Source organism: Streptomyces sp. NPDC048612, from assembly GCF_043199295.1.
GTDB lineage: Bacteria > Actinomycetota > Actinomycetes > Streptomycetales > Streptomycetaceae > Streptomyces.
In genome coordinates this window covers 226,321-324,041 of record NZ_JBICVV010000006.1, presented here as the reverse complement: position 1 = coordinate 324,041, position 97,721 = coordinate 226,321, and the positions used below count along the sequence as shown (strand labels likewise).

Below are 97,721 nucleotides of genomic sequence, written 5' to 3'. Positions count from 1 at the left end.
GGGGGGGGGGGGGGGGGGGGGGGGGCGGGCCCGGGGGGGGGGGGGGGGGGGGGGGGGCGCCGTTGCCGCCCCCCCCCCCCCCACCCGCTCCGGCCCGTCCCCTCCCGTTGAGGGGTGGTGGAAGGCCGGTGGGGCTTTGTGTAGGTGGTCCGCTGTGCCTTGTGGGGTGTGGAGGAAGGGGCTGCTGCCTGTGGGGGGTCAGGTCGGCGGGCGCACTATCGCGGCGGCTGTCGCGAACAGTTCCGTGAGGGTGCCGGCGAAGGTCGGCAGCAGCTGGAGGCAGACGGCCCAGGCCTCCGGGTCGTCGCCCAGGTGCTCCGCGGTCAGTGTGGCCGCCCGGGTCCGCAGCTTCTGCCGGTCCGCCTGCCGGACGGCCTGCTGGTTCGCCTGCCGGTCCGAGGGGTTGAGCAGGCGGAGGAGGTGGGACAGGCCCTGGTGTGCGGGGGCGGCATGGGTCAGGACGTCCTCCGGGGTGAGCGCGCCCCGCCGGAGGGCACGCTGGGGCCACGAGAGGTGGGAACGGCCGGGCTCCGGGATGCTCGACAGCAGCGCCACCAGCAGCTCGCGTGGGCAGTCCGCGAGCGCCGCGAGGTCACTGGCCGCAGCGGTGGCAAGCCTGCCGGAGCGGTGCGCAGCGATCAGCTCGGGCCAGGGCAACGGGACGCCCTCGCCGGCGAGTTTGTCCGGCTGGCTGCCGTCATGGCCCGGTGCCTTGCTGAGGAACGCCAGCAGCTTCTCCGGGTCCTCCTCGGCGGCCAGACGGGCGCGCAGCCGCTCCAGGCCGTCCGGGAGGCCGAGGAGCTTCTCGGTCTGCCGGCGGAGGGTGACCGGGAGCCGGTCCATCGCCAGGATCTCGCGCACCGCGTCCGGGCCGCCGCGCTCCCATACGGCCACCAGCAGCCGCAGCCGGGCCGCGGGTATCCGCAGCCGCAGCCGCCCGACGACGACCCGGGCCACGCCCAGGTCACCGGAGTCCAGGCCGGCGATGAGCCAGTGGCGGTAGTGGCCGAGGTTGGCCTCCCGCAGGACGTGCAGCAGCTCCTCGGGGACGGTGCGGGTGCCGCCGCCGCGCAGCCGCCCGGCGAGCATCCGCTCCCGCTCCGCCCGGTCGATCCGGCAGTGGAAGAACAGCTGGGCGTCGACCTGCGGTTCGTCGAGATCGAGGAGGTGGGTGAGCTTCTCGGGGGAGAGGGCGGAGGTGGCGGCCTGCGCGGCCAGCGCCGGTACCCCGTGCGCGGCGATCACCGCGTCCCGGACGGCCGGCGCCGGGTCGCCGTACACCAGGAGGTGCTGCACGGCCCGCGGGTCGAAGTGCGGCACGACGGCGATCTGCGCCTCCTCCGAGGCGCACTGGAACAGGCCCAGGAACCCGGCCCGGGACGCCTCGGGGGCCGTGGCCGGGAACACCGCCTCCAGGGGGCGGGGCCAGCTCGTGCTGCGCTTCCTGCGGGAGCCGGGTGAGGCGGCGTCCTCGACCAGTTCGGCGACGCTGCCCCGGGCCCGGCCCATCCGGGCGTACAGCGTCAGCCAGTTGACCGGGTCCGTGCCGAGCCGTTCGAGGAGTCCGGCGAGGGACTTGCGGGTCGGCTCGTGGTCGTACGGCAGCGCGTTCAGCACCTCCGTCGCCGGGCCCACCTCCGCCAGCACGCGGTCCACCGGCAGCCGGCCCGAACGGATGCCGCGCCCCAGGGTCTTGTCGAAGGGCACCTTGCCCGCCGCCGCCTCGGGCCCCACCAGCGCCTCGAAGGGCAGCTCGGCGGCGCTCCACGAAGTGCCCCACGGGTCGGCGCGGAAACACTCCATGACGAGGTCGTCGGGGCAGCCTTCCCACTGGGTGAACTGCGACAGGTGGTTGCCGCTCTGCCGGCGGCTCGTCCGGCCGGTCCCGAAGGGTAGGCGGGCGTGCTCGCGCCGGACGAGTTCCCAGTCCAGGGCGGCGGGCTTCGCGACCGCGCCGGCGCCGTCACGGACCCTCAGCAGGGCCCGCAGCGAGGCGGGGTCGGTCCACTCGCCGGCCGGGCGCCGCGCGCGCAGATACGCCTCCGGGTCGGCGTCGGCCGCCGCCGCCCGCATCATCTCCAGCAGCTCCGGGCGCCCGAAGTCGAAGTCCGCGGCCTGCTCGACCCCGTCGGCGAAGGCCACCAGCGCTGCGCCGCCCGCGAGGCGGACCATGGCCAGGCAGGCGTCGACGGCGACCGGCAGCGGGAGGAGCCGGGACAGCCGGACCAGGGTGAAGGAGACCAGTTGGGGGAACGGGCCGGTCAGCGCGGGAAGCAGCTCAGCGGGGGTGGCCTCCTTCTGGAGCAGCGGGACGAGGCCGTCCTCGGCTTCCCAGCGCGGGTCCGCGGGGTCGGCGGCACCCAGAATCGCCGGCAGCAGATCCGGCAGGTCCCTGGCGCGCCGGTTCCGCTGCGGGGAGGAGCGGTACCACGCCTTCCACACCGCGCGGGCGACCACCGGGTCGCCGCTCCCCGCCGCCCGTATCAGGAACGCCTCGGGATCGGCGTCCAGCGCGGCCCGCAGCGCCGCGCCGCCCGGTCCGGTCACCGCCTCCACGATCTCCTCCGGCAGCCCGAACCGGTCGGACAGCATGGCCAGCAGCTCCGGACGCTGCCGCTCGGCGAGGGCGTCGGCGGTGTCCGGCGCGGCGAGCCGCAGTGCCAGGCGGAGCGGGGCGGCGGAGCTGTGGGTCACGTGCGGAGGTCCCTTCGCGGGGCGGGAGAGCGGCCGTGCACGGACCGGCACTTGGCCGTTCCGCGACACACAGATCGTGGCACGGCCCACTGACAACGCGACGGTGCGCCGGACGCCCCCTCAGGGGCCGCCCGGCGCACCGTCGTTCCCACACGGAGAGCCGGTCCGGCCGGCCCCCGCGCGTCAGATCAGCTCGGCCGCCAGCGTGATGTTCTTGACGCCCGCCAGCGCCTGGCTCACCGGGCAGTTGGCCTTGGCGTCCTGGGCCGCCGCCTGGAAGTCCTCCTCCGACAGGCCGGGCACGCGGGCCTTGACGGTCAGCGCGATGCCGGTGATGCCCTCACCGGGCTGGAAGGTGACATCGGCCTGGGTGTCCAGGGCCTCGACGGTGTAGCCCTTGCCCGCCAGGCCGTGCGAGAAGGCCATCGAGTAGCAGGAGGAGTGGGCCGCCGCGATCAGCTCCTCGGGGCTGGTGACGCCGTTGGGCTGCTCCGCGCGGGCGGGCCAGTTCACGTCGTAGGTACCGACCTTGGAGGACTCCAGGGCGACGGTGCCCTTGCCCTCCAGGAGGTTGCCTTCCCAGTGGGTCTTGGCGGTGCGCGTGGTTGCCATGGTGCAGATCTCCCGGTTGTGGGCGAAAGCGGTTCCGCGTGCCAGCTTAGTGACCCCGGGACCACGCCGCGTCGGCCGCCGCCCGCCGTCCGCCGTCCGGCGGTGCGCGCAGGGAGCGGGACGGGCCCGGCGGGAGCGGCGGGCGGTGCTCCCGCCCCGGCCGCTGCAACCTCCCGTGGGTGCCGCCCGGTAGCATCCGAAGGCCGTACGCACCGTGTGGACGGCGGATGACCGGGAGGAGCCGACGTGGCGGGAGCACCGCAGGCCGACTGCCTGTTCTGCAAGATCGTGGCGAGGGAGGTGCCGGCGACCATCGTCCGGGAGACCGAGACCACCGTCGCGTTCCGCGACATCAACCCCCAGGCGCCGACGCACGTCCTGATCATCCCCAAGGTGCACTACCCGGACGCCGCGTCCCTCGCCGCCGCTGAGCCGCAGATCATCGCCGACATACTGCGGGAGTCCCAGGAGGTCGCCGCCGAGGAGAAGGTGGAGGACCGCGGCTACCGCGTCGTCTTCAACACCGGCTCCGGCGCGGGCCAGACCGTCTTCCACGCACATCTGCACGTGCTCGGCGGCCGCGGCCTCCAGTGGCCCCCCGGATAACCGCTCGTGTCCGTACGTGAACTGGTCGTCCTCGGCACCGCGAGTCAGGTCCCCACCCGGCACCGCAACCACAACGGGTATCTGCTGCGGTGGGACGGCCAGGGGCTGCTGTTCGACCCCGGCGAGGGAACCCAGCGGCAGATGCTGCGCGCCGGGGTCGCCGCCCACGACCTGAACCGGATCTGTGTCACGCACTTCCACGGTGACCACTCTCTGGGCCTGGCGGGGGTGATCCAGCGGATCAACCTCGACCGGGTGCCGCATCCGGTCACCGCCCACTACCCGGCCAGCGGCCAGCACTTCTTCGACCGGCTGCGCCACGCCACCGCCTACCGCGAGACGGTGCGGCTGGTCGAGCGGCCGGTCGCCGCCGACGGCGAGCTGGACCGCGCGGAGTCCTACGTCCTGGAGGCACGGCGGCTCTCGCACCCCGTCGAGTCGTACGGCTACCGCCTCGTGGAGCCGGACGCCACCCGGATGCTGCCGGAGCGGCTGGCGGAGCACGGCATCGCGGGGCCGGACGTCGGGCGGCTCAAACGGAACGGCGAGCTGAACGGCGTGACCCTCGACGAGGTCAGCGAGGTGCGGCGGGGCCAGCGGTTCGCGTTCGTCATGGACACCCGGCTGTGCGAGGGCGTGCACGCGCTCGCGGAGGGGGTGGACATGCTGGTGATCGAGTCGACGTTCCTGGACGAGGACGTCCAGCTGGCCGTGGACCACGGCCATCTGACCGCCGGGCAGGCCGCTGAGGTGGCCGCACGGGCCGGGGTGCGGCATCTGGTGCTGACGCACTTCTCGCAGCGCTACCCCGACCCCGCTGAGTTCGAGCGGCAGGCCCGCGCGGCGGGCTACACCGGCGAACTGACCATCGCCCAGGACCTGTCGCGGGTGCCGCTGCCCCCACGGCGCTGACCGGCGCGGCGCCGGGCCCGCGCGGCCGGACCGGGGCCCGGCGCGCGCGGGCGGCTCCGCCTACGGCAGGTAGTACATCGGGTTGGGCATCTTGAACGTCCGGTCCCCGGCGCCGCCGCGCAGATCGCTGTACTGGTCCCCGAAGTTGGCGACGATGTTGTAGCCCTGGGACTCGATGTGCTTGCGGGTGCCCGACTTGTACTCGATGGTCGTGCAGGTCTTGCCGCAGGGCAGGTAGGCCGGCGGGTGCTCCTTGTCCTTCAGGTAGACGTGCCCGCGGTCCAGCGGCACCCCGTAACCGACGTTCTTCAGGTTGCGGACGCTCCAGGCGCGCTGCGCCTCCTTGCGGCCGGTGAGGAAGAAGACCTCGGCGCCCTTGTCGTGGGCCCAGTTGACCAGCCGGTCCATGCCGAAGACCGGGTCCATGTCGGTGCTGGCCAGGTACTTGTCCTGGCTCTCCTCGGTGAAGTGGAAGCCGACCTGCAGCTCGTAGTTGTAGGTGAGCAGGCTCGTGTCGTCGATGTCCACGACGATGGCCGGCTTGGCCTTGCCGCCCGTCCGGCCGTGCCCCGCAAGGGTCTTGGACAGGTAGCCGCGGGCCTTGGCCTCGATGCCGCGGACCTGGCGGGCGTAGTTGCTGCGGGGGGAGGCGTAGTGCTCGCCGTCCGCCGTCACCGTGTCGCCGTAGTACGCCTTGATCTTGTCCTGCACCTGCGTGAGGTTGGGGATCTCCTTGTCGGTGCGCGGCACGGAGTGTTCGGCGGTGGCCTGGCCGATGCCGAAGACGGCGGTGCCGGCGACGAGGGCGGCGACCGTCGTGGCGCCGAGGCGGGCCCTCCGGGAGAGGGCGGGGCGGAAACGGGCGGGGCGGGGCATGCGCGGGACCTCCGGGAGACAGGGGCGGAACCAGTAGGTCTAACAGAGCCTCATCTCCGTATCTACGCGCGCAGATTCAACCCTTGGTAAAAGGTCGCCGCGGTGCGGGCGGCCGATCCGCAGCCACCGGCTCCCCGGAGTTGGCCCGCGGCGGCGGGCACCGCGGACGGGCCCGCGCGCGGCGGCCCCGGGCCGGAGATCACGGACCCGGCCGTGGTCCTGTGCCCGGTGGCCCGGCACGCGTACGGTGAGCACGGCTCAGTGGCGGTGCGCCACAGTGGTCCCGTAAGTGATCTTTGAAAGGGGCTGTCCCGATGGCACAGGAAGTGCGCGGCGTGATTGCGCCGGGGAAGAACGAACCGGTCCGGCTGGAGACCATCCTGGTGCCGGACCCGGGTCCCGGCGAGGCCGTGGTGAAGATCCAGACGTGCGGGGTGTGCCACACCGACCTGCACTACAAGCAGGGCGGCATCAACGACGACTTCCCGTTCCTGCTCGGGCACGAGGCGGCCGGCGTGGTGGAGTCGGTCGGCTCCGGCGTCACCGATGTGGCGCCCGGCGACTTCGTCGTCCTCAACTGGCGGGCGGTGTGCGGCCAGTGCCGCGCCTGTCTGCGCGGGCGCCCCCAGTACTGCTTCGACACCCACAACGCCCGGCAGAAGATGACCCTCAAGGACGGCACCGAGCTGAGCCCGGCACTGGGCATCGGCGCCTTCGCCGACAAGACACTGGTCGCCGCCGGACAGTGCACCAAGGTCAGCCCCGAGATCGCGCCCGCGGCGGCCGGCCTGCTGGGCTGCGGGGTGATGGCGGGCATCGGCGCCGCCCTCAACACCGGCAACGTGGGCCGCGGCGACACGGTCGCGGTCATCGGCTGCGGCGGCGTCGGCGACGCGGCCGTGACGGGGTCCCGGCTGGCCGGCGCGTCCAAGATCATCGCGGTGGACATCGACGACCGCAAACTGGAGACCGCGCGCTCCATGGGCGCCACCCACACGGTCAACTCCCGCTCCACCGACCCCGTCGAGGCGGTCCGCGAGCTGACCGGCGGCTTCGGCGCGGACGTCGTCATCGACGCGGTCGGCCGCCCGGAGACCTACCGGCAGGCGTTCTACGCCCGCGACCTGGCCGGCACAGTCGTCCTGGTGGGCGTCCCCACCCCGGACATGACCCTGGAACTCCCCCTCCTGGACGTCTTCGGCCGCGGCGGCGCCCTCAAGTCGTCCTGGTACGGCGACTGTCTGCCCTCCCGCGACTTCCCGATGCTGGTCGATCTCCACCTCCAGGGCCGGATCGACCTGGGCGCGTTCGTCACCGAGACCATCGGCATCGAGGACGTGGAACAGGCCTTCACGCGGATGCACGCCGGCGACGTGCTGCGTTCGGTGGTGACGCTCTGATGGCGGTCCGCGTCGACCACCTGGTCACCTCAGGAGCCTTCTCCCTCGACGGCGGCACCTGGGACGTCGACAACAACGTGTGGATCGTCGGCGACGACGACGAGGCGATCGTCATCGACGCCGCCCACGACGCCGACGCCATCGTCGCGGCCCTCGGCGGCCGGACGCTGCGCGCGATCATCTGCACCCACGGCCACAACGACCACATCGACGCCGCCCCGGCGCTCGCCTCCCGCACCGGCGCCCGCATCCATCTGCACCCCGCCGACCTGCCGTTGTGGAAGATGACCCACCCGGACACCCCGCCGGACGCGGAGCTGGCGGACGGGCAGGTGCTGACCATCGCCGGAACCGACCTGACCGTGCTGCACACCCCCGGCCACGCCCCCGGCGCGGTCTGCCTCCACGCGCCCGACCTGGGCACCGTCTTCACCGGAGACACCCTCTTCCAGGGCGGTCCCGGTGCCACCGGCCGGTCCTTCTCCGACTTCCCGACGATCGTCGCCTCGATCCGCGACCGGCTGCTGACCTTGCCGCCGGAGACCCGGGTCCGTACCGGGCACGGCGATCCGACGACGATCGGCACGGAGGCCCCGCACCTGGAGGAGTGGATCAAGCGGGGCCACTAAGGGGTGGGCGCTCGCGGCCCTTAGGGGGTGCGGGCGCCCCTTGCGGGCCACAACGCGGCGGGGGCGGAGGGTATTCCGGAGGGAGGCGCAGCCCGCCTCCCCGGGGGCCCACAGCTCCGTGCCCGCACGCCACCCCGTGCCTCCTCACCCCTCCCCGGCCGCCCGTTGCAGAATGCGGGCGGCCACCGCGGGGGAGTCCACCAGGGGGTGGAGGGCCAGGGCCCGTAGCGCGGCCTCCCGGTCCTTGAAGAGTGCGGCCTCCACCGTCGCCCGCTCCACCGCCTTGACCTGCAGCATCAGCCCCAACTGGTCCTCGCGCAGCGGCGCACAGGGCAGCGGCCGGGCGCCGCGCGCGCCCACCTCGCACACCGTCTCCACGATCGCGTCCGGCGCCAGCTGCGGCACCGTCGTCCCGTTGCGGACGTTCAGGATCAGCCGGGTGCCGCTGTCGCCCAGGATGCCGTGCATCAACGCCAGCGCCACCCGGTCGTAGCCGCCGCCCTCCAGGTCGTGACTGTCGCGCTGCCAGCCGCCGCTCGCCTCCCGGCTGTGCGCCATGTACGTCTCCTCGCGCTCCAGCCGGGTCCGCTCCCACAGCGCGTACACCGCGTCCGGGCCGCCCGCCGCAGCGGCCCGCGTGAAGAAGCCGCCCTGCTGCTGGTCGAGGAACTCGCCGCGGGTCTCCCGGGTGTCCCGTACGGAGTCGAGGGTCTCCCGGCGGAAGTAGTAGTAGTGCAGATACTCGTTCGGGAGCGCGCCCAGGGTCCGCAGCCAGTCCCCGCCGAACAGCCGGCCCTCCTCGAACGAGGCCAGCGCCGCGTCGTCCGCGAGCAGCCCCGGCAGCAGGTCCCTGCCGTCCACCGTCAACGACCGCAGCCAGCCCAGGTGGTTGAGCCCCACGTAGTCGAACCCGGCCCGCTCCGGGTCCCCGACGGCCGCCGGGTCCGCGCCGGCCGCCCGCGCCGCCCGGCGCACCAGCCCCACCGGCGAGTCACAGATCCCGAGGACCCGGTCGCCGAGCACCTGGGACATCGCCTCGGTCACCATGCCCGCCGGGTTGGTGAAGTTGATGACCCAGGCCTCCGGGGCGAGCGCCGCGACCCGCTCCGCGATGTGCAGCGCCACCGGAATCGTCCGCAGCCCGTAGAGGACACCGCCCGCACCGACCGTCTCCTGGCCGAGCACGCCCTCCGACAGCGGGATGCGTTCGTCGCGTACCCGGCCCGCCGTGCCCCCCACCCGGATCGCCGAGAAGACGAACCCGGCGCCCTCCAGCGCGTCGTCCAGACCGTCCGCGACCCGTACCGGCACCGGCGCCGGATGTCCCTGGGCCAGCCGCGCCAGGACCTCGGCGATCACCCCCACCCGGCGCGGATCGGTGTCGTGCAGCACCACCTCGGAGACGGCGCGCCCCGGGTCGTCCAGCAGGGCGCGGTAGACCAGCGGCACCCGGAAACCGCCCCCGCCCAGAATCGTGAGCCTCATGGGGCGGAACGTACCGCAGCATCAGGCACACTGGCGGCACGTGCCGATACGAGAGGAGCGAGCACGGTGAGCAGCCGACGCGAACACCCTCCGCAGGCGGGCCCGGCCGTGGTGCCGGCTGCCCTCGACCCGCTGGCCGGTGTGCGCGCCGACGGCGACCCGCGTACCGACGTCTACCTCACCGGCACGGTCTTCCTGGACATCATCTTCACCGGCCTGGACTCCGCGCCGGTCCGCGGCACCGAGTCCTGGGCCCGCGGCATGGGCTCCAGCCCCGGCGGCGTCGCCAACATGGCCACCGCGCTGGCCCGGCTCGGGCTGCGCACCTCACTCGCCGCGGCCTTCGGCGACGACCACTACGGCGAGTACTGCTGGGAGGCCCTCCAAGAGGGCGAGGGCATCGACCTGGCGCTCTCCCGCACCGTCCCCGGCTGGCACTCCCCGGTCACCGTCTCCATGGCCTACGAGGGCGAACGCACGATGGTCTCCCACGGCCACGAGGCACCCCCGCCCGACTTCGCCTTCGACGGCAAGCACGCCCCCGGCTGCCCGCCGCCGTCCCGCGCCTGCGTCGCCTCCCTGGTACCGGGCCGCCAGGAGGGCTGGCTGGGCTGCGCTGCCGGCCGCGGCAGCCGCATCTTCGCGGACGTGGGCTGGGACGACAGCGGCCGCTGGGACCCGGCCGACCTCGCCGACCTGGAGCACTGCGAGGCGTTCCTGCCGAACGCCGAGGAGGCCATGCGCTACACCCGCACGGACTGCCCGCGCGCGGCGGCCCGCAAGCTCGCCGACCGGGTGCCGCTCGCGGTGGTCACGCTGGGTGCCGAGGGCGCCTACGCGGTGGACGGACGGACCGGCGAGAGCGCCGAGGTGTCCGCCATCGCTGTGGACGCCCTGGACCCGACCGGCGCCGGCGACGTCTTCGTCGCGGGATTCGTCACCGGCACCCTGGCCGACTGGCCGCTGGCCGACCGGCTCGCGTTCTCGGGGCTGTGCGCCGCGCTGTCCGTGCAGGAGTTCGGCGGCTCGCTGTCCGCGCCGGGCTGGGCCGAGATCGCCGCCTGGTGGCAGCAGGTGCGGGCCTGCGAGGCGGGCGCCCCGGGCGTGCTGCGCCGCCGGTACGCCTTCCTGGACGAGGTGCTGCCCGCGGCGTACCGCCCCGCGCCGCTGGCCCGCGCCGTCCCCACGATCGGCTTCCGCCGCCCGGCCTGAGCCGCCGCGGGCCCGGCCCGGCCGCCCGCCGCGGCCGCCCAGGAGCCGGGGGCGCCCCCGCCGTCCCGCCCCCGGCAGGAAAAGCCCTCGGGCCTGTCAGTGCTCCGTCGTACTCTTGTATCCCAAGGAGTCGAGTGCAGGCAGGCACCTCTTATTAGCAAAGGATGGGGGTTGAGCAGGCCACCGAGCCGCCTTATGACTCAGACACCCACGCAACCGCAGGCGCGCGCCCAGTTCACCGTCCCGGCCAAGCACCCGATGGTGACGGTCCTGGGTTCCGGTGACTCCCTTCTGCGCGTGATCGAAAAGGCCTTCCCGGCGACCGACATCCACGTCCGGGGCAACGAAGTCAGCGCGGTCGGCGACGCCGCGGAAGTGGCCCTCGTCCAGCGCCTCTTCGACGAGATGATGCTGGTGCTCCGCACCGGACAACCGATGACGGAGGACGCAGTGGAACGGTCCATCGCCATGCTGCGCGCGGCGGAGGACGGCGAGGGCGCGGCGAGCGAGACACCCGCCGAGGTGCTCACCCAGAACATCCTGTCCAACCGCGGCCGCACGATCCGGCCCAAGACCCTCAACCAGAAGCGCTACGTCGACGCCATCGACGAGCACACCGTGGTCTTCGGCATCGGCCCGGCGGGCACCGGCAAGACCTACCTCGCCATGGCCAAGGCCGTCCAGGCGCTCCAGGCCAAGCAGGTCAACCGCATCATCCTGACCCGCCCCGCCGTCGAGGCCGGTGAGCGGCTCGGCTTCCTGCCCGGCACGCTCTACGAGAAGATCGACCCCTATCTGCGCCCGCTCTACGACGCGCTGCACGACATGCTCGACCCCGACTCCATCCCGCGCCTGATGGCCGCCGGGACGATCGAGGTCGCGCCGCTGGCGTACATGCGGGGCCGGACCCTGAATGACGCCTTCATCATCCTCGACGAGGCGCAGAACACGAACCCCGAGCAGATGAAGATGTTCCTCACCCGCCTCGGGTTCGAATCGAAGATCGTCATCACCGGCGACGTCACCCAGGTCGACCTCCCGGGCGGGACGAAGAGCGGTCTGCGCCAGGTCCGGGAGATCCTGGACGGCGTCGACGACGTGCATTTTTCCCTGCTCACCAGCCAGGACGTGGTCCGGCACAAGCTCGTCGGCCGTATCGTCGACGCCTACGAGAAGTACGACAGCCGCAACGGCGCGTGAGCCCCGCCGGCCGGCCGACCCGGCCGGCCGGCGGCGCACGACCCCGCGGTCCCAGCAACCATCGGGCCGGGCCCGAGAAGCGAGAAGCACCTCCCTCATGTCCATCGACGTCAACAACGAGTCCGGCACGGAGATCGACGAGCAGGCCATCCTGGATGTCGCCCGCTACGCCGTCGCCCGGATGCGTATCCACCCGCTCTCCGAGCTGTCCGTGATCGTCGTGGACGCCGAGGCCATGGAGCAGCTGCACATCCAGTGGATGGACCTGCCGGGACCGACCGATGTCATGTCCTTCCCGATGGACGAGCTGCGCCCGCCGGCCAAGGACGACGAGGAGCCCCCGCAGGGCCTCCTCGGTGACATCGTGCTCTGCCCCGAGGTCGCCAAGAGGCAGGGCGAGGAGGCGCCGACCGGGCACAGCATGGACGAGGAGCTGCAGCTGCTCACCGTCCACGGGGTGCTCCACCTCCTCGGCTACGACCACGAGGAGCCGGACGAGAAGGCCGAGATGTTCGGCCTGCAGGCGGCGATCATCGACGGCTGGCGCACGGAGCGGGGGCTGACCGGCCCCTCCCCGGCCCCCACCGTGACCTGACGGGACGGCCCGATGACCACTCAGCTGATCGCGGTCGCGGTCCTGCTCGTCGTGATCGCCTGGCTCGCCGCCTGTGCGGAGGCCGGTCTCGCCCGGACGACCAGTTTCCGGGCCGAGGAAGCCGTCCGCTCCGGCCGCCGCGGCAGCGCCAAGCTCGCCGCCGTCGCCGCCGACCCCACCCGCTACCTCAATGTCGCCCTGCTGGTGCGGGTCGGCTGCGAGATGGCCGCCGGGGTCCTGGTGACGTACGCCTGTCTGCGCTCCTTCGACGCGACCTGGGAGGCGCTGACCGTCGCCATCGCCGTGATGGTGCTGGTCTCCTATGTCGCCGTCGGTGTCTCGCCGCGCACCATCGGCCGCCAGCACCCGCTGAACACCGCCACCGCGGCGGCCTACGTCCTGCTGCCGCTGGCCCGGATCATGGGACCCATCCCGCAGCTGCTGATCCTCCTGGGCAACGCGCTGACCCCCGGCAAGGGCTTCCGCAAGGGCCCCTTCGCCTCCGAGGCCGAGCTGCGCTCCCTGGTGGACCTCGCGGAGAAGGAGTCGCTGATCGAGGACGAGGAGCGCCGGATGGTGCACTCCGTCTTCCAGCTCGGCGACACCCTCGTCCGCGAGGTGATGGTGCCGCGCACGGACCTGATCTCCGTCGAGCGGTTCAAGACCATCCGCCAGGCGCTGACCCTCGCCCTGCGCTCCGGTTTCTCCCGTATCCCGGTGACCGGCGAGAACGAGGACGACATCGTCGGCGTGGTCTACCTCAAGGACCTGGCCCGCAAGGTGCACATCAGCCGGGACGCCGAGACCGAGCTGGTCTCCACGGCCATGCGCCCCGCCGTATTCGTCCCCGACACCAAGAATGCCGGTGATCTGCTGCGGGAAATGCAGCAGGACCGCAATCATGTGGCGGTGGTGATCGATGAATACGGCGGCACCGCCGGCATTGTCACGATCGAGGACATCCTGGAAGAGATCGTCGGCGAGATCACCGATGAATACGACCGTGAGCTGCCGCCCGTCGAGGAGCTCGGCGAGGGCCGCTATCGCGTCACCTCCCGGCTGGACATCGGCGACCTCGGTGAGCTGTACGGCCTCGCCGAGCTGGACGACGAGGACGTCGAGACGGTCGGCGGGCTGCTCGCCAAGCTCCTGGGCCGGGTCCCGATCGCCGGGGCCACCGCCGAAGTAGATCTCTCCGACGACGCCTCCGACCCGGGCCTGAAGGCGCTGCGGCTGACCGCGGAGTCACCGGGCGGCCGCCGGAACAAGATCATCACGGTGCTGTGCGAGCCGGTGCGCCCGGCGGGCGCGAGCGCCGCCGAGGAGTCCTCGGCGGGCGGCCGCTCGGCCGGCTGAACATCCGGGGAATTCGCTGCGTAATTCCTGGCGATACCGGGAACATTTCCGGCTGCCGCACTTCGGGCGGCTACTTATCTCCAGTGCAGCAGAAATGTTCTGAAAGCCATATCCGGGGGAGCTGGATTCCGCGGCGGGCACCGTGGAAAGATCTTCAGGCGGCCGCGGGAACGCGGCCACTGCGTGAGAAATCCTGTAACGCAGGTTGCCCCGGCGACGGGGGACCGGGGCAACCACCTTTCTCCTCCGGCCGCGGCGGCCGGTCCGGCCCGCCGCCCCTTGCCGCCCTTCGTGGCCACCCCGCATATGCTCGCCCGTATGAGCGATGCCGCACCGCTGGACCCCGAAGACCGCAAGATCATCACGCTCGCGCGTTCGGCGCGGGCCCGTAACGGCGTGCCCGAGGGCGCCGCCGTCCGCGACGAGACCGGCCGCACCTATGTCGCTGGCACCGTCGCCCTGGACTCGCTGCAGCTCAGCGCGTTGCAGACGGCCGTCGCCATGGCCGTGGCGAGCGGGGCCACGTCCCTGGAGGCCGCGGCCGTCGTCACCGACGCCGAGCACGCCACCGACGCCGACCGCGCGGCCGTACGCGACCTCGGCGGCCCCGGGACACCGGTGCTGCTCGCCGGCCTCGACGGCACCCTGCGCAGCACCGTCCCGGCGGGCGGCGCACCGGCCTGAGCCGGGACACCGGACCACGGCGTACGGGGCGGGCCCGCCGAGACCGGCGGGCCCGCCCCGTACGGTCTCCGCCCGGCCCCGGCCGTCTTCGGGGCGGGATGGTCGGAGGCGCGTCCGGGATCGGGGAGAATGGGCGCCATGAGCGTTCGTACCGAGTCCTCCGCCGCGCACCGCGCGGGCTTCGCCTGCTTCGTCGGCCGTCCCAACGCGGGCAAGTCGACCCTGACGAACGCGCTCGTCGGCACGAAGGTCGCCATCACCTCCAACCGCCCGCAGACCACCCGTCACACGGTCCGCGGCATCGTGCACCGCCCCGAGGCCCAGCTGGTCCTCGTGGACACTCCTGGCCTGCACAAGCCCCGCACGCTGCTGGGCGAGCGGCTGAACGACGTGGTCCGCACCACCTGGTCCGAGGTCGATGTGATCGGCTTCTGCCTGCCCGCCGACCAGAAGATCGGCCCCGGTGACCGCTACATCGCCGGTGAGCTGGCCGAGATCAAGAAGACCCCCAAGGTCGCCATCGTCACCAAGACCGACCTGGTCGACAACAAGGCGCTGGCCGCCCAGCTGATCGCCATCGACCAGCTCGGCAAGGAGCTGGGCATCGAGTGGGCCGAGATCATTCCGGTCTCGGCGGTCGCATCGGAAGGGGCGGGGCGCAGCACCTCGGACCAGGGCGGTGGCGGGCGAGGGGCCGGCCAGGTGTCGCTGCTCGCGGACCTGCTGGTGCCGATGCTCCCCGAGAGCCCGCCGCTGTACCCCGAGGGCGACCTCACCGACGAGCCCGAGCAGGTCATGGTCGCCGAGCTGATCCGCGAGGCCGCGCTGGAGGGCGTCCGCGACGAGCTGCCGCACTCCATCGCCGTGGTCGTCGAGGAGATGCTGCCGCGCCAGGACCGCCCCGCCGACAAGCCGCTCCTGGACATCCACGCCAATGTCTACATCGAGCGCCCCAGCCAGAAGGGCATCATCATCGGCCCCAAGGGCCAGCGCCTGAAGGAGGTCGGCATGAAGTCCCGCAAGCACATCGAGGCGCTGCTGGGCACCCCCGTCTTCCTGGACCTGCACGTCAAGGTCGCCAAGGACTGGCAGCGCGACCCGAAGCAGCTCCGCAAGCTGGGCTTCTGACCCGCCCCGGGCGCCGCGACGGGTCCGGGCCGGGCCGCCCCGCGGGCCTCACGCCACCCCCCTGATCCGGCGCACCAGCAGCGCCCCCAGCAGCCCGACGGCCGCCGCGACGCCGTACAGCACCCGGTAGCCGCCGAGGTGCTGCACGATCGGGGCGGCCAGTACCGGGGCGGCCACCTGCGGCAGGGCGTTGGCGACGTTGATGACGCCCAGGTCCTTGCCGCGGTCGGCGGCGGCCGGCAGTACCTCCGTCATCAGCGCGAAGTCGACGGAGGTGAAGACACCGAAGCCGACCCCGAGCAGCGCCGCGGCGCACAGTGCGCCCGGCCAGGTCTGCCACCCGGCCAGCAGCACGGTCGCCACCGTCATCAGCACCCCCGCCCACAGCACGAACGGCTTCCGGCGCCCCACCCGGTCCGACCAGAGGCCGCCGACGACGACGGTGCCGAGCAGCGTGACCGCGTTGACGGCGGTCAGCACCAGCACCCCGCCGTCCGGGTCCGGCCGGTGCAGCACGTCCCGCAGGTAGTAGAGCAGGTACAGCAGGGCCAGCGCGTTGCCGAGGTTGATCAGGAAGCGGGTCAGCCAGGCCCACGCCAGATCGGGGTGGCGGCGCGGGCTGATCAGGAACCCGGCGAGCAGGGCCCGTGCGCCGCCCGCCGGACGCTGCTCGGCCGGCAGCACCGGGTCCCGGTGCAGCAGCACGTACGGGAGGGTGCCCAGCACCGCGAAACCGGCACAGGCGAGATACCCGGCGACCACCCCGCCCGCGAGCGTCGCCAGCCCCGTACCGGTCACCACCCCGAGGATCTGCGCGGCGCCCACCCAGCCGCCCACCGCCCCGCGCTGCCGCTGCGGCACCCGGTCCGGCACGGCCGCGGTGACCGCGGCGAACGCCGCGTTAAGGGTGAGCTGCACCAGACACCACCCCAGCGCCATCTGCGGCACCGTGTCCGCCCCGGCCAGCAGCACCAGGGCCCCGGCCCCGCCCAGGACGCCCGCGAGGACCCAGGGGGCGCGCCGCCCGAACCGCGAGGCAGTACGGTCCGACAGCGCCCCGAACAGCGGGTTCGCCACCATCGAGACGACCGCGCCCGCGCCCGTCACCCACGCCAGCACCGACTCCTTCGCGGTGCCGGGCGGTGCGAGTGCCGCGGCCTGGAGGGCGAGCAGGATCTGCAGCGGCCCGTACCACCCGGCCCAGACCGCCCCGTTGGCCAGCGACAGCGCGGCGGTCCACCCGCGCCCGGCCCGCTCCGCCGGCTCCGTGAGCGCCTCCGGGGCCGTGGGGCGGCTCATTCCCGGGCCTGCGCCCGGAGGGCGTCCCGCAGCCAGCGGAACGACGCCTTGGGCGTCCGCTCCAGCGTCGTGTAGTCGACGTGCACCAGCCCGAACCGGCGGGCATACCCCTCCGCCCATTCGAAGTTGTCCATCAATGACCACACGAAGTAGCCCCGCACGTCGACCCCGGCCGTCATGGCCGTGTGCAGCGCCCGCAGATGCCCGTCCAGGAACGCGATCCGCTCCCGGTCCTCGACGCCCTCGTAGGAGCACCCGTTCTCGGTGATCACGACGGGCGGCAGCCGGTCGCCGTAGCGCTCCTGGAAGGACAGCAGCAGTTCGGTGAGCGCCTCCGGCACCACCGGCCAGCCGAAGTCGGTCCGCGGATACCCCTCGATCTCCCGGGGCGCGAAGGGCAGTTCGGGCGGCAGCCGGATGCCGCCGAAGTCGGTCGCCCCGGCACCGTCCGCCCCCGGGGCGCCCACCAGCGTCGGCTGGTAGTAGTTGATCCCGTACCAGTCCAGCGGCTGCCCGATCACCTTCAGGTCGTCGGTGACCGGCCCCGGCAGCAGGGCCGCCAGCTCCTCGTCCGGATACCGCCCCAGCAGCACCGGCTCGGCGAACAGCCGGTTGAGCAGCAGGTCGTAGAGGCCGGCCGCCGCGGTGTCCGCCTCCGACGCGCTCGCCGTCCAGGTCGGCCCGTGCGAGTTGGCGATCCCGATGTCCGTCGCCCCGCGGGCCCGCAGCGCCTGTACGGCGAGGCCGTGCCCCAGCAGCTGGTGGTGTGCCGCCGGCAGCGCGTCGAACAGCAGCTGCCGCCCCGGGGCGTGCTGCCCCAGCCCGTAGCCCAGCAAGGTCACTTCGGCCGGTTCGTTGAGCGTGATCCAGCGCCGCACCCGGTCCCCGAGCCGCTCCGCGACCGCGTCCGCGTACGCCGCGAACCGCTCGGCGGTCTCCCTGACCAGCCACCCGCCGCGGTCCTCCAGGGCCTGCGGGGTGTCCCAGTGGAACAGCGTCGGCACCGGCGCGACGCCCGCCGCCAGCAGCGCGTCCACCAGCCGGTCGTAGAAGTCCAGCCCGGCCGCGCTGACCGCCCCGGCGCCGTCCGGCACCACCCGGGGCCAGGCCACCGAGAACCGGTACGCCCCGACCCCCAGCTCCGCCAGCAGCCGCACGTCCTCGCGGTACCGGTGGTAGTGGCCGGTCGCCACCCGCGCGTCCGACCCGTCCTTGATCCGCCCGGCCTCCGCCGCGAACACGTCCCACACGGACCGCCCGCGCCCGCCGTCCGTCACCGCCCCCTCGATCTGCGCGGCGGACGTGGACACCCCCCACACGAAGTCGCGGGGGAAGCGGGGCAGCGGGGCGGGCACCGGTTCGGTCGTCATGCGCCGGATCTTTGTAACCGGCGGTAACGGTGTCAAGAGGGCGGGGCCGCCCGGGAGTTGACCCGGACGGCCCCGCGGAATCTCCGGAGGCGGCTACGCCCCTTCCTTCATCACCTTCGTGATCAGTGACCGCTGTTCCTTGGTGAGGCGCGGGTCGGAGCAGTAGACCGTGCGGCCGTCGACCGTGATCTGGTAGCTGAAGCCGTCCGGGACCCCCACGGGGGGTTCGGTGCGGGCGGTGGCGACGGCCTGCCGGGCCAGGTCCTGCCAGTCGTCGGCGTCGGGGCGGCCCGAGGTGTCGACCTCGGCGCGGCGGTCGACGCCCGCGAAGCCTCCGGTGCGATGGACGTGAATGCGCATGACGGACTCCTCCGACGTCTTCGACGGACTCCTACCCCGTAGGGCCACGGTAATCGTGCGCGGGGCGGAAGGCGCTGCCGAATCCCGCCGCCCCGCGTGGTGCGGTGCCGCTACTTCGTGGTGACGCCGACCTGGGTCCAGGCCTTGACCGTCGCCTCGTGCTCGTCGCCGGCGCCGTAGCGGGCCTGCGCCGCCTTGACGGTGAGCGTGGCGAAGTCGGTGAAGGTGGCGTTCTTGCCGAGCTCGCCGCCGGTCAGCACGTCGTACCAGATCTGCCCGGCGCGCTCCCAGGCCTTGCCGCCGATGGCGGTGGCGGCCAGGTAGAAGGCGTGGTTGGGGATGCCGGAGTTGATGTGCACGCCGCCGTTGTCGTCGGTGGTCTGCACGTAGTCCTTCATGGCGGCGGGCTGCGGGTCCTTGCCGAGGACGTCGTCGTCGTAGGCGGTGCCCGGGGCCTTCATCGAGCGCAGGGCGGTGCCGGTGACGTTCGGGCCGAGCAGGTCGGCGCCGATCAGCCAGTCGGCCCGGTCGGCGGTGTGGCCGAGGGCGTACTGCTTGATCAGCACGCCGAAGACATCGGAGACCGACTCGTTGAGGGCGCCGGACTGGCCCTGGTAGTCGAGGTTGGCGGTGTACTGGGTGACGCCGTGGGTCAGCTCGTGGCCGATCACGTCGACGGGGATGGTGAAGTCCTTGAAGAGGTCGTTGTCGCCGTCGCCGAAGACCATCCGCTCGCCGTCCCAGAAGGCGTTGTCGTACCGCCGGCCGTAGTGGACGGTCGCGTTGAGCGGCAGGCCCGCGCCGTCGATGGACTTGCGGCCGTAGACCTTGAGGTAGAGCTCGAAGGTGGCGCCCAGACCGGCGTGGGCGCGGTTGACGGAGGCGTCCTTGGAGGGGCCGTTGGACTCCTTGCGCACCTTCTTGCCGGGCAGGTCCTCGCGGTGGCGGGCGTCGTAGATCGTGCGGTTCGGCTTGTCGGCCCCGGCGCCGGCCTCGCCCGGGGTGAGGCCGCCGCGGTCGGCGATCGCGCGGCGCTCGGTGCGCCGTACGTGGTCGTGCTCCAGGGTGCGGCGGGCGGGCTCGTGCCGCTCCGGGTCGTCCGACTGGGCCAGGTTGTCGAGGATGTGCGGCGGGATGATCGTGCAGAAGACGGGCGTGTGGCAGGTGGCGGGATCTGACTGCGCGTCGTTGAGGTCCATGCACAAACGGTGGCACTGTGTAATGCGGCTGTCACTGCCCGCGTCCAAGATTCCCGTAAAAGTGTGGTTGGTCGCATTTAGGCCGTAACGTCCGTCCGGTCCCGCATACTGATACGCGACCGCCAGACAGGGCGTACCTCGGTTAGGGTGCTGTGCATCATGCGTTTCGGGCTGCTTCTCCTTAGCTGCCGCGGCGAGGGCCTGTAGTCGTAGGCCGACCCCCTCCCCGCGGAGTTCGGTGCTGCGATCTGTCGCCCCGTCGGCCCCGCCCTGACTCTTCTGGAGCAGGGGCACCCCCAGCGGACATACGAGGAGCCCTACGCATCATGACGAATCCGTCGAGCCCCGCAGGCCATGCCGTCGGCCGTCCCACCCCGGTCACCAACGCGACGCAGCTGCAGCGCCCCTCCGGGATGCCGGTCCACCGGTACGGCCGCTACGAGGCCGTCGACATCCCCGACCGCACCTGGCCGGACAACCGCATCACCGTCGCGCCCCGCTGGCTGTCGACCGACCTGCGGGACGGCAACCAGGCGCTGATCGACCCGATGTCGCCCGCCCGCAAGCGCGAGATGTTCGACCTGCTGGTGCGCATGGGCTACAAGGAGATCGAGGTCGGCTTCCCGTCCTCCGGCGAGACGGACTTCGCGTTCGTCCGCTCGATCATCGAAGAGGGCGCGATCCCCGAGGACGTGACGATCTCCGTCCTGACGCAGGCCCGCGAGGAGCTGATCGAGCGCACCGTCGAGTCGCTGCGCGGCGCCCACCGCGCCACGGTGCACCTGTACAACGCCACCGCGCCCACCTTCCGCCGGGTCGTCTTCCGCGGCTCGAAGGAGCAGGTCAAGCAGATCGCCGTGGACGGCACCCGGCTGGTCATGGAGTACGCCGACAAGATCCTGGGCGACGAGACGATCTTCGGCTACCAGTACAGCCCGGAGATCTTCACCGACACCGAGCTGGACTTCGCCCTGGAGGTCTGCGAGGCGGTCTGCGACGTCTGGCAGCCCGAGGAGGGCCGCGAGATCATCCTGAACCTGCCCGCCACCGTCGAGCGCTCCACGCCCTCCACCCACGCCGACCGCTTCGAGTGGATGGCGCGCCACCTGACCCGGCGCGAGCACGTATGCCTGTCCGTGCACCCGCACAACGACCGTGGCACCGCGGTCGCCGCCGCCGAGCTGGCGCTCATGGCGGGCGCCGACCGCATCGAGGGCTGCCTGTTCGGGCAGGGCGAGCGCACCGGCAATGTCGACCTGGTGACGCTGGGGATGAACCTGTTCTCCCAGGGCGTCGACCCGCAGATCGACTTCTCGCAGATCGACGAGATCCGTCGCACCAGCGAGTACTGCAACCAGATGGAGATCCACCCGCGCCACCCCTACGCGGGCGATCTGGTCTACACCGCCTTCTCCGGCTCCCACCAGGACGCCATCAAGAAGGGCTTCGACGCCATGGAGGCCGCGGCCACCGCCGCCGGCAAGACCGTGGACGACATCGAGTGGGCGGTCCCGTACCTGCCCATCGATCCCAAGGACGTCGGCCGCTCCTACGAGGCCGTCATCCGCGTCAACTCGCAGTCCGGCAAGGGCGGTATCGCCTACGTCCTGAAGAACGACCACAAGCTGGAACTGCCGCGCCGGATGCAGATCGAGTTCTCCCGGATCATCCAGGAGAAGACCGACTCCGAGGGTGGCGAGGTCACGCCGGCCGCCATCTGGTCGGCCTTCCAGGACGAGTACCTGCCCAACCCCGAGAACCCCTGGGGCCGCATCCAGGTCAGGAACGGCCAGACCACCACCGACAAGGACGGTGTCGACACCCTGACCGTCGAGGCCGAGGTGGACGGCGCGGAGACGGTGCTGGTCGGTACCGGCAACGGCCCGATCTCGGCGTTCTTCCACGCGCTGCAGGGCATCGGCGTCGACGCGCGGCTGCTGGACTACCAGGAGCACACCATGAGCGAGGGCGCCTCCTCGCTGGCCGCCTCGTACATCGAGTGCGCCATCGGCGACAAGGTGCTGTGGGGTATCGGCATCGACGCGAACACCACCCGCGCCTCGCTGAAGGCCGTGGTCTCCGCCGTCAACCGCGCGGGCCGCTGACGCCCGCACCGCACGCGGTCCCCGGCGCCCCCGTGGCTCTCTCCGAGCCGCGGGGGCGCCGTTGTGCGACCCCGCCACCTGAAGGTGGGGTTTGGGCGCCGCTCATATCACGGTGAGTAAGTGAGTCAGTACGTTTGGTGAGGAGCGCTCGTCGGGCAGGCCGCGGCGCGGACACCAAGGACGTGCAGATGAGCAGATACGGCATGCCCGCACTCTCCCGGCTGGCCGTCGCGGCGGCGGCCTCGCTGGCCGTGGTGGCCGCCGCGTTCGCCCCGGCGGCGTCCGGCGCCCCGGCCCGGACGGCGGACCGCCCGGAGTACGTGGCGCTCGGCGACTCCTACAGCGCCGGGGTGTTCGTCCGCCCCTGGGAGGAGCACGACGGCTGCGGCCGGTCCGGACGCAACTACCCGCACCAGGTCGCCGGACAGCTCGGGCTCCGGCTGACGGATGTGACCTGCGGGGCCGCCGAGGTGGTCGACGGCGTCCTGGCCTCCCAGCCGGCGTCCAAGATCTACGGGCCGCCGACCATCCCGCCCCCGGGCGGCTGGTCCGATCTGCCCCCGCAGGTCGCGGCGCTGACCTCCGGCACCGACTACGTGACCGTCGGCATCGGCGGCAACTCCCTCGGCTTCGGGCCCATCGTGAAGAAGTGCCTCGAACTGGGCGCCACCAGCCCCTTCAAGCTGAAGCCCTGTACCGACCACTACAGCAACGGCGGAGCGGGCGAGGACTGGCTGGAGGGGCAGTTCACCCGGCTCGACACCGACCTCGCCCGCATGATGACGGTCATCCGCCAGCGGGCACCGCACGCCCGGGTCGCGGTCGTCGGCTATCCGGCCATCGTCCCCGACAACTCCGGCTGCACCTTCGGCCGCTGGAACCAGCTCGGCACCGTCAAGAAGGGCGACATGCCCTGGCTCGACAGCCTCGAACTCCGCCTGAACGCACTGCTGGAGAAGCGCGCCGCCTACCGCGCCGCGACCTACGTCGACACCTACGGGCCGAGCGCCGCGCACGGGGTGTGCGAGAGCGGCGACGCGAAGTGGATGTACGGGGTCAAGGACGACCTCACCGGACACGGCGACCAGACCGACCCGCCGAACGAGCAGTGCCGCTCCCTCCCCGGCACCGGCGAGGCCTGCACCTTCGTCCACCCCAACGCCCGCGGCCTCGACAACCAGACGCGGCAGGTGGCCCGCGCCCTGATGGCCTCGTCCGGCTGACGGCGGTCCCGGCACGGCCCGCCGCCCCCACCGGTTTTGGCCAAAGCCTGGCCCCCGTCAAGCACGGTCCCTCCGGCCACCCCACCCGCACCCCGCCTCCTCATGGCCACGCGCTTCACGGCGCCCCCAGGCCCCGTCCCCGGCCTTCCGCGGGGGCGGGGCCCTCCGTCATCCGGCCAGTTGTCCGGTACGAGGTGCTGACGCCGCATCACACATGTGGCTAACATCACGTCCCATACGACGAGGGGGTCATGGGGGGACTCCCACCCGTGTCCCGGGCGTCATGGGTGAGTTACGGAGGGCTGACGTGATGCACAAGATGTGTGTGATGGGCGTGCGCACGTCCTGGCGTACCGTCGCCGACGGCGAGTTCTTCTGCCCGGACTGCGGCGGGGACCGCAACTACCTCCGCCGGACCGGCCGCCGCCGCCTCACCGTCCTCGGCCTCCCGCTCCTCTCCCGCGGCGCCACCGGCCCCGTCCTGGAGTGCTCCGCCTGCCAGGGCCACTTCGGCCCGGAGGCCCTGGACCACCCCACCACCGTCCGCTTCTCGGCGATGCTCCGGGACGCCGTCCACACCGTCACCCTCGCGCTGCTGGCCGCCGGCGGCACCTCCTCCCGCGCGGTCCGCGACACCGCCGTCGACACGGTCCGCGCGGCCGGCTTCGCAGACTGCTCCGAGGACGAGCTGCTGACCCTGCTCGCCGCCCTCGCCGCCGACACCGCCCGGCTCACCGGCACCTACGGCGCGGTCACCGGTGGCCACTGCGGCCACCAGGGCCTGGACCCGTGCGGCACCGCGCTGGCCATAGAGCTCCACGAGGCGCTGGAGCCGCTCGCCCCGCACCTCGCCCCGGCGGGCCGGGAGTCGCTCCTCCTCCAGGGCGCCCGGATCGCCCTCGCCGACGGCGCCTACACCCCCGCGGAACGCGAGGTGCTGAGCACCGTCGGCAGCGCCCTGATGCTGCGCCCCGCCGAGACCGGCCGACTGCTGGCCGCGGCCCGTACACCGTCCTGACGGAGGCCGGACGCCCGTCATCCCCCCGGACGTCCGGACAGCGCGAGACCCCGTCACCCGGGCAGGGTGACGGGGTCTCGCGCCACAACGGCGGGCCGGTCCAGGCCCGGTCCGCTCCGGGGTCAGGCCGGGATCACGCCGCGGTGAGACGGACCGGCAGGCTGCGCAGACCGCCCGAGATGAAGCCGCCCGTGGGCTCCAACTCCTCCTCAGGAGAAGCCAGTTGCAGATCGGGGAAGCGGGTGAAGAGCGCCGGGAGGGCGATCCTGGCCTCCATACGGGCCAGCGGCGCACCCAGGCAGTGGTGCACGCCGTGCCCGAACGCCAGGTGCTCCTGACGGGTCCGCCGCACGTCGAAGTCGGCGGCCGTGTCCCCGTGGAACCCGGGGTCCCGGCCCGCCGCCGCGTACCCCGGCAGGATCGCCTCGCCCTTGCGGATGGTCGGGCCGTCCGCGATCTCGATGTCCGCCACCGCGAAGCGCAGCGGCAGCGCGGCGATGCTGGGGGCCCAGCGCAGCGTCTCCTCGATGACGTCGTTCCAGGAGACCTCGCCCGACCGCACCAGCGCGAGCTGCCCGGGGTGGGTCAGCAGGGCGTGCACGGCGTTGCCGAGGAGATCGACGGTGGTCTCGTGACCGGCGCCGATGACCAGCAGCAGGGTGTCCAGCAGCTCCTGCTCGGTCATCTTCTGGCCCTCGTCGTCCCGCGCGGAGACCAGGAGGCTGGTGAGGTCGTCGGCCGGGTTCTCCCGCTTGCTGCCGACCAGTTCGGACAGCAGCGCATGGACGCCCGCCGCGGTCGCACCCGCCTGCTCCGGGGTGGCCGTGGTGTCCATGATCGCCTCGACGAGCCGGGCGAGCTCGGTGCGCTGCCCGCCCTCCGGGAAGCCGAACAGCTCACAGATGACCTGCATGGGCAGCGGGTGGCTGAACCGCGCCCGCAGGTCCAGCGGCTCGCCCGCGGGGTGCGCCGCGAGGTCGTCCAGCAGCGCCGCGGTGATGCTCTCCACGCGCGGGAGGATGGCGTCGGTGCGGCGGGCCGTGAACGCCGGGGCGATCAGCTTGCGCAGCCGCCGGTGATCGGCGCCGTACGCGGTGAACATGTTGGTGACGCCGATCCACGACTGCAGCCAGCTGCCGCGGATCTCCTCGCGCTGCCACTCCGGCCAGTGGTCCCGGGGGTTCTTGGAGACCCGGTCGTCGGTCAGCAGCTGCTTGAGCAGGGTGTGGCTGGTGACCGTCCAGGCCTCGATACCGCCGGGCAGCTCGGTCCGCGCCAGCGGGCCTAGTGCGCGGAGGCGGGCTGCCTCCCCGTGGATGTCGCTTCCGACCGGGTCGATGACGAAGGGCTGCTGTCCCTGTTGTGCCACGGCGTTGCTCCTGCCTGGTCGGGGGTGATCGGGGTGAAGCGGGCCGGGAGCGCGACGAGGGCCCGGTGGAACGCGCCGTTGCGCCACTGCAACGTGCTCGCGTCCACGGCGAGTTCGATGTCCGACAGCCAGGCGGTGAGCCGCTCGATCGCGGTGGTGGCGATCAGCAGTGCGTGCCGCTTCACGGGACAGGCGTGCGGACCGGCCGCCCAGGAGAGGTGCGAGCCGCCGCCCGAGCCCGGTGTCCCGGTGTCGAACTGGCTGTTGGCGGCCGCGTACGACACCATCACCAGCTGCCCCTTGCGCACCCAGGTGCCGTGGAAGAAGACGTCCCGGACCGGGAAGTGGGCGGAGTAGTTCGTCAGCGGCGGGTCGTTCCACAGCACCTCGTTGATGGCGTCGTGCGCGGTCAGCGCGCCGCCGGACAGGGTGTTGTAGTAGCGGTCGTCGGAGAGCATCCGCGACAGCGCGTTGCCGATGAGGTTGGCGAGCGGCTCGTTGCCCGCGCCCATGGTGAGGATGACGTTGTGGATCAGTTCCTCGTCGGTGAGCGCGTTGGGGTGGTCCATGAACCAGGACGTCAGGTCGGGGCCGCGCTGGGCCTTCTTGGCGCCGACCAGCTCCATGATGTAGTTCGTGTACGCCTCGTTGGCGGCCGCGGCCTCCTCGGGGGAGGTGCCGTCCAGCATCCCCGCGATGGCCTCGATCAGCCGGTCGCTGTAGGAATCGGGCATCCCGAAGAGGTTGTTGAACATCAGCAGCGGGATCAGCCGCGCGTACTCGGCGATCAGGTCGACCTCGCCGTGCGCCCCGAACCGCTGGATCAGGGTGTCGGCGGCGTGGTGCACACGAGCCCGCAGCTCATGCGGCTCGACGAGCTTGAAGCTGTCGACGACGACGTCCCGGTAGCGGACGTGCGCCGGCCCGTCCGCGTAGAAGAGGTTGGGGCGCCACATCAGCATCGGCATGACCGGCGAGTCCGCGGGGACGGTCGTCATCCACTCACGGGAGTCCTTGGACCAGGTGGCGTCGTCGTGCAGCAGGTCGAGAGCCGCCCGGTAGTCGGTGACCAGCATCGCGGTCACCTCCGGCGCGATCTCGACCGGCGCCAGCGCGCCGTACTGCCGCAGCTGCGCGTAGATGCGGTGGGGGTCGGCGGCGAAGTCCGGACCGTAGAGCTTCACCGGCGCGTGGGCGTCGGCAGGTGCCTGCTGGTACGGGGCGGCGGCGTGCGCCGGGCAGCCCGGTGGCGGTGCGGCTCCCGGCTGGTGCGGGGAAGTCACGGGTTCGGGTTCTCCTCGGGGGTGTGGGCCAGGACGTGCCCGACGAGCGCGATCAACGCGTCCACGGACTGCTCCCGGTCGCGGGCGTCGCACAGCACCAGCGGGGTCTCGGGGTGCAGGTCGAGCGCCTCGCGGAGCTTCTCGACGCTGTACTCGGGCGCGTCGGGGAAGGTGTTGACCGCGACCGCGTAGCGCAGCCCGGCCTCCTCGACGATGTCCATCACCTCGAAGGAGTCCGCCAGCCGGCGGGTGTCCGCGAGGACCAGGGCGCCCAGCGCGCCGCGGGCGATGTCCTGCCACAGGGGACGGAAGCGCTTCTGGCCGGGCGTGCCGAACAGGTACAGCGCCAGGTCCCCGGGCAGGGTCAGCCGCCCGAAGTCGATGGCGACGGTGGTGGTGGTCTTGTCCCGGACCCCGGCGAGGTCGTCGACGGCGGCGCCGGTCTGGGTCATGACCTCCTCGGTGTGCAGCGGAGGGGTCTCCGACAGCGCACGGATGAGGGTGGTCTTGCCGACCCCGAACGGACCCGCGACCAGCAGTTTGACCAGTGTCTGGTTCTCGCCGGAGAGGTACATGCTGCCGGTGCTCGCGCCGGTGCCGGGGCTAGGACTTGAGAGAGCGGAGTCCATCGAGAACCCTCTCCAGGATGTGTCGGTCGAATTGCTCGGCTTCGGGGATGGGGGCACGGGCGTGCAGCCGCCCGGCGTCGACGAGATCGGCCACCAGCACCTTCACCACGCTCACGGGCAGGTGAAGGTGAGCGGCGACCTCGGCCAGAGACAGCGCCCCGGGCTGCAGCAGCTCCAGGATGCGGTGCTCCTCGGGGCGTACCTCACTGGTGATCGGCATCCCCACGCCGTGCAGCAGGGTGAGCCGGTCCAACGTGTTACGGCTGGGCTGGGCGCGTCCGCCGGTCGCCAGATAGGCCGGTACGAGGCGCCTGCCGCTGCTCTGGCGCGGGGTCATGCCGGGTTGCCGAGGTCCCGCGCCCGGCTGTTCATGACCTTGTTGCCCAGGGTCGTCACCTGGACCTGCATATGGTGCGCGACCACACCCATGTTCACCTCCGGGCCGGCGAAGACGGCCAGGCAGGTGTTCTCGCCGGCCGGAATCGCGAAGACGAAACCCTCATCGGACTCGATCACGGTCTGCCGCAGCCGGGTGTCGTCCTTCTCAGCGAACGCCGCGGTCACGGCACGTCCCGCGCCCTGGAGCGCGGACATCATCGCGGCGACACCCTCGGCGGAGTCCCGCTTCAGGCCGGGCGAGGCCCCTTCGATGAATCCGTCGCCGGAGATGACGGCTGCGTGAATCACATGCGGCAGCTCCAAAAGGGGCTCCAGCACCCAGGACTTGTCCTCGGCGACACGGCGGCGGGTGGGGCTGTTCATGACTGCGGGTTCCCTTCGGGACTGCGAGGGGGTTCTGACTGGGCGGCCGCCCGGCCGGACTCGGTGCCGCGCTGGAGCGCTGCCCAGCGAGATCCGGTCTCTTCCGGGGAGCGCTCGGGAGCCGACTCGGTGCGCGCGGCACTCTCGCCGGGTTCGGAGACGGGCTTACGGCGCCGCCGGCGCGGGAGTTCACCCTCGGCCTGCGGGGCCGGTGCCTCGTAGGAGGGGGCGGGCTGCGCGGCGGGCGCGGGCTGCGCGGCGGCCGGGGGCGGCGTCGCCGATCCGGTGGGCAGCACGGAGGAGGAACGATCCGGCACCGCGGCACGGTGCGGCATGGGAGCCATCACGGACATCGGCTGGGTGCTCTCGTCGAGGACGGTGAGGAGGGGGTCACCCGGGATGTACACGACCGCCCGCACCCCGCCGTACGGGGAGGGCTCGACGTGCACCCCGAAGCCGTACTGCCGCACCAGCTGGCCGGCGGCCGCGAAACCGGACCGCGGCGGGTCACCGAGCTGCGTCAGCAGCAGGTCCTGGTCACCCGCGAGCAGCTCCATCGCCGCCTTGATCTCGTCGTCGTGCATGCCGACGCCGTAGTCGTCGACGATGACCGAGGCACCGCGGTTGCCCTGCTGGAGGGTGATGGTGACCGGCAGTTCACGGTGCGAGTGGTGCAGCGCGTTGGCCAGCAGTTCGGTGACCACGATCGCGATCGGCTCCACCGCCCGCGCGACCACCGCGATCGGGTCACGCAGCTGGTTGCTGACGTTCACGCGCTCGTAACCGCGCAGCCGGGACGTGGCGCCGACGACCAGCTCGGCGAGGTAGGAGTCCTCACGGGTCAGCCCCGGCCAGGCGCCGCACACCACGCCGGTGGCCTGGACGCGCCGCAGCGCCTGCTCGTTGAGGAAGTCGGCGTTCAGCAGGTCCTGGGCGACGTTCGGGTCGTCGTAACGGTGCTGCATCTCCTGCAGCGACGTCTGGAGCTGGTACAGCAGCGCCTGGATGGTGGTGGTGGCCCCGCGGAGGGTGGACTGCGCGGCGGCGTCGACCCGCGCCCGCTCCTTGGTGATCGCGTCGCTGACCTGCTCCAGAACGGCGTTCAGCGCCTGGTCGGTCTCCGACGCGGCGAACCGCGCGTCCAGCAGCCCCGGTACGGGCACATGGGGATGGGCCAGCGCCAGCGTCAGATCGGGGAGCCGGGTACCGGCCAGGTGCCGGATCTCGGCCTCGGTGGCGCGCAGCCGGGCCGTCAGCTCCGTATTGCTGTGGAGCGTGGCGCTGTTCTGTTCCTCAGCGGCGGACAGACGCCTTCTCAGGTCCGCGCGCTGTTTGCCCGCGCGGATCGAGAGCGCCGCCAGGACCACGGCGGCGGCCGTACCTGTGCTGAGGCACCACAACAGCGCCTCCGGTATGGATGTCATCGAGATCCTCAATTGGGTACTGACTGGATCGGCCGGCCTTCACGGCGATGTGCTGCCGAACATCACCGGATGCTACCGGGCAGTTGACGAGCCGTGAGGGCCACTTCCACGGGGCGACTGAGAAGTACGGAAGGTCGTCTTCCGCCCACGATGACCCGGACCATAACGTGATGTGGCCCCGTCATCCAGTGCGATGGCGGGGCCTTTGTGTGCCTGTTGTGTGCGGGCGGTGAAAGCTGGTCAGGCGCCGGTGAAATGCGAGTTTTTGACGGCGGCGACGAAGGTGGTCCACTCGGCCGCGGGGAAGACGAGTCTTGCTGTCGCGGAGGAGGGTGGGGCCGGGGTGCCGCCGGGCCGCCGGCGAGGGCGTGCAGCACAGTCTCCTGCCCCGGCCCGTCCCTCCCGCCGGTTCTTGAGGTCCGAACCCCGGGAATTCCCACCCCGGTTGGCGCGGTGTGTTGGCCATGGCCTCTCCCTTTTCCCTACAAGGCAGTTGTAGTGCCCCTCTCATTGCGCAGCGCGATTCCGCGGCGTCACGCTCTGGATACGAACGGTGAATTTCTTCACGGAAAGCGTGGGCGCGATGAAGCGGATCAAGGAAAGGGAAGGCGCGACGGCGGCCGCCCGCCGGCTGGCCGACGCCAGGCGGGGCGACGCCGCGTACCAGGCGTGCGCGGCCAGGGGTGCCCGGCCCGAAGGCCGCGGCAGGCCGGGCGACCGCGGCCCGGCCGCCATGCGCGAGAATGACCCCATGAGTCTGTTCCGCGACGACGGCATCGTGCTGCGCACCCAGAAGCTGGGTGAGGCGGACCGGATCATCACGCTGCTCACCCGGGGGCACGGGCGGGTCCGTGCGGTGGCCCGGGGGGTGCGGCGGACGAAGTCGAAGTTCGGGGCGCGGCTGGAGCCGTTCTCGCATGTCGATGTGCAGTTCTACGCCCGTGGGAGCGAGCTGATCGGGCGCGGGCTGCCGCTGTGTACGCAGAGCGAGACGATCGCGGCGTACGGCGGCGGGATCGTCTCGGACTACGCCCGCTACACGGCCGGGACGGCCATGCTGGAGACCGCCGAGCGGTTCACCGACCACGAGGGCGAGCCCGCCGTGCAGCAGTATCTGCTGCTGGTCGGCGGGCTGCGGACGCTGGCCCGCGGGGAGCACGAGCCGCATCTGGTGCTGGACGCGTTCCTGCTGCGCTCGCTCGCGGTGAACGGCTACGCGCCGAGCTTCGACAGCTGCGCGCGGTGCGGGCTGCCCGGCCCCAACCGGTTCTTCTCGGTCGCGTCGGGCGGGGTGACCTGCGGCGACTGCCGGGTGCCGGGGAGCGTCGTACCCTCCTCTGAGGCCATCGGGCTCCTCAGCGCGCTGCTGACCGGCGACTGGGAGACCGCGGACGCCTGCGAGGCCCGTCACGCCCGGGAGGGCAGCGGGCTCGTCACGGCGTATCTGCACTGGCATCTGGAGCGGGGCCTGCGTTCTCTCCGGTACGTAGAGAAATAGCGAAACCACCCTCAAGACACATAAGCCCCTCAAAGCAAAAAACGCCCTCAAGACACATAGGAGACGTGGGCCGCATGGCACGACGCGGGATTCTGGGCCGTAATCGACGTGAGTACGAGACGCCCGAGCCGCACCCTTCCGGTGCGCGGCCGCCGAAGATCCCCGGTGAGCTCGTCCCGAACCATGTGGCGGTCGTCATGGACGGCAACGGCCGGTGGGCCAAGGAGCGCGGGCTGCCGCGCACCGAGGGCCACAAGGTCGGCGAGGGCGTCGTCCTGGACGTGCTCAGGGGCTGCATCGAAATGGGCGTGAAGAACCTTTCGCTGTACGCCTTCTCCACGGAGAACTGGAAGCGGTCGCCCGACGAGGTGAAGTTCCTGATGAACTTCAACCGCGACGTGATCCGGCGGCGCCGGGACGAAATGGACGCGATGGGTATTCGTATCCGCTGGGTCGGGCGGATGCCGAAGCTGTGGAAGTCGGTCGTGCAGGAGCTGCAGGTCGCGCAGGAACAGACCAAGAACAATGACGCGATGACGCTGTATTTCTGCGTGAATTACGGCGGCCGGGCCGAGATCGCGGACGCGGCGGCGGCCATCGCGGCGGATGTCCGGGCCGGAAAGCTCGACCCGTCGAAGGTCAATGAGAAGACCGTCGCGAAGTACATGTACTACCCGGACATGCCGGATGTGGACCTCTTCGTGCGGCCGTCGGGCGAGCAGCGGACCTCGAACTACCTGATCTGGCAGAGCGCGTACGCCGAGATGGTCTTCCAGGACATCCTGTGGCCGGACTTCGACCGCCGGAACCTGTGGGAGGCGTGCCTGGAGTACGCCAAGCGCGACCGCCGCTTCGGCGGCGCGCAGCTGGCGGCGGGCGAGACCGCGACCTGAGGGCGGCGCCTGCGGGCAGACGCGTGAAGGGCCGCCTCCGATGACCGGAGGCGGCCCTTCACGCGTTGCTGTCCTTGCTGCCGGCTACTGCTTCTCCGCGGTCCGCGCGGCGCACTCGCCGCAGGTGCCGAAGATCTCGATGGTGTGCGCGACGTCCTGGAAGCCGTGCTCCTGGGCGATCTGGTCGGCCCACTTCTCCACCGCGGGGCCCTCGACCTCGACGGCCTTGCCGCAGGCCCGGCACACCAGGTGGTGGTGGTGATCGTCGGTGCTGCACCGGCGGTAGACGGCCTCGCCCTCGCTGGTGCGCAGCACATCGACCTCGCCGGCGTCGGCGAGGGACTGCAGCGTGCGGTAGACGGTGGTCAGCCCGACGGAGTCGCCCTTGTGCTTGAGCATGTCGTGCAGCTCCTGCGCACTGCGGAACTCGTCGACCTCGTCGAGTGCGGCCGACACCGCGGTCCGCTGCCGCGTCGACCGGCCGCGTACCGGAGAACCCGCGCTCGTCGCCACCGTTGCCTCCCTAGGACGTCACTACGTCAGGACTTCCCCCTGCACGTGCGTCCCGCCATTGTGCCAGGTGATGACCGGCCCGCCGGTGAGACGCTTACCGATACACGTATCTGTCCGCCGACGGGGTCCGCCGGTGTCCTGCCGCCCGTGTTCACCCGGCCACGCTGACGTCGTCCGTCGTGGAGCGGCCGCCGGGTACCTCCAGAGTGCACCCCTTCGAGGCCTCCGCGGCAGCCCTTGCGCGCTTTTTCGCGAGCGGCGCGGCGAGTCCGGTGAAGAGGACGAACAGCCCGATGGCGAACAGCACGATGGTGGCGCCGGACGGGACGTCGACGTAGTACGAGGTGGTGGTACCCGTGAGGGTGACCGCGACGCCGATCCCCACAGCCACCGAGAAGGTGACCGCGAAGCTGCGGCTGATCTGCTGGGCGGCCGCGACCGGGATCACCATCAGGGCGCTGACCAGCAGCAGCCCGACGACGCGCATGGCGACGGTGACGGTGACCGCGGCGGTGACGGCGACCAGCAGGTTGAGCAGCCGCACCGGCAGGCCGGTCACCCGGGCGAACTCCTCGTCCTGGCACACCGCGAACAGCTGGCGGCGCAGCCCGACCGTGATCGCCAGCACCAGGGCGGCCAGCACGTAGATCGTCGTCATGTCCTGCGGGGAGACGGTGGTGATCGAGCCGAAGAGGTAGGTGCCGAGGTTGGCGTTGGAGCCCGCGTCGGAGAGGTTCATCAGCATCACGCCGCCCGCCATGCCGCCGTAGAACAGCATGGCCAGTGCGAGGTCGCCGCGGGTCTTGCCGTACCAGCGGATCAGCTCCATGACGACGGAGCCGGCGATGGCGACGGCGGTGGCGGCCCAGATGGGGCTGGTGTTGAGCAGGAAGCCGAGGCCGACGCCGGTCAGCGCGACATGGCCGATGCCGTCGCCCATCAGGGCCTGGCGGCGCTGGACGAGGTAGATGCCGATGGCGGGGGCGGTGACGCCGACGATCAACGCGGCGATCAGGGCCCGCTGCATGAAGGCGTAGTTAAGGATCTCCATCAGCTCAGCAGCCCCGTCCGGATCGGTTCCGCGGCCTGGTCGGCGTGCGGGTGGACATGGTCATGGCCGGGCAGCGCGTGCTGGCCCACGGCCTCGGGCGGCGGTCCGTCGTGGACGACGCAGCCGTCCCGCAGCACCACCGCGCGGTCGATCAGCGGCTCCAGCGGGCCCAGCTCGTGCAGCACCAGCAGGACCGTGGCGCCGCGCCCGACCTGTTCGCGCAGCGCGGCGGCGAGCACCTCCTGGCTGGCCAGGTCGACACCGGCCATCGGCTCGTCCATGATCAGCAGTTCCGGCTCCCCGGCCAGCGCACGGGCGATCAGCACCCGCTGGTGCTGGCCGCCGGACAGCGCGTCGACGGAGTCCTTGGCCCGGTCGGCCATGCCGACCAGCTCCAGCGCGCGGTGCACCGCGGCGCGGTCGGCCTTGCGCAGGATGCCCAGCTTCGTACGGGCCAGCCGGCCGGCCGTGACGACCTCGCGGACGGTGGCGGGGACGCCGCCGGCCGCGGTGGTGCGCTGCGGGACGTAGCCGATCCGGGCCCAGTCCCGGAACCGCCGGAACTCCGTGCCGAAGAGGGTCAGCTCACCGCCGGTGAGCGGGACCTGGCCGATCACCGAGCGGACGGCGGTGGACTTGCCGGAGCCGTTGGCGCCGAGCAGCGCGACGACCTCACCGGAGTGCACGGTGAGGTCGACCCCGCGCAGCACCGGGCGGGCGCCCAGCGAGGCGGTCGCCCCGCGCAGGTCGATCACCGGCTGGGGGTGCGGCTGGTTCATGGTGGCCTCCGTCACGTGCGGTGCGGTGTCCGTCACTTACTGCCGAGCGCCTTCTGCAGCGCGGCGAGGTTGGCGCGCTGCACACCGAAGTAGTCCTTGCCGCGGGACTTGGCGTTGATCCCCTCCAGCGGGTCGAGGACGTCGGTCTTCAGGTGGAGGTCGCCGGCCAGGGCCTTGGCGGTGGCCGGGTTGGCGATCGTCTCGAAGAAGACCGTGGAGACGTGGTGCTCCTTGGCGAGGGTGTGCAGGTCCTTGATCCGCTTGGCGCTGGGCTCGGACTCCGGGTCGAGTCCGCTGATGGCCTCCTCGGTGAGGCCGTAGCGCTCGGCGAGGTAGCCGAAGGCCGCGTGGGTGGTGAGGAAGGTGTCGGACGACCGCTTCTTCAGGCCGTCCTCGAACTCGGTGTTCAGCCCGTCCAGCTTCTTCACCAGGGCGTCGGTGTTCTTCTGGTAGTCGGCCTTGTGCTTCGGGTCGGCCTTGGCGAGGGTCTTGTTGACGCCCTTGGCGACCTCGGCGTACTTCACCGGGTCGAGCCAGATGTGCGGGTCGTCGCCGCCCTCGGACTCCGAGTGCGAGTGGTTGTCGCCGGTGGTGTGGTGGTGGCCGTCGACCTCGGTGCCGTGCTTCTCCAGGGAGGTGAGGGCGGCCGCGTCGGCGACGTGCTTGTTGCCGGACTGCGCGACGGCGTCGTCCACGGCGGGCTGCAGACCCTTGAGGTAGATGATCGCGCCGGACTCGCCGAGCCGGCCGGTCTGCTGCGGGGAAAGCTCCAGGTCGTGCGGCTCGACGCCCGGCTTGGTGAGGTCGGTCACCTCGACGTGCTTCCCGCCGATCTGCCGGGCGAGGAATTCCATGGGGTAGAAGGACGCTGTCACCCGCAGCTTGCCGTCCTCGGTGCGGGCGCCGCCGGAGGGGGAACAGGCGGAGAGGGCCAGCAGGCCGAGCACCGAGACTCCGGCGAGGGTCGCGGTGGATATGGGACGGCGTATGTTCATGACACTCATTTTCAACAATGATGGAAACGATTGTCAACAACAGTCGGCCCGGTGTGAGCGGGACGACAATGAGGCCCGGAACCGATTTGATCCAGGGGGTACGGCCGCCGGTACCCTGAACTATTCGCCCGGCCGTCTTTTGACCTCACCCCCTCATGGAGACGCTAGGGCGGCGCCCATCCATCGTTCGTCGTCGTAATGAAGAGAGCACCGTGGCCGCCGACAAGATCGATACCATCGTCAGCCTGAGCAAGCGCCGTGGCTTCGTCTATCCGTGCAGTGAGATCTACGGCGGCTCCCGCGCTGCCTGGGACTACGGTCCGCTGGGCGTCGAGCTCAAGGAGAACATCAAGCGCCAGTGGTGGCGTGCCATGGTCACCTCGCGCGAAGACGTCGTCGGTCTCGACTCGTCGGTGATCCTGGCCCCCGAGGTCTGGCAGGCGTCCGGCCACGTCGCCACCTTCACCGACCCGCTCACCGAGTGCACCTCCTGCCACAAGCGCTTCCGCGCCGACCACCTGGAGGAGGCGTACGAGGCCAAGCACGGCCGGCTCCCCGAGAACGGCATGGCGGACATCAACTGCCCCCACTGCGGCAACAAGGGCGGCTTCACCGAGCCCAAGCAGTTCTCCGGCCTGCTCTCCACCCACCTCGGCCCGTCCCAGGACACCGCCTCGGTCGCCTACCTGCGCCCCGAGACCGCCCAGGGCATCTTCACCAACTTCGCCCAGGTGCAGCAGACTTCCCGCAAGAAGCCGCCGTTCGGCATCGCGCAGATGGGCAAGTCCTTCCGCAACGAGATCACGCCCGGCAACTTCATCTTCCGGACCCGCGAGTTCGAGCAGATGGAGATGGAGTTCTTCGTCAAGCCGGGCGAGGACGAGCAGTGGCAGGAATACTGGATGGCCGAGCGGTGGAACTGGTACCGCGACCTCGGCATCCGCGAGGAGAACATCCGCTGGTTCGAGCACCCGGCCGAGAAGCTCTCGCACTACTCCAAGCGCACCGCTGACATCGAGTACCGCTTCAACTTCGGCGGCACCGAGTTCTCCGAGCTGGAGGGCGTGGCCAACCGCACCGACTACGACCTGTCGGCGCACGCCAAGGCCTCCGGCCAGGACCTCTCCTACTTCGACCAGGAGGCCGGCGAGCGCTGGACTCCGTACGTCATCGAGCCGGCGGCCGGTGTGAACCGCGCGATGCTCGCCTTCATGCTCGACGCGTACATCGAGGACGAGGCGCCCAACGCCAAGGGCAAGATGGAGAAGCGCACCGTCATGCGGCTCGACCCGCGCCTGGCGCCGGTCAAGGTCGCGGTGCTGCCGCTGTCCCGCAACCCGCAGCTGTCGCCGAAGGCGAAGGGCCTGGCCACGGACCTCCGCAAGAACTGGAACATCGAGTTCGACGACGCGGGCGCCATCGGCCGCCGCTACCGTCGCCAGGACGAGATCGGCACACCGTTCTGCGTCACCGTCGACTTCGACACCCTCGACGACAACGCGGTGACCGTGCGCGAGCGCGACACCATGAAGCAGGAGCGGGTCAGCCTGGACCAGATCCAGGCCTACCTGGGTGCGCGACTGCTGGGCTGCTAGTCCCTGCACGGGCGGCACCGGTCCTTCGCGACGGGTGCCCACCTGAGACCTCAAGCGCCGGTCGGGCTCGGATTTTTCCGGGCCCGGCCGGCGCTTTTGGGTGCGGGGTGCGGGGTGCGGGGTGCGGGGTGCGGGTGAGGTTGTGGTGGGTTCGCCATGGGGGTGAGTGGGGGCGGGGGTGGGGGCGCCTGCCGGGCGGGTGCCTCCACTGGGAGAGGCTGGCGGGGTGCCACTGGGAGTGGCTGGCGGGGTGCCTCCGGGAGTGTCTGCCGGGTTGTCCCCCCCCCCGGAGCGCCTGCTGGGGTGCCCCCCCCCCGGGAATGCCTCTCGGTGTCCCCGCGTTGTGGCCCGCAGGGGGGCCGTGCACCCCTTACGGGATGCGTTCGCACGGCCCCTAGGAGCCTCACGCCCGTCGCCATGCGAGGCCGGCGCACAGGCCCGCCAGGGGGAGTTCCGCGCCGATGGCCATGGCGACGGCGGTGACCAGTTCCGCGCCGGGGGCGGCCGTGGCCAGGTCGAGGCAGGCGTCGGCGAGCAGGAGGACGGCCGCGGCGGCCGCGGGGGCGCGGTGCCGGGCGTCGCCGTGCAACAGGCGGGTGCCGGTGACGAGGAGGGCGACGGCCTCCAGGGAGTCGAGGGCGACCCAGGCGACGGCCTCGGCGGGCGGGAGGGTGCCCGCCAGGTAGCCGAGCCAGGGGAGGAGGACGAGGCCTGCGCCGGTCAGGATCTTGCCCACCCACCGGCGTCGCGCGCCGATCCGCACCGGACTGCCGGTGACGTAACCACCCTTGGTGGCAGGGGAGTTGAAGGCGATCAGGGCCATGAAGGGGTCTCTTTCGGAGTCGCGAACCCGGCCGTCGGGCTCGTGTTCAACCCTCCGGTTTCCGTCGTCCACCGTCAGTAATGCCGCTGTCCGACCTGAGGTGGCACCAGCTACACCGCGACCTCGGATTCTGGTGTCATGGTCGTGGCGAAACCCGCCCCCTACGGTGTGATCATGACCTTCCCGCCCCGGCTGCGCCGGGCCCTCGTCCGTATGCGGCGCGACCTCTCCTTCCTCGCCGCCGGGGCGCCGTTGCACCTCGTCCCGGTGTTGCTGTGCTGGTGGGCGCTGCCCCTGCTGGCCGATACGGCCACCGGGGTCTCCTCTGACGCCCCCGTGATCCTGACCGCCCCGTTGAGCCTGCTGGTCATTGCCGGGTACGGCCTCACCGAGGCGCAGCGCTGGCGCTTCCGGGCGATATGCGGGGTGGAGCTGCCGCGGCTGCGGTTCACGGCGGGCAAGCGGCAGCTGGGCTACAACGTGCTGGTCGGGCCACTGCTCGGCGTGCTGGAAGTCCTGCTGCTGGGGCTGCTGTTGACGGCGCTGACCGCGGCACTGGTCCTGGTGTGGGTGTGGCTCGTCCCGCCGCAGTGGCGCATCGAACACCGCGGCTACACCACCACGGCCACTTACCTCAGCGTGCTGGGGCTGCTGGCGCTCGCGACCGTCCCGGCCCTGGCGGCGGGACTCGTCCGGCTGGAGATCCTGGTGGGGCGGGCGGTGCTGGGGGTGAGCCGGTCCGACGAGCTGGCGCGGCGGGTCGAGGACCTGACCGAGAGCCGGGCCGGTGCGGTGGACGCCGCCGACGCGGAACGGCGGCGTATCGAGCGGGATCTGCACGACGGCGCACAGCAGCGGCTGGTGTCCCTCGCACTGAACCTCGGGCTCGCCAAGGCCACCCTCACGGATCTGCCGCCGGAGGCGCGGGAGGTCATCGAGGCCGCGCACCGCGAGGCGAAGGACGCCATCGAGGAGCTGAACAACCTGGTGCGCGGGCTGCATCCGGCCGTTCTGGACGAACTGGGCCTGGACGCCGCACTGTCGGGGCTCGCGGCCCGTGCGCCGCTGCCCGTACGGCTGCGGGTGGATCTCCCTGCGGAGCTGCCGCAGCGGACCGCGCCGGCCGTCGAGGCGGTCGCGTACTTCGTCGTCTCCGAGGCGCTGACGAACATCGCCAAGCACGCGCGGGAGGCGACCCGGGCGGACGTGACGGTCACCCGGCTCGGCGAGATACTGCGGGTGGTGATCGCCGACGACGGGATGGGCGGCGCCGATCCGTCCAGGGGGAGCGGTCTGCGGGGGCTCGCGCAGCGGGTGCGCTCCGTGGACGGAACTTTCCGGATGAGCAGCCCCGCGGGGGGCCCGACCATGATGAGCGTGGAGCTGCCGTGCCCGATGTGAGGCGTGCCGTGATCGCCGAGGACTCCGTTCTGCTGCGGATCGGGCTGGTCAAGGTGGTGGAGATGGCCGGGTTCGAGGTGGCGGCCGAGGCGGGGGACGCGCCGGGGCTGCTGGCGGCGGTCGAGGAGCACCGGCCGGACCTCGCGGTGGTGGACGTCCGCATGCCGCCGGGCTTCACGGACGAGGGGGTGCGGGCTGCGCTGTTCATCCGTCAGGAGTGGCCAGGTACCTCCGTGTTGATGCTGTCCCAGTACGTCGAGGAGCGGTACGCGGCCGATCTGCTGGCGACTAACACCAGCGGGGTGGGCTATCTGCTCAAGCAGCGGGTGGCGGATGTTGAGGAGTTCATCGAGGCGCTGCGGCGGGTGGCGGACGGTGGCACCGCGCTGGACCCGCAGGTCGTCGCCCAGCTGCTGGTGCGCCGGGCGAGCGATCCGCTGGAGCGGCTGACGGCCCGCGAACGGGACGTCCTCGCGCTGATGGCCGAGGGGCGTTCCAACGCGGGTATCGCCGCACAGCTGGTGGTCAGCGAGAGCGCGGTCGCCAAGCACATCAACAACATCCTCGCCAAGCTGGACCTGCCGAAGGCGGACGCCGACCACCGCCGGGTGCTGGCGGTGCTTCGGTTCCTGGGGGTGGGGGGCTAGCGGGTGTGTCCGCACGTGTGTCGCGCGGAGGGGCGCAGATGTGTCGCGCGGCGGGATGTAGGTGCGTGGCGCGGTTGCTCGTGGTGGGTGCGGTGGTTGGGCTGATGGTGCGGCTCGTCCCCGTGCGACAGCGGGACGGCGGGTGCAGGGGGCAGCGGCCCCCTGCACCCGTTGGACAGCGGGGAACAGCTCTGAGCGCAGGTCTTGTTGAAGGGGAGGGCTCCGGGGGTGCCGCTCGGTAGGGTCGGTCCACGTACCGGATACGGGGGAGCCATGAGAGCACTGCAGACCGTCACGCTCCTGGTCGCGACGCTCGGCGCGGGCCTGATGGCCGGCCTGTTCGCCGCCTTCGCCTACGCGGTGATGCCGGGCCTGGCCCGGAGCGCCGACCGCACCTTCGTCCAGGCCATGCAGAACATCAACCGGGCCATTCTCAATGGCTGGTTCCTGCTCCCCTTTCTGCTGCCGGTCCCGCTGCTGCTCCTCGCCACCGTGCTGGCCTGGAACGGCCAGGGGCGGGTGGCCCTGCCCTGGATTCTCGCCGCGCTGGTGACCTACCTGGCGGGCTTCTTCGTCACCAGCGGTGTCAACGTTCCGCTCAACACCGCCCTCGACACGGCCGATACGGGCGGGGACGACCAAGCGGAGGCCGCGCGAGCCGCCTTCGAAGGCCGCTGGGTCACCTGGAACCTCGTCCGCGCCGTCCTCCACACCGCGGCCTTCGGCGTCCTCGCCTGGGCCCTCTTCCTGCACGGCACGGCGGGCCCGGTGTAGCTGCCCGCGACCAGCTGCTCCGGTCATCGGGGTCCGGCTGTCGTGTTCCGGTCACCGGGGGGCACGGCCGTCGTGCTCCGGGCATCGTGCTCAGGCCGACCTGCTCACGCTGCCCTGCTCACGTCGCCCCTGGTCGGGTCGCCCTGGTGGCTCGCCGTGATCCGCGCGCCCCAGTTCCGTGCCCCGAGCCCGGGATGCCGTGGTCAGGTGTCCGTGCGCAGGCCGCGCAGGACCAGGTCGCGGACGGCCTCGAAGTCGGCGGTGATCCCGGGCCGGGACCACTCGGGGGCGTAACACGGGTCGTGGAAACGGCCGGTGGCGTCGAAGACGGCGCGGGCGGTGGTGGCGGGGGAGGGGGTGTGGAAGTCGCCCTGGCTGACGCCGGCTTCGATGAGGGCGGTGAGCTGGGTTTCGAGGTCGGTGACATGCCGGTCGACCACACCGCCGCTCTCTCCGATCAGCGTCATATAGGTGGCGAACAGCTCGGGGTCGTCCCCGGCCTTGTGCCGCTTGGCCTCGAAGAGGGCGGTCAGCCAGCGGTCCAGCCGCTCCGGCGCCGGGCCCTCCGCCGCGACGATGACCGAGAGTTCCTGGCTCGTACGGTCCAGCCAGCGCGCCGTGACCGCCTCCCGCAGTGCCGCCTTCGTACGGAAGTGGCGGTAGACGCTGCCATGGCTGACGCCCAGAGCCCGTGCCACATCCACGACCGTGGCCTTGGCCGGGCCGTAGCGGCGCAGCACCTCCTCGGTGGCTTCGAGGATGCGCTCGGGGGTCAACGTCTCGGGGGGCATGGTGCGGTCGGCCTTTCGGGAGGGCGAGGGTGCCGCGGGGCGGACACGGGTGGGGCCAGGGGCGCGGTACGGACAGTGAGTACCCACGGAGGGGGTACCCACCGGACGGTACCTGGCCGTGTCCCGAACCCGATGGGTGGCCACGGGGTTCCCGGTCCGGCCCCTGCTGCTGCTCCCGTCTCCCCGGCCGTCAGCGCTCGCTGTCCAGGTGGGCCATCTGCTGGGCGGGGTAGCGGTCGCCGGCGGCGGCGCCGGCCGGGACGGCGCTCTCTATCGCGGTCAGCTCGTCGGAGTCCAGGGTGACGTCCAGGGCGCCGAGGGCCTCGGTCAGCCGGTCACGGCGGCGGGCGCCGACCAGCGGGACGATGTCCGTGCCGCGGGAGAGCACCCAGGCGATGGCGGTCTGTGCGACCGAGATGCCCTTCTGCTCGGCGATCTTGCGCAGTGCGTCCACCAGATCGAGGTTGTGGTCGAGGTTCTCGCCCTGGAAGCGCGGGCTCATGCCGCGGAAGTCGTTCGCGGCGAGCCGGCGGTCGCGGGCGAAGTGGCCGCTGATCAGGCCGCGGGACAGGACTCCGTAGGCGGTGATGCCGATGCCCAGCTCCCGGGCGGTCGGCAGGATCGCCTCCTCGATGCCGCGGGAGATCAGGGAGTACTCGATCTGGAGGTCGGCGATGGGGGCCACGGCGGCGGCCCGGCGCAGGGTCTGCGCGCCCACCTCGGACAGGCCGATGTGGCGGACGTGCCCGGCCTCGACCAGCTCGGCGATGGCGCCGACGGTCTCCTCGACCGGGACGTCAGGATCGAGCCGGGCGATGCGGTAGAGGTCGATGTGGTCGGCGCCCAGCCGTTGGAGGGAGTACGCGGCGAAGTTCTTCACTGCGTTCGGCCGGCCGTCATAGCCGGTGAAGCCGCCCTCGACCGTGCGCAGGGCGCCGAACTTCACGTTGAGCTGCGCCTTTTCGCGGGCCGCCGCGGGGGCGGTGCGCAGCGCTTCGTTGATCAGCAGTTCGTTGTGGCCCATGCCGTAGAAGTCGCCGGTGTCGAGCAGGGTGATGCCCGCGTCGAGGGCGGCGTGGACGGTCGCGAGGGATTCGCTGCGGTCGCTGTCGCCGTAGAGGGCGGACATGCCCATGCAGCCGAGGCCGAGGGCGGAGGTCTGCGGGCCGGTGGTGCCGAGGGTGCGGGTCTGCACAGCGTGCTCCTGACGGGGTGAGGTGGCGGAGGGACGGGGAACGGCCGTCGTGTATTCACCATGACATGACGGCTGACAGATTTCAATATCTGTCAGCCGTCATGTCTATCGCTCTCGGTCGTCCGCTGCCGTTCCCCGTCTTCCGCCGCTCCCGATCGGCGCGGTCGGCCCAGGTCAGCGCGCTTCGGTGCGGTTCGGCACGCCTCAGCGCACCGTGCGTGGCAGCCGCAGTGCGAGCAGCGTCGTGCCCGCGACGATCGCCAGTTGCGTCAGCAGCGCGGCGAGCAGGGCGTCGCGGATGCCGATGGACGGCAGCAGCGAGAGGAAGAGGGTGCCGAGGGTGGCCACGCCCAGGGCGAGGCCGGACTGCTGGGTGGTGACCATGACGCCGCCGCCCACGCCCGCCTGTGTCACCGGCAGTTCGCTCAGCACGATGCGCATCACCACCGGCATCACCATGCCCTGGCCGATGCCCAGTACGGCCATGCTCGGCGCGAGGCCGGCCACCGATATCCCGGGCCAGCCCGCGTGCACGGTCAGCGCCAGCAGGGCCAGCCCGGTGCCCTGGATCAGGGACCCGGCGATCACCACCCGCCGCCCGAACCGCAGCACCAGCCGCGGACCGGCGAGCGAGGCCAGGAAGAAGGCGGCGCACAGCGGCGCCAGGGACAGTCCGGCGGCGAACGGGCCGTAGTGCAGGCCGTTCTGGAGGGCGACCGCCACCACGAACATGAAGCCGCCGAAGCCCAGCGTGAACGGGACGAGCATCAGGAGTCCGCTGTTCACGGAGGGGATGCGCAGCAGCGAGGGCGGCACCAGCGCCGTCCGGCCGAGGCGTTCGGCCCGGCGCTCGCACAGCACGAACCCGGTGGCGACGAAGGGGAAGACGGCCAGCAGAATCCAGGACCACAGGGGCCAGCCGGCCGCCCGGCCCTCGGTCAGCGGCAGCAGCAGGGTGACCAGGGCGGCGGCGAGCAGCGCGGTGCCGGGGCCGTCCACCCGCGCCGGGTGCGGGGAGCGGGTCTCGGGGACCGTACGGGCGGCGAGCAGCCAGGCCGCGGCAGCCATCGGGACGTTCACCAGGAAGACCGCGCGCCAGCCGGTGCCCATCAGGTCGATGGAGACCAGCAGCCCGCCGAGCACCTGGCCGACGGCGCTGGACACCCCGGCCGTCCCGCCGTACAGGCTGAGCGCCTTCGCGCGCCGCTTGCCGGTGGTCGTCGCCTGGATGGTGGCCAGAACCTGCGGCAGCAGCAGGGCGGCCGCGGCGCCCTGGGCGACCCGGGCGGCCACCAGTGTCCAGGCGTCCGGTGCCAGGCCGCAGGCCAGTGAGGTCAGGCCGAAGGTGGCCAGGCCCCACAGGAACATCCGGCGGCGGCCGATCATGTCGCCGAGCCGCCCGCCGAGGACCAGCAGCATCGCGTAGGCGACGCCGTAACCGGCCACCACCATCTCCAGCATCGCCGGGCCCGCGTGCAGGTCGTGGTCGATGGTCGGCAGAGCGACATTGACGATAAAGAAGTCGATCATGGGGAGGGCCGCGCCCAGCAGCACGGTCAGCAGGCCGAGCGGGGTCAGCACGGTCGGGGTCCGCTGCTGCTGTGGGGCGGAGCCGGGTGCGGCCGGTGCCCCCGGGGTCGCCGGGGCGTCCGGGAACGCGGCCCCCGGGGCGGTGGCCGGCGCCGCGGCGGGTACGGCCAGGGCTTCCGGGGTGGTCGTCGGTGTTCGGGTTTCGCTCACGGAGTCGACGATCGCCGACCGCTCAACCGGGTACCAGAGTGTTCTTATCCTGGTACCAGCGCTACCTGGCAACCGGCTCGGGCCTGCGGCAGGCTGGACCCATGACCGTGGACCCGTCTCCGCCGCAGCCTGCCACAGGACCCGCCGCCGTACCGTTCGGCACCACGCCGTACGGCACCGCCCCGCGCGACGCCGCCGCCCGCCGGGCCGAATTGGCCGCCTTCCTGCGCAGCCGCCGAGAGCGGATCACGCCCGAGCAGGTCGGGCTGCCGCGGGGCGCCCGCCGGCGCACCCCCGGCCTGCGCCGCGAGGAGGTCGCACACCTGGGAGCGGTGGGCGTCACCTGGTACACCTGGCTCGAACAGGGCCGGGACATTCATGTGTCGCCGCAGGTCCTGGACGCGGTGGCGCGTGCGCTGCTGCTCGACCGCGCCGAGCGGAGCCATCTGTTCTCGCTGGCGGGGGCGGTCGACCCGGTGCCCGGCCGGGAGTGCACGGGCGTCACCCGGGAGCTGCGGCAGATCCTGGAACAGCTCTCGCCGTTCCCCGCGGCCGTCCAGAACAGCCGCTTCGACATCCTCGCCTACAACCCCACCTACGGCCGTCTGCTGTGCGACCTCGACGCGCTGCCCGAGGAGGACCGCAACTGCATGTGGCTGGCGTTCACCCACCCCGAGTGGCGGGCGGGCGTCGGCGATCTGGAGGCCACGATGCGGGTGATGGCCGCCAAGTTCCGGGCGTCGATGGCCGAGCATCTCGCCGAGCCGGCCTGGAAGGCGCTGGTCGCGCGGCTGACGGAGGCCTCGCCGGAGTTCCGGGCCATCTGGGCGCAGCACGAGATCCTCCGCCCGGTCAGCGCCGTCAAGCTCTTCCGGCACCCCCGGGTGGGCACCCTGCAGCTGACCGCCACCAGCCTGTGGACGGGCCCCAACGACGGTCCCAAGCTGCTGTCCTACACGCCCGTGGACGAGACGTCCCGGGAGCGGCTGGAGCAGCTGGCGGCGGAGCCGGCGGCGCTCGCCGCGGTGTGACCGTACGGACGAGGAGCCGCCCCGGAGAGGACCAACTTCTCTCTTCGGTAAGACGTCTGACACAGTGAAACCTCTTGCATCGATGCGGTTTGGAGAATCGGTGCGGCAGGGAGAGAGGAACGGATCTCCTTGCCCGAGGTGACCGGACCTCGCTCGGTGAGGTCTGCGGAGGGGGACTCGCGTGACGTCAACAGGACCGGCGGAGCCGTCGTGGAACACGCCGGCGGAGGCTCGGGACACGGCCGGGGGCCCGCCTCCCGCCGCCCCGCCGCCGCCGACCGCCCCGCCGCAGCCCTCGGCCGGACCGCCGCCTGCCGCCGATCCCCACCCCGACGTGGCACCGCCGACAGCGGCCCAGCCGGTCATCGGGGTCGATCTGCGGGTCAGCAAGCGGCTGCTCTGGGTCGGTGACGCCTACTACCCGCTCCAGAACGTCGCGCGGGTGTACACGCTCACCATCCACCCCCGGCGCAAGGACGCCGTGGTGCTCTTCGTGAAGCGGCTGCTGCTCCTCGGACTGGCAACGGTCCTCCTCGTCCTGCTCACCGCCACCAGTGGCGGCTTCGGGGGCAGCAGTAGCGATTCCGGCGGGGTCACCGCGCTCGTGGTGATCGCCGCGGGTGCCGCACTCGTCTACTCCCTGGTGGAGATGCTGAAGGTGCTCGGCGCGGCCCCGCACTTCGTCCTGGCCGTGGAGACGACAGGCTCCTCCACCGCAGTGGTGACCAGCCCCGACGCGGACCAACTACGGCGGCTCGCCCACCAGATCGCGCACGCCATCGAGAACCCCGAGGCGGAGTTCGTGGTCCGGGTGAACACCGTCGAGATCAGCCCCAAGCACTACTATTTCGGGGACAACGTCAACATGTACGGCGGCACCGGCAACGTGGGGATGGCGAGCTGATGAGCGGCGGGGACCAGCACTACTACCTGGGCGGCGGCGACCACGTCACCCTGCACGGCGGCTCGGGCAACGTCGGCATCGACAAGCGCGTCACCCCGGCCCCGGAGTCCCCCGCCGTGCAGGAGGCTCTCCGTGAACTCCTGTCCCTGGTGCAGGAGTTGCGTGCCCAGGTCCCACAGGCCGGCGCCGCGGCCCTCGACGACTCGCTGCCCGCTCTCCGGACCGGGGCGAACGTCCCGCCGCAGGAGCGTCACCGGGCGCTGTACGCCGTCGCGGGCATCGCCGCGACCTTCGGCGCGCTCGGCGTACCGCTCGTCGAGGCCGTCAACAAGGTGCTGGGACTCATGGGCGCGCAGTGAGCTCCCGGCCGCCCGTCCGGGGCCTGTCGTGTGGACCGGACCTCGCTCCCTGATCCGGCCGGATCAGAACGACAGGCCCTAGGACCGCGCGTCCGCCGGCCGGTACCCCAGGGCCTCGTCGCCGAACAGCTCCGCCGTGCGGTCGGCCGTCGCCCTCGCCCACCGGCCGGTGGTCAGCGCGCCGAGCAGCAGGACGGCCGCGCCGCAGCCGGTGATGATCCACCACGCCGGGCGGGCGGCCGTGAGGAAGGCGTCCGTGGTGGCGGCGGCGTGCGCCCCGCTCGCCAGTACGGCGCCGATCACCGCGACGCCGAGCGATTGGCCGACCTGTCGGCTGGTGGAGGCCACCGCGGCGGCCACCCCGGCCTGGGCGCGGGGCATCCCGGACACCGCGGTGTTGGTGATCGGCGCGTTGACCAGGCCGAACCCGATGCCGAACAGGACATAGCCGGTGAACATCAGCGGGTTCGCCGACTGTGCGCCGAACGCCGCGAAGAGCAGCCCGCTCGCCCCCATCGCCGTACCGGCAAGGAGGAGGGACAGTCGGGGGCCGCGGCTGCCGACCAGCCGTCCCGACACGGGCGCGAAGACCAGCGTCATCCCGGCCATGGGCAGCATGTACAGACCGGCGTCCAGAGCGGACAGCCCGCGGATGTTCTGCAGGTACAGCGTGTTGATGAACAGGAAGCCGGCCAGCGCGGCGAAGGCGCAGACCGCCACGACCGTGGCCCCGCTGAACGGCGCGCTGTGGAAGAACCGCAGGTCGATCAGGGGCTCCCGGCGGCGCCGCTCATAGCCGATCAGCCCGGCCAGGGAGGCCAGCGCGACCAGCACGAACGCCAGGATCTCCGGGGAGGTCCAGCCGGCGTCCGGGGCCTCGATGATCGCGTACGTCAGCGAGCCGAGCAGCCCGATCACCAGCAGCTGGCCGACCGGGTCGACGCGGCGCGGCCTGGGGGCGCGCGATTCGGGGACGTAGCGCAGGGTCAGGAAGAGCGCGAGCGCGCCGATCGGGACGTTGATCCAGAAGATCGAGCGCCAGCCGACGGTCTGCACCAGCAGCCCGCCGATCACCGGACCGGCCGCCATGCTGATGCCGACGACGCCGCCCCACACCCCGATGGCCCGGGCCCGCTCCCGTGGCTCGGTGAAGGTGTTGGTGATGATCGACATCGCGACGGGGTTGAGCATCGAGCCGCCGACCGCCTGCACCATCCGGAAGATCACCAGCCACTCCAGGCTGGGCGCCAGGCTGCACAGCAGCGAGCCGGCCGCGAAGACGACCAGGCCGACCAGGAAGATCCGGCGCCGCCCGAGCCGGTCGGCGGTGGAGCCGGCCAGCATCAGCAGCGCCGCCAGGACCAGGGTGTAGGCGTCGATCGTCCACTGCATACCGGCGACCGAGGCGTGCAGGTCATGCTGGATGGACGGCAGGGCGACATTGAGGACGGTGTTGTCGAGGCTGACGATCAGCAGGCTCATACAGCAGATCGCCAGCACCAGAAGACGCCGTCGACGGCTGAGCTCAGGCATTCTTGAACGCTACAACGATCCGCCGTCCCCGGCCCTGGCGGGGCCACTCGCGCGGTGCGGGACAATGGGAGGTCGCAGCGGCCGGTGACCCCGTACGGCCGCGGCCCGACCACCCCGCCAACGGAAGCCGAAGAAAGCCGAAGGTATCGCCGCCATGACTCTGCTTCAGATCGGCCCGCACGCGGTGCAGCCGCCCGTGGTCCTCGCGCCGATGGCCGGGATCACCAATGCCCCGTTCCGGACGCTGTGCCGGGAGTTCAGCGGCGGCAAAGGCCTGTTCGTCAGCGAGATGATCACGACGCGGGCGCTGGTCGAGCGCAACGAGAAGACCATGCAGCTGATCCACTTCGACGAGACCGAGAAACCGCGCTCGATCCAGCTGTACGGCGTCGACCCGGACACCGTCGGCAAGGCCGCCCGCATGATCGCGGAGGAGAACCTCGCCGACCACATCGACCTCAACTTCGGCTGCCCGGTCCCGAAGGTGACCCGTAAGGGCGGTGGCTCGGCGCTGCCGTACAAGCGGAACCTGCTGCGCTCGATCCTGCGGGAGGCGGTGGCGAACGCGGGCGGCCTGCCGGTGACGATGAAGATGCGCAAGGGCATCGACGACGATCACCTCACCTACCTCGACGCCGGGCGGACCGCGGCCGAGGAGGGCATCACCGCGATCGCCCTGCACGGGCGCACCGCGGCCCAGCACTACGGCGGCACCGCCGACTGGGACGCCATCGCGCGCCTCAAGGAGCACGTCCCGGAGATCCCGGTGCTCGGCAACGGCGACATCTGGTCGGCCGCGGACGCCCAGCGGATGATGCGGGAGACCGGCTGCGACGGCGTGGTCGTCGGGCGCGGCTGCCTCGGCCGGCCGTGGCTGTTCGGCGACCTGGTGGCCGCCTTCGAAGGCACCGGCACCTACGCCCAGCCGACGCTCAAGGAGGTCGCCGCCGTCATGCTGCGGCACGCCACCCTCCTCGGCGAGTGGATCGGCGACGAGAAGCGCGGCGTGATCGACTTCCGCAAGCACGTCGCCTGGTACACCAAGGGCTTCTCGATCGGCTCCGAGATGCGGCGTGGTCTCGCGGTGACCTCCTCCCTCGACGAGCTGGACGCGCTGCTGTCGGAACTCGACCTGGACCAGCCGTGGCCGGTGGGCGCGGACGGCCCGCGCGGCCGTACCTCGGGCCGCAACCGCGTCGTCCTGCCCGACGGCTGGCTCGACGACCCGTACGACTGCGCCGGCGTGGACGCGGGCGCGGAGCTGGACACCTCGGGCGGCTGAGCCGGCCCGGAACGCCGCCTGCGGCCCCCGCCCCTACGGCACCCGGGTACCTCCCTGGCGTGTCAGCGCGCGGGCACGCGCCGCCGGGCCCGCGCCGCCCTACCGTTTGCGCCCGTACGGGAGGCACCCGGCAGCCCGTACCGCCGCCCGCGGAACCCGGCGGGGACGTGCGGGACCGAGGCCGAAGGAGTCGCCGTGGTGAGCGGGCACCGTTCCCTCGCGGACACGGAGAAGGCCGTCCAGGCCAAGATCGGGGACACCCCCGTCAGCCACGAGCGGATGGCGGCGGTCGCGCACCTCTACCGGGCCGCGGCCGCCGTACGCCAGCACTTCGAGAACTCCGTACTGCGCGGCGTCGAGCTGACCTGGACCTCGTTCGTCGTGCTGTGGGTGGTGTGGACCGGCGGCGAGCGGGAGACCCGGCAGGTCGCCGAGGAGGCCGGGATCTCCAAGGGCACGCTCACCGGCGTCGCCCGCACCCTCCAGAGCCGGGGCCTGCTGGAGCGCACGGCGCACCCGGCCGACGGCCGGCTCGCGCTGCTCGCGCTCACGCCCGCGGGAGAGCGGCTGATGGCCCGGCTCTTCCCGGAGTTCAACGCCGAAGAGGTCTTCGTCACCGCGGGGCTGAGCGACGACGAGGCCTTCGACCTGGCGGAACTGCTGCACCGGATCGTGGCGCAGATCGAGACCCACGGCGAGGACCGGCGACTGGAACTGCTGGACGGCCGGGACCCCCACCCACGGCGGAGCGGGCGACGGGCCAAGAGGTAGCGGCGGGGCCGTGGCCGTGGTGCCGGCCCGCTGCCTGTCTTCCTGGCCCTCGCGGACCGGCCCGGGACCGGCGGGACCGCCGCTGCGTCGTCGGCCCGGCGCCCGGCCCGCGCTCACATGATGTTCCCGTGGCCGACGACTATGGCCTGATCCTGACGCTCCGTGTTCCGTGGCCGGTGGCGTGAAGGGATGCCTGGATCGTGGTGAAAGCGGTTCTGCCGTCCGTGCACGGGCCTGCGTGTCGGTGTGCGCGGTCCTTGATCTCAGGGCTGCCGAGGGTCCAAATGATGGGACCGGGTCACACATGAGCGCGTGATTCTCGCCACCCCTGATAGGGGGTGCGCTCAGATGAGCGGAATGGATGGGGCTCCATCTCTCCAATGGTGGCACCGGGTGCCATGCTTCATGCGTTCGAGTCCTTAACTCATTCGTCGCAGTGCGTAGCACAAGATCTAAGAATGACTGCGGAGCGCAGTGATGCATTCAGGTAATGAATGATGCTCCAAGTGCATGATCACTTTCGATCTGGTGGCGGACGACTGGTTACACGGGTATGTCGACCAAGTGGACGTACCCATACGCCTTCGATCTGGGTATGTTCCTCGCCGTCAGGGCAGCCCGTCGGCGAGGAGACAGTGCCGTGCCGGAAACACAAGATCCCCACGTAACCCAGCGTTCGTCCGCGAAGTTCGTTTATGACTTCACCGAGGGCAACAAGGACCTCAAGGACCTGCTCGGCGGCAAGGGTGCGAACCTCGCCGAGATGACCAACCTGGGGCTTCCGGTCCCTCCCGGCTTCGTGATCACTACTGAAGCCTGCAAGGTCTACCTCGACAGCGGCAGCGAGCCCGCGGCACTGCGTGCCGAGGTCTCCGAGCACCTCGATGCCCTTGAGCGGGAGATGGGCAAGAAGCTCGGCCAGGCCGATGACCCGCTACTCGTATCGGTCCGTTCCGGTGCGAAGTTCTCCATGCCCGGCATGATGGACACCGTCCTCAACATCGGGCTCTCCGACGCGTCGGTTTCCGGCCTCGCCGCGCAGGCCGGTGACGAGCGGTTCGCGTGGGACTCCTACCGCCGCCTCATCCAGATGTTCGGCAAGACCGTGCTGGGCGTCGACGGCGAGCTCTTCGAGGAGGCGCTGGAGGAGGCCAAGCAGGCCAAGGGCGTCCGCGTCGACATCGACCTCGACGCCGCCGACCTCAAGAGCCTGGTCGCGCACTTCAAGGACATCGTGGCCAAGGAGACCGGCCGCGACTTCCCGCAGGAGCCGCGCGAGCAGATGGACCTCGCCGTGCGCGCGGTCTTCGACTCGTGGAACACCGACCGCGCCAAGCTCTACCGCCGTCAGGAGCGCATCCCCGGCGATCTCGGCACCGCGGTCAACATCTGCTCCATGGTCTTCGGCAACCTCGGCCCCGACTCGGGCACCGGTGTCGCCTTCACCCGCGACCCCGCCAGCGGCCACCAGGGCGTCTACGGCGACTACCTGCAGAACGCGCAGGGCGAGGACGTCGTCGCCGGTATCCGCAACACCGTGCCGCTCGCCGACCTCGAGAACATCGACAAGGCGTCGTACGACGAGCTGATGCAGATCATGGAGACGCTCGAAACGCACTACAAGGACCTGTGCGACATCGAGTTCACCATCGAGCGCGGCAAGCTGTGGATGCTGCAGACCCGGGTCGGCAAGCGCACCGCCGGTGCCGCCTTCCGGATCGCCACCCAGCTCGTCGACCAGGGCCTGATCGACGAGGCCGAGGCCCTCCAGCGGGTCAACGGCGCGCAGCTGGCGCAGCTGATGTTCCCCCGCTTCGACCTGGGCGCGAAGTCCGAGACGATCGGCCGCGGCATCGCCGCCTCCCCGGGCGCGGCGGTCGGCAAGGCCGTCTTCGACTCGTACACCGCCGTCAAGTGGTCGCGCTCCGGCGAGAAGGTCATCCTGATCCGCCGGGAGACCAACCCCGACGACCTCAACGGCATGATCGCCGCCGAGGGCATCCTCACCTCCCGCGGCGGCAAGACCTCGCACGCCGCCGTCGTCGCCCGCGGCATGGGCAAGACCTGTGTCTGCGGCGCCGAGGAGCTGGAGGTCGACACCAAGGCCCGCCGGCTGACGACCAGCGACGGCACCGTCGTCGAAGAGGGCGACGTCGTCTCCATCGACGGCTCCACCGGCAAGGTCTACGCCGGTGAGGTGCCGGTCGTGCCGTCCCCGGTCGTGGAGTACTTCGAGGGCCGGATGCACGCAGGCGCCGAGGACGCCGACGAGCTGGTCAAGGCCGTCCACCGGATCATGGCGTACGCGGACCGGGTGCGCCGGCTGCGCGTCCGTGCCAACGCCGACAACGCCGAGGACGCCGCCCGCGCCCGCCGGTTCGGCGCGCAGGGCATCGGCCTGTGCCGCACCGAGCACATGTTCCTCGGTGAGCGCCGCGAGATGGTCGAGCGCCTCATCCTGGCCGACACCGAGAGCGACCGGGACGCCGCGCTCAGCCAGCTGCTGCCGCTGCAGAAGGCCGACTTCATCGAGCTGTTCGAGTCGATGGACGGACTGCCGGTGACCGTGCGGCTGCTGGACCCGCCGCTGCACGAGTTCCTGCCCGACATCACCGAGCTGTCGGTGCGGGTCGCGCTCGCCGAGGCCCGCAAGGACGCCAACGAGAACGACCTGCGCCTGCTCCAGGCCGTGCACAAGCTGCACGAGCAGAACCCGATGCTGGGTCTGCGCGGTGTCCGCCTCGGGCTGGTCATCCCCGGTCTGTTCGCCATGCAGGTACGGGCGATCGCCGAGGCCGCGGCCGAGCGCAAGAACGCCAAGGGCGACCCGCGCGCGGAGATCATGATTCCGCTGGTGGGCACCGTCCAGGAGCTGGAGATCGTCCGCGAGGAGGCCGAGCAGGTCATCGCCGAGGTCGAGAAGGCCCACGGCGTCAGCCTGAAGCTCACCCTCGGCACGATGATCGAGCTGCCCCGCGCGGCCCTCACGGCCGGTCAGATCGCCGAGTCGGCCGACTTCTTCTCCTTCGGTACGAACGACCTCACGCAGACGGTCTGGGGCTTCAGTCGCGACGACGTCGAGGCCAGCTTCTTCACCGCGTACCTGGAGAAGGGCATCTTCGGCGTCAGCCCGTTCGAGACCATCGACAAGGACGGCGTGGGCTCCCTGGTCCGCAACGCCGCAGCGGCCGGCCGCGCCACCCGCCCCGACCTCAAGCTCGGGGTCTGCGGTGAGCACGGCGGTGACCCGGAGTCGGTGCACTTCTTCCACGAGGCCGGACTGGACTACGTCTCCTGCTCCCCGTTCCGCATCCCGGTCGCACGGCTGGAGGCGGGCCGGGCGGCCGCCGAGTCCAAGGGCAGCGACAGCCGCTGACCCCACCGGGGCACCCCGGGCGCCAGGCGCGTCCGCGGTGCCCCGACAGCCCACCGGAGCCGGCGCGAAGGCAACCTCACCCTCAGCCGCCTGACCGCCGGCTCCGGCACCCCGACGAGGGCGGCACCTGTGCGGAGGTGCCGCCCTCGCTTCGGTTCCCGTGGCCTCCGGCTCCCGTGCCGGCCAAGCGCCGCCCCGTACCGGGGGCCGGGGCGCGGTTCACCCGGGGCCGTCACATCCAGACGTTGTGGCCGCCGCCCCGCCATTCGATCAGGTCGTGGTCGTCGAGCGAGACCACGTCGGTGTCCAGACCGGCCCGGCGCAGGAACTCCAGAAGGTCGACGCTGCTGTACGCGAGGCCGAGGATCTCGCCCTCGATCGTGATGCGCCGGCCGCCGGTGGGCGACGGCGGATGCACGATGACGGGCGGGTGCTCGGCCATGCCTCCAGCCTGCCCCCGTGTCCCCGTTGGTGCATCCGGTGGGAAGGGGCTGCGGGGCGGTGCCCTTGTGGGCGTGCGGGGCGATGCCCGTGAGGCGGGCGGGGCCATGCCCTCGCGCGCACGGCCGGTCCGACGAGAGCGGCACCTGTGCGGAGGTGCCGCCCTCGCTTTCTCCGGACTCCCCCCTCGGGAGCTGCCGCCACCCCGGTCGGCGCGGGAAGGCGGCCTTCAGCGGGGCTGCCGAGCGGCCGGTTCCTTGCCCATCACCCCCCACGGGATCGAGCAACCCGGGCCGTTCGTGCCGCCGTTGAATTGAGTACAGCATTCCTTCCGGCCCCCTGGTGGCGCGACCACTTTCAAGTCTGGCCAAAAGGGCATGGTGACCGCGCGTGTTGGCGTGCATACTCAGGCGTGCCGGGGGCCGACTGAGGAAACCAGGGGTGGGGGTTCGGTGTTACGCGTCCATTTCAGTGGACTCGATCTGGCCCGTGTGCGCATTGCGGCACGCCCGGACGCACTGTGGGAGACCGTCTTAAGCTTTCACCGGCTGCGTGACAGGCGGGACGATTCGGCGTTCGGCAAATGGCGATCGGAAACACGGGGAAGGTTGAATGGCGAAGCGCGGCTGCTGGCACCGCTGGTGCCCACCCGCGGCTATTTTCCCGATTTCCTGACGCCCGCCGAAGGGCTCCTCGGGATGACCGACGCGCTCGCCGCCCTGCGGGAGACACCGGCCGGCCGGCTGCGCGCCGAGCTGGCCCGGCTCTCCACGGCCGCCCGCCCGCTCCCGTCGTGGATACGGGCGATGGCCGACGGCGACACCCGGGCGCTCGGCCGGCTCGCCGGGATACTCCAGCGCTACTACGAGGCGGCCGTCGCCCCGTACTGGCCGCGCGTCCAGGGCCGCATAGAGGCGGACCGGGCGGCCCGCGGCCGGGCGCTGCTGGACGGCGGCGCGGACCAGCTGCTCGCCTCGCTGTCGCCGATGATGCGCTGGTGCCCGCCGGTCCTGGAGGCCGACTATCCCGTGGACCGCGATCTCCACCTCAACGGCCGGGGGCTGTTGCTGCTGCCGTCGTACTTCTGCCGCCGCACCCCCGTCACCTTCCACAACCCGGATCTGACGCCTGTCCTGGTCTATCCCGTGGAGCACCCCGCGCCCCGGCTCACGCCCCAGATCCCGCCGGAGCGCTCGTTGGGCCGGCTGGTCGGCCAGACCCGCTCCGCGATACTCCAGCGGATCGGCGTCGGCTGCACCACCAGTGAACTCGCCCGCCGTGCCGATGTCTCGCTGGCCTCCGCCAGCCAGCACGCGACGGTGCTCCGCGACGCCGGGCTGCTGCTCACCCTGCGGCAGGGCAACGCGGTGCTGCACACCCTCACCCCGCTGGGCGCGGCCCTGCTGCGCGGCGCGCGCCCGGCGGAGGAGGCGGCGTACGAGCGGCTCCGATGAGGAGCGCCGGGGACGGCGGCGGGTGTACCGGGGGCGTCGCGCCGGGTGCCCGCTGCGCTCGGCCGCCCGCCGGGGGCGCGGGGGACGGCCGGGCTCCCGGCGGCACCGGCGGTTCGGTCAGTACGGCCGGTCGCCCGCGATGGCGACCCGTTCGGCGACCCGGCGCCGCGTCCCGTAGTCGTTCACCGCGTAGTGCTGGGTGGCGCGGTTGTCCCAGAACGCGAGGTCCCCCGCCTGCCAGCGCCAGCGGACCTGGAACTCCGGGACCTGCGCCTGCTGGAACAGCAGCCGCAGCAGCCGGTCGCTCTCCGCCTGGCCGAGCCCCACGATGCGGGTGGTGAAGGACGCGTTGACGAACAGCATCCGCCGCCCCGTCTCCGGGTGCCGGCGCACCACCGGATGCTCGACCGGAGGGAACTCCTCCTGGAATGGCGCCAGTTGTGCCGGGGAGTAGAAGCGCGCGAAGCCCGGGAGATAGTCGTGCACCGCCCACGCCTCATTGATCCGCGCCCGGATTTCCGGAGGCAAATTGTCGTATGCCGCCGCCATATCGGCCCACAGGGTGTCCCCGCCCGCCGGCGGCACCTCCCGCAGCTGCAACACCGCGCCCATGGCCGGACGTTCCCGGAACGTCACATCCGTGTGCCATACATTCTCGAACGTCGCGGCCCCGCCGGCGGCCTTGTCGAACCGCACCACATCCTTCGAATCACCCCGCGCCAGCAGCGGATTGGTCTCCAGCTCGCCCCAATTCCCGGCGAATTCCCGCTGCGCCCGGGAGCTCAGCCGCTGACCTCGGAAGAACAGCACCTTCCACTCCAGCAGGGCCCGGTTCAGCTCCGTACGCAGCTCCCCGGACAGTGGCCGGGACAGGTCCAGCCCGCGGATTTCGGCCCCGATGGTGGCCGCCTGCGGCACGACCTCGAAGCGTTCGTAGGGCCGGTCGTCCCATCCGCCGGGGGTCCGGCGCAGCAACCGGGGCCCTTCGTACAGCCCGTCGGCGGGGATGCGGTGGGGGCGCAGGGCGGGGGTCCGGGGAGCCGCGGAATCGGCGAGGGTCGTCAACTGGTCCTCCTGGAACGCGAGAAGGGGGTGGGAGGGGGAGGGGGAGCCGTGGCCGGCGGGGTGGCGCGGACGGGTGTCGGGACGCCGGGGTGCGGGGATGCCGGGGCGGGCGTGGCCGTGGGGTGCGCCGGGACACCGGAGCGGGCCGGCCGTGGCCTGCCGGGCCTGCCCGCCGGGGCGTCAGTGCGCGGAGCCCTCAGGCGCGACAGGAACAGCCGGCCGGGGGAGAGCCCACCCGGCCGCGGCGGCGCAGAAAGCTCAGGCCGCGGGGCGCGCACACACCGTGGGGACCGCGGTCGCGCGGTGCCGCCTCACGGACATCCAGGTGCGTGCTCATGCCACGCACCGTACCCCCTCGGCCGGGTGTCCTCAATGCGTCAGTCGTCGATCCCGCTGCGCTCCACCCCCGCGACGATGTACCGCTGCAGCAACAGGAACACCACCACCAGAGGGGCGATCGAGACCGCCGCGGCCACGAACAGCTCGTGCAGATTGAGGTTCTGCGCGGTGGTGAACGTCGACAGCGCCACCTGCACCGTCCAGGCCTCCTGGTCCTGCCCGATCACCAGCGGCCACAGGAACGCGTTCCAGGCGCCGATGAAGACGATCGTCCCGACGGCGGCGAAGACCGGCCGGGTGTTGGGCACCACGATGCGCCAGTACGTCCGCCAGTAGCCGAGCCCGTCGACCCGTGCCGCGTCCTCCAGCTCCCGGGGGAAGCCCAGGAAGTACTGCCGGAAGACGAAGCAGGCGAACGCGCTGAACAGCGTCGGAATGACCAGCCCGCGCAGGGTGGATATCCACCCGAGCGTCGACACCAGCACGAAGCTCGGCACGAACGTCACGGCCGCCGGGACCATCAGCGTCCCCAGGATCGCGTAGAAGACCAGGTTGGCGTGCCGGTACGGGATACGGGCCAGGCCGTAGCCCGCGAGCGAGGCCAGCAGCACCGTGCCGGCCGTCGTCGACACCGCGATCAGCGTGGAGTTGAGCAGCGCCCGCCCCAGCGGCAGATTCGGGTCCTGGAAGACCTCGGTCAGGTTCGACCACCGCAGCACCCGCGGGAAGAACGTCCAGTCGGGCGCGGTGATGTCCTGCTCGGTGGCCAGCCCGTTCCGCACCAGCAAATAGAACGGCACCAGGAACAGCAGCGCCAGCGCGACCACCAGCACCCACCGCAGCGCCCGCCCGGCCCTCGTCAGTGCGTCGTCCATCCCGCTCACTCCTCCTTGCGCCCGAGGCCGAACCAGCGGGCCTGCACCACCGTCGCCACCGCGATGATCAGCGCCAGGATCACCGCGCCCGCACTGCCCAGTCCGAGGTTCTGATCCCGGCCGAGCGCCGTGTAGTAGAGGTAGACCAACGGCGGCCGGGCGTACGGCGGATAGCCGCGCGCATCGCTCAGCAGGTTGTAGAACTCGTCGAACGCCTGGAACGCGTTGATCACCAGCAGCAGCACCACCGCCACCGACGTGGCACGCAGCTGCGGGAAGGTGAGGTGCCGGAAGGTCTGCCAGCCGGGACGCGCCCCGTCCACCGCCGCCGCCTCGTACAGCTGCGGGGAGATCCGCTGCAGCCCGGCCAGGAAGAGGATCATGTAGAACCCGGCCTGCAGCCACAGCCGTACGGTCACGATGACCAGCCAGTACCAGGGCGGATCGGTCGTCGACAGCCAGGCGGTCTGGTCCGCCCCGAACCACCCCAGCACGGTGTTGGCCAGCCCGAACCGCACCCCGTTGAAGATCGACAGCTTCCAGATCACCGCCGCGACCACATACGAGCAGGCCGTCGGCAGGAAGAACACCGACCGGAAGAACGCCTGGGCGAACCGCAGCCGGTTGACCATCAGCGCCAGCGCCAGCGAGAGGACGTAGGTGGCCGGCACGATGAAGGCGGTGAACACCGCGAAGGTGCCGAGGCTGCCGAGGAATGCCTCGTTGGTCACCATCGCCGTGTAGTTGCCCAGTCCGACGAAGTCCGCGCCGGACGGGCTCACCGTGTTGTGCGCGTCGAAGAAGCTCAGGTAGACGCTCCACGCCAACGGCACATAGGTGAACAGCCCCAGCCCGACGGCGAACGGCCCGACGAAGGCCCAGAACCACAGATTCCGCCGCTGCGGCCCGAGCAGCCGGGCGCCGAGCGGGCGCCGTCGCCCGGCATCCGGCACCGCCGGGGGCCGGGACGGTGGCGGATGCTCTGCGACCGTCCCTCCGCTCCCTCCCACCGTCATGTCTTCTTGATCCGCTGAAGCTCGGAATTGACCTTGCGCACCACGGTCTTCAGCTCACTCTCCGGGTTGGCGCCGTCCTTGATGATCCGGCTCAGCGCGTCCTGGTAGGCGGTACGGTCCGCGGTCGTCCACAACAGCGGCTCGGCATAGCCGTACTCGGTCGAGAGCCGGACCGCGTCCGCCGCTGGTCCCTGGCGCAGCTGCTCGGCCTTCTTGGCCAGCGAGATCCGGGCCGGGATATGGAAGCCGTAGGACAGCGCGAAGTCCTGCTGGTAGTCGGTGCGGTCCACCCACAGCCACTTCGCGAAGGCCTTGGCCTCCGCCTTGCGTTTGCTCCGCGCACTGACCGCGGAGCCATAGGCACCCACCTGGACGGAAGGCTTCCCGCCGCTCCCGTCCTTGGGGAAGGGCAGTACCCCGAAGTCGTCCCCCAGGGCCTTCTTGATCTGCGGCATCGCCCACAGCCCCGACCACTGCATCGCGGTCAGCCCCTGCATGAACGCGGCCGGATCGGACCAGTCCGTGGGGGCGCCGAGCAGCAGCGACTTGTCGGCATACAGCTGGCGGATCTTCCCGAGCGTCCGCGCCGCCGCCGGATCGTCGAACCCGGCCTTACCGTCCTCGGTGATCAGACTCAGCCCGGCGGCGAACAACGGCGTCCCACCGAGGACCCCGACCCCGCCGTCATTCCCCAGGAACAGCCCCTTGGTCTTCTTGCCGCTGAGCTTCCTCGCCCCGTCCACCAGCTCGTCGAGCGTCTGCGGCGGCTGCACCCCGGCCTCCCGCAGCAGGCTCTTGCGGTAGTAGAGCAGCTGCATGTCCACGACCTGCGGGATGCCCCAGATCCTGTCCTGCCAGATCTTCGGCGCCAGCGCGGCCTGGTGGAAGTCGTCCTTGACCGGCTCGACGACCTCGGTCAGATCGGCCACCTGCCCGCCCTGGATCTGCTCCAGCAGCGGCCCGTTGACCTCGAAGACATCCGGCCCGGAATCGGTGAGCAGCGCCGCCGCCGTCTGCCGGTCGTAATCACCCGGCCGCCACTGCACCGAGACCTGCGCCTTCCCGTACGCGGCCGCATACCGCTTCACGGCCCGCTCGGTCCCCGGCTCCCCGTACTGGTGGTACCACTGTCTGATCTCCGGCCCCGAACCCCCGCCGCCCCGCCCGGTGTTGGAACCACACGCCGTCGCCAGCCCCGCGGCCAGCGCAACCCCACCACCGGCCGCCAACAGCCTCCGCCTGCCGAACTCCGTCATGGCCCGTCGCCCCCTGCCTCGTCACGTCCCGGTGATGGTCGATCACCGACGGTGCGACAGACCACTTTGCCGCATGCGCGTGAGGGGCGCATTGCCTGTGGATAAAGCCGGTGCCGGGGGCCGGGCCGGGGACCTGATCAGGCTGCTCGGGTAGGCCCTTCCTGAGCGGCGCCGGCTCCGCGTACCCGAGACAACCGACAGCGAACTCGCGCACCCGCAACGGGGCCGGTGCCCCATCGGGCCACACGGGCCGGTGCCGCGTCCGGGCGACTTCCAGGTTCTCTTTGGAAATGGCCATCGTGACCGAATGCATGCCATGGCCGACGGCCCAAGCCTGCCCGCGCAGCACAATACGGAGATGAACTCGGACATTGGCGACGACCGACGACAGCAACTGGGCGGCGCGACAGGTGAATCGCGTGGCGCTCCAACGGAACTGCGCGGAGCCGCGGTCGTACTACGGCCGACGACGGAAGCGGACACCCCCACACTCGACCGCATCGTCCGGGAACCGGAGGTCGCGGCATGGTGGTCGGTGCCCGACGACTACCACGACATGCTCGCCATTCTCGTCGACCACGAGGTCATCGGGGCGATCCAGTTCTCCGAGGAGACCGACCCCGAATTCCGGCACGCCACCATCGACATCTTCCTCACGGCCGGCCGCCACGGAAAAGGCCTCGGCACCGACGCCGTCCGCACCCTCGCCCATTGGCTGATCCACGAACGCGGCCATCACCGCCTGACCATCGACCCGGCCGCCGCCAACACCGCCGCCGTCCACAGCTACCGCAAGGTCGGCTTCAAACCCGTCGGAATCATGCGGGCTTACGGGCGCGACTACCGGACAGGGGGCTGGACGGACGGGCTGCTGATGGATCTGCTGGCGGACGAGCTGACCTGAAAGGGGTATTCGACGGTGACGCAGGCCACCCGGAGGGCAATGCCTCAAGGGCTGCGGCGGCGCTTGCGGTAGTGGGCGATCGCCGAATCCGGGGGGAAGTTGGGCACGAAGGTCAGTGCGCCGTCGGTTTTGGAGATGACGAGGTGGCTGCCACCGAACGAACGGGGCTCGGTGGGCGGATATGTGGCGTAGATGAGGTACCCGCTATCGAATTCCCGGACGTGTACGGCTGCGGGGGTGCCGTCGTGACAACGGGGGCGAAAATGAGCCCGGGCCGCTGTCAGCGCCTCGTCGGCGGCCTTCGGAACGGCATTCCGCGGCTCCGGTGAACCGCTGCCATTGCTGCCATTGCTGGGATCGCTCCGTGCCATGATGCCGTGCCTCCTGTGCGGGGGCCTGACGCTGCTGCCGGTGGAGGGCGACGGCTGTCTCCGCTGAGATCGCTTGTCGGGGCGCGTCGAAGCGCTGCCCGGAAAGAGCCTACGGACAGATGCGGGTCGAGAGCGTGTCCGGTCGGTAGAACTTGCGGAAAAGGGCGATCGAGTCGGGGAGTGGCCGGTGCGGGACGCGGCAGATCTCGCCGGTGTCTTTGGTGACCACGACGCAGGAACCTCCGGGGCTCCTGGGCCGATTGCGTGCTCCCGTCGGGGTGGTCTTCGGGTGGGGCGGGAGTTCGGCGTAGACGACGTAGCCGATGTCGAACTCGCTCACCCTGAGCGGGGCGGGAGTGCCGTCTGGCCAAACGGGAGAGTACTGCGTGCGGGCAATCTCAACGGCTTCCTCGGCGCTGGTCGGCACCGGCCGGTCGGGGTGTCCAGGGCCTGGGGGACTGGATGGCGTCATGTGGTTACCTCATCGTCCCGGTCAGTAGTCCTCTTCAAGGTCAACGCTCCAGGCACCCGAATCCGTGCCGGGTTCGTCGATGCTCGACAACGTGATCTCCAGGTCCTCTCTGAGCGCCTCCAACTCGACCCGGCCAGCCGCCGTCGCGAGCATGCACCGGCCCGTGAGATAGGTCCGGAGCAGGTCGATGAAGGTGCGGAGGCCGTCGGCGATCAGAATGCTGCCTTCGTCCTCCTCGGAAGGGTCTTCCGGCAGCAGGTGGACCTGGCCGCTGGCGCCGTGGACGGCAATGTCCTGTCCCCTCCACAGGCCGATCCGGAAGTAGGGCCCCGGCGGCTCCCAGGCCGAAGCGTCGTCGTCGCTCGTGCCCAGGGGCGTGAGTGCGGGCTCCACGTCCAGTGGTAGCAGGCCCATTGCCGCGCCTTCGAATGCGGGAAGCCCTACCTCCTGGAGGACATCGCGAGCCTCTGTGTTCGTCAGGCCGTCGGGGAGCGATGCAGGGGTGCGGCGTCGTACGGCCTGCGGCTCGAAGAGTCCGGCCCAGTAGGGGCCGCTGTTGCTTGGGGCCCTCTTACTGACAGCGCAGAGATATCCGGCGTCCTCGAACATGGGCTCGCCGTGTACCGGATGGAGGCCCTGGAAGGCGTCAGGCACCGTCGGCTCAACGGCGAACACCCCGCCCGATCCGGCCACCACGGAGACGTTCCCGAGGGGGAGTTGTCCGGTGAGGAAGGCCGGCTCCTCCACATATTCGAGTAGATCGGCCCAATCGGGCGTGACCGCGCTGTCCTTGTCCGGATGCCAGAGCGGCTCCTTCTGCCCGGCTGTCGGTACCTCGTTGCTCCAGGGGCCGGCGAGGTTTTCGCCCGACTCCGCATCCCAGACCCGGAACCGTTCGTCCCACAGCCCCCTGGCCGTTACGGCAGTCCGGTCCGGCCATGCACCATCCGGGAGGGCCGCCAGCTGTGTGAGCGGCCCAGGCTGTACGTACGAGGCGCTCACCCCGCCCGGCGGCCGCCAGTGTGCCCAGCGCACCCGCCAGGCTAGTGTCACGCCTGATCGCTCGATCGCGGCAGCGGTCTCCGCGTCGCCGCGGACGGTACTCATGAGGTGCAGCCACGAGGCCCATTCGCCCGGCGGGAGGGTATCGACGCCGCTCAGCCAGAGGTTGGTGGCGTCGGCGGCGGGAGAGTCCGCATCGATCTCATCCGGATCGTGGCTGTGCGCGGCGTCGATGAGGGCCACCTGATCGAGGTGGGCCACCAGCCGTCCGTCCCGCTGCACCTCGTCGAACACGCCGGCTTGGACGGCATGCATCGCCAGTCCATGGGCCGCGTACCGGCCGATGGGGTTCGTCGATGCCCAGCCCTGCGGGGCGAGCCGTCCGGCTGCCCAGTTCCTCAACCACTCGACGATCCGGCGGTTCACCGCTGTGCGCGCGTCGGCCGGGATGGCGCTGCGGAGTGCCTGGGCGACGCGCTCGTCGCGGAACGAGACCGTGCCGTCATCGGCCAGGGTGAGGAGGTGTGCCCAGCGCTCACACATGCCTGCCGTGTCGGCTTCCTGCCCCTCGTATGTACCGAGAGCTCGCGTCAGCTCCTCCCATACGGCGAGGGGCGTGCGCCGGACTTCCGCCAGGGCGAGGGCGCGTAGTGCCGTGCTCTCCGTAACGTCCACACCGGCGTCCACACCGGCGTCCACACCGGCGTCCGCACCGGCGTCCGCACCCACGTCCGCACCCCGGCCGTCCGGCAGAGGGGCGGGCGCGGCGGCCCCGGACGGCGGTGCGGCGAGCGCGATGACCAGGCGGTCGTGCGCCAACCTGTCGTCGGGCTGGGCCCTTTCGACGAGGACCTTCGTGCGCGCCCCCACGGCCACATCGGAGGCCAGGTGCCGGACGATCCGGCCGGGCTGTGGAGACCGGCGGGTGCGGCCCGCGCGCTGGACGTTGGTGAGGACGACCAGACCCTCGCGCACCGCGGACCCCGCCAAGGCGTCGGCCCATCCGGCACGCCGCTCCAAGGGCAGTTCAACACCGGCGGAAGTCAGGATGCGGTCGATGATCTCCTCGGCGGTCAGATCGGTGGCATCCACGGATACCGCCCCAGGCACCGCGGCAGCGACCTCTGTCAGCACCTGCGTGCGGCCGCAGGCCGGCGGGCCGGTCACCTCTGCCACGCGCTGAGTGCCGTGCCTCCACCAGTCGAGAAGAGCGGTCACTGCTTCGGCGGCGGACGTCGACACGAGGGTTTGGGCCTCCGTTGAATCGCTCAAATCGCTGGAATCGCTCTGGGCACGGTGTCTGCCTGTCGGTGCGTGGCCAACTCCCTGCTGGAAGTTCTCGCCGAGTTCCTCATCGCCCCATGGCGGAGCGCTGTCCTTGCTGTTGAACGTCAGCGGCCGCTCAGGAGCTGTCCGGGCGGTACGCCCTGCGATAAATCGCCACCGCCTTCTCCTCGGGGAAGTTGGGCACGCTTGACACCTCGCCGTCGATCTTGGAGATGACGATGTTGCTTCCTCCCGGAGCCGAGGGGCGGCCAGTGGAGTCCTCGTTCGCCGGCCAGCCCGCATGGATGAGGTAGCCGATGTCGAATTCATGCACGTACCGCGAGGTCGGTCCACCGGGTGAGCCGATCTCGGGAAAGTGCTTTTTGCCGATCGCCAGGGCCTCCGCCTCAGTCGTCGGCAGGGGCTCCGGCCCGAGCTGGGGACGGATCGGGGGCGGCGTGGGCGGCAAGCCGCGGGTGCTGCCCGGCTGGTTGAACTCGGTCATCGTGTGACTCTCGTTGCTGATCCGGTGGAGGGGCGTCAACCCAACTCACGCCGTGGTGAGCCGACCGGTTCACGTCCGGGCGGCAGCAGTCGGCCGGTGAACCCGTGCCGTCACTGCTCTCCTGTACCGCTCTCCAGCGTGTCCGGCCGGTAGAACTTGCGGTACAACGCGATGGCGTCCGACGGGGGCCGCAGGGAGACGCTGCTGACTTCACCGGTGTCCTTGGCGACCACGACGCAGGTGCCGCCGGGGTTCCTCGGGGGGCGGCGCTCCCCGGTCGGTGTCGTTCGCGGGTGAGGCGGGAGCTTCGGATAGACGAGGTATCCAATGTCGAACTCGAGGACCTTGAGAGGGGCCGGGGTCCCATCCGGCCAAACCGGGGAGTATTCCCTGCGAGCGATTTCCAGGGCTTCCTCCGCGCTTGTCGGCAGTGGGCGATCGGGTGTCGAAGAACTGGGCTCTGTCATGTGTTTCCTCGCTGTGTTCAAGTCGTGCCGTGCTGGGCGGGGAGGCAGCGCCAGGAAGGAGGGGAGATCTACGGCTCGATTTCCGGGTCATTGAGCAAGGTGTCCCAGATCTCTCCCGAGGCGGTCACAGGGTCGATCTCGCTGACCCACGACTGCAGCTCCGCATCCGCCTCGAGCTTGTCCACGGTGAGCGACTCGGAGAGCAGGAGGTGATATCGCCCCACCAGATGGAACATGGTGACGAACTGCCGCAGGCTGCTGCCCGCCAGGTGGTCTTCCACGGCGTCGGACGTGCACAGCACCTGGCCGGTGCCACCGTCCAGGACCACGTCGCCGCCGAGGAGTTCTCCCACCGCGAAGTAGGGACCGGAGCGCTGGTTCGACGAATCCTGCAGCTCATCCGGCGGTGGGATCTCTCGAAGTCCCTGGGTGCACAGACCGCGTGTGTTCAGGGTAAGAAGCTCCACCGTGGGCAGGCCGTGCTCGACGAGCCACTGAGCGGCTTCCGTGCCACGCAGGGTTTCGGGTATGTCCGACTCCGCCGGCCGGAACACCGAATCGTTCCCGAACACCTCGGCCAGTTGTGCGGCTGAGGGCTCCCGGAGGGCTTCGGGGAGTGGGCGTGCAGCCACTCCGCGCTCGTACGCATCCAGCAAGGGCACGCCATGCCAGGGCGGCGCTTCGTGCTCTGGTTCCCTTTCGAGGATTTCCACGGCGAAAACTCCGCGGTCTCCACCCAACACGGCGAGGTTTCCGATCCGTGCTGCGGCGCGAATGTCCCTGGGGCAGCGGGGAATGAACATACCCTGGGATTCATCAGGGGCCGGGCGCCAGCCGTGTGACGTATTGACCATGCGTCGTGCTTCCGCGGCCTGGTCGCTCGTCTCGGCCGACTCGTGTGGCCGGCCTGAGCGGAGTTCCCACGCCCACGATGTTCCGCGCAATTCGTTGGTCGCGGCAGCCATGTGCTCGGTGGCGATGAGGCGGGTGATTCCGGTCGGGCGGCGCGAGAGGCTCTCTTCGAGGAAAGCGCCGGCCGGACGCAGGTCCGACCACAACGTCCGCCATTCCAGAGTTACTTCGGAGGCCAGCACCGCGTCCGCAGCCTCCTGGTCTCCATGGGAGACGGCGAAATGGTGTAGCCAGGCAGCCCACTCGCCTTGGCGCATGGGTTCCATACCGGACAGCTCCCCATACCGCAGGCTCGCGGCCATGGTGTCCGGCGGGATGTCCCGGCCGAAGGCGGCACGATACGCCTCCATGACCGCACTTGGCTCCAGGAGGGCAAGTACCCTCCGGTCCTCCAGCACTTCCTGCAGACTGCCGGAGGCTGCGGCATGTGCAGCCAGACCGTGAGCCGCGTATCGAGCCAGTGGGTCGCCATTCGCCCAGCCGTCCGGATGTGTGTGAGCTATGAGCTGCTCACTCAGCAGCTGCCGGACCGTCAGGTGCGCTTGGCCCGTGTCCGCCTGGTAGGAGCGGCGCAGTGCGTGAGCAATCCCTTCGTGGGTGAAAGCCACACCTGGACCGGTAATCGCGTCATTCGGCACCCACTTCAGCAGACCGGGATATCGATCAGGGAATCTCTGAAGGTCTGCGGGCGCGGTGATCAGGCCCATGCTGTCGCACAGGACGCTCCATGCGGCGACGGGTACCACGGGGTACTCCGCCAGGGCGAGGGCGTGGATCTCGGGAGCCAGTTCTTCAGGGTCGCTGAAGAACTGGCTCCCGGTTCCCAGGCGGATGAGAGGGGGCGGCGCATCGGCCTGCGCCGACTCCGGTTCGGCGGTCTCCAGCGCCAGCCGGAGGCGAGACCGCTTCGCCCTGCCCATCCGGAAAGCCGCGCGCTTGATACGCCCTGGCTCATCCGTGGTACGCAGCGTGCCTGCCCATTGCACGTTGGCCAGCAGCACGGTGTGATCGCCGCGGATGCGCTTCACGAGCGCGTCAAGGTCCTCTTTGGCGACTGAATGCGGACGCTGAACCCCGCACACATCCAACACCTGAAGGATCACTTCATCGGCGCGGAGCCCGACACAATCGATAAGTGCCGCTTCGGACATTTGTTGACGGACCAGTTCCAGTGTGCGGCTCTTCCCGACAGCAGGAGGGCCGGCCACGGAGAAGACGCCACCGGCACGGCCCGATGCCGTCAAGCCATTCAGAAGTCGAGTGGCGGAGGCGTGGAGTTCCGCATCGTGTGCATCGGTCATGGGCGTACCCTACTAGACGAGGAATTTGCGTGTCATTGGAACCGGGGTCAGTGCATCTCCCTGTCAGTCGTCCGTTCCTGTGCCGTTCTTTCGCTGAGCGTCGCGCAATGAAAGCCAGATTTCGCCGACTTCGTTGAGGTGACCCTGGAATTCGGCGTCAACCATTGCCTTGATTTGAGCCTTGGTCCGGGTCTGGATTCCGTTCGGATCCGGATCTGCCACCCACTGGCCACTTCGATAGGTCGTGGCGTAGTGCACGGTGGTCCCGTCGGAGTGCTGTACCAGGTAAGGGGAGCACTCGGCGTGGCCCGCGCCCTTCACCGTTCCGCAGGGTTCTCGCTCCGTGAACATGGCGCGTATCTGTATGTGCTGACTCGTGTCGGTGCCCCGTGCCTCATTCAGCCGCTTCACGTAGCCGACCAGGTGAGGTTCGGAGTGCGCGGTACTGACGCCCTTTTCGCCAGGCGGAATGGAGCTGTCGACGATGTAATTCGTCTTCTCGGATTGCGGATCGTACACCTCAATCACCGCATAATTGCGACCGCTGAAGTCCGGTCGAGTGTTGCTGGCACCGTCGCCTTCGGACGCGCTCTTGAGGTCCGATGCCGGTCGACCGGCATCCACGAGTTCCGCGAGAAGATGCTTGCGCACATTTCCTGCGAAGTCCTTTGCCTCCAAGAAGTTTGCCTTGCGGTGCTGCTTCACGCCGCGAGAGTCTTCTTCTTCCGCGGATTTCGCATCGTTGGTCTGACGCCGCGCATCACGCCGAAGCGGAGCCGGGCGTTGAGGATTATCTTCCCACTTGTACGGCCGTTCGACGGGGTACGGGGAGACGCCGACGGCATGGCTCTCATGAAAGGAGAGGCTCAGACGGGCGATGATCGATACCACCGCTCCGCGCTGCCCGGCGTCCATGTCCGCAAAGCCGTCGAGCCTTTGTCCGAGTTCCTCCGACGTCAGGGTGAAGCGCGGAGGCTTCTTCGAGGCACCTTCGGCGGCTCCGTCCTCCGGGGTGGAGTCGCCCTCCTCCGACGGCGACTCGGCCTCATCAGGGGTCAGGTGCTGGATGAGCGCTTCGATACTTCCGTCATCGACCCAGTCGCGCACGCTGTCGTAGACAGCCTGCATATCCGTTTCGTAGACGTCGAGATTGTCCCGCAGCAGTTGCTGCCCCTCATCGGGCAGCACCCGGACATTCTCCGGTAGGTGATTGATCGGTTGCCCGTCCGGCATGCCGGGCTCTCGGTACTTGCTCTTGGGCTGGACCTGTCCGTCCTGCTCGGGTGAGCCCTCGTCGGTGCCGGCAGGATTCTCCGACGGACGGCGCCCCGTCTGTGCCGAAGAAGAGCTGTGCCGGTTGTGCTGTTCACTGGTGCCGGCAGAGGGGGCAAGCTGGAGAGGCTTGCGGTTGCTGTCCAGGGGTACGGCGAAGACGCCGTGTTCGCCGCTGTGCAGGGGCTTGTCGCTGCGGCGGCCCGTCTGGGCGTCGATGTAGGTGATTTTGCCGTTGTGGTTGACCACATTCCAGGCGTGAGCACGGCCGTCGGAGTGCTGGGTCACGATGACGGCCTGGGAGCCGTGCCCGGACTGGCGAAGAGCGTTCTCGATGCCCTGGAAGGCCTGGCGGCCGTTGCCGAAGTCCGTGAAGCGCGCTCCGAGGGAGTTCTCCATGCGGTCGCGGCCGCCGGTTTCACCGCGGTCGGACGCGACACCATCAGCAGTGAAGTCAGGTGTACGAGCCCCGGCCGCGGAAGGTGCGCCTGCATAGGTGTCAGCGGTGGACAGGGCCACGTCGACACAGTTGTTGCTGCGCCCCGGGGAATCGGCACCGGGCTGGTTGATGAAGTCCGTCCAGTTCCCTTGGTTCGGGTCCGGATGGCGCTGGACGGTGCCTTCCGGGGTACGGGGGATTCGGTTTTCGAGATCCCTCTGGTGCTCCGGGTCGGGATCGACGATTCCGCCTGGCTCCGTCCGGGGACGCGAGTCCGAGGCCGGATGCGAGGGCTCGGGTTGGCTGTCGGGTGCCGGGGCCGGCACATCGTGTGAGGGGTCGGCATCGTGATGGTCCGACGGGTCCGACGGGAGATCCTGCTCTCGGTGGCCCCCAGGAGCCGGGTAGGAAGCGTCGTCGTCCCTCTCGGCGCCCGGCTCCGAAGCTTCCGATTCCGAGTCGCTCGGAGGATAGAGCGGCTGTGCCTCCGCATCCAGGGGGAGGTGCCAGACCTCGCCCACGTCCGCGGTGTTGATCGGCCGGTTCATTACCTCGCGCGACTGGGTGTCCACCCAGACGACAGAGCCGTGGTAATTGACCGCGTTGAAGAGATGGGACGAGAACGGGTCTCCATCGCTGTCGACATACCCGACCCAGACGATGGCTGCGGCTCCGTGTCCGGCGTTCCGCAGATCCTCCGCGACCCGCGAGTACGCCAGGGCATCGTCGCCCGCGTGTTGAAATTCCGCGCCGAGCCAGCGCTGGATGTTGTCCTCGCCGTCTCTCTCGCCGAAGTCGCCGTCCTGCATGCGAGGTGCGGATACCTGTGGGTTGCCGTACCAGGTCTCCAGGTACGAGCGGCTGCAATCGGCGCAGTTGTCGTCGCGGCCCGGTACGGACTGGCCGCCGTCGTTCTGGAGATCTGCCCAGTCGCCGTAGGGGTCGGGGAACCGCTGGAAGTAGCCGTCCTCGTCGCGTGGTACGGCATCCTCGAGTGCTTGCTGGTCGTGGGGGTCGGGCAGGACGAGTCCGCCCTCGCCCTCCAGGAGCTCGTGGCGGATGCCCTCGAAGCTTGGTTGGTGGTAATCCCCGGTGTCGGCGGGCGGCTGCCCGGAGGGCGGGGTATCGGTGTCGTTCTGCTCCTCCGAATCGGGGGAAGAAGCATCGGCTTCGTGGTCCTGAGGCGTGCCCTCCGGCCGAGAGGAGTGGTCGGCGTCATCGTCGTCACTGTGGTCGACGGACGCGCCGGGCTCTGCCGGTTCTTGGACGTCGGAGTCCGGTGTTTGGGTAGTCCGGTGTGGCTCCGTGTCAGGTCGTGGGGCGGTGTCACCCGCGTCCGGCCGAGCGCTGTCGTTGGGCCGCGCGGAGTCCGGTGTGGCTGGTGACCCGCTGACGCCCTCCGGAGCTGCCGGGTGTGGTGGGTTCTGCGGGGACGGCTGCAGGTACGGGTTGTTGTTCGGGGGCTGCTGGTGCGGTGGCTGGGTGTACGGGCTGGGCTGCTGCTGGGCGTATTGGCTCTGCTGGTGCTGTTGTGCCTGAGCCTGTGCCTGTTGCTGGGCGTGCGCCTGTGCTTGAGCGTGCTGTTGGGGCTGGGATTGCTGGTGGTTCTGAGGCTGGGATTGAGCCGTGGCGGGGTCGAACGGCTGGCGGTTGGCGTCCAGGACCAGGTGCCAGACACCCTTGGCCTGGGTGTTGATGGGCTGGTCGCTGACCATGCCGGTCTGGCTGTCGACCCAGACGACTGTGCCGTTGTGGTTGACCGCGTTGAAGACGTGCGCACCGCCGGAACTGCCGTCGGGCCGGTCGGGCCAGGTGACCAGAACCGCTGCGGCTGCGCCGGGCCCGGCCGCGCGGAGGTCATCGGCTATTCGGCTGTAGCCGTCCTGGGAGTTCGGCCCGGAATTACGGAATGTGGCGCCCGTGTACTGCTCGATGTTCCGGGTGCCGTCGCGTTCCCCGGATGCGCGGTCGATGCCGCCCTTGCCGTCCGGGTCATACGTGCGCACCGCGGACACCTGCGGGTTTCCGTACCAGGACTCCATGAAGGAGCGGGTGCAGTCGGCGCAGTTGTTGGAGCGCCCGAGCACGGTGGGACCACCGTCGTTCTGGAGCTGGGCCCAGGGCTGGAACGGGTCGTTGAACGCTCGCGGAGTGCCGTCCGGGTTCCGCGGGAAGCTTGCTTCCAGCGCCTGCTGGTCGTATGGGAACGGCGAATACAGGCCGTTCGGCTGGACGTTGAGACCGATCCGTACGTCGGTGTGGCTCTGCAGGTTCGGGGGCTGTGCCACCGGTGCCTGCTGTTCCGGGGTGGGCTGCTGCTGGCTGGGGTTCTGGTGCTGCGACTCGGGCTGCTGGTCAGGAGTCTGCTGTTGGTGCGGTGCAGGGTGTTGTTGCTGTTGGTTGTTTTGCGGCTGGTGCTGCTGAGGGGATTGCTGCTGCGTCGCCTGCTGCTGGGTGGGCGTGTTGCTATGGAGCGTGGGCTGAGCTTGATGCTGTGGTTGTTGCTGCTGTGTTGTCTGCTGCTGTTGGTTCTGGTGCGGCGCGCTGGGAGCCTGGGCCTGTTGGGAGGCTTCGGCCTGAGCCCGATCCGAACGGGTGGGGGTGGGCTGCTGGGTGTGGTCGTGGACGGTCTGGGAGCCGTCGGGGCGGCGGTTGTCGCCGGGGGGTGTGGTGGGGTTGTCGCGGCGGGGGCCGTCCAGGCGTGGATTGTAGGGCCGTGACGTTTCTTCGCGGCGGGGTCCGTCGAGGCGCGGGTTGTAGGCGGGGCGGTCCGAGGTGGGCTGCTGGGTGTGGTCCTGGATGGCCTGGGAGCCGTCGGGGCGGCGGTTGGGGCGGGGGGAAGTGTTGCCGCCTCCGGTGCTGTTGCTGGGCGGGGTGGTGCTGCGGGGTGGGGCGGTGGTGGGGCCGGGCTGGGGTGGGATGGGGCCCGTCATCATCGGGCCGTTGGCCTGGGGGGTGTGGGGCTGTGTGGCCTGTTGGGGCGGGGTGGGCGTGGTGGGGGTGCCGGTGTCGGCGGTGTGTTGGGTGGGTGGGGGCATCGTGGCGGTGCCCGCGGACTGGGTGGTGACGGTGGTGTCGTCGGTGTCGTCCACCGTGGGCATGGGGTCGCCGGGGGCGGGGTCGCGCTGCTGGATGGGCTGGCCGGACGAGGGGGAGTGCTGTACGGGGGCGCCTTGGGGCGGGGGGCCGGCGTGCGGCATCGAGGGGCGGCCGCCACTGCCGGTGGTCGAGTTGTCCCCGCTGTCCGTGCTGCTGTTGTTGTTGCTGTAGCCGTCGGGGGAGGCGGTGGAACTGTCGCCGGTGGAGGGCGGGTTGCCGGCCACGGGGTCCGGGGTCGGTGACGGGGCCGGAGTCGGCTGGGCGGCGTCGGGGGAAGGACCGCTCGCGTGGGGTGCGTCCGGGCGGGCGGCGTCCGGGGTGGTGTCCGCGGCCGGGGCGGGGCGCGCGCCGTCGGGGGAGTTGTCCGGAGCGGGCTGGGTGGTGACGTGGTCCGGGGCTGGGGCGGGGTTCGGGCGTACGGCGTCCGGGGTGGTGTCCTGTGCGGGCTGGGTGCTGATGTTGTCCGCGTCCGGGCGGGCCCCGTCAGGGGTGTTGTCGGGGGCCGGCTGGGTGCTGATCGAGTCGGGGGCGGGGCGGGAGGTGTCCGCGTCGGGGGTGGGGGTGCCGTCCGGGGTGGGGCCGGAGTCGGGGGTGGGGGAAGTCCCGTACGGGTTGTCGTTGCCGCCTGCGTAGCCCTCGTCGAAGGGGGAGCGCTGGTCCTGCGGCGGGAGAGGCTGCGCTTCCGGGCGGCTGGAGGAGCCGTCGGAGGAGGCGCCCGGGCCCGGGTCGTTACCCGCGCCCGCGTCCGAGCCGGAGTCGGCGTGCGTACCGGAGCCGTTGCCGCCGTCCGTACCCGTACCCGCGCTCACACTGTCGGAGGCGCGGGGGGAGTGGCTGGTGGAGCCGCCGGTGTCCGAGCCGCCGCGGTCGCCGCTGCCGGAGGAGTCACCGGCCGTGCTGCCGGAACCGCCACCGTCGGACCCAGCGCTCGAACCCGACGCCGAGTTGCTGCCGGAGTCGCCGCCAACGGACCCGCTGCCGCCGGAGCCACCGTCGGACCCACTGCCGGACCCGCTGTCCGACCCACCGCTCCCGGAGCTGCTGCGCGACCCGCCGCCATCGGACCCGCTGCTCCCCGAGCCGCTGTCCGAGCCGCCGCTCCCCGACCGGCTGCGCGAACTGCTGGAGCCGGAGCCGCCGTCGCTGCCGCTGTCGGAGGAGTCGCCGCCGTCCTCGCTGCCGTGGCCCGCCGCGCTGTCCAGGCCGCCGCGGGCGCGACGGCCGGCGCGGCTGCCGGCGCCGTCGCGGAGGCTCTCGCCCAGGGTCTCGCCGGTGTTCTTGAGGGCGTCGGTGGCGGCCTTTTCGCCTTCCTTGGCGGTGCGGCCGAGGTCGTAGCCCTTCTGGGCGCCGAAGTTCTGATTGACGGTCTGGGCGATCAGGTCGGAGGCCATGGCCTGGAGCGCGGAGATCACCGGCTCCTTGGCTGCCTCCATGATCGCCTGAAGCAGCTGCTGGGCGACCTCCTTGAGGATTCTGCGGACCACCTCACGGGTCGCCAATGTCGCCGCTGCGCCGCCGATTTCGGACAGGCCGAGCGTGAACGGCGCCGCCACCTGCGCCGCGATGATCTCAGCGGCCAGGATCGCCAGCTGGACGATCACCGCGACCTTCATGCCGATGACCAGCACGGCCGCGGCCTCGAAGGTGGCGGCGATGACCTCGGCGGCCTGCGCGGCGTCGTTGAGATACCCCGAATTTCCCGCGAATTTCTCCCAGGCCTTGTTGAAGCCCTCGATGGCATCACCGGAGTTCTCACCGAGCACATTGCTCGCGTAGGTGTTGCCGCGCGACTGGTGTTCCGCGACTTCCGCCGCGAAGTCCCGCCAGGCCTGCGCGCACTCCATCATCTTGTCTTCGTCGGCATGCGGCCAGTTGAAGCCGAGCATGTCCAGAACCCATTCAAGGGCATCCGGCGGATTCAGCGACAAGGTGGAACTCCCCCGTGAAAAAAGTGCATTCAAGTGCGTAGCGGACGCGCCCCACGCGCGCCCGCTACGTCAGGAATCCGGGACCGGCCGACGCCGGTTGCCCGGAGGGCCCGCAAAGCCATACGGGACACCGCGGACACGCCCTAGTGCTTGACCTGCGTGATCGAGGTGCGGACCGTGCCGTCGACCGTCGGGTCCTGCCACGCCCGGTCGTTCTTGACCTGGTGCTTCATCAGGGAGTCGGTGAAGTCCTCGTTCTCCGCGTGGTTCTTGGACATCGACGTCAGCGCCCGGCCGATCTCCTTGAGCTTCGCGACGAGATGCCCCATCGACTCGTTCATGCCGTCCCGCACACCCTCATAGACGACGCCGAAGTTCTCGCCGAGTTCGTCATCGCCCCACGGCGGAGCGCCGTCCTTGCTGTTGAACGTCAGCAGACCACTCAGGAACTGCTCGCCCTGCGACTTCTCCGGCGGCGGCTTCTCGTTGCCATCGCTGGGGGGACCGGCATTCAGCTCGTGCAGGCGGTCCATCATCCGCGCGACGGAGGAGGCGAAGTCGTCGCTGAGCTTGACGAAATTCGTCCCCTCGGCCTTGAGGCTTTCCACGTCTGTCTGGAAACCGCCGGCGCCTGCCATAACGTCCCCCGCGTTCGCAATGGTTACTCCGTAAGATTCTGGCCAAAGCTTAACGGGCGTGGTTGACCCTTCGCCAGGCCCCCTGTAGTCGCCAACCGCGCCGAGATCAGCTCCGGTTCAAGCTGCCTGCCTCGTGACGGACCGCCACCGCGGGCCTCAAGCAGGGAAGGGCCACTTCACGTTCCGCGGCGCCAGTGAGGACCAGCGACCAGCGCCCCACCGCCGAGGGGTCAGGGGGTTTTCCGGGCGCGCAGGCGGTGGTAGAGCTCCACGGCCGGTTCCGGGGGGAAGTTGGGCAGGAAGGTCACCTCGCCGTCGGACTTGGCGATGACGACGTTGCTGCCGCCGGGCTCCGTGGGTGGGGCGGTGGGGTCCTCGGGCGGCGGCCAGCCGGCGTGGATCAGGTAGCCGATGTCGAATTCGTGGACGAACAGTTCGGCGGGGCCGCCCGGTGAGCCGACCTCGGAGAAGTGCCGTCGGCCGATCTCCAGTGCCTCGTCCGCGTTCGCCGGGACCGGCTGCGGGCCGGTCTGCGGGGGGAGCGGGGGCGGCGTGGGGGGCAGGCCCGGGGTGCCGGCCGACGGGTCTGAATCGGTCATGTTCTGACTCCCTGGTACTGGACACGCGGACGAGGGCCAACCTAACTCACGCTGTCATGGCCCGATCGGTTCGCCTTCGGGGCCGGGCGACTCACCCGAACAGCACATAAGACAGCCAGAATTCCAGCAGTTCGGCGTCGCCGGTGATCTCGTACGGGCCGTTGTCGGCGGGGGCGCGGCCGTAGATGAGGAGTAGGAGGTCCGTCAGGGGGGCGTGGACAGAGACGGTGGCGGGTTTTTGGGTGCGGTGCCAGGTGAGGGTGTTGCCGGTGAGGTCGACGAGCCAGTCGGCGGCGGCTTCCGGTGGGGTGTCCGTGGCGTGGAAGTGGAGGGTGCGGCCGGGGCCGAGGAGGGCGCGCCGGTCGGGGTGGTAGTCGAACATCTCGGGCAGGGAGCCCAGTTCCATCCACTCGTCGAGGCAGTCGAGGGCGACCCGCTGGTCGAGGGTGAAGTCCGTGCCGAGGGTCAGTGTGACGTCGGCGCGGTGCATGACCGTCTCGTGGGCCATGCGGCGGGCGAAGAAGCGGGGGGAGCCGGAGGGGAGCGGGGTCCAGATCCGGGCGTCGGGGCCTGTGGTGCGGAGCGTGTCCGCGAGGAGGCGGGCGCCCTCGGTGAGCCAGGCGGCGAGTGCGGCCGGGGTCTCGGTGGTCTCGCGGGGGAGGTCCCGGAGGGCGGTGTCGGGCGGGGGCTCGGTCGCCCGGGTCCGGACGACCTCAGCGACCCAGCGGTGGGCCTCGCCCAGATGCCGGAGCAGTTGGGCGAGGTTCCATTCGGGGCAGGACGGCACGGCGGCCGTCAGCGAGGTGTCCTCGTCGAGGGCGGCGGTCAGCAGGTCGGCCTGGTCGACGATTTCGGCGCAGTGGGCGTCGTAATCCATGGGGGCGTACATGGCGTCACGGTAGAGGGCGTGGCGGACAAAGCGCCGTTATCGCGCGGAAACGGGCGCCGTCAGGCGGAAGCGCAGGCGGCAGATCGCGGCGTCGGTGTCCCGGCGTACCGCGTGGGCGACGACCGCGCCGCGCTGGTTCTGGAGCAGGCGCTGCCAGAGGTGCGCGGGCTCGGCCTCCGGGATCAGCACGGTGATGCGGCTGCCGGGCCGACGGGTTGCCAGCTTGTTGACATAAGCGGCGACGGGGCGGCCGAGGGAGCGGGTGGGCGAGGGCAGTTCGAGGAGGTCCACGCCGGGGTCCCAGAGTTCCCAGTCGCGGCGGAGGGCCTCGGTGGCCGGGCGGTCCTCGGGGGTGTCGTGGGTGACGGTGACCGCGACCACCTCGTCGCCGAGGGACACCGCCGCGTTCAGGGCCTCGCAGGTGAGCCGGGAGAGGTGCGACACGGGGACGACGACCAGCGAGCGGGCGCGGCGCGGGGGTTCGGGGAGACGGCCCAGGCCGAGGCGGGCGCCGATCCGGGCGTAGGCGCGGTGCACCGCCTCGAAGGCCAGGACCAGGAGGGGCAGGGCGACGACGATCAGCCAGGCGCCCTCGGTGAATTTGGTGGCGGTGACGACGACCGCCGAGACGCCGGTGAGCAGGGCGCCGGCACCGTTCAGCAGGGCCTTGGCGCGCCAGCGGGGGGAGCGTTCGCGCCGCCAGTGCCGGACCATCCCGGTCTGGCAGACGGTGAAGCCGGCGAAGACTCCGATGGCGAACAGCGGGACGAGGGTGTTGGTGTCGCCGCCGGAGAAGAGGAGCAGCGCGGCGGCGACGGCGGCGAGCGCCAGTACGCCGTGCCGGTGCACCTGGCGGTCCGCCTTCAGGCCGAAGACGTGCGGGAGGTGGTTGTCCCGGGCCAGCAGGCCCATCAGGACGGGCAGGCCGCCGAAGGAGGTGTTCGCGGCGAGGGCCAGCAGCACCATGGTGGCGAACTGGACGACGTAGAACGCGGCGTTGTGGCCGAGGGAGGCGTCCGCGAGCTGGGCGAGGACGGTGACGCCTGCGACCGGCTGGAGGTGGAAGCGGCCGATGAGGACGGACAGCCCGATCAGCATCACGCCGAGCAGCACCCCGAGCGCGACCTCGGTGCGCTGGGCGCGCCGGGCCGCCGGGGCCCGGAAGGACGGCACCGCGTTGGCGACCGCCTCGACACCCGTCAGCGCCGAGCAGCCGGCCGCGAACGCCTTGAGCAGCAGCAGGGCGCCGACCGCGGTGGCGTTGTCGGCGAGGACGGAGGCGTGTCCGGCGGCGCTGGTGGTGGCGGCCGGGGCGGAGCGGAGGAGCCCGGCGGCGATCACCGTCAGGATGGCGCCGACGAAGACGGCGGTGGGAACGAGGAAGGCTTTCGCCGTGTCGACGATGCCGCGCAGGTTGAGGGCGGTGAGGAGGACGAGGACGGCCAGGCAGATCGCCGTCCGGTCGTCGTAGAGGGCGGGGAAGGCCGAGGTCAGGGCCGCGACGCCGGCCGTCACGGAGACGGCGACGTTCAGGACGTAGTCGAGGACGAGGGAGGCGGCGGCGAACAGGGCGGTGCGGCGGCCGAGATGGGTCCTGGCCACCGCGTAGGAGCCGCCGCCGTTGGGGAAGGCCGCGATCACCTGACGGTAGGAGGCGACCAGGACGGCCAGCAGGGCGGCGATGGCGAGGGTGACGGGGAGCGTGAAGCCGAGTCCGTAGCCGCCCGCCGCGGCCAGGACCAGCACGATCGACTCGGGGCCGTACGCCACCGACGCCATGGCATCGAGGGAGAGGGCGGCCAGCCCCTGGAGGGCGGTGAGCCGGTGCCGGGCGTCGGGGTCGGCGGCCACGGGGCCGCCGTCGCCGAGCGTGGAGCTGGAGCTGGAGCTGGAGCCGGGGCCGGGGCCGGAGCAGGAGGCCGGGCCGGTGCCGCCCGGCCGGGTGGTGGCGGTGCTGACGGTATCCGGCGGTTCCTCCGGCCGGCCGTCGGGCTGGGACACCTGCGGCATCGTGCGTCGTACCTCCGTGCGTGCCGTGTGGGACCAGGCCAGCGTGCGGGGCGCGCGGGCCGCCGCCGCGGGCCTTGGCGGCCCCTTGGCGGACGGCGGCCCGTTCTTCACGGGGCCTTGACGCGGGGGAGGACGGTGAGTTGGGAGGGGGCGGGGCGCCGTGAGGGTCTCCCGGAAGGGTGGTGCCTGCCCGGCCTGCCCGGCGCACGGCCGTGGCCCGCCGCCGGCCCAGCTCAGCTGAGGGGTGCCCCGAGTGCCGCCCGCAGGTCACGGAAGCGGACCAGCCGGACCCCGCAGAAGTCCTCGGGGTCGTCCTCCAGGTTGAAGCAGGCGGCGATGATCCAGACCACCAGGAAGAGGTAGCCGCCCAGCCAGCGGCGGAACAGCCGGGGGGCCCGCGGCCGGCCGGCGTCCGTCTCCAGGACGACACGGGTACGGGTCGCGAACTTGCCCAGGCTCGCGCCCGCGATTCGGGTCAGCACCACATGATTGAGGAACGAGAGGCCGAAGCCCGCGCCCGCCACCGCGTAGAAGGTCTGCAGGCCCGGCAGGTCGGCGGCGGAGCGGAGCGCGACGTACGCGGCGGTCAGGGCCAGCAGCCCGTCGAGGAGGATCGCCCCGAACCGGCGCATGGGGCCCGCCTCTTCGGGGACGCGTACGGGCGCGGTGCGTGGAGCGTACGGGTCGTGGGGAGCAGGCTGCTGGGCATACGGGTGCTGCGGCCCCTGAGAGGGATGCGGGGCTCCCTGATAGGGGTGCTGCGGCTCCTGGTACGGGTGCTGCTGTCCCTGATACGGCTGCTGGTACCCCTGATACGGGGGCTGCTGACCCTGCTGCGGACCCTGATAGGGATGCTGCTGACCCTGGTACGGGTGCTGCGGCGCCTGCGGCTGTTGTGGTGCCTGCGGCTGCTGCTGGGCATACGGGTGCGGCTGATGCGGGTGGGGAGGTGGCGGCCCCTGCTGCGAGGGCTGCTGTGGAGGGAAAGGTCGCTCGTACACGGGTACGGATCTTTCCATGCCCCGTAGGGGGTCAGAACGCCGCGGCGGGCCGGGAGAAGTCGTAGCGGACACCGGTGAGTTGCTCCGAGGCTGCCCACAGGCGCTCGCCGTTGGCGTCCTTCTTGGTCCACGGTGCGCGGAAGGACTGGGCGGGGGCGCCGCGCAGCCCGCTGCGCGGGCCGATGAAGGAGTCCGGCCGCATGTGCGGGGCGGTGGCCGCGCAGAGGGTGCCCAGGGCGCCGCCGTCCGGGGACTGCGCGACGAGGCGGTTGGCGAGTTCGATGGCCCGCTCGGCGGAGCCGCGGCCCTCCATCCGGGCGCCCGCGGTCTGGAGGTTGGTGGAGGCGTAGCCGGGGTGCGAGGCGGCCGGCACGACCTGCGAACCGGCCGCGGCCAGCCGCCGGGCCAGCTCGTGGACGAAGAGGAGGTTGGCGCTCTTGGAGCGGGCGTAGGCGATCCAGCGGCGGTAGGAGTGCTCGCTGTTGAGGTCGCTGTAGTCGAGGTCGGCGAGGGCGTGCAGCATGCTGGAGACGGTGACGACCCGGGCGCCGGGCGTGGCGAGGAGCTTGGGCAGCAGCAGCCCGGTCAGCGCGAAGTGACCGAGGTGGTTGGTGCCGAACTGCATCTCGAAGCCGTCGGCGGTGGTGCGGTGCGGCAGGGCCATCACCCCCGCGTTGTTGATGAGCAGGTCGAGGCGGTCGCCGTCGAAGTCGTCGAGGGCGGCGGCGAAGTCGCGTACGGAGGACAGGTCGGCCAGGTCGAGCGGCCGGAACTCGGCCTCGGCGGTGGGCACTTCGGCGCGCAGCCGGTCCAGGGCGGCGATCCCGCGCGCCTCGCTACGGCAGGCCAGCAGTACACGGGCGCCCTGGCGGGCCAGTTCGCGTGCGGTGACGTAGCCGATGCCGCTGTTCGCGCCCGTGACGACCGCCGAGCGGCCCGTCTGGTCGGGGATATGGCTGGTGTTCCACCTGGTCACGCCTGCGCTCCTCCGTAGGGGGCAACCAGGTTACGCCGCGCGCTGGGACGGATGGGGTCGGAGGGGCTGAGGTGACAGCGTGACAGCCACGGCGCGCCCGGACCTCGTCCGCGACGTCCGCCGCTACCCTCACGTCCGCGACGCCCTCTCTCACGGAGGGACGCTCCCACCGAGGGGCCACCGAGGGAAGCCCCCGCCGACACGCCCCCACCACAGAACCCCCGTCGCGACAGCCCCGCCCAGGCTCACTCCCCTTCGGCAAGGCGCTTGATGGCCGAGAGGCGGGTGTCCCAGGCGGCGGCCACCCGGTCCATCCATCGGGCGGTGACCCCCAGCCGCTCCGGGACGACCCGGTAGCGGGCTTCCCTGCCCTCCCGGTGGCCGGCGACCAGACCGGCCCGGTCCAGGACGCCCAGGTGTTTGACGATGGCCTGGCGGCTGACGGGGAGTTCCGCCGCCAGGACCGTGGCGGTCGCCTCGCCGTGGGCGGCGAGCGCGTCGAGTATCCGGCGCCGGGTCGGGTCCGCCAGGGCGGCGAACACCTCCGCCACGGCGTCCCCGCCCGCGCCGGGACCCGCGCCCGCCTGGCGCTCCGCTCCCGCCCCGGCCCCGGCGTCCGGCCCTGCTCCGGCCCCGGCCTCCGGCCCTGCTCCGGCCTCCGGCCCCGGCGCTGCCTCCTTCGTCATGCCGCGAGCTGCTCCGTGTACCGCCGGATGTTCTCCACCTGGCCGGACCAGCCCGCCGAGTGGCTCTCGTAACCGGCCGTCCTCCGCCGCTCCTCGGGGATGGCGAGCGCGGCGAATCCGGTCTCCACGACGCGCAGCCGGGTGCCGTCGCCCTCCGGGGTGAGCGTGAACTCGACGACGGTGGAGTTGCCCTCGGTCGCCACCTCGCCCGGGAAGGCGCTGGCCCAGCGGTACGAGAAGCGGTGCGGCGGGTCCACGGTCACGACGGTGGTCGGGAACTGGCCGTACTCGCCGTGGTCGAGCCGCATGATGCCGCCCGGCCGCAGGTCGACCGGTGCTGGCTCGCCCTGCCCGAACCACGAGCCGACATGCTCCGGCTCGGTGAGCACGGCCCAGACCCGCTCGACGGGCGCGGCGATGCTGATCTCCCGCTCGATACGGTCCTGGCCGCCGCCCGCGTCGCTGTCCGTGCCCCCGTCGGTGCCGCTGCCGGTGTTCTGGTTGCCGTCGGTGCTCATGACGTGCGCCTCCTGCCGTTCTCGGGTCGGCTGCTCAAGCCTTACGTGCTACCCAATGGTTGCACGTAGGCGGAGGAGGTGCAACCGAAAGGTTGCGCGTCAGCCCGGCGGTCGCGAGCGACGATCACCCGGCCACCCCGCCCCACACGCCCCGCCTGCCCTACACGCCCCGCGTGCCCCGTACGCCCGGCACGCTCCGTACGCGATACGTCGGTACCGACACCGACGGATCGTCCAGGCAGCTCCCCGACGCCAGGTCGAATCGCTGCTTGAGCAGGGGCGATGCCACGAACGGGCGGCCGTCGGCCGAGCCGGTCAGGCCGCGGGAGAGGACCTGGGCGCCGGTGAACGGATCGCGGTTGGCGATCGCGTAGGTCTGCCCGGCGCGGTCGGCGAAGAGCGCGGCCTGGGTGCCGTCCGGGAGGAGCGCGGCCACACCGCGCCCCGGGGTGAGGTCGGCCGGTGCGCAGACCGCGACCCATCCCTCGGGGCAACGGATCTCGACCGTGGCGGCCGTAGTGGCGGAGCCCTCCACGGCGCCGTCCACAGGGCCCTCCACGGAGCCCCCGGCGACGGCCGCGAGGTCCTCCTCGGTGCGGGCGAGCGCGACGGCGGCGGTGGCAGTGGCGATGGCGGTGGTCATCAGACGGAGGTCCCTTCCAGGGTGCGAACGGGCAGGGTCGGGCCGGCCAGCAGCGTCAGGTCCGGCTTGACCTGGTCGCGTTCCGGTACGAAGCGGACGGACGGGTCGGGCGCGTCGGGCGCGTTGACGAAGGAGACGAAGCGGGCCAGCCGCTCCGGGTCGGCGAGGGTCTCGGCCCACTCGTCGCGGTAGTGGGTGACATGGGCGGCCATCAGGGCCTCCAGCTCGTCGCACAGCCCCAGGGAGTCATGGACGACGACGTCCCGGACGTGGTCGAGGCCGCCCTCGATCCGCTCCAGCCAGGCGGAGGTGCGCTCCAGCCGGTCGGCGGTGCGGATGTAGAACATCAGGAAGCGGTCGATCAGGCGGATCAGCTCGGCGTCGCTCAGGTCCTGGGCGAGCAGGTCGGCGTGGCGCGGATCGGCGCCGCCGTTTCCGCCCACGTACAGGTTCCAGCCGTTGGAGGTGGCGATGACGCCGAAGTCCTTGCCGCGGGCCTCCGCGCACTCCCGCGCGCACCCGGACACTGCGGACTTCAGTTTGTGCGGGGAGCGCAGCCCCCGGTAGCGCAGCTCCAGATCGATGGCCATACGGACCGAGTCCTGTACGCCGTAGCGGCACCAGGTCTGCCCCACGCACGACTTCACGGTGCGCAGCGCCTTGCCGTAGGCGTGCCCCGACTCGAAGCCCGCGTCCACCAGCCGGGCCCACACCTGCGGGAGTTGGTCCACCCGGGCGCCGAAGAGGTCGATCCGCTGGCCGCCGGTGATCTTGGTGTAGAGGCCGAAGTCCCGGGCCACCTCGCCGATCACGATCAGCTTGTCCGGGGTGATCTCCCCGCCGGGGATGCGCGGCACGATCGAGTACGAGCCGTTGCGCTGGAGGTTGGCGAGGAAGTGGTCGTTGGTGTCCTGGAGGGCGGCCTGTTCGCCGTCGAGGACATATCCGTCGGCGCCGACGCTGGGCGCGAGGGAGGCGATGATCGAGCCGACGGTGGGCTTGCAGATCTCGCAGCCGTCGCCGTTCCTGGCCTCCGGGCGGCCGTGCGAGTCCAGCAGCGCGGCGAAGGACGTCAGCCGCAGGGTGCGGACGATCTCGTAGAGCTCGGCGCGGGTGTGCGGGAAGCAGCCGCACAGCCCGGTGTCGAGGGTGGCGCCGGACGCGGCCAGCTCGTCGTTCAGCACGGCGGTCAGCGACTTCACACAACTGCCGCAGCCGGTACCGGCCTTGGTGCACTTCTTCACCTCGGGCAGCGTCCCGCAGGAGTGCTCGGTGACCGCCGCCCGGACCGTCCCCTTGGTCACGTTGTGGCAGTTGCACAGCACCGCGCTGTCCGGCAGCGCGGACGGGCCGAGCGCGGCGCCCCCACCCCCGGCCCCGGCGGGCAGCACCAGCTGCTCGGGCGGCACCGGCGGCACGCTGCCGGTCAGCGGCCGCAGCATGCCGTACGCCTCGGCGTCGCCGACCAGCACCCCGCCCAGCAGCTCACCCGCGGCGCCGATCACCAGCTTCTTGTAGACGCCGCTGCGGGCGTCCGCGTAGAGCACGTCGAGACAGCCGTCGGTGGCGCCGTGCGCGTCGCCGAAGGAGGCGACGTCCACCCCGAGCAGCTTGAGCTTGGTGGACAGGTCGGCGCCGGTGAAGCTCTCGGGCGCGCCGGTGCCGGCGCCGAGGGTGTCGGCGAGGGTGGCGGCGGCCGCGCGGGCCATGTCGTAGCCCGGCGCGACCAGTCCGTAGACGCGGCCGTCGGCGGCCAGCGCGCACTCGCCGATCGCGTACACGGCGGGGTCGGCGGTGCGGCACCGTTCGTCGACGACGATGCCGCCGCGGTCGCCGACCGGCAGCCCGCAGTCCCGGGCGAGCTGGTCGCGGGGCCGGACACCGGCCGAGAAGACCACCAGGTCGGTCTCGACGGTGGAGTCGTCCGACAGGCTCATGGCGGTCACCGCACCGGCCCCGTCCGCGACGATCTCCTTGCCGCCGACGCCGGTGTGCACCTCCAGGCCCTTCTCCTCGACGGTACGGCGCAGCGCTCGGCCGCCGCCCTCGTCGACCTGGAGGGCCATCAGCCGCGGCGCGAACTCCACGATGTGGGTGCGCAGCCCCAGCCCCTTCAGCGCCCCGGCCGCCTCCAGGCCGAGCAGTCCGCCGCCGACGACGACGCCGGTGCGGGCGTTCTTCGCGTACTCCTCGATGGCGAACAGGTCGTCGAGGGTGCGGTAGACGAAACAGCCCGCGCTGTCCTTGCCGGGCACCGGCGGCACGAACGGGTAGGAGCCGGTGGCCAGCACCAGGGCGTCGTAGCGGACGGTCAGGCCACTACGGGCGGTGACCGTGCGGGCCTCGCGGTCGACGGCGGTGGCGGGGTCGCCGAGGTGCAGTTCGATGCCGTGCCGGGCCATGAAGTCCGGGTCGACGAGACTCAGGTCGTCCGGGGTGCGGCCGGCGAAGTACGACGTCAGCTGGACGCGGTCGTAGGCCGGACGGGGCTCCTCGCACAGCACGACCACCCGCGCCCGCCCGGTGACACCACGGTCGGCCAGCTCCTCCAGGAAGCGCTGGCCGACCATGCCGTGGCCGACGAGGACGAGCGTGGGGGCGGTGCCAGGCGCGGCGGCTGGCGTGGCTTCCGGGTGCGGCGGCGTCGAGGTCATGTCCAGCAGCCTGCGGCCCGGCTGTTACCCGCCCGCATCTGCTCTGTTTCCCGGGCGGAACGCTGCCCTCAGTGGCGCGCGGACGGCCGTGTGAGGGCGGGGAACCCGTAAGGGGCGGGCCGCTCGGGCCCGCCCCTGGTCCTCAGGGTCAGCCCTGAGGCTGCGCCGGGCACAGCCGCCGCGGCTGCTGGTCGGTGCGCAGCTTCGCATCGACGCAGCCGCCCGGCAGACCGTCGTGGGCCCGGCTGCCGAAGTTGGCGGTGACGGTCAGCGCACCACCGCCGAAGACCGTGCGCTGCACGCTGCGGTCACCGGTCAGCCACCGGAACGAGGTCAGCTGTTCGGTCCCGGCCGCCCGGTGCAGCGGCGAGAAGTACTTCTGCAGCCTGGCCAGCTCGGGCCCGTTCTTCTCCAGCGTCGGGCCGTCGAGAACGTAGTTGAGCGGGGTGTTGTAGAGCATCGCCAGCAGCGCCCGGCCGGTCTTCTGGTCCGGCAGCTTGTCGTAGGACAGCTCCCACCGCTCGGCGTTGACCAGCGAGCCGTGCAGCGCGGTCTCGTACAGGGGCACCCGGTACTTGGGGTCGTACATGGCCGTGGCCAGCTCGGCGGGCAGCTTCACCGGCTTGAAGAAGATGCCCGGGGCCTTCTCCGGGTAGTAGCCGCCCCAGTTCTCGCGGTCCTTCTCCAGCTTCCACAGGCCGTCGGCGGCCGGGGTGCCCGAGCCGTGGTCGTAGGCCACCACCTTGTTGGCCCAGGCCTGCGCGGACTCCGAGCCGAGGACGAGGTCCTTGGACAGCCGCCGCATCCGCGCGAGCCGCATCGCACGGTCACCAGCCTTGGTCATCTCGTGGCCCTTGCCGTGGTCGCGGAACAGCTCACCCGTCGCGTCCACGTCGAGGAAGTAGCTGTCCGCCCCGTTGGCGACCATCGAGCGGGTGCGGTCGGCGAGGTAGTGCTTGCGCGGTTCGGCCCTCTCGAAGGCGCGGGAGCTGAGGTAGCAGCCGCGGTCCCCGAACCCGCCCTCCGGGGTGCCGTCCGCCTTCCGTATACAGAAGTCGGGGTAGACCCGGCCGGGCCAGACCGAGGTGGGGCTGTCGGCGGTCTTCGGGTCCTGCCCGTTGGCGAAGGTGTCGTACGGGCCGACGAGGTAGCCCGCCTTCTTGGCGGCCCGCACCGCCGCGGCGTTCATGGGGTCCGGACCGGCGTCGTACCCGAGCCACATCCGGTCCACGCCCAGCCGCTTCAGCTTGCCGACCCCGGAGGCGGTCCGGGCGTCGCCCCACACATAGGCGTGGAAGGCCCCGAGCAGCTTGCCGTTGGCCGGGTTCTGCCGGATCTTCCGGCTCAGGCTGCCGAGCTGCCCGTGCTGGGCCAGGTAGGAGCGGTAGTCGGTGGCGGGGGCGACCGGGTTGCCGTCGGTCAGGGCGAAGGAGACCTCGTAGTCACGGGTCCCCTCGCCGGCGTCGAAGGCGTGCGCGGCGGTGGTGCGCAGCCGCCCGCCGGTGGAGGCGAAGCGCAGCGAGGTCCCGATGTCGGTGGGCGTCAGATAGCTGACACCGGCCCCGCCGCCGGACCCGCCCTTGCCGCCGCCCATGGAGTAGCCCCACAGCGGAAGCGAGAGCCCCTCGCCCACGTCGACGGAGCTGCCGTCCAGTCCGCCCTTCTCCTCCCCGCCGTTCCAGAACGCGTCCCGCACCGGCACGTCCAGGCCCTCCCCGCGCGGCAGTTGCAGCGCGGACGCGCCCCGGTCGGTACCGGTCACCGGCCAGCTGACCTCCCCGTCACGGTCCGCCCGCAGCTTGATCCGCAGCCGCCCGCGCTCTGAACCGGCCGTCACCTTCAGCCCCTTGGCGGGGTACGTCCAGCTGGCCCCGTCGCCCGTCTGCGTCACCGGCCCCGGCTTCCCGAGCCCGCCGCCGCCCGCCGGACCGGACAGCACCAGCTCCCGCCCGCTCGCGGTACGCGCGCTCACCGCCAGCGAGGCGGTGTCGACCACGGCCGTACCACCGGCCACCGGCAGTTCGAGCCGGCTGCCCTCCAGCGTGCCGGCGGAGGCACTGTCACATCCGGCCACCCCGAGGGTGGTCGCGGTGAGCGCCAGCGAGGCGGCGAGGACGCGGGTGGCCGTGGTCCGGCTACGGCCGGTGTCCCGGGGGGACTTGGAAACGTCGGATGTCATGAGGACTGGATAGTCCCGAGTCTTAAGAGGCTTCTAAGAAGTCGCCTCATACGGCGGTCGGCGGCCGGATCTGAGGAGCCCCGCGCCGGGCCGCAGACGCCGTATACGCAGCAAGCTCCCGGGACTTGATCCCGGGAGCCTGCTGTGGGAGGACGAACGTGCGGGCTCATGGCCTTGTCAGCGACGCCGTCCGTGATGAAGCCGGTCTGCGCTTGTTACGCCAGGTCGCAGGCCTTGATCGCGTAGCTCTCCTTGACGTGGAGGTCCAGCAGCTCGCGCCAGCATGCGTCGTCGCCCACCGGGCCCCCGGGGGATGCCGCGACGGCACACGCCCTCTTCACTCCCGGGCCGATCGTGTAGCCCCTGCCCTTCAGGTAGGCGGTGCAGTCCGACGCGGACGCCGAGGCCGGCGTGGCGAGGGCCACCGGCACAGCCGCCGCGATCAGGGTCAGGGACGCGGCAGCAGCGGTACGACGCAGCGCTCCGCCCCGGCGGTTCGTACGGTCCTTGTCACGCATGGAACTTCCCCTCTTTTTCTGCATGGAGCTTCTCCCAGTGCCTCTTCCTGGCGCGGTTTCCCCACCGAGTGCGCGCCGGTCATGCGCGCACTCGACGACGTTGGCCGAGGGCACCGGGAAACGAGAGCAGCCACCGGTACGCGCCGCATCGGTGATACGGAGGTCCCGCGCATGGCGGTTCAGGGCTCTCGTGCCTCGCTGTCCTGCCCACGTGCGCCAGTCGAACAGATGATCACGCTACCAGCGGGTCTTCCACGCCGCCCGTACTTTTTCGAGACCTCGCCCGGGGCTGCTGCGGCCCCTGCCGGACCTCCAACTCCCCCCTAGTAACGGAGCGAGGGGAACCAGTCGCCGCGGCCCCCGGGCGTGAGGTCGAGCAGGTGCCACACCGGGGTGAGCAGGTCGATTCCGCGCTGGTCGATGTCCTCGGCCATGCGGGGGTGCACCGAGTAGACGTGGCGCACCGCCCCGGTGTCGTCGCGGGTGAACACCGACACCGTCGAGTCCTGGCCGCCGTCGGCGTCCTCGCTGCCCAGGTCGTACTTGAAGGCGCTCGCCCCGGCGCTGAGCAGTCGCAGGTTCGTCCACTTCCGGTCGCGGGCGTAGGCGCGCAGCACCGGCAGTTCGGCTGCGGCGACGACGGCGAAGTCGACGTTCTGCGTGAGGTGGCCGACGACCCCGTTGAAGCCGTCGATCCACATCGTGCACATGGGGCAGGCCTGCTTCTGCTGCTTGCCGAACATGAAGTGGTAGACGATCAGGTCGCGTCCCGGCGCGCTGAACAGCTCGCTGAGCCGCACGGCCCTCGCCGGTTCGTCCCCGGCCTCCAGATCCGCTGGCCCCTCCTCGAAGACGTAGTCGTCGACGACGGGCCCCAGCGGCAGCCGCCGCCGCAGCTCGGCGACCTGCTCGCGCCGGCGCATCAGCTCGATCTCGGCCTGCCGCAGCTCCTCGCGTGCCTCGGCGTACTCGGCAGGCTCCCCGGCAAGACGGGTCTGACGCATCGCATCTCCTGGAGGACTCCCGGCGCGCGGCCGCTCTCACCGGCCGCCATCCGCTGTGTCGCCATGGTCTGCGCGCGGACCGCACCTCGCCAGGTGGGGCGCCCCGGACGGGGGACTCGCCGGTGCCGAACGTGTGCCGAGGGTGTTCCGCTGCCGAGGGTGATCCGGTGTTGAACGTGTCCGTCTGCCCGCCCCGGCCGGGCGGAGCGCGCCCGCACGTTGCCCCCACGCCGCCGCCGCGAACGGCCTCGGCCAAAGGCTGACGCAAAACCACTACTTTGCCATTCATTGACTTGGTCTTGACCGTCCATTGTCGATAGCGTCCAGCCCAGATCGGGCGATCCCGGTCAGGGCCGACCCGGCGTCCGAGGCTTCCCGTGCCGCAGCCGTATCCGTGCTCAGGCCGCAGAGGTGGCCGGGCCGGCCCAGCACGTCATCTGCCCCCCCCGGCTCCCCGTGAGCCGTTGGATGTCACCGGAGGATGCATGACCTCTCGTATGGCTGCCGCCATCGCCACCTGCGCGCTCAGTCTCGGCGCCCTCGCCTCGGGTGCGGGCACCGCCGTCGCGGCCCCGTCGGCCCCCGCGGGCGACGCGTCCTCGCTCCGGCCGGCGGTCGACGCGCGCGCCGCGGCCGTGGACCGCTGCAGCTACCAGGTGGTCCGCTCCCACGACTCCCGCTACGCCTACTCGGTGAGCGGGGTCTTCGGCGACGGCGCGCGCGAGCTGACGCCCCAGAAGGAGGACTACGTGAGGTTCTCCGGCGACTGGCGCAAGGTCGTCCAGGTCGACGCGTGCGCGGCCGGCCGCGGCCAGGCCCCCACCGCCCTCCGCGTCACGGGGAAGCTGGAGCGCCCGGAGAACTACGACCCGTCCGTACCGCGCACGATCCACAGCAGCGACCTCAAGCCCGCCGCCTCTTCGGTGATCCCGAAGGCGCCGCAGGTGACGTCCGTCGACCGCCTCGACGCGGCCACCGTCCGCGTCACGTGGAAGCCCGCGCAGGGCAACCCGGACCAGGTCGTCCTGATGGAGCGCAAGCCCTTCTACTCCAGCGAGATCGGCATATGGCACCCCTACACGTTCCAGTGGGACGTCCGGGCCGGTGCCACCTCGATGGACCGCAAGCTGGAGCGCGACGCCGACATTCCGTCCGACGCCCGCGCCCACTCCTACTGGACGCGCGTGATCAAGGGTGGGTTCGTCAGCGACCTGCGCGCCGAGAAGCCGGTCACGGTCGAGCCGTAACCCCCGCCCGCCGCGCCGCTGCCGGGCGGCAGCCGGCCGTCAGGAAGGGGAGCCGGCCTCCCGCAGCTCCTCCAGCCGAACGAGGCTGTCGCGAGCCGACTCCCTTTCTCCGGCGGTGAGTTGGACGGCGTCGGCCTGGGTGAGCGCGGTCGCCCAGGCGTCGCTGTCGCCGAGCCGTCCGGCGACATCCGCACGCAGCACCAGGAGGCCGAGGAGCTGCACGGGCGTGGGCCGCTCGGTGAGGCGCAAGGCCCGGTCGATGACCTTGGCCGCCGCAGACGGGTCCTGCTTGGAGTCCGCCAGGAGCGACGCGTGATGCAGGGCGCGCGCGAAGGTCTCCTCGGGCGCGGGCCGGTGGTGCGGGTCCGCGCTCGTCGGCTGACCGATACGGAGGCAGTTGCCGCCCGGATCGGTCAGGAGGAACTGCCGCACCCCGTACGACATGTCCTTCAGCGGCCCGATCTGCGGCAGCCCACGGGTCGGAACCCTCCCGTACGCCGCCTTGAGCCCGGCCCGGAAGGCGCCGTGCAGCCCGTCGACGTCGTCGGTCAGGACGTAGCAGGTACTCAACGAGTCGGCCGGCTCGTACTTCTTCACCCCGAAGAACTGCAGCTCGATGCCGCCGCGCTGCACAACGGCGTACGGGTTGGGGCTCTTCTGCCGGTAGGTCACCTCGAACCCGAGGGCGGTGTAGAAGTCGAGAACCGGCTGGATCGTCGGACACGGCAGGATCGGAATGGTCTTCTCACCCATGCCCGGGACTCTAATCAAAGTTGAGTAGAGCGGGCGAGCGGTTTTCCCGGTGGCCTGCTCCCGGGTGGCCCGTCAGGCGGTGAACTGCCCGCGCTTGACCGCCGAGACGAACGAGGACCAGTCGCGCGCGGGGAATATGAGCGCGGGTCCGTCCGGGGCCTTGCTGTCACGCACGGGGACGAGCCCGTGGGGTTCGGTGAGGCCACGGGAGAATTCAAGGCACTGGCCGCCGTCGCCGTCACTGTGGGACGACTTGGCCCAGGTGAGGTCGCGGGAGAACTCGACGCAGTCCCCGCCGCTGGCGTCGCTGTACGAGGACTTGACCCAGGCGAAGTCGCGCGTGAACTCGACGCATTCGCCGCCGTTGGCATCGCTGTAGGACGACCTGATCCATTCGGCGGCGGTGAGATCCAAGTCGGCACTCATGCGCGGTACTCCTTCAACAGGGTCTTGATCAGGGCCACTGATCGGTCCGGGGACAACGCGTGTGCCCTGAGCAGATCGTAGTCATCCAGGGCCGCGTCGACCGTTTGTGCGGAGTCGTGCATCCTGCCTCCTACCCGGGTCTCTGTGTAGAGCACCGTGCGGGAGTCTGTGAAGCGAAGCACAATGAACGGCTTCGTGGATGCGGCCGGAGCGCCCGCAGAAAAGGGCATGACCTGCAACTTGACGTGCGGCAGCGCGGCAACGGTCAGCAGGAACTCCAGCTGGCCGGCCATGACCTGCGAGCCACCCACGACCGTTCGCAGGCAAGCTTCGTCAAGGATCGTCCATAGGAACGGTGGGGCGTCCCTCTCGAACATCGCACGCCGTCGCAGGCGCGCTGCGACCTTGCCATCGATGACCTCCGATTTCTCCCTGGAGAAGTACGAGTGGAAGACGGCCCGCGCGTAGTCCTCGGTCTGGAGGAGGCCCAACACGACGCTCGCCGAATAGGCCAGTATCCGCGACGCCTTCCGCTCCAGGTTCAGATACGGCACGAACCAGCTCGGGTGGTCGCCTTCCTCGATCCTCCGCAGCAACCCCGCGAACAACTCCCCCGTCCCGAAGGTGAGATCGCAGCCCTTGGCGAACTTCTCGCTGGGGCGGGGCAGGAGTGTGCCGGATTCGACCTTGCTGACGTAGCCCTCGGAGTAGCCGGTGGCCTTGCCCAGCTGCTTCTGGGTGAGTTTGCGGGCCAGTCGTACCTGTTTGATGTCGCGCCCGAAGCGTTGCAGCGGATTCAAGTGCTCGGGCGGGGTCGTTTCGTCCAACGCCATGACCTCTCGGCATGTGGATGCGTGCCGGTACAGCGGCAGCTCGCAGACTTGCGGACGGCCGCTTCAAGCACTCCGATCCTATTGCCCGACGCGTTACCCAGGTGACCAATTGACTACATCCAGTTACCAAGGACAGCAAGGGAGTTAGCGCGATGACCGAGTCCACCCCACGGCTCCTGCCCTGGTCGAGCCCCGACGGGAAGCCCTGTTACCTCGCAGGCGACGGGACCGGTTATGTGTCCCGCACCGCCGACACCGTCGAGGCGAAGCAGCTCGGTTCCGCCGCCGAGCTGATCGGGGAGGCGCGGGCGGTACTGGCGGGACGGTGCTGGACGCCGGGGGAAATCCACCTCCTGGCAGAGGACTTGACCGCCGCGCTGGCCGACGTGCACCGCGTCGCGGAGAGCCGGGGCGCCCGTCTGGCCGAGCTGTTGGGGTGAGAAGGCCGGAACCGGAGCGGCACTGCCGCACCCGTGGTTCTTAACCCCCGTTCAGCCGATCCTCAAGGCTGCCTTAAGGATCTGCGGAGAGGGCCTGACCTGCTGTTTGCGGTGTCCGGACGGCCGTATTTTCAACGCCGTGACGATCCAGGCCGACCTCAGCGACGGGTACGCACCGGGCGGCGCGCCCAGTCCTGGCGCCCCGCCTCCGGACCCCGCCGAACCGCCCTCCACCCATCCGCTGTACTCGCGGCTCACCCCCCGCTACGTGCCGCCCCGGCCGCACTACGCGCCCCGCAGGGCGCCCGTGCCCGCGCCTCCGCTGCGCGTCTCGCCGATGGCGTTGCTGCGGGTGCTGGGCCTCGGCGCTGTGGTGGTCGTCGGCCTGTGGCTGGCACAGGCCGAGCCCTCGGTGCGGCTCGACGCGCTGTTCGCCACCCTGGCCCACCTCACCGGACTGCTCGCGGGTTACGGAATCCTGGTGATGCTGCTGCTGATGGCGCGGGTCCCGGCCATCGAACACGGCGTCGGCGCCGACCGGCTGGCCCGCTGGCACGCCCTCGGCGGCCGCCATGTCCTCACCCTGTGCTTCGCCCACACCCTCTTCGCGTTGTGCGGCTATGCCGTCCACACCGGCACCGACGTCTTCGACGCCGCCGTCGACCTGATGGGCTACCCGGGCCTGGCCGCGGCCGCCGTCGGCACCGCGCTGTTCGCCGCCGTCGGCGTCACCTCGGCCCGTACGGCCCGCCGCCGGGTACGCCATGAGACCTGGCGCGCCGTCCACCTGCTGACCTACGCGGGCGCCGCCCTCGCCTTCGCCCACCAGCTCGCCGGACCGGATCTGGCCGGCGGCGCGTTCGCCGCCTGGCTGTGGACGCTGCTGCACACCACCGTCGGCACCCTGCTGGTCTGGTACCGCCTGGTCGTCCCCGCGCGCCAGGCGCTGCGGCACAGCCTGCGGGTGACCGAGGTGCGGGTCGAGGGGCCGGACGTGGTCTCGGTCGTCATGCAGGGCCTGGGGCTGGACGCGCTGCGGGCCGAGCCGGGGCAGTTCTTCCGCTGGCGGTTCCTGTCCCGGCGGCTGTGGCGGACCGCCCTGCCCTTCTCGCTCTCCGCGCCCGTGCGCGACGACACCCTCCGGATCACCGTGAAGGCGTGCGGCGACCACACCCGCCGGATTCGCCGGCTGCGGCCGGGCGTACGGGTGCTGGCCACCGGGCCGTTCGGCGCCATGACCGCACACCGGCGGACCCGGCGCAAGGTGCTGCTGCTCGCCGGCGGCGTCGGGATCACGCCGATGCGTGCGCTCTTCGAGACCCTGCCGGGTGAGCCGGGGGACCTCACGCTCCTCTACCGGGCGGGCAACGCCGCCCAGTTGGTGCTGCGGGAGGAGCTGGAGGGGATCGCCGCGGCCCGTGGCGCGGCGCTGCACTACCTCCTCGGCCCGTCCGACGGCTCCTTCGATCCGCTGGCGCCGCAGGCACTGCGCAACCTCGTCCCGGACCTGGCGCAGCACGACGTCTATCTGTGCGGCCCGCCCGGCATGTCCACGGCCGCGGTCGCCGCCCTGGAACGGGCCGGGGTGCCGGCCGACCGCATCCACTCCGAGCAGTTCACCTTCTGAGGCCCCTCGCCGGCCCCACGGCCGACCGGCCCCAATCACCGCACCCCATCGCCCAGATCACCCCACCGCCCCCACTTCCCCCCACCCTCACCGCCTCACCGCCCGACCCGCAAGGAAGTCACCCCATGGCCCGACACCGCAAACCGCACACCGTCCCGGCCGTCACCGTGTGGGCCCGCCGCCAGCTCGCCGCCTGCCTGGTGGGGGCGAGCGCGCTCACCGCCACCCTGGTGTCCCGGACGATCACCCCGACCGCCCCGGTCTCCCCCGACCGGACACCGGCCGGATACAACGTCCCCGAGCAGCCGAGCGGCTCCGTGACGCTGGTCGGCACGGCATCGAAGCCGCTCGGCACGGCACCGGCGCAGGCCGGGACGGCAGCGTCACCGGGCGGCGCCACGTCGGCACCGGCCGGGACGGCATCGATACCGGTCGGCATGACGCGCTGAGGACCACGGGCCGGGCCCAGGTCTCAACGGGCCCAGGTCCCAACAGGTCCGCTTCTCGACGGGCCCAGGTCCCAACCGCTCACCCTCCCAACGGGCTCTACGCCAACCCGTCCAGCTGCGCCAAGTCCCCCTCCGTGAGGGCGATCCGGCCCGCCGCCAGGTTCTCGTCGAGGTGGGCGGGCGAACCCGTACCGGGGGTGGGGAGCAGGACGGGGGAGTGGTGCAGGAGCCAGGCGAGGGCGATCTGGCCGGTGGTCGCGCCGTGCCGGGCGGCGACCGCGGTGAGTGCGGCGCCCGCGTCGCCCGCCAGGGCACCGTTCCCCAGCGGGAACCACGGCAGGAACGCGATGCCCTCCCTCTCGCACAGCGCCAGCACGTCCTCGGCCGCGCGGTCCAGCAGGTTGTAGCGGTTCTGCACGGACGCGACGGGGGCGATCTCCCGGGCCCGGGTCAGCTCGTCCGCGTCGACGGAGTCCAGGCCGATGTGCCGGATCTTGCCCTCCTGCTGGAGTTCCAGCAGCGCGCCCAGCTGATCGGCCATCGGCACGTCCGGGTCGAGCCGGTGCAGCTGGTACAGGCCGAGGGTGTCGGTACGCAGACGGCGCAGGCTCGCCTCGCACATGGCACGCAGCTGCTCCGGGCGCCCCGCGAGGTGCCAGATATCCGGCCCGGTGCGGACCACGCCCCCCTTCGTCGCGATCACCAGCCCGTCCGGATAGGGGTACAGGGCGCGCGCCACCAACTCCTCGGCCACGTCCGGCCCGTAGTTGTCAGCGGTGTCGATCAGCGTGACCCCGCCCTCGACGGCGCGCCGCAGCAGGGCGGTGGAACGTTCCGGATCGTCGTGCCGGACACCCCAGTAGCCGGCCCCGACGAGCCCACCGGTCCCGAACCCGAGCCGCCGGACCGGGAGTTCGCCACCGATCGCCACATCGGCCCAAATGGTTTCCGTATCCATGCGTCCGGAGTTTAAGACCTGCGCTTCCCCCGCCCGCGGGGAACGGCCCCTTCGCGTACGCCCGTTCGGACTGTCTCCGGCGACGCTATTCGGCTTCCGGCAACAGTGGGGTGTCCGGTCCGGCGAGCACCAGTTGGGTGAGGGCGGGGGTGGTGGGTGACCGCACGGTGATCCGGTAGAGGCCGGGTTCGGGTACGGAGACACGGGCGGTGAGGGTCTCGTCGTCGGTGGCGTGGAGTCTCGCGTCGCGCTGGTGCGCGGTGTCGACGCCGGTGACGGTGCAGTCGATGCCGGCCGGGTCATCGGTGCCGGTGAGATGGAGGTCCCACTCGGTGCGGGCGGTGACGTAGTCGGGCAGTTCCAGCCCGAGGCCGCCGTCCGCCTGGTCGGGGCCGAAGGTCTCCTCGTGGACGAGGAAATCGGTGACGATCTGGAGGGCTGCTTCGCCCTGGGCAAGGGCTCCGTGCTGCAGGGCGATGGGCATGGCGCCGGGCGCCAGGACCGCGGACTGCCGGTGGACGGTGCCATCGCCGTCCCCCTCGAAGCGCAGGGGGACGCCGTGGACGTCGCGGCGGAGTTCCCCGTCGGCGTGGTGGGCGAAGCGGTGGTGGGAGGCGGTCACCCGTCCGTTGTCCAGGGTCAGGGACTGGAGGGTGGGCTGGCGGATTCCGGCGACCGCGCGGTGACGGGGCAGGGGGTGAGGGCTCTGCCGGTCGTGGAAGGCCTGGGACGCGGCGGCGAGGTCCTTGTCGCCGCCGAGGTCCGCGACATCGGTGGGGGTCAGGCGGCGGACGTCCAGGCCTTCGTCGAGGCAGGGGAAGCGGGGGAGAAGGTCGTGGACGCCGGGCATGGCGGCGGCCAGGGCGCGCAGTCGGCTGTGGGGCAGGGGAATGGGCGAGCCCTGGCCGGTATTGAGGATCTGGGCGGCGAGGACGGAGCCGTGGAAGGGGGTGCCCAGCGTCATGACGCCGCGGGTGTCGTCGGTGAGGTCGTTGTCGTGGCCGAGGGTGAGGGCGGCGTGGGTGATCAGGCCGCCCATGGAGTGGGCGATGAAGACCAGGCGTGCGGGGCGTTCGTCGGCGGTGTGGCGGCGGGCGGCCTGGAGCGCGTCGTGAGCGCGCCATCGAGTGAGGTGCTGTCGGGCGTCGTCGGCGAGGCGCCGGGCGTTGGTGGCGACGGACAGCCGCCAGTCGTAGGGGAAGGGGAGGACGGCGTCGGGGTGGGCGACGCACGTGCTGATGGCCGCGAGCAGGTCGTGATAGGGCTCGATGCCGCGCAGGAACGGGCTCCAGGCGGGAGTCTGCAGCAGTCGGCGGGCGGTGACGCGGTCGGTGCGGCCGAGCTGCTCGTCCTCGGTGAGGTGCAGCGGGGTCAGGCCCGAGTCGGACAACCAGGCTTTCGAAATCCATCCGGGGTCCGCAATGCCCCACAGCACGGTGTCCGTCCGGTTGTCGTAGAGCTCGCTGCCCATGATGCCCGGAACGACGACGACGGCATCGAGTGTGATGTTGCGTAACGTCTGCGGCAGGCGGTAGGGCTGCGGGTTCTTGCCTGGGATGTTTGACTGCGAGGGCTGCGTCATGGCTGGAACACTAAAGAAGTGCAGAACACAGCGGCCGAGATTAGCCAAAATGGCATCACTGGTGCTCCGGTTGCGGAGCGGCGCACGTTGCTCACTGTGGCTGTCCGCGATTACGAGGACGACGACGCGGAGTTCACCGCGGGCATCGACGAACAGCTGGACGTGGTGCGGCAATGGTGGCCGGCCGACGGAGCGCCGGCGCCCTTTCTTCACATACCGGCCCCCGAACTCAAGCAGCGCCGCGACATCGAGGACTTCCTGGAGGACCATCAGGTCCGGGAGATGACCGGTAAGGCCCTGGTGCTGTTCGTCACCGGGCACGGTATCTCCAGCGGGTCGCGCATCCACTTCCTGAAGCTTCCCGGGACGCAGAAGGGCAGGGTCCTGGCGACGGCGGTGCGGACGTCCGACATCGTCATGGCGGCGCTCGACAGCCATGTGGAGAACGTCCTGGTGATCGTGAACACCTGCTACGCCGGACAGCTCGCGGCCGAACTCGGCCTGCTCCACACCGAGATCGGGCGGGGGCGGCGGCGCGCTTGCCAGCTCGACGTCCTGGTCACCTGCGGCCACGACCAGCCGGTTCAGGTCCGTCGCTTCCCGTCCCTGATGAGGGGCGTCTTTCATCGTCTGCGCACCACGTCGCAGATCACCGCCCCGTATCTGACGGTCGCGGAGCTGATGGCAGAGGTCGAACGGGAACTGGCAACCCCTGACCAGCGGGAGCTGCACCAGCTTCGCCGGGTGATCGGCAACGGCCAGACCGCGCCCAGCCCGTGCCTGCCCAACCCGGGCTACCGGCCCGTGCGCCGGCTCGTGGGCGTTGGCCGGGAGCAGGTGGCCACGGACGCCGACGACTACTGGCTCGACCGGGCGACCGGCCGCACGCAGGACGATGACAGCGGCTGGTACTTCAGCGGCCGCGAGGACCTCAACCGGCAGGTCGCCGGTTTCCTGGCCACCGCCGGTGCCGGCGTCCTGTTGCTCACCGGCACCACCGGCAGCGGCAAGTCGGCGATCCTCGCCCGGGCGGTGACACTCAGCGACCCCCGCTTCTTACGCGACGCCACCTACGCACAGGCCGTCGCCTCCGCTCCCGCCGGCACCGTGCCGCCGCCCTGCTCGGTCACCACCGCCGTACTGGCCCGCCACCGCGGCCCCGCCGACGTCGTTCACGACCTGCTGACCGGACTGGGCCAGGCGCCGTGCACGCCCCGGACTCCCGAGGAGTCCGACGACCCGGTCCCCTTGTGGACGGAGCAGCTCACCACGTATGTGAGCACCTGCCGTGAACCGGTCACGATCGTCCTCGACGGCCTGGACGAA

The 97,721-nt window shown here is 71.3% G+C and carries 86 protein-coding genes (1 of these 86 running past the window's edge); 33 read left to right on the top strand and 53 right to left on the bottom strand.

The features are described 5' to 3' along the window. Window positions 1–198: 198 nt before the first annotated feature. Complete coding sequence (locus ACGFN2_RS13130) at window positions 199–2,694, bottom strand: hypothetical protein (protein ID WP_393359833.1); 2,496 nt, start codon at window positions 2,692–2,694, stop codon at window positions 199–201. A gap of 183 nt (window positions 2,695–2,877) precedes the next feature. Next, window positions 2,878–3,306, bottom strand: a complete 429-nt coding sequence (locus tag ACGFN2_RS13125) for an OsmC family protein (RefSeq protein ID WP_042155497.1) — start codon at window positions 3,304–3,306, stop codon at window positions 2,878–2,880. A 246-nt stretch (window positions 3,307–3,552) separates the two neighbouring features. Between ACGFN2_RS13125 and ACGFN2_RS13120 the strand changes: the two genes are divergently transcribed. Beyond that, window positions 3,553–3,912 carry a histidine triad nucleotide-binding protein gene (locus ACGFN2_RS13120; RefSeq protein ID WP_362612043.1) on the top strand — a complete coding sequence of 120 codons (360 nt, stop codon included), beginning with the start codon at window positions 3,553–3,555 and terminating at the stop codon, window positions 3,910–3,912. Between the two features lie 6 nt (window positions 3,913–3,918). Then, entirely contained in the window at window positions 3,919–4,824 is a 906-nt protein-coding gene (locus ACGFN2_RS13115) for a ribonuclease Z (protein ID WP_362612042.1), read from the top strand. Between the two features lie 60 nt (window positions 4,825–4,884). Here the strand turns inward: ACGFN2_RS13115 and ACGFN2_RS13110 are convergent, their stop codons facing one another. After that, window positions 4,885–5,700: an HAD family acid phosphatase gene (locus ACGFN2_RS13110; protein ID WP_393359830.1), complete on the bottom strand. Its 816-nt coding sequence runs from the start codon at window positions 5,698–5,700 to the stop codon at window positions 4,885–4,887. Between the two features lie 314 nt (window positions 5,701–6,014). Here ACGFN2_RS13110 and ACGFN2_RS13105 point away from each other — a divergent pair, with 314 nt between their 5' ends. Together ACGFN2_RS13105 and ACGFN2_RS13100 are read left to right on the top strand one after the other, a co-directional pair. After that, entirely contained in the window at window positions 6,015–7,100 is a 1,086-nt protein-coding gene (locus ACGFN2_RS13105; protein WP_393359828.1) for an S-(hydroxymethyl)mycothiol dehydrogenase, read from the top strand. Beyond that, window positions 7,100–7,729 carry an MBL fold metallo-hydrolase gene (locus ACGFN2_RS13100; protein WP_393359826.1) on the top strand — a complete coding sequence of 210 codons (630 nt, stop codon included), beginning with the start codon at window positions 7,100–7,102 and terminating at the stop codon, window positions 7,727–7,729. The genes ACGFN2_RS13105 and ACGFN2_RS13100 overlap by 1 nt, the downstream gene beginning before the upstream one ends. A 144-nt stretch (window positions 7,730–7,873) precedes the next feature. Here ACGFN2_RS13100 and ACGFN2_RS13095 read toward each other — a convergent pair whose 3' ends face one another. Next, the gene (locus ACGFN2_RS13095) at window positions 7,874–9,214 is read right to left on the bottom strand and encodes a 6-phospho-beta-glucosidase (RefSeq protein ID WP_393359824.1); all 1,341 of its coding nucleotides are present in this window, start codon (window positions 9,212–9,214) and stop codon (window positions 7,874–7,876) included. Between the two features lie 66 nt (window positions 9,215–9,280). Here ACGFN2_RS13095 and ACGFN2_RS13090 point away from each other — a divergent pair, with 66 nt between their 5' ends. The 6 genes from ACGFN2_RS13090 to ACGFN2_RS13065 all read left to right on the top strand — a co-directional run bounded on the left by ACGFN2_RS13090 (window position 9,281) and on the right by ACGFN2_RS13065 (window position 15,389). Beyond that, a complete protein-coding gene (locus ACGFN2_RS13090; RefSeq protein ID WP_393359822.1) occupies window positions 9,281–10,426 on the top strand; it encodes a carbohydrate kinase family protein in 1,146 nt (381 codons plus the stop codon). A 195-nt stretch (window positions 10,427–10,621) separates the two neighbouring features. Further along, on the top strand, window positions 10,622–11,626 hold the full coding sequence (locus ACGFN2_RS13085) for a PhoH family protein (RefSeq protein WP_393359820.1): 1,005 nt from the start codon (window positions 10,622–10,624) through the stop codon (window positions 11,624–11,626). Window positions 11,627–11,723: 97 nt separating this feature from the next. Next, window positions 11,724–12,221, top strand: coding sequence for an rRNA maturation RNase YbeY (gene ybeY, locus ACGFN2_RS13080; RefSeq protein ID WP_362612031.1), 498 nt, complete (start codon window positions 11,724–11,726; stop codon window positions 12,219–12,221). 12 nt (window positions 12,222–12,233) lie between these two features. After that, window positions 12,234–13,577, top strand: coding sequence for a hemolysin family protein (locus tag ACGFN2_RS13075; protein ID WP_362612029.1), 1,344 nt, complete (start codon window positions 12,234–12,236; stop codon window positions 13,575–13,577). Between the two features lie 306 nt (window positions 13,578–13,883). Further along, window positions 13,884–14,261: a cytidine deaminase gene (locus ACGFN2_RS13070; protein WP_362612056.1), complete on the top strand. Its 378-nt coding sequence runs from the start codon at window positions 13,884–13,886 to the stop codon at window positions 14,259–14,261. Window positions 14,262–14,390: 129 nt separating this feature from the next. Further along, window positions 14,391–15,389 carry a GTPase Era gene (locus tag ACGFN2_RS13065; RefSeq protein WP_393359817.1) on the top strand — a complete coding sequence of 333 codons (999 nt, stop codon included), beginning with the start codon at window positions 14,391–14,393 and terminating at the stop codon, window positions 15,387–15,389. Window positions 15,390–15,437: 48 nt separating this feature from the next. On the opposite strand, the gene ACGFN2_RS13060 is transcribed toward ACGFN2_RS13065, so the two are convergent. The 4 genes from ACGFN2_RS13060 to ACGFN2_RS13045 form a co-directional block, all read right to left on the bottom strand. Then, window positions 15,438–16,688 (bottom strand): MFS transporter, encoded by a 1,251-nt coding sequence (locus ACGFN2_RS13060; protein ID WP_393359815.1) that lies wholly within the window; start codon window positions 16,686–16,688, stop codon window positions 15,438–15,440. Continuing rightward, window positions 16,685–18,058, bottom strand: coding sequence for a GH1 family beta-glucosidase (locus tag ACGFN2_RS13055; RefSeq protein WP_393359813.1), 1,374 nt, complete (start codon window positions 18,056–18,058; stop codon window positions 16,685–16,687). Before ACGFN2_RS13055 ends, ACGFN2_RS13060 begins: the two co-directional genes overlap by 4 nt. A 93-nt stretch (window positions 18,059–18,151) precedes the next feature. Further along, the gene (locus ACGFN2_RS13050) at window positions 18,152–18,418 is read right to left on the bottom strand and encodes a protealysin inhibitor emfourin (protein ID WP_362612018.1); all 267 of its coding nucleotides are present in this window, start codon (window positions 18,416–18,418) and stop codon (window positions 18,152–18,154) included. Between the two features lie 110 nt (window positions 18,419–18,528). Beyond that, window positions 18,529–19,617: a M4 family metallopeptidase gene (locus ACGFN2_RS13045; RefSeq protein ID WP_393359811.1), complete on the bottom strand. Its 1,089-nt coding sequence runs from the start codon at window positions 19,615–19,617 to the stop codon at window positions 18,529–18,531. A 326-nt stretch (window positions 19,618–19,943) separates the two neighbouring features. Here ACGFN2_RS13045 and leuA point away from each other — a divergent pair, with 326 nt between their 5' ends. The 3 genes from leuA to ACGFN2_RS13030 all read left to right on the top strand — a co-directional run bounded on the left by leuA (window position 19,944) and on the right by ACGFN2_RS13030 (window position 23,963). Then, window positions 19,944–21,722: a 2-isopropylmalate synthase gene (gene leuA / locus ACGFN2_RS13040; protein WP_393359809.1), complete on the top strand. Its 1,779-nt coding sequence runs from the start codon at window positions 19,944–19,946 to the stop codon at window positions 21,720–21,722. A 188-nt stretch (window positions 21,723–21,910) separates the two neighbouring features. Continuing rightward, the gene (locus ACGFN2_RS13035; RefSeq protein ID WP_393359807.1) at window positions 21,911–22,945 is read left to right on the top strand and encodes an SGNH/GDSL hydrolase family protein; all 1,035 of its coding nucleotides are present in this window, start codon (window positions 21,911–21,913) and stop codon (window positions 22,943–22,945) included. A gap of 310 nt (window positions 22,946–23,255) precedes the next feature. Next, entirely contained in the window at window positions 23,256–23,963 is a 708-nt protein-coding gene (locus ACGFN2_RS13030) for a TerB family tellurite resistance protein (RefSeq protein ID WP_393359805.1), read from the top strand. A gap of 133 nt (window positions 23,964–24,096) precedes the next feature. On the opposite strand, the gene ACGFN2_RS13025 is transcribed toward ACGFN2_RS13030, so the two are convergent. From ACGFN2_RS13025 to ACGFN2_RS13000, 6 genes are read right to left on the bottom strand one after another with little or no spacing between them, the layout of a single operon-like run. Then, entirely contained in the window at window positions 24,097–25,332 is a 1,236-nt protein-coding gene (locus tag ACGFN2_RS13025; RefSeq protein ID WP_393359803.1) for a cytochrome P450, read from the bottom strand. Then, window positions 25,248–26,615: a cytochrome P450 gene (locus ACGFN2_RS13020; protein WP_362606288.1), complete on the bottom strand. Its 1,368-nt coding sequence runs from the start codon at window positions 26,613–26,615 to the stop codon at window positions 25,248–25,250. The genes ACGFN2_RS13025 and ACGFN2_RS13020 overlap by 85 nt, the downstream gene beginning before the upstream one ends. Further along, window positions 26,612–27,190: an ATP/GTP-binding protein gene (locus ACGFN2_RS13015; protein ID WP_362606535.1), complete on the bottom strand. Its 579-nt coding sequence runs from the start codon at window positions 27,188–27,190 to the stop codon at window positions 26,612–26,614. Before ACGFN2_RS13015 ends, ACGFN2_RS13020 begins: the two co-directional genes overlap by 4 nt. Before the next feature lie 28 nt (window positions 27,191–27,218). Then, entirely contained in the window at window positions 27,219–27,581 is a 363-nt protein-coding gene (locus tag ACGFN2_RS13010) for a DUF742 domain-containing protein (RefSeq protein ID WP_362606290.1), read from the bottom strand. Then, window positions 27,578–28,006, bottom strand: coding sequence for a roadblock/LC7 domain-containing protein (locus ACGFN2_RS13005; RefSeq protein ID WP_362606293.1), 429 nt, complete (start codon window positions 28,004–28,006; stop codon window positions 27,578–27,580). Before ACGFN2_RS13005 ends, ACGFN2_RS13010 begins: the two co-directional genes overlap by 4 nt. After that, window positions 28,003–29,430, bottom strand: a complete 1,428-nt coding sequence (locus ACGFN2_RS13000) for an ATP-binding protein (RefSeq protein ID WP_393359800.1) — start codon at window positions 29,428–29,430, stop codon at window positions 28,003–28,005. Before ACGFN2_RS13000 ends, ACGFN2_RS13005 begins: the two co-directional genes overlap by 4 nt. Before the next feature lie 751 nt (window positions 29,431–30,181). On the opposite strand from ACGFN2_RS13000, the gene recO reads away from it, so the two are divergent. Together recO and ACGFN2_RS12990 are read left to right on the top strand one after the other, a co-directional pair. Further along, on the top strand, window positions 30,182–30,928 hold the full coding sequence (gene recO / locus ACGFN2_RS12995) for a DNA repair protein RecO (RefSeq protein ID WP_362606301.1): 747 nt from the start codon (window positions 30,182–30,184) through the stop codon (window positions 30,926–30,928). A gap of 74 nt (window positions 30,929–31,002) precedes the next feature. Next, window positions 31,003–31,821, top strand: coding sequence for an isoprenyl transferase (locus ACGFN2_RS12990; protein ID WP_362606303.1), 819 nt, complete (start codon window positions 31,003–31,005; stop codon window positions 31,819–31,821). 84 nt (window positions 31,822–31,905) lie between these two features. Here ACGFN2_RS12990 and ACGFN2_RS12985 read toward each other — a convergent pair whose 3' ends face one another. The 4 genes from ACGFN2_RS12985 to ACGFN2_RS12970 all read right to left on the bottom strand — a co-directional run bounded on the left by ACGFN2_RS12985 (window position 31,906) and on the right by ACGFN2_RS12970 (window position 35,159). Further along, complete coding sequence (locus ACGFN2_RS12985; protein ID WP_362606306.1) at window positions 31,906–32,334, bottom strand: transcriptional repressor; 429 nt, start codon at window positions 32,332–32,334, stop codon at window positions 31,906–31,908. Between the two features lie 151 nt (window positions 32,335–32,485). Beyond that, a complete protein-coding gene (locus tag ACGFN2_RS12980; protein WP_362606308.1) occupies window positions 32,486–33,385 on the bottom strand; it encodes a metal ABC transporter permease in 900 nt (299 codons plus the stop codon). Continuing rightward, a complete protein-coding gene (locus ACGFN2_RS12975; RefSeq protein WP_362606310.1) occupies window positions 33,385–34,164 on the bottom strand; it encodes a metal ABC transporter ATP-binding protein in 780 nt (259 codons plus the stop codon). Before ACGFN2_RS12975 ends, ACGFN2_RS12980 begins: the two co-directional genes overlap by 1 nt. 32 nt (window positions 34,165–34,196) lie before the next feature. After that, a complete protein-coding gene (locus ACGFN2_RS12970; RefSeq protein WP_393359797.1) occupies window positions 34,197–35,159 on the bottom strand; it encodes a metal ABC transporter substrate-binding protein in 963 nt (320 codons plus the stop codon). Between the two features lie 212 nt (window positions 35,160–35,371). Between ACGFN2_RS12970 and ACGFN2_RS12965 the strand changes: the two genes are divergently transcribed. Then, window positions 35,372–36,754, top strand: coding sequence for a glycine--tRNA ligase (locus ACGFN2_RS12965; protein ID WP_362606316.1), 1,383 nt, complete (start codon window positions 35,372–35,374; stop codon window positions 36,752–36,754). Between the two features lie 403 nt (window positions 36,755–37,157). Here ACGFN2_RS12965 and ACGFN2_RS12960 read toward each other — a convergent pair whose 3' ends face one another. Further along, window positions 37,158–37,577 carry a hypothetical protein gene (locus ACGFN2_RS12960; RefSeq protein ID WP_362606319.1) on the bottom strand — a complete coding sequence of 140 codons (420 nt, stop codon included), beginning with the start codon at window positions 37,575–37,577 and terminating at the stop codon, window positions 37,158–37,160. Window positions 37,578–37,751: 174 nt separating this feature from the next. Between ACGFN2_RS12960 and ACGFN2_RS12955 the strand changes: the two genes are divergently transcribed. From ACGFN2_RS12955 to ACGFN2_RS12945, 3 genes are all read left to right on the top strand, one after another. Continuing rightward, a complete protein-coding gene (locus ACGFN2_RS12955) occupies window positions 37,752–38,978 on the top strand; it encodes a sensor histidine kinase (protein WP_393359795.1) in 1,227 nt (408 codons plus the stop codon). Window positions 38,979–38,986: 8 nt separating this feature from the next. Then, a complete protein-coding gene (locus tag ACGFN2_RS12950; RefSeq protein WP_362606538.1) occupies window positions 38,987–39,625 on the top strand; it encodes a response regulator transcription factor in 639 nt (212 codons plus the stop codon). Between the two features lie 273 nt (window positions 39,626–39,898). Further along, window positions 39,899–40,399 carry a DUF1772 domain-containing protein gene (locus ACGFN2_RS12945; RefSeq protein ID WP_393359793.1) on the top strand — a complete coding sequence of 167 codons (501 nt, stop codon included), beginning with the start codon at window positions 39,899–39,901 and terminating at the stop codon, window positions 40,397–40,399. Window positions 40,400–40,602: 203 nt separating this feature from the next. Here ACGFN2_RS12945 and ACGFN2_RS12940 read toward each other — a convergent pair whose 3' ends face one another. The 3 genes from ACGFN2_RS12940 to ACGFN2_RS12930 all read right to left on the bottom strand — a co-directional run bounded on the left by ACGFN2_RS12940 (window position 40,603) and on the right by ACGFN2_RS12930 (window position 44,125). Next, the gene (locus tag ACGFN2_RS12940; protein WP_362606326.1) at window positions 40,603–41,190 is read right to left on the bottom strand and encodes a TetR family transcriptional regulator; all 588 of its coding nucleotides are present in this window, start codon (window positions 41,188–41,190) and stop codon (window positions 40,603–40,605) included. A gap of 190 nt (window positions 41,191–41,380) precedes the next feature. Continuing rightward, window positions 41,381–42,385: an aldo/keto reductase gene (locus tag ACGFN2_RS12935; RefSeq protein ID WP_393359791.1), complete on the bottom strand. Its 1,005-nt coding sequence runs from the start codon at window positions 42,383–42,385 to the stop codon at window positions 41,381–41,383. Between the two features lie 204 nt (window positions 42,386–42,589). After that, a complete protein-coding gene (locus tag ACGFN2_RS12930) occupies window positions 42,590–44,125 on the bottom strand; it encodes an MFS transporter (protein ID WP_393359789.1) in 1,536 nt (511 codons plus the stop codon). Window positions 44,126–44,226: 101 nt separating this feature from the next. Here ACGFN2_RS12930 and ACGFN2_RS12925 point away from each other — a divergent pair, with 101 nt between their 5' ends. From ACGFN2_RS12925 to ACGFN2_RS12915, 3 genes are all read left to right on the top strand, one after another. Continuing rightward, window positions 44,227–45,156, top strand: a complete 930-nt coding sequence (locus ACGFN2_RS12925; protein ID WP_362606335.1) for a helix-turn-helix transcriptional regulator — start codon at window positions 44,227–44,229, stop codon at window positions 45,154–45,156. Between the two features lie 334 nt (window positions 45,157–45,490). After that, window positions 45,491–46,060, top strand: a complete 570-nt coding sequence (locus ACGFN2_RS12920) for a DUF6232 family protein (RefSeq protein ID WP_393359787.1) — start codon at window positions 45,491–45,493, stop codon at window positions 46,058–46,060. Further along, window positions 46,060–46,419 carry a hypothetical protein gene (locus ACGFN2_RS12915; protein WP_362606340.1) on the top strand — a complete coding sequence of 120 codons (360 nt, stop codon included), beginning with the start codon at window positions 46,060–46,062 and terminating at the stop codon, window positions 46,417–46,419. The genes ACGFN2_RS12920 and ACGFN2_RS12915 overlap by 1 nt, the downstream gene beginning before the upstream one ends. A 78-nt stretch (window positions 46,420–46,497) precedes the next feature. Here ACGFN2_RS12915 and ACGFN2_RS12910 read toward each other — a convergent pair whose 3' ends face one another. Further along, a complete protein-coding gene (locus tag ACGFN2_RS12910; RefSeq protein WP_393359785.1) occupies window positions 46,498–47,952 on the bottom strand; it encodes an MFS transporter in 1,455 nt (484 codons plus the stop codon). Between the two features lie 154 nt (window positions 47,953–48,106). Between ACGFN2_RS12910 and dusB the strand changes: the two genes are divergently transcribed. From dusB to ppdK, 3 genes are all read left to right on the top strand, one after another. Beyond that, entirely contained in the window at window positions 48,107–49,234 is a 1,128-nt protein-coding gene (dusB, locus tag ACGFN2_RS12905; protein WP_393359783.1) for a tRNA dihydrouridine synthase DusB, read from the top strand. A gap of 198 nt (window positions 49,235–49,432) precedes the next feature. Further along, window positions 49,433–50,005 carry a MarR family winged helix-turn-helix transcriptional regulator gene (locus ACGFN2_RS12900; RefSeq protein ID WP_393359781.1) on the top strand — a complete coding sequence of 191 codons (573 nt, stop codon included), beginning with the start codon at window positions 49,433–49,435 and terminating at the stop codon, window positions 50,003–50,005. 640 nt (window positions 50,006–50,645) lie between these two features. Beyond that, window positions 50,646–53,381 carry a pyruvate, phosphate dikinase gene (gene ppdK, locus ACGFN2_RS12895; protein ID WP_393359779.1) on the top strand — a complete coding sequence of 912 codons (2,736 nt, stop codon included), beginning with the start codon at window positions 50,646–50,648 and terminating at the stop codon, window positions 53,379–53,381. Window positions 53,382–53,613: 232 nt separating this feature from the next. On the opposite strand, the gene ACGFN2_RS12890 is transcribed toward ppdK, so the two are convergent. Continuing rightward, on the bottom strand, window positions 53,614–53,823 hold the full coding sequence (locus ACGFN2_RS12890) for a hypothetical protein (RefSeq protein WP_362606354.1): 210 nt from the start codon (window positions 53,821–53,823) through the stop codon (window positions 53,614–53,616). 607 nt (window positions 53,824–54,430) lie between these two features. Here ACGFN2_RS12890 and ACGFN2_RS12885 point away from each other — a divergent pair. Beyond that, complete coding sequence (locus tag ACGFN2_RS12885) at window positions 54,431–55,276, top strand: winged helix-turn-helix domain-containing protein (RefSeq protein ID WP_362606356.1); 846 nt, start codon at window positions 54,431–54,433, stop codon at window positions 55,274–55,276. A 117-nt stretch (window positions 55,277–55,393) separates the two neighbouring features. Here ACGFN2_RS12885 and ACGFN2_RS12880 read toward each other — a convergent pair whose 3' ends face one another. The 4 genes from ACGFN2_RS12880 to ACGFN2_RS12865 form a co-directional block, all read right to left on the bottom strand. Beyond that, a complete protein-coding gene (locus ACGFN2_RS12880; protein WP_393359777.1) occupies window positions 55,394–56,341 on the bottom strand; it encodes a TauD/TfdA dioxygenase family protein in 948 nt (315 codons plus the stop codon). A 377-nt stretch (window positions 56,342–56,718) separates the two neighbouring features. After that, entirely contained in the window at window positions 56,719–57,555 is an 837-nt protein-coding gene (locus ACGFN2_RS12875; protein WP_362606362.1) for a carbohydrate ABC transporter permease, read from the bottom strand. Window positions 57,556–57,560: 5 nt separating this feature from the next. Then, window positions 57,561–58,571 (bottom strand): carbohydrate ABC transporter permease, encoded by a 1,011-nt coding sequence (locus tag ACGFN2_RS12870; RefSeq protein ID WP_393359775.1) that lies wholly within the window; start codon window positions 58,569–58,571, stop codon window positions 57,561–57,563. After that, window positions 58,568–59,827, bottom strand: a complete 1,260-nt coding sequence (locus tag ACGFN2_RS12865; RefSeq protein WP_393359773.1) for an ABC transporter substrate-binding protein — start codon at window positions 59,825–59,827, stop codon at window positions 58,568–58,570. The genes ACGFN2_RS12870 and ACGFN2_RS12865 overlap by 4 nt, the downstream gene beginning before the upstream one ends. A gap of 358 nt (window positions 59,828–60,185) precedes the next feature. Between ACGFN2_RS12865 and aac(6') the strand changes: the two genes are divergently transcribed. Then, window positions 60,186–60,731, top strand: coding sequence for an aminoglycoside 6'-N-acetyltransferase (gene aac(6') / locus ACGFN2_RS12860; RefSeq protein ID WP_393359771.1), 546 nt, complete (start codon window positions 60,186–60,188; stop codon window positions 60,729–60,731). 44 nt (window positions 60,732–60,775) lie between these two features. Here the strand turns inward: aac(6') and ACGFN2_RS12855 are convergent, their stop codons facing one another. From ACGFN2_RS12855 to ACGFN2_RS12800, 12 genes are all read right to left on the bottom strand, one after another. Then, the gene (locus tag ACGFN2_RS12855) at window positions 60,776–61,102 is read right to left on the bottom strand and encodes a hypothetical protein (protein WP_393359769.1); all 327 of its coding nucleotides are present in this window, start codon (window positions 61,100–61,102) and stop codon (window positions 60,776–60,778) included. 109 nt (window positions 61,103–61,211) lie between these two features. Beyond that, the gene (locus ACGFN2_RS12850) at window positions 61,212–61,442 is read right to left on the bottom strand and encodes a hypothetical protein (RefSeq protein WP_393359767.1); all 231 of its coding nucleotides are present in this window, start codon (window positions 61,440–61,442) and stop codon (window positions 61,212–61,214) included. Between the two features lie 153 nt (window positions 61,443–61,595). Next, window positions 61,596–63,752 (bottom strand): SUKH-4 family immunity protein, encoded by a 2,157-nt coding sequence (locus tag ACGFN2_RS12845; protein ID WP_393359765.1) that lies wholly within the window; start codon window positions 63,750–63,752, stop codon window positions 61,596–61,598. Between the two features lie 226 nt (window positions 63,753–63,978). Then, the gene (locus ACGFN2_RS12840) at window positions 63,979–64,347 is read right to left on the bottom strand and encodes a hypothetical protein (protein ID WP_393359763.1); all 369 of its coding nucleotides are present in this window, start codon (window positions 64,345–64,347) and stop codon (window positions 63,979–63,981) included. Between the two features lie 110 nt (window positions 64,348–64,457). Further along, complete coding sequence (locus ACGFN2_RS12835) at window positions 64,458–64,580, bottom strand: hypothetical protein (protein WP_362606386.1); 123 nt, start codon at window positions 64,578–64,580, stop codon at window positions 64,458–64,460. Between the two features lie 302 nt (window positions 64,581–64,882). Continuing rightward, window positions 64,883–67,027, bottom strand: a complete 2,145-nt coding sequence (locus tag ACGFN2_RS12830; RefSeq protein WP_393359761.1) for an SUKH-4 family immunity protein — start codon at window positions 67,025–67,027, stop codon at window positions 64,883–64,885. 63 nt (window positions 67,028–67,090) lie between these two features. Next, a complete protein-coding gene (locus tag ACGFN2_RS12825; protein ID WP_393359759.1) occupies window positions 67,091–73,765 on the bottom strand; it encodes a toxin glutamine deamidase domain-containing protein in 6,675 nt (2,224 codons plus the stop codon). A gap of 143 nt (window positions 73,766–73,908) precedes the next feature. After that, window positions 73,909–74,373: a hypothetical protein gene (locus ACGFN2_RS12820; protein WP_362606394.1), complete on the bottom strand. Its 465-nt coding sequence runs from the start codon at window positions 74,371–74,373 to the stop codon at window positions 73,909–73,911. 260 nt (window positions 74,374–74,633) lie between these two features. Then, window positions 74,634–75,002, bottom strand: coding sequence for a hypothetical protein (locus tag ACGFN2_RS12815; protein WP_393359757.1), 369 nt, complete (start codon window positions 75,000–75,002; stop codon window positions 74,634–74,636). Window positions 75,003–75,093: 91 nt separating this feature from the next. Then, on the bottom strand, window positions 75,094–75,891 hold the full coding sequence (locus tag ACGFN2_RS12810; protein ID WP_393359755.1) for a maleylpyruvate isomerase family mycothiol-dependent enzyme: 798 nt from the start codon (window positions 75,889–75,891) through the stop codon (window positions 75,094–75,096). A 36-nt stretch (window positions 75,892–75,927) separates the two neighbouring features. Continuing rightward, window positions 75,928–77,901, bottom strand: coding sequence for an APC family permease (locus ACGFN2_RS12805; protein WP_393359753.1), 1,974 nt, complete (start codon window positions 77,899–77,901; stop codon window positions 75,928–75,930). 233 nt (window positions 77,902–78,134) lie between these two features. Beyond that, the gene (locus ACGFN2_RS12800; RefSeq protein WP_362606406.1) at window positions 78,135–78,533 is read right to left on the bottom strand and encodes an RDD family protein; all 399 of its coding nucleotides are present in this window, start codon (window positions 78,531–78,533) and stop codon (window positions 78,135–78,137) included. Window positions 78,534–78,587: 54 nt separating this feature from the next. On the opposite strand from ACGFN2_RS12800, the gene ACGFN2_RS12795 reads away from it, so the two are divergent. Further along, window positions 78,588–78,929, top strand: coding sequence for a hypothetical protein (locus ACGFN2_RS12795; RefSeq protein WP_393359751.1), 342 nt, complete (start codon window positions 78,588–78,590; stop codon window positions 78,927–78,929). Between the two features lie 4 nt (window positions 78,930–78,933). On the opposite strand, the gene ACGFN2_RS12790 is transcribed toward ACGFN2_RS12795, so the two are convergent. From ACGFN2_RS12790 to ACGFN2_RS12755, 8 genes are all read right to left on the bottom strand, one after another. Continuing rightward, a complete protein-coding gene (locus ACGFN2_RS12790; protein ID WP_393359749.1) occupies window positions 78,934–79,878 on the bottom strand; it encodes an oxidoreductase in 945 nt (314 codons plus the stop codon). A gap of 245 nt (window positions 79,879–80,123) precedes the next feature. Beyond that, window positions 80,124–80,429, bottom strand: a complete 306-nt coding sequence (locus ACGFN2_RS12785; protein ID WP_362606540.1) for a metalloregulator ArsR/SmtB family transcription factor — start codon at window positions 80,427–80,429, stop codon at window positions 80,124–80,126. Between the two features lie 131 nt (window positions 80,430–80,560). Then, window positions 80,561–81,082: an SRPBCC family protein gene (locus tag ACGFN2_RS12780; RefSeq protein WP_393359747.1), complete on the bottom strand. Its 522-nt coding sequence runs from the start codon at window positions 81,080–81,082 to the stop codon at window positions 80,561–80,563. A 160-nt stretch (window positions 81,083–81,242) separates the two neighbouring features. After that, complete coding sequence (gene nirD, locus ACGFN2_RS12775; RefSeq protein WP_393359854.1) at window positions 81,243–81,581, bottom strand: nitrite reductase small subunit NirD; 339 nt, start codon at window positions 81,579–81,581, stop codon at window positions 81,243–81,245. Between the two features lie 143 nt (window positions 81,582–81,724). Then, complete coding sequence (gene nirB / locus ACGFN2_RS12770) at window positions 81,725–84,379, bottom strand: nitrite reductase large subunit NirB (RefSeq protein ID WP_393359745.1); 2,655 nt, start codon at window positions 84,377–84,379, stop codon at window positions 81,725–81,727. Window positions 84,380–84,527: 148 nt separating this feature from the next. Then, window positions 84,528–86,558: a glycoside hydrolase gene (locus tag ACGFN2_RS12765; protein ID WP_393359743.1), complete on the bottom strand. Its 2,031-nt coding sequence runs from the start codon at window positions 86,556–86,558 to the stop codon at window positions 84,528–84,530. Window positions 86,559–86,773: 215 nt separating this feature from the next. Then, window positions 86,774–87,076: a hypothetical protein gene (locus tag ACGFN2_RS12760; protein ID WP_393359741.1), complete on the bottom strand. Its 303-nt coding sequence runs from the start codon at window positions 87,074–87,076 to the stop codon at window positions 86,774–86,776. A gap of 323 nt (window positions 87,077–87,399) precedes the next feature. Further along, window positions 87,400–88,080: a DUF899 family protein gene (locus ACGFN2_RS12755; protein ID WP_393359739.1), complete on the bottom strand. Its 681-nt coding sequence runs from the start codon at window positions 88,078–88,080 to the stop codon at window positions 87,400–87,402. Window positions 88,081–88,565: 485 nt separating this feature from the next. Here ACGFN2_RS12755 and ACGFN2_RS12750 point away from each other — a divergent pair, with 485 nt between their 5' ends. Beyond that, window positions 88,566–89,327, top strand: coding sequence for a hypothetical protein (locus ACGFN2_RS12750; RefSeq protein ID WP_393359737.1), 762 nt, complete (start codon window positions 88,566–88,568; stop codon window positions 89,325–89,327). A gap of 39 nt (window positions 89,328–89,366) precedes the next feature. Here the strand turns inward: ACGFN2_RS12750 and ACGFN2_RS12745 are convergent, their stop codons facing one another. The 3 genes from ACGFN2_RS12745 to ACGFN2_RS12735 all read right to left on the bottom strand — a co-directional run bounded on the left by ACGFN2_RS12745 (window position 89,367) and on the right by ACGFN2_RS12735 (window position 91,339). Further along, entirely contained in the window at window positions 89,367–90,080 is a 714-nt protein-coding gene (locus ACGFN2_RS12745) for a bleomycin resistance protein (RefSeq protein WP_393359735.1), read from the bottom strand. 72 nt (window positions 90,081–90,152) lie between these two features. Beyond that, on the bottom strand, window positions 90,153–90,506 hold the full coding sequence (locus ACGFN2_RS12740) for a DUF397 domain-containing protein (RefSeq protein WP_393359733.1): 354 nt from the start codon (window positions 90,504–90,506) through the stop codon (window positions 90,153–90,155). Beyond that, the gene (locus ACGFN2_RS12735; RefSeq protein WP_393359731.1) at window positions 90,503–91,339 is read right to left on the bottom strand and encodes a helix-turn-helix domain-containing protein; all 837 of its coding nucleotides are present in this window, start codon (window positions 91,337–91,339) and stop codon (window positions 90,503–90,505) included. Before ACGFN2_RS12735 ends, ACGFN2_RS12740 begins: the two co-directional genes overlap by 4 nt. Before the next feature lie 152 nt (window positions 91,340–91,491). Between ACGFN2_RS12735 and ACGFN2_RS12730 the strand changes: the two genes are divergently transcribed. The 3 genes from ACGFN2_RS12730 to ACGFN2_RS12720 all read left to right on the top strand — a co-directional run bounded on the left by ACGFN2_RS12730 (window position 91,492) and on the right by ACGFN2_RS12720 (window position 93,855). Then, a complete protein-coding gene (locus ACGFN2_RS12730; protein ID WP_362606439.1) occupies window positions 91,492–91,779 on the top strand; it encodes a hypothetical protein in 288 nt (95 codons plus the stop codon). 337 nt (window positions 91,780–92,116) lie between these two features. Continuing rightward, window positions 92,117–93,406, top strand: a complete 1,290-nt coding sequence (locus ACGFN2_RS12725) for a ferric reductase-like transmembrane domain-containing protein (protein ID WP_393359852.1) — start codon at window positions 92,117–92,119, stop codon at window positions 93,404–93,406. A 125-nt stretch (window positions 93,407–93,531) separates the two neighbouring features. Next, window positions 93,532–93,855 (top strand): hypothetical protein, encoded by a 324-nt coding sequence (locus tag ACGFN2_RS12720; protein WP_393359729.1) that lies wholly within the window; start codon window positions 93,532–93,534, stop codon window positions 93,853–93,855. Window positions 93,856–93,952: 97 nt separating this feature from the next. Here ACGFN2_RS12720 and ACGFN2_RS12715 read toward each other — a convergent pair whose 3' ends face one another. Together ACGFN2_RS12715 and ACGFN2_RS12710 are read right to left on the bottom strand one after the other, a co-directional pair. Then, the gene (locus ACGFN2_RS12715) at window positions 93,953–94,813 is read right to left on the bottom strand and encodes an aldo/keto reductase (protein ID WP_393359727.1); all 861 of its coding nucleotides are present in this window, start codon (window positions 94,811–94,813) and stop codon (window positions 93,953–93,955) included. An 85-nt stretch (window positions 94,814–94,898) separates the two neighbouring features. Further along, window positions 94,899–96,395 carry an esterase/lipase family protein gene (locus ACGFN2_RS12710; RefSeq protein WP_393359725.1) on the bottom strand — a complete coding sequence of 499 codons (1,497 nt, stop codon included), beginning with the start codon at window positions 96,393–96,395 and terminating at the stop codon, window positions 94,899–94,901. 96 nt (window positions 96,396–96,491) lie between these two features. On the opposite strand from ACGFN2_RS12710, the gene ACGFN2_RS12705 reads away from it, so the two are divergent. Next, window positions 96,492–97,721 carry the 5' portion of an AAA family ATPase gene (locus tag ACGFN2_RS12705; RefSeq protein ID WP_393359723.1) on the top strand. It continues 831 nt past the right edge of the window, so only the first 1,230 of its 2,061 coding nucleotides appear in the window; the start codon lies at window positions 96,492–96,494; its stop codon lies beyond the right edge, outside the window.

What these genes read in the sequence shown, in the direction of transcription:
- ACGFN2_RS13125 (WP_042155497.1), bottom strand. Translation starts at nt 3,306, where the DNA reads ATGGCAACCACGCGCACCGCCAAGACCCACTGGGAAGGCAACCTCCTG.
- ACGFN2_RS13110 (WP_393359830.1), bottom strand. Translation starts at nt 5,700, where the DNA reads ATGCCCCGCCCCGCCCGTTTCCGCCCCGCCCTCTCCCGGAGGGCCCGC.
- ACGFN2_RS13105 (WP_393359828.1), top strand. Translation starts at nt 6,015, where the DNA reads ATGGCACAGGAAGTGCGCGGCGTGATTGCGCCGGGGAAGAACGAACCG.
- ACGFN2_RS13100 (WP_393359826.1), top strand. Translation starts at nt 7,100, where the DNA reads ATGGCGGTCCGCGTCGACCACCTGGTCACCTCAGGAGCCTTCTCCCTC.
- ACGFN2_RS13095 (WP_393359824.1), bottom strand. Translation starts at nt 9,214, where the DNA reads ATGAGGCTCACGATTCTGGGCGGGGGCGGTTTCCGGGTGCCGCTGGTC.
- ACGFN2_RS13085 (WP_393359820.1), top strand. Translation starts at nt 10,622, where the DNA reads ATGACTCAGACACCCACGCAACCGCAGGCGCGCGCCCAGTTCACCGTC.
- ybeY (WP_362612031.1), top strand. Translation starts at nt 11,724, where the DNA reads ATGTCCATCGACGTCAACAACGAGTCCGGCACGGAGATCGACGAGCAG.
- ACGFN2_RS13075 (WP_362612029.1), top strand. Translation starts at nt 12,234, where the DNA reads ATGACCACTCAGCTGATCGCGGTCGCGGTCCTGCTCGTCGTGATCGCC.
- ACGFN2_RS13070 (WP_362612056.1), top strand. Translation starts at nt 13,884, where the DNA reads ATGCTCGCCCGTATGAGCGATGCCGCACCGCTGGACCCCGAAGACCGC.
- ACGFN2_RS13065 (WP_393359817.1), top strand. Translation starts at nt 14,391, where the DNA reads ATGGGCGCCATGAGCGTTCGTACCGAGTCCTCCGCCGCGCACCGCGCG.
- ACGFN2_RS13060 (WP_393359815.1), bottom strand. Translation starts at nt 16,688, where the DNA reads ATGAGCCGCCCCACGGCCCCGGAGGCGCTCACGGAGCCGGCGGAGCGG.
- ACGFN2_RS13055 (WP_393359813.1), bottom strand. Translation starts at nt 18,058, where the DNA reads ATGACGACCGAACCGGTGCCCGCCCCGCTGCCCCGCTTCCCCCGCGAC.
- ACGFN2_RS13050 (WP_362612018.1), bottom strand. Translation starts at nt 18,418, where the DNA reads ATGCGCATTCACGTCCATCGCACCGGAGGCTTCGCGGGCGTCGACCGC.
- ACGFN2_RS13045 (WP_393359811.1), bottom strand. Translation starts at nt 19,617, where the DNA reads ATGGACCTCAACGACGCGCAGTCAGATCCCGCCACCTGCCACACGCCC.
- leuA (WP_393359809.1), top strand. Translation starts at nt 19,944, where the DNA reads ATGACGAATCCGTCGAGCCCCGCAGGCCATGCCGTCGGCCGTCCCACC.
- ACGFN2_RS13035 (WP_393359807.1), top strand. Translation starts at nt 21,911, where the DNA reads ATGAGCAGATACGGCATGCCCGCACTCTCCCGGCTGGCCGTCGCGGCG.
- ACGFN2_RS13030 (WP_393359805.1), top strand. Translation starts at nt 23,256, where the DNA reads ATGCACAAGATGTGTGTGATGGGCGTGCGCACGTCCTGGCGTACCGTC.
- ACGFN2_RS13015 (WP_362606535.1), bottom strand. Translation starts at nt 27,190, where the DNA reads ATGTACCTCTCCGGCGAGAACCAGACACTGGTCAAACTGCTGGTCGCG.
- ACGFN2_RS13010 (WP_362606290.1), bottom strand. Translation starts at nt 27,581, where the DNA reads ATGACCCCGCGCCAGAGCAGCGGCAGGCGCCTCGTACCGGCCTATCTG.
- ACGFN2_RS13005 (WP_362606293.1), bottom strand. Translation starts at nt 28,006, where the DNA reads ATGAACAGCCCCACCCGCCGCCGTGTCGCCGAGGACAAGTCCTGGGTG.
- ACGFN2_RS13000 (WP_393359800.1), bottom strand. Translation starts at nt 29,430, where the DNA reads ATGACATCCATACCGGAGGCGCTGTTGTGGTGCCTCAGCACAGGTACG.
- recO (WP_362606301.1), top strand. Translation starts at nt 30,182, where the DNA reads ATGAGTCTGTTCCGCGACGACGGCATCGTGCTGCGCACCCAGAAGCTG.
- ACGFN2_RS12990 (WP_362606303.1), top strand. Translation starts at nt 31,003, where the DNA reads ATGGCACGACGCGGGATTCTGGGCCGTAATCGACGTGAGTACGAGACG.
- ACGFN2_RS12980 (WP_362606308.1), bottom strand. Translation starts at nt 33,385, where the DNA reads ATGGAGATCCTTAACTACGCCTTCATGCAGCGGGCCCTGATCGCCGCG.
- ACGFN2_RS12975 (WP_362606310.1), bottom strand. Translation starts at nt 34,164, where the DNA reads ATGAACCAGCCGCACCCCCAGCCGGTGATCGACCTGCGCGGGGCGACC.
- ACGFN2_RS12970 (WP_393359797.1), bottom strand. Translation starts at nt 35,159, where the DNA reads ATGAACATACGCCGTCCCATATCCACCGCGACCCTCGCCGGAGTCTCG.
- ACGFN2_RS12960 (WP_362606319.1), bottom strand. Translation starts at nt 37,577, where the DNA reads ATGGCCCTGATCGCCTTCAACTCCCCTGCCACCAAGGGTGGTTACGTC.
- ACGFN2_RS12955 (WP_393359795.1), top strand. Translation starts at nt 37,752, where the DNA reads ATGACCTTCCCGCCCCGGCTGCGCCGGGCCCTCGTCCGTATGCGGCGC.
- ACGFN2_RS12945 (WP_393359793.1), top strand. Translation starts at nt 39,899, where the DNA reads ATGAGAGCACTGCAGACCGTCACGCTCCTGGTCGCGACGCTCGGCGCG.
- ACGFN2_RS12940 (WP_362606326.1), bottom strand. Translation starts at nt 41,190, where the DNA reads ATGCCCCCCGAGACGTTGACCCCCGAGCGCATCCTCGAAGCCACCGAG.
- ACGFN2_RS12925 (WP_362606335.1), top strand. Translation starts at nt 44,227, where the DNA reads ATGACCGTGGACCCGTCTCCGCCGCAGCCTGCCACAGGACCCGCCGCC.
- ACGFN2_RS12915 (WP_362606340.1), top strand. Translation starts at nt 46,060, where the DNA reads ATGAGCGGCGGGGACCAGCACTACTACCTGGGCGGCGGCGACCACGTC.
- ACGFN2_RS12910 (WP_393359785.1), bottom strand. Translation starts at nt 47,952, where the DNA reads ATGCCTGAGCTCAGCCGTCGACGGCGTCTTCTGGTGCTGGCGATCTGC.
- dusB (WP_393359783.1), top strand. Translation starts at nt 48,107, where the DNA reads ATGACTCTGCTTCAGATCGGCCCGCACGCGGTGCAGCCGCCCGTGGTC.
- ACGFN2_RS12890 (WP_362606354.1), bottom strand. Translation starts at nt 53,823, where the DNA reads ATGGCCGAGCACCCGCCCGTCATCGTGCATCCGCCGTCGCCCACCGGC.
- ACGFN2_RS12875 (WP_362606362.1), bottom strand. Translation starts at nt 57,555, where the DNA reads ATGGACGACGCACTGACGAGGGCCGGGCGGGCGCTGCGGTGGGTGCTG.
- ACGFN2_RS12870 (WP_393359775.1), bottom strand. Translation starts at nt 58,571, where the DNA reads ATGACGGTGGGAGGGAGCGGAGGGACGGTCGCAGAGCATCCGCCACCG.
- ACGFN2_RS12865 (WP_393359773.1), bottom strand. Translation starts at nt 59,827, where the DNA reads ATGACGGAGTTCGGCAGGCGGAGGCTGTTGGCGGCCGGTGGTGGGGTT.
- ACGFN2_RS12855 (WP_393359769.1), bottom strand. Translation starts at nt 61,102, where the DNA reads ATGGCACGGAGCGATCCCAGCAATGGCAGCAATGGCAGCGGTTCACCG.
- ACGFN2_RS12840 (WP_393359763.1), bottom strand. Translation starts at nt 64,347, where the DNA reads ATGACCGAGTTCAACCAGCCGGGCAGCACCCGCGGCTTGCCGCCCACG.
- ACGFN2_RS12830 (WP_393359761.1), bottom strand. Translation starts at nt 67,027, where the DNA reads ATGACCGATGCACACGATGCGGAACTCCACGCCTCCGCCACTCGACTT.
- ACGFN2_RS12815 (WP_393359757.1), bottom strand. Translation starts at nt 75,002, where the DNA reads ATGACCGATTCAGACCCGTCGGCCGGCACCCCGGGCCTGCCCCCCACG.
- ACGFN2_RS12810 (WP_393359755.1), bottom strand. Translation starts at nt 75,891, where the DNA reads ATGTACGCCCCCATGGATTACGACGCCCACTGCGCCGAAATCGTCGAC.
- ACGFN2_RS12805 (WP_393359753.1), bottom strand. Translation starts at nt 77,901, where the DNA reads ATGCCGCAGGTGTCCCAGCCCGACGGCCGGCCGGAGGAACCGCCGGAT.
- ACGFN2_RS12800 (WP_362606406.1), bottom strand. Translation starts at nt 78,533, where the DNA reads ATGCGCCGGTTCGGGGCGATCCTCCTCGACGGGCTGCTGGCCCTGACC.
- ACGFN2_RS12780 (WP_393359747.1), bottom strand. Translation starts at nt 81,082, where the DNA reads ATGAGCACCGACGGCAACCAGAACACCGGCAGCGGCACCGACGGGGGC.
- nirB (WP_393359745.1), bottom strand. Translation starts at nt 84,379, where the DNA reads ATGACCTCGACGCCGCCGCACCCGGAAGCCACGCCAGCCGCCGCGCCT.
- ACGFN2_RS12765 (WP_393359743.1), bottom strand. Translation starts at nt 86,558, where the DNA reads ATGACATCCGACGTTTCCAAGTCCCCCCGGGACACCGGCCGTAGCCGG.
- ACGFN2_RS12760 (WP_393359741.1), bottom strand. Translation starts at nt 87,076, where the DNA reads ATGCGTGACAAGGACCGTACGAACCGCCGGGGCGGAGCGCTGCGTCGT.
- ACGFN2_RS12755 (WP_393359739.1), bottom strand. Translation starts at nt 88,080, where the DNA reads ATGCGTCAGACCCGTCTTGCCGGGGAGCCTGCCGAGTACGCCGAGGCA.
- ACGFN2_RS12750 (WP_393359737.1), top strand. Translation starts at nt 88,566, where the DNA reads ATGACCTCTCGTATGGCTGCCGCCATCGCCACCTGCGCGCTCAGTCTC.
- ACGFN2_RS12745 (WP_393359735.1), bottom strand. Translation starts at nt 90,080, where the DNA reads ATGGGTGAGAAGACCATTCCGATCCTGCCGTGTCCGACGATCCAGCCG.
- ACGFN2_RS12740 (WP_393359733.1), bottom strand. Translation starts at nt 90,506, where the DNA reads ATGAGTGCCGACTTGGATCTCACCGCCGCCGAATGGATCAGGTCGTCC.
- ACGFN2_RS12735 (WP_393359731.1), bottom strand. Translation starts at nt 91,339, where the DNA reads ATGGCGTTGGACGAAACGACCCCGCCCGAGCACTTGAATCCGCTGCAA.
- ACGFN2_RS12730 (WP_362606439.1), top strand. Translation starts at nt 91,492, where the DNA reads ATGACCGAGTCCACCCCACGGCTCCTGCCCTGGTCGAGCCCCGACGGG.
- ACGFN2_RS12725 (WP_393359852.1), top strand. Translation starts at nt 92,117, where the DNA reads ATGGCGTTGCTGCGGGTGCTGGGCCTCGGCGCTGTGGTGGTCGTCGGC.
- ACGFN2_RS12720 (WP_393359729.1), top strand. Translation starts at nt 93,532, where the DNA reads ATGGCCCGACACCGCAAACCGCACACCGTCCCGGCCGTCACCGTGTGG.
- ACGFN2_RS12715 (WP_393359727.1), bottom strand. Translation starts at nt 94,813, where the DNA reads ATGGATACGGAAACCATTTGGGCCGATGTGGCGATCGGTGGCGAACTC.
- ACGFN2_RS12710 (WP_393359725.1), bottom strand. Translation starts at nt 96,395, where the DNA reads ATGACGCAGCCCTCGCAGTCAAACATCCCAGGCAAGAACCCGCAGCCC.